Below are 115343 nucleotides of genomic sequence, written 5' to 3' on the forward strand. Positions count from 1 at the left end.
TTTTCCTGAACGCGCCTGAAGTCGTCTTCGCTCCAGGTTTGCAGCAGTGTTAGCTTTTCATCCGCAAACTGCGCGTGCATGTCCCCGGCAAACTGGGTGGTGTAAAAAGCGTGAACGGCTGGTTGTATCACGATATCAAAGGCGCGTTCAACCGCATTGAGGTTTTTTTCGCCGACAAAAGGCTGAGGTTGCCAGAATACCGCATCGTCTGTGGAAGAAATGATGCACGGAGAAGGTACGCCATACAGCTCTTCGCTGAGGGGCCAACTGTTGTTTTTTTCGTACCATGCGTCGCAATAACGTGTCGTAAAGGCTGTCAACGCCTGCGCTGTCAATTCGTCCACTGATTTCTCTCTTCACAAAAGCCAGGATACACTTGTCGCATAGTGTATCTGGTTTATGACGGTGAAACATGTCCTCTTATGAAAATCATCAGGCGCTTGACGGCCTGACTCTCGGTAAATCAACAGATTACCGTGACAATTACGATGCCAGCCTGCTGCAGGGCGTTCCACGCAGCCTGAACCGCGACCCGCTGGATTTACAGGCCGATAATCTGCCTTTTCACGGTGCCGATATCTGGACGCTATATGAACTGTCTTGGCTGAATGCCAACGGTTTACCGCAGGTAGCGGTCGGTCATGTAGAACTGGATTACACCAGCGTAAATCTGATCGAATCGAAAAGCTTTAAGCTTTACCTGAACAGTTTTAACCAGACGCGTTTTGATTCCTGGGATGCGGTACGCCAGACGCTGGAAAACGATCTGCGCGCCTGTGCTCAGGGTGATGTCAGCGTAGCGCTGTACCGTCTTGACGAACTGGAAGGACAACCGATAGCCCACTTTAACGGCACCTGTATCGACAATCAGGATATCGTCATCGATAACTACCAGTTCAGCACAGAGTATCTGGAAAATGCCGTTGGCGGTGAAAAAGCGGTGGAAGAGACGCTGGTCAGCCATCTGCTGAAGTCTAACTGCTTGATCACCCACCAGCCGGACTGGGGCTCCATACAGATTCAGTATCGCGGACGGAAAATCGATCGCGAGAAGCTGCTGCGTTATCTGGTCTCCTTCCGTCACCATAATGAGTTTCACGAGCAGTGCGTGGAACGCATTTTCAATGACATTCTGCGCTTCTGCCAGCCGGAGAAACTGAGCGTTTACGCACGCTACACGCGACGTGGCGGCCTGGACATTAACCCATGGCGCACCAACACCGATTTCACCCCAGCAACGGGGCGCCTGGTACGTCAGTAATCTTTTTTCTCAATTTTGCGTGCCGGATTCCGCGCGCAAGGTTGTGAAAGGTCATAAGCCAGGGCTATTGTAATCAACAGGGAATGACGTGTTGCGTCCCATAAGGAGTTTACTTGATTACACATATTAGCCCGCTTGGCTCAATGGACATGTTGTCGCAGCTGGAAGTCGATATGCTTAAACGCACGGCCAGCAGCGACCTGTATCAACTGTTTCGTAACTGTTCGCTTGCCGTTCTGAACTCCGGCAGTTTGACCGACAACAGCAAAGAGCTGCTGTCACGCTTTGAAAGTTTCGACATTAACGTGCTGCGCCGCGAACGGGGCGTGAAGCTGGAACTGATCAACCCACCTGAAGATGCGTTTGTTGATGGACGCATTATTCGCGCACTGCAGGCCAACCTGTTTGCTGTGCTGCGCGACATTCTGTTCGTCAATGGCCAGATCCATAACGCCGGTCGCTTTCAGCATCTGGATCTTGAAAGCTCGGTGCATATTACCAACCTGGTATTCTCGATCCTGCGCAATGCCCGGGCGCTACACGTGGGTGAAGCGCCGAACATGGTCGTCTGCTGGGGGGGTCACTCAATCAACGAAAATGAGTACCTGTACGCCCGTCGCGTTGGTACCCAGTTGGGCCTGCGCGAACTGAACATCTGTACCGGCTGTGGTCCGGGGGCGATGGAAGCGCCAATGAAAGGCGCTGCGGTCGGTCACGCCCAGCAACGATACAAAGACAGCCGCTTTATCGGTATGACCGAACCGTCAATCATTGCCGCTGAGCCGCCTAACCCGCTGGTTAACGAACTGATCATCATGCCGGACATTGAAAAACGTCTGGAAGCGTTCGTGCGTATCGCCCACGGTATAATCATCTTCCCAGGCGGCGTAGGGACAGCAGAAGAACTGCTGTATCTGCTGGGGATCCTGATGAACCCGGCCAACAAAGATCAGGTTTTACCGCTGATCCTGACTGGACCAAAAGAGAGCGCCGATTACTTCCGCGTGCTGGACGAATTTATCGTGCACACGCTGGGGGAAGATGCGCGTCGCCACTATCGCATTATCATAGACGATGCAGCAGAAGTGGCTCGTCTGATGAAAAAAGCGATGCCGCTGGTGAAAGAGAACCGCCGTGACACCGGTGATGCCTACAGCTTTAACTGGTCGATTCGTATCGCGCCTGATTTGCAGATGCCGTTCGAGCCGTCCCATGAAAACATGGCTAACCTGAAGCTGTACCCGGACCAACCTGTGGAAGTACTGGCGGCAGACCTGCGCCGTGCGTTCTCGGGGATTGTAGCCGGTAACGTGAAGGAAGTCGGGATCCGCGCCATTGAAGAGTTTGGCCCGTACAAAATCCACGGTGACCGCGAAATGATGCGCCGCATGGACGATCTCCTGCAGGGCTTTGTTGCACAGCATCGTATGAAGTTACCAGGCTCCGCGTATATCCCTTGCTACGAGATTTGCGCCTAACCTCCAACAGCCGCCAGCAGACGCTATCGCGGTGACAGTTTTGTCCATATCAAAGCCGGGTTTGGCGCATCAGCCTCCCGGCTTTTTTTAGTGATACCAGTCACATAGCTCAGACGATCATATAAATACCGATGATGTTTCATTAAAAATAACGCGCTACGCAAACGATTACCTTTAAAACCCAACCGTGATTTATCTTAGGAAATTATTATTAGTCGCCAAAATCCTCTAAAAACAACAGTTTTTACAGCGTAACGCTCGTATCTTCGCGCCTTCGCTTTCATGATATATGTCGTTAATGTTAGCCTTCGCGCCCGTAAATTCGCTTTGACTATTTTTTAACAGATTAATGGTCCAAATTTATCCACATAAAAGGTGGATTATTGCATTTGGGATCGCGATCACTGATACATTCATTACTAAAATGTATCTTTCCGCCCGCAAATTATTACGGCGAAAAATTATATAAAAAATCGCTCAACGAATTTCGATTTACAGTCGGGTATTTTCTCATTGGATTGATCCCAAACCCGACTTTTTAAGCTTCCTCCAGGAGAAATAGATGGAAAACACTCAAACCAGCACTATCGTTACGGGCCAGACCCGCAGCGCATGGCGCAAGACAGATACCATGTGGATGCTGGGCCTTTACGGCACGGCGATTGGCGCGGGTGTATTGTTCCTGCCGATTAACGCAGGCGTAGGCGGTATGATTCCGCTGATCATCATGGCGATCCTTGCTTTCCCAATGACCTTCTTTGCACACCGCGGCCTGACTCGCTTCGTGCTGTCCGGTAAAAATCCGGGTGAAGACATTACTGAAGTTGTAGAAGAACACTTTGGTGTAGGCGCAGGAAAACTGATTACCCTGCTCTACTTCTTCGCTATCTACCCAATTCTGTTGGTCTACAGCGTAGCAATCACCAACACCGTCGAAAGCTTCCTGACCCACCAGTTGGCAATTACGCCGCCGCCGCGCGCAATCCTGTCTCTGATCCTGATTGTCGGCATGATGACCATCGTGCGTTTCGGTGAGCAGATGATCGTGAAGGCGATGAGCATCCTGGTATTCCCGTTTGTTGCCGCCCTGATGCTGCTGGCGCTGTACCTGATCCCTCAGTGGAGCGGTGCCGTTCTGGAAACCCTGTCCTTTGACTCTGCAGCAACCACCGGCAACGGACTGCTGTTGACCCTGTGGCTGGCAATTCCGGTAATGGTATTCTCCTTCAACCACTCACCAATCATCTCCTCCTTCGCCGTGGCGAAGCGTGAAGAATACGGTGATGAAGCTGAGAAGAAATGCTCTAAGATTCTGGCATTCGCTCACATCATGATGGTGCTGACCGTTATGTTCTTCGTCTTCAGCTGCGTATTTAGCCTGACCCCAGCGGATCTGGCCGCAGCGAAAGAGCAGAACATCTCTATCCTGTCTTACCTGGCAAACCACTTTAACGCGCCGATCATTGCCTGGATGGCACCGATCATCGCGATTATCGCTATCACCAAATCCTTCCTCGGCCACTACCTGGGCGCACGTGAAGGTTTCAACGGTATGGTGATTAAGTCTCTGCGCGGCAAAGGCAAAACCATCGAAATCAACAAACTGAACAAAATCACTGCGCTGTTCATGCTGGTAACCACCTGGATTGTGGCGACGCTGAACCCAAGTATCCTCGGTATGATTGAAACCCTGGGTGGCCCTATCATCGCGATGATTCTGTTCCTGATGCCGATGTATGCAATTCAGAAAGTACCGGCAATGCGTAAATACAGCGGCCATATCAGCAACGTCTTCGTTGTGATTATGGGCCTGATCGCTATCTCCGCTATTTTCTACTCTCTGTTCAGTTAATTCCCCTGCGCCGCTCCTCGGGGCGGCGCACCTCGATACACAATGGACGCCTCATGATTAGCGTATTCGATATTTTCAAAATCGGCATTGGCCCTTCCAGCTCCCACACTGTTGGCCCGATGAAAGCAGGCAAACAATTCACGGATGACCTGATTGCACGCGGAATTCTCACTGACGTAACCCGCGTAGTGGTTGATGTCTATGGCTCTTTGTCTCTGACGGGGAAAGGTCACCATACCGACATCGCGATTATTATGGGCCTGGCGGGTAATCTGCCGGATACCGTAGACATTGATGCCATCCCGGCCTTTATCCAGGATGTGAATACTCATGGACGTTTGCTGCTGGCGGACGGTCAACATGAGGTCGAGTTCCCGGTCGACAAGTGCATGAATTTCCATGCGGACAATCTGTCCCTGCACGAAAACGGGATGCGTATTACCGCACTGGCGGGCGAAAAAGCTATTTACAGCCAGACTTACTATTCCATTGGCGGTGGGTTCATCGTTGATGAAGAACATTTTGGTTTACCGAACAACTCTCCGGTAAACGTGCCGTATCCGTATAAATCTGCGGCTGATTTGCAACGTCATTGCCAGGAAACCGGCCTGTCACTTTCCGGTCTGATGATGCAAAACGAACTGGCGCTGCACAGCAAAGAAGAGCTGGAACAACACTTCGCCAACGTCTGGGACGTCATGCGCAGCGGGATTGAGCGCGGCATCACCACCGAAGGTGTATTGCCGGGCAAACTGCGCGTTCCACGTCGCGCGGCGGCGCTGCGTCGTATGCTGGTCAGCAGCGACAAAACCACCACTGATCCGATGGCGGTTGTTGACTGGATCAACATGTTCGCGCTGGCCGTGAACGAAGAAAACGCTGCCGGTGGACGCGTGGTTACGGCGCCAACTAATGGCGCATGCGGGATTGTTCCTGCCGTGCTGGCGTACTACGACAAGTTTATCCGCGAAGTGAATGCTAACTCGCTGGCACGCTACATGCTGGTCGCGAGCGCCATTGGTTCACTGTACAAGATGAACGCCTCTATCTCTGGCGCCGAAGTGGGCTGTCAGGGTGAAGTCGGCGTTGCCTGCTCCATGGCTGCGGCCGGTCTGGCTGAACTGCTGGGCGGTAGCCCAACGCAGGTGTGCATCGCGGCGGAAATCGGTATGGAACATAACCTGGGTCTGACCTGCGATCCGGTTGCCGGCCAGGTGCAGGTACCGTGCATTGAGCGTAACGCCATTGCTTCGGTTAAAGCAGTGAACGCCGCACGTATGGCGCTGCGCCGTACCAGCGAACCGCGCGTGTGCCTTGATAAAGTCATCGAGACCATGTACGAAACCGGTAAAGACATGAACGCCAAATACCGTGAAACATCTCGCGGCGGTCTGGCGATGAAGATTGTCACCTGCGATTAAGTCCCACCACGTTTCAGGATCTGTAGGCCGGATGAGGCGCTCGCCGCCATCCGGTCTACGGATAACGCTATTTCGCAACACTCGCCTCCCCTCGCCGTGAATGTTACCCTACAAACTTATTTGTTAGGGAGAACACCGTGGCCGTCCACCTGCTCATTGTCGATGCACTGAACCTTATCCGCCGCATTCACGCCGTACAGGGCTCACCCTGCGTAGAGACGTGCCAGCACGCGCTCGATCAGCTGATTGTGCACAGTCAGCCTACGCACGCCGTGGCGGTATTCGATGATGAAGCGCGCAACAGCGGCTGGCGTCACCAACGGTTGCCTGACTACAAAGCAGGTCGCCCCCCGATGCCTGATGAATTGCACCAGGAAATGCCCGCCTTACGCGCCGCTTTTGAACAGCGCGGCGTCTGCTGTTGGGTCTCCAGCGGGAATGAAGCCGATGATTTAGCCGCAACCCTGGCGGTTAAAGTGAGCCAGGCGGGACATCAGGCTACCATCGTCTCAACCGATAAAGGCTATTGTCAGTTGCTCTCCCCGACGCTGCGTATTCGTGACTACTTCCAGAAGCGCTGGCTGGATGCACCGTTTATTGAGAAAGAGTTTGGCGTGCTGCCGCAGCAGTTGCCTGATTACTGGGGACTGGCCGGGATCAGCAGTTCGAAAGTACCGGGGGTTGCAGGTATTGGTCCCAAAAGCGCCACGCAGCTGCTCGTACAGTTTCAACATCTGGAAGGCATTTACGCGCATCTTGATGAAGTACCGGACAAGTGGCGCAAGAAACTAGAGATGCACCAGGAGATGGCGTTTCTGTGTCGCGATATCGCACGGCTGCAAACGGACTTACATATCGACGGAAACCTGCAGCAATTACGGTTGGTGCGATAGTTCTGTTGCCGAATGGCGCTGTGCTTATCTGGCCTACACGTCGAACACCCCGGTAGGCCGGATAAGGCTTTCACGCCGTCATGCTGAAAAATTACCAGGCGGTGTGGTACAGCTCAACGATATCCCCAAGATTCGCTTCACGGGGATTTCCCCCGGTACAAACATCGTCAAATGCCGCCTGCGCCAGCGCAGGAATATCCTCTTTACGTACGCCAACATCGCGTAAATGCAGCGGGATCCCTACATCGCGGTTAAGGGCGAAGACGGCATCTACTGCCGCTTTACGTGCCTCTGCCAGCGTCAGTCCTTCAACCTTAACTCCCATCACCCGGGCGATATCGCGGAATTTTTCCCCGGTGAATTCGGCGTTATAGCGCATCACGTGCGGCAGCAAAATGGCATTTGCTACGCCGTGCGGCGTGTTATAAAACGCGCCTAACGGGTGTGCCATTCCATGCACTAATCCCAGACCAACGTTGGAAAAGCCCATCCCGGCAACGTACTGGCCCAGCGCCATCGCTTCCCCCGCCAGGGTATCGCCCGCAACGGAACCACGTAATGCCCCGGCTATCATTTCAATAGCTTTAATGTGCAGCGCATCGGTAAGCGCCCACGCAGCCCGCGTAATGTACCCCTCAATAGCATGGGTCAGGGCATCCACTCCGGTGGCGGCTTTTAGCGCCGCTGGCATACCGTCCATCATGTCAGCATCAATGAACGCTACCTGTGGGATGTCATGGGGGTCGACACAAACAAACTTACGCCGATTTTCTTCGTCAGTGATCACGTAGTTAATGGTCACTTCCGCTGCCGTTCCCGCGGTGGTTGGGATAGCCATAACCGGCACACTCGGGCTGCGCGTTGGCGATAACCCTTCAAGGCTGCGTACATCCGCAAACTCAGGGTTATTATTGATAATGCCAATCGCTTTACAGGTATCCTGAGGGGAGCCTCCGCCGATGGCGATCAGATAGTCTGCGCCGCTTTGCTTAAAGACACCCAACCCTTCCTGCACCACCGCAATGGTTGGGTTAGGAATAACGCCTGAATAGATTTCCCATGCCAGACCAGCAGCATCCATTCGGGAAGTCACCTTATCGACAACGCCGCACTGCACCAGATTTTTATCAGTCACAATCAACGCCTTGCGATAACCACGACGGATGACTTCATCGGTTAATGCACCAACAGCTCCCCGGCCAAACCATGCCGTTTCGTTCAGAATCATTCTGTTCGCCATCGTATTTCTCCTTTTCGCTATGCGAAATTACTCTTCAATGCGTAATCCGTAAGATTTGAATTTCTCCAGCACAATGGCGATCTCCTCGTCATCCAGCACCGGCACCGGGTCAACAATCGCCAGCGTGCTCAGATAAAGGCGGGCCAGAACTTCCACTTCATGCGCCAACCACAGTGCTTTTTCCAAATTCGCTTCACAAGCAATCAACCCATGGTGCTGTAAAAGCGTTGCCTTACGGTTTTTCAGGGCGACGCTCACATGCTCTGACAGCTCTCGTGTACCAAACGTCGCATAAGGCGCACACGGAATAGAGTTCCCCCCTGCCGCCGCAATCATGTAGTGAATTGCCGGGATAGGGCGATTAAGAATAGAAACGGCCGTGCAATGTACGGCATGGTTATGGACAACCGCATTGGCATCCGGACGCGTCTGGTATGCCGCCAGGTGAAAACGCCATTCACTGGAGGGTAATTGTCGTTTATCATATTTCCCGTCGTTATCTACATACACGATCATATTTTCAGTAAGTCTTTCGTAAGGAATACCGCTGGGCGTGATCAGCATCCCATTTTCATAACGCGCACTCACATTTCCCGCCGTCCCCTGATTCAATCCAAGGCTGGTCATTTCAAGGCAGGTTTCAATGATTTCTCGCGACAAACGCATTCTTTCCATAATGATTCTCCGGGTACAGTTTCCCCTCGTCTTTATTGCGAAAAATGCAGCCGCAGAGTAAGACGGGTCAGGTTTCAGATACAGGCAGCCACTGAACGTATATATTCAGGTTCAGTAGGCCGATTTATTTATAGCGGCGTATTAAGGTTGTCTTACGCGCTTAATAAGTTTCATCTCAACTTTTACAGTTTCTTTAATTGGCTGGTCATTAATAGCACTCATCATCATATCGAACGCTTTTTCCGCCCAAACATTTTCATCCTGCTGCATTGACCAGACATTATTGGCGAGGAATCCCAGCATTGGGTGTTCATCGAATGTTCCAATGTTAATTTCAGGTGGAATTGTGCCAAAACGATTACGAATAGCATTAATGGCCCCCTCCAGTACGGGTAATGATGAAGCGATAAATGCCTGTGGACAGCCCTGTTCGCCGATCAACTCATCCATCAGTCGATAACCCCCCTCGGGCGTGTTGTCCGGCCCTTCGCGCACCCAATCGCTATGCAAAATACCATTATTGTTCAATGCATTAAGATAACCTTGTAAACGGTCGCCGATGCTGGGTAATCCGGTATCTCCCACCAAAAACCAGATCGGCGACTTTCCAGCGTCAAACAAACTTTGCGTCAACTTTTCGCCGCCCAAAATGTTATGGCTTTCTACCAGAGCGTTATCGGTATACTTAAAATCACGGTCAAGTAACACCATCGGTTTTCTGACCTGACGTAAATGGTGCTGCTGATTCTCTAATGTTGAGGGAACAATAAAAAGGCCATCGACATTGCGAGCTATTAACGCTTTGGTCAGTTTATTTTCGTAATCAACATCGTCATAGGTACAGCTAATCGTTAGCTGATAACCGGAACGACGACAGCGTTGCTCAAGTTTTTCTGCGAGTGTGGCAAAAAACACGTTGGAAATATTGGGCACAATCAATCCCAACGTATCCGTTTTATTCAATTTCAGGCTACGTGCTGAATGGTTAATGACGTAACCATAGCGCTCGACATATTCATTAATACGCGTTTGGGTTTTGACACTGATTCGATATTGCTCTGCTTTCCCGTTCAGCACCAGTCGTACGGTCGTAACCGATAAATTCAGATCGCTGGCTATCTGTTCTACTGTTTTAGCCATTTATATGCCCCAGTTCACATCCAAAAACGTCAATCTACAATCATAAAAGTATTTTAAACTTTTGTCTTACTGCATAAGTTGGTTAATCGCCTGCTGCTGATCCCACATCATCAGATAAGCCTGATATTTGCGGTCATAGAAGTTCCGCCGTGCCGGGTTAGCCTTAATCACCTCGCCTGATCGAACCATCGCCTGGCATGCAGATGGAATATTTTCCCACGCGCCGCAGGCAACCGCGCCGGTGATGGCCGCACCTAACGTCACCGCATCCTCTTCCTGCATCAGATGAATATCGCATCCGGTGGCATCGGCATATTCTCGCAACCACAGTGGGTTATGCGTTGCGCCGCCGCACAGCGTCAGTCGGGAAATGGTGTGACCGTTTTCGCGCATCACTTCCATAATATGCCGCGTACCGCAGGCGATCGCCTGTAATGTCGCCAGGTACAGACGAGCAACCTGCATCTCGCCTCGCTCAAGAGTCAAACCGCAAACACTCCCCCGGGCATCGGGTCGCGCGCGCGGTGAACGATTGCCGTGGTGATCGGCCAGCACATGCAAATAACGACCAGGCTCTGACTCCTGCGCCTCAAGTGCGGCAACCCATTCATTAACTAAAACGATGGGATGGCAACCCCGCGCCTCAGCCTTGTGAAATAGTGCCGCGCTGGCTCCTGACTCCTGAAGCGTCCAGTCGACTAACGCCCCAGCAGCACTTTGCCCCCCTTCTGTCAGCCAGTAGCCTGGCAGCATGGCTGACCAGTACGGCCCCCATACACCTAGTGTATGAATTTCCTGCTCGCTGCACAGCATATGGCAATTTGACGTTCCGCTGATCAACGCCAACGTCCCCTCAGGCTCAACACCGGCAAGCGCTACTCCGCCCGCATGGGCATCAATCATTCCGCTGGCGACGACCACTGCAGTCGTCAGCCCCAGCGCCTGGGCCGCATCGGTGCTAAGCGTTCCAACGGCAGCGCCTGGCGGCAGGATCCGCGACGGGATTTTTCCCAACAAATCCGTTAGCTCAACAGCGTCAAGCAGGGAGTGGCTAAAGCGTTGTTCATGTGCCAGATAGTTCCATTTACAGGTCAGCGTGCACAGACCAGCAACATCACAGGCGGTAGCTTTAGAGACCAGAAAGTCCGCCAGATCGTAGAAGCGATACGCACTCTGCCAGGTGGCTGGAAAATGGTTTTTCAGCCACAAAACTTTAGGAAGCTCCATTTCGACGCTGACTTCACCGCCAACGTAGCGCAGAGCCGGATCCTGCGTGGCGTTAATACGTTGCGTCTCCTGCGCCGCACGATGATCCATCCACATGATGATGTTATGGTCTGATGGTTCGCCAGGTGAAACCGCCAGGCCCCGCCCCTGTTCATCCAGTGCCACCAATGAACAGGTGGCATCAAATCCCAATGCGCGGATCTCCTCAATGCGAACCCCGGATGACGACACCGCCTCCTTCACTGCATGGCAAACCTGCTGCCAGATTTCTGCAGATGACTGCTCAACCCGCTCAGGACCGGGTCGAAACTGCGAGATGGCATATGTCGCAAAAGCCAGCCGTTTGCCACTGGCATCAAAGACACCAGCCCTGACGCTGGCGGAACCGACATCCACACCGAGGAAATATCCACTGCCCATAGTAACTCCCTGACGCTGGCGAATGATGGGGCGAGCACTTCGCCCCAACGGGGTTATTTTTTACCAAATGGGTGTAACAGCTTGTCAATTTCCGGGGTGTCAATGTTCTTCGCATTAACGAATTTAACCGGAATATCAATTTCTTTCGGTACAGACTGACCCGATACCGCTGCATTTAGTGTCTTGATACCCTGGTAGCCAATCTGATAAGCGTCCTGCACGACAAAGCCCTGAATGACCCCAGACTTCAGGAAAGCAATGATTGCCTCGGTGCTATCAAAACCAATCACTTTCACTTTGCCTTTCAGGTTTTGACTATCAATGGCGTTTGCTACGCCCAGCGTTGAGCCTTCATTGGTGCCATAAATCCCTGCAATATCAGGGTTGGCCTGGATCATATCGATGGTTTTATCCATCGCTTTTTGCGGATCGCCATCGCTGTACTGGACCGGTAGCACCTGGATTTCCGGGTATTTCTCCTTCATGCGGGCAATAAACCCTTCCGAACGCTCAATCGCTGAGGAGGTCCCCGCTACGTGCGCAATAATGCCCACTTTACCTTTGCTGCCCACTTCCGCAGCCAGTGCATCCGCCGCTTCAGCACCGGCTTTACGGTTATTCGTGGCGACAAAGCTCACTGGAATATCGGAATTCACGCCGGAGTCAAACGTCACAACTTTAATGCCGCGTGAATTTGCGGTCTCAACTAATGGCGCCAGCGCATTGGCATCTAACGCTGCCAGCAATAGCCCATTGGGTTTTTGCGCCATCGCGTTTTCAACTAGCTGAATCTGCTCGGCAATCTGAGTTTCATCCGCCGGGCCAACATAGCTGGTTTTATCACCCGACTCTTTTGCTGCCGCTTCCGTCCCCATTTTTACGGTTTGCCAGAATTCATGCTGGAAACCTTTACTGACCACCGGAAGGTTCATATCTTTAGCCAATACGCTGGATGTCATACAGGCCAGCAGGGATAACGCATAGACAAAATTCCTGGTTCTCATTGTTTTACTCCGTTCTGAGTGAGTCACCCTAAACGTCAGGGTTATGATGCCCCGTGACTTCCGGGAGCGTAAATCAACGAATTTTTTTGCGTAATGTATCGAGATAAACCGCAGCAATGACCACCACGCCCATGGCCACCATTTGCCAGAACTGGGAAACCCCCATCAGGTTCAGACCGTTTTTCAACACGCTCATAATGAATGCGCCGATGATAGTCCCGCCGATGGTGCCAATTCCTCCCATCAGGCTCGTACCGCCAATAACAACCGCCGCGATGGCTTCCAGTTCATAACCCACGCCAACCGTTGGCTGACCAGAGTTCAGACGTGAGGCCAGAATAACGCCGGCGATCCCGGTCAGCAGACCACAAAAGGCGTAGACGAAAATTTTGACGCGTTGAACTTTAATACCGGAAAGATGTGCGGCCACCTCATTGCTACCCACAGCGTAAACATAGCGACCAATCACCGTTTTCTTCAGGATGTAGGCGGCGATTAGCGCCACCACCACCAGGTAAAAAACGGGATAAGGCAACACATCGAACAAACGTCCCTGGGCCAGCATTTTGAAGGTGGGGTAATCAGCGAAATAAATCGCACGACCATCTGTCATCACCATATTGATGCCTCTGACGGACATCATCAGGCCCAGCGTGGCGATAAAAGGTGGGATAGTCATTTTGGTGACCAGCAGACCATTGATATAGCCGCATAATCCACCGGCCAGCACCCCGGCCAGAATACATACGGGCAGAGGCAATCCCAGCGTGGCGCTGATGCCCACCGCAACACCCGAAAAGGCCACCACCGAGCCAAGAGAAAGGTCGATTCCTGACGTGATAATGACGAAGGTAACGCCAATCGCCATAATGCCAATCACTGAAGTTTGCAGAGCGATTGTCATGATGTTTTCAGTGTTAAAGAAAAATGGCGAACCAAAGCTAAAAAATATTACTAAAATAATCAGACTCAAAAGCGGCGCAAGGCGCATTAAAAGTTCTTTGTTAATTTTTATTTTCTTATTATTGCTGTCTGAAGAGGTTACAGAGATAGTCATAAATTAGTCCTCTAACGTCGCATATTGCATGATTTTTTCTTGTGTGGCGTCATCAGAAGCTAACTCCCCGGTAATACGTCCATTACGCATCACTAAAATGCGATCGCACATACCCAGCACTTCCGGTAATTCAGAGGAGATCATGATAATTGACTTCCCTTTTGCCACCAGTCGATTCATTAATTCATAAATCTCAAGTTTGGCACCCACATCAATACCGCGAGTGGGTTCATCAAAGATGAGAATATCGGTGTCTTTACACACCCATCTGGCAATAATAATTTTCTGCTGATTACCACCACTTAAATTCAGAGCAGCCTGTTCTAAATGTGGTGTTTTAATACGTAGGGCTTTCACCTGTTCTTCGCTGGTTTTCTGACAACGTTTGCTGTCCACGTTGCCATAACGATCGGAATACTCAGGATAATTGCCCAACATAATATTGCGCTCAACGGACAGTCCTAATGCCAGCCCCTCTTTTTTCCTGTCCTCGGTTAAATAGCTGATACCCTGTTTGATAGCATCAGGAATATCTTTAATTACCGTCACGTTACCGTTCAGCTTGAGGGTTCCGCCATCAATGGGATCCGCACCAAAAATTGCCCGCGCCAGCTCAGTACGTCCTGCCCCCATCAGACCGGCGAAGCCCAAAATTTCGCCCTGATACAGAGTGAAATCAATATTGTTTAATACGCCATTGCGCGTCAGACCGCTTACTTCCAACACCGGCTTGCGTTGAGCCAAAGGTTCGCGGCGAGGATAGATATTGCCAAGATCGCGTCCAACCATCATGGCAATCAGATCGCTAATTTTAACCGCATCATAATCCACAGTGGCAATAAACTGACCATCCCGCATCACCGTCGCGCGATCGGCGATCAGCGCCAGTTCCTCTAATCTGTGCGAGATATAAACAATGCCCGTTCCCTGTTCTTTCAGCAAACGAGTTACCTGAAATAAGCTGTCAATTTCCGTTTCAGTCAGTGCTGCCGTCGGTTCATCCATAATAAGAATCTTGGCATTCACCGATATCGCTTTAGCAATCTCAACCATTTGTTGTTGCGCGACGGTCAGATCGGCCACCAGCGTTTCTGGAGAGATATTCAGGTTTAATTTTTGCAAAATATCGATAGCTGCCTGTCGCTGTTGTTTTTCATCCAGACGCCAGCGATTATTTTTGCAAAACTCCCTGCCAATAAATATATTTTCTTCCACCGTGAGTTCAGGGAAAAGGTTAAACTCCTGGTGAATGATGGTGATACCTGCACTTTGTGCACTCAACGGATTCGCAAAAGTAACAGGTTGTCCCTCAAAAATAATATCCCCTTCATCAGGCTGATAAACACCGGATAAAATCTTCATCAACGTAGACTTTCCTGCGCCATTTTCACCCAGCAGCGCATGAACCTCTCCTTTGCGTAAAGCAAAATCCACATTACTCAACGCTAATACGCCGGGAAAACGTTTCGTAATATGACTCATCTGTAAAAATGTTTCAGACATTGCTGCTTTCCTCAATATACAGAAACTGCAATCAGTGAATCAGGCGCAAAACGTTGCCAGGAAGCCATCGTCACCGTTAATGCGAATACTACCTATAAGTTCATATGCGTTTTATCAATTATGCTAACTCGAGTTAGCGAAGTGCCTTTTAAAGCTATTTTAGCTACTCAAAATAGCCAAATCATTTGGTTTAAAACTGTGACGCTGAACAGACAATTTATTACAACCAATTAATTTAAAAAGGATTTATTGAAAATACCCGTCCTGGTTTATTTGACGCAGATCGAATTTTAACCACTTCTCGTGAAGCCTCTCACAGTTCCACAACAAAAAAGTTGTGCAAAAAACTCTCTAATACCTAAGCTAACTCGAGTTAGCAAAAATGGGTTATTCAGCCAACTGCGACAGTGGTGTTCAACATCCGCTTTTGCAGCACGGCATAAAGTGAGATGAGGAACCTCGAATGAACAAAAATAGCTTACCGAAAATTGGAATTCGTCCGGTGATTGATGGGCGCCGTATGGGTGTTCGTGAATCGCTCGAAGAGCAAACCATGAATATGGCTAAAGCCACTGCTGCGCTGATCACAGAGAAACTTCGTCACGCCTGTGGCGCACAAATTGAATGTGTGATTGCCGACACTTGCATTGCCGGGATGGCTGAATCTGCCGCCTGTGAAGAAAAATTCAGCAGCCTGAACGTAGGCGTGACGATTACTGTTACCCCATGCTGGTGCTACGGTAGCGAAACCATCGACATGGATCCGATGCGCCCGAAAGCTATCTGGGGCTTTAACGGAACAGAACGTCCCGGCGCAGTTTATCTGGCCGCAGCATTGGCTGCGCATAATCAAAAAGGACTTCCCGCCTTCTCTATTTACGGCCATGACGTACAGGATGCCGGTGACACCACGATTCCTGCCGATGTTGAAGAAAAATTGCTGCGCTTTGCCCGCGCGGGCCTGGCGGTTGCCAGTATGAAAGGCAAAAGCTACCTGTCCGTAGGCGGTGTTTCAATGGGCATTGCCGGCTCGATTGTCGATCATAACTTCTTTGAATCCTGGCTGGGAATGAAGGTTCAACCCGTTGATATGACCGAACTGCGTCGTCGCATCGACCAAAAAATCTATGACGAAGCTGAACTGGAAATGGCGCTGGCGTGGGCGGATAAAAACTTCCGCTACGGTGAAGATCAGAACGCACAGCAATATAAGCGTAACGCAGAGCAGAGCCGTGCGGTGCTGAAAGAGAGCCTACTGATGGCCATGTGCATTCGCGACATGATGCAGGGTAACCAGAAACTGGCAGACAAAGGTCGGGTTGAAGAGTCGCTGGGGTACAACGCGATTGCCGCAGGCTTCCAGGGCCAGCGTCACTGGACCGATCAATACCCGAATGGCGATACCGCAGAAGCACTGCTCAACAGCTCCTTTGACTGGAACGGCATTCGCGAACCGTTCGTTGTCGCCACCGAAAACGACAGCCTGAACGGCGTGGCGATGCTGTTTGGTCATCAACTCACCGGCACAGCGCAGGTCTTTGCCGATGTGCGCACCTACTGGTCGCCAGAGGCGGTTGAACGCGTCACGGGTAAACCGCTAACCGGCCTTGCTGAGCACGGTATTATTCACCTGATTAACTCCGGCTCGGCCGCGCTGGATGGCTCCTGCAAACAGCGCGACGGCGAAGGGAAGCCGACCATGAAGCCGCACTGGGAAATCTCACAGAAAGAGGCGGATGATTGCCTGGCGGCTACCGAATGGTGTCCGGCTATTCACGAATACTTCCGCGGCGGCGGCTATTCTTCTCGCTTCCTGACCGAGGGCGGCGTGCCGTTCACCATGACCCGCATCAACATCATCAAAGGCCTGGGCCCGGTGCTGCAAATCGCGGAAGGCTGGAGCGTGGAATTGCCGAAAGAGATGCACGACCAGCTTGATGCGCGCACCAACTCCACCTGGCCAACCACCTGGTTCGCTCCGCGCTTAACCGGTAAAGGCCCGTTCAGCGATGTCTATTCCGTCATGGCTAACTGGGGCGCAAACCACGGCGTACTGACGATAGGTCACGTGGGCGCAGACTTTATTACGCTCGCCGCCATGCTGCGTATCCCGGTTTGTATGCACAACGTGGAAGACGAAAAAATTTACCGCCCTTCAGCCTGGGCAGCCCATGGTATGGATATGGAAGGCCAGGATTATCGCGCCTGCCAGAACTACGGCCCGCTGTATAAGCGTTAATGCGACTCTGGCCCGGTGGCGCAAGCTTACCGGGCCTGCGCGGTGAATTTTGTAGGCCGGGTAAGCGCTGCGCCATCCGGCTACGTTTGGGGAGCGATTATGAAACAAGACGTTATCCTGGTTCTCGACTGTGGCGCGACCAACGTGCGGGCTATCGCCGTTGACCGACAGGGAAAGATTGTCGCCCGCGCAGCAACCCCGAACGCCAGTGACATCGCAACAGAAAACAGTACCTGGCATCAATGGTCGCTGGAGGCCATTCTGCAACGCTTCGCCGACTGCTGTCAGCGCCTCTGCACGCAACTGGCCGCCTGCCATATCCGCGGGATCGCCGTCACCACTTTTGGCGTAGACGGCGCGCTGGTTGATAAGAACGGCAAGCAGCTGTATCCGGTGATTAGCTGGAAATGCCCACGCACCGCAGCGGTGATGGAGAATATTCACCGCTACATTTCACCGCAGCAATTGCAGGAAATTTCCGGCGTCGGCGCATTTAGCTTCAACACGCTGTATAAACTGGTGTGGCTGAAAGAAAACCATCCGCAATTTCTGGAGCAGGCGCACGCCTGGTTGTTTATCTCGTCGCTTATCAACCACCGTTTAACCGGCGAGTTCACTACAGATATCACCATGGCGGGCACCAGTCAGCTGCTGGACATCCGGCAGCGCGATTTTAGTCATGACATTTTGCAGGCTACGGGCATACCGCGCCGTCTGTTCCCGCGCCTGGTTGAAGCAGGCGAACAGATTGGGGTTTTGCAACCAGAGGCTGCCAGCTTGCTCGGGCTTACGGCGGGAATTCCGGTCATCTCTGCCGGACACGACACGCAGTTTGCGCTATTTGGCGCTGGAGCCCAACCAGATGAACCGGTGCTCTCTTCCGGCACATGGGAAATTCTGATGGTGCGCAGTGCGCAGGTGGATACCTCCCAGCTCAGCCAATATGCGGGTTCCACTTGTGAGCTGGATAGCCAGGCTGGACTGAATAACCCCGGCATGCAGTGGCTGGCTTCCGGTGTACTCGAGTGGGTGCGTAAGCTGTTGTGGACTGCCGACACCCCCTGGCAGACGCTGATTGACGAAGCCAGGGCCATCCCGGCAGGCGCCGAAGGCGTGAAGATGCACTGCGACCTGCTGGCCTGTCAGAATGCGGGCTGGCAAGGGGTTACGCTCAATACCACCCGTGGGCACTTTTATCGCGCCGCGCTGGAAGGACTGACAGAACAGCTGCAGCGAAACCTCCATACGCTGGAAAAAATCGGTCATTTCCAGGCCACTGAACTGCTATTGGTTGGTGGGGGAAGCCGCAACGCGTTGTGGAATCAGATCAAAGCGAATGTTCTCGGGATACCTGTCAAAGTGCTGGATGACGCCGAAACCACCGTGGCAGGTGCCGCAATGTTTGCGTGGTCGGGCATTGGGGAATTTGCCTCACCGGAACAGGCACGCGGGCAGGTACGCTACCAGTACCGTTACTTCTATCCGCAAACCGAATCCGAACTAACAGGAGTTGAGTAACATGCTCAAAACAATATCTCCCTTAATTTCGCCCGACCTGCTGAAGGTACTGGCTGAAATGGGGCACGGCGATGAGATTATATTTTCCGATGCCCACTTCCCGGCCCACAGCATGGGACCGCAGGTTATCCGCGCCGACGGTCTATTGGTCAGCGACCTGCTACAGGCGATTATTCCGCTCTTTGAACTGGACAGCTATGCCCCACCGCTGGTGATGATGGCGGCTGTTGAAGGCGATGCCCTCGATCCTGACGTCGAGGCCCGCTATCGTCAGGCGCTTTCACTGCAAACCCCCTGCCCGGACATCACGCGTATTGACCGCTATGCCTTCTATGAACGCGCGCAACAGGCGTTTGCGATCGTTATCACAGGAGAGCGGGCAAAGTACGGGAATATTCTATTAAAAAAAGGAGTAACCCCGTAATCTCTGGTCTGAATGCCCGCCAGCTACGGGCATTCATCATATGATGAGGATCAGAACATGAAAGCGGCGCGCCAGCAGGCGATCGTAGATCTGCTTACCAACCACAAAAATCTGACAACCGAAACCCTTGCTTTGCAACTTAAGGTCAGCAAAGAGACCATCCGCCGCGATCTCAGCGAGCTACAAGCCCAGGGAAAAGTGCTGCGCAATCACGGGCGGGCCAAAGTGATTCATCGGGAAAATCAGGACAGCGGCGACCCGTTTCATATGCGACTCAAAAGCCACTATGCCCACAAAGCGAATATTGCCCGCGAAGCGCTGGCATGGATCGAAGAAGGTATGGTGATAGCCCTGGACGCCAGCTCAACGTGCTGGTACCTGGCGCGACAGTTACCGGACATCAACATTCACGTCTTTACCAACAGCCAGCCCATTTGCCAGGAATTGGCTAAACGCGAACACCTTCAGCTCATCAGCTCCGGCGGTCGCCTTGAGCGTAAATACGGTTGCTATGTTAACCCCTCGCTCATCTCGCAGCTCAAACCACTCGAGATCGATCTGTTTATTTTTTCCTGCGTAGGGATCGACAGCGACGGCGCACTCTGGGACTCTAACGCGACCAATGCCGACTTCAAGTCCATTCTGCTTAAGCGCGCAGCGCAGTCATTATTGCTGATCGATAAAAGTAAATTTAATCGTTCGGGGGAGGCCCGGATTGGGCATCTGGATGATGTGACGCATATTATTTCAGATACGCCGCTGATTGAAACAATGCAGGCCGGATGAGGCATTTACGCCTTCATCCAGCCTGCAATTTTACCTTATCGCTCGTCGCGACGACCACCAACAGCAGCCCACAGGCGACGGACGTGCACGGTGACTTCTTCACGGTCATGATACAGCTGACGCGCCTGAATCTGGGCATTTACGCCATGCTCGTCAAGCTGTGCCTGAATATAAGCCAGGTTTTGCGACACCTCTTCGTAGCGTTTTTTCATCGGCAGCTTGAGGTTGAAGATAGTCTCACGACACCAGCCGTTGACCAGCCACTGCGCCATCAGGGCGGCAACCTTCGCGGGCTTTTCCACCATGTCGCAAACCATCCACGAAATGTTATTGCGATTTGGCCGGTACTTAAATCCGTCTTCGCGCAGCCAGGTAACTTGTCCGGTATCCATCAGACTTTGCGCCATCGGACCATTATCCACGGAGTAAACCCACATGTTGCGTTTAACCAGTTGATAGGTCCAACCGCCCGGGCATGCCCCTAAATCCACCGCATACATTCCGTTAGCCAGACGTTCATCCCACTCATCGGCAGGAATAAACACGTGCAGCGCTTCTTCCAGCTTCAGTGTTGAACGGCTCGGCGCATCGGCCGGGAACTTCAGACGCGGAATGCCCATGTAGAACGGGGAGTTATTGTCAGGCCAGGAATAGCCGGTATAGCAGCAGCCAGGTGCGATAAAGAACACATGAACCACCGGACGTTTTGGCGTTTCATATTTTGCCAGCACGCCCGCTTCCCGCAGCGCCGCGCGCAGTGGTACGGTAAATTTACGGCAAAATTTAACCAACTCTTTGCTTTCATTGGTATCAGCAACTTCAACGCGCAGATCGCCGCCTTTCTCTACCACGCCCTGCAACATGCCGACAATCGGCGTAATGCGGTCTTCCGGCGGTAAATATTGCAGCAGTTCGCCCACCACAAACATTTGACGGGCAAAAATCAGCGAGCTAAACGGCAACTCTTTCACTAACTTTTCGGCATCGTCCTGCTGATAGCATTCGAAGATGACGTAACCCGCATTGTCTTTCACGCGGGCAAAACCGAAGATTTCCCGGCGTCCTGCTTTATCCGTAATTTCTGCGGCGCACTCTTTTTCAAAACCTGGGCGACACAACAATACAACCTTATTCATGGCTAACGCCCTTACGTTTCAATCGAATAGCGCCCACTAACATCAGCGCCCAGCCCACAAGGAAGCTGAAACCGCCGACGGGGGTAACAAACGCCCACAGGCGTAAATGCGAGAGCGCGAGGCAATACAGGCTGCCGCTAAACAGCACCGTTCCTAATGCCAAAAACACGCTACTCCAGTAAAACCAAATGCTAATACGCCGCTGCATGGCGACAGCCAGGCCAAATATAGCCAGCGTATGGAACGCCTGATACTCGAGGCCAGTCTGGATCCACCCCATCTCAACGACACCGAGGGTTTTACTCAGAACATGTGCCCCAAAGGCGCCCAACGCCACAAAGATAAAGCCACTTACGGCGGCAAAAATCAGCATAAAACGGCTGGTCATGTGAATACCCTACGTAAATTATTGTTCATAACGAAAGCGGAATTTTTCTTGTTCCGTGGCCGCTTTCGCCAGAATCCACTGACGGAAGGCGGCTATTTTACCCAGTTCTGCCTGACTGTCATGACAAACCAGATAAAATGCGTTTTTGCTGACCAGAACATCATTAAACGGACAGACCAGACGTCCGGCTTCTATTTCGGATTGCGCCATGACGTTATTAGCCAACGCAATTCCCTGTCCATGGATAGCAGCCTGGAGCACCATGGCGCTATGGCTGAAGATGGGTCCCTGCTGTACGTTGATATGATTCAGGCCAAGCTGGCGCGTATAGGCTTGCCAGTCACGGCGCGACGCATCGTGCAATAATGTGTGTTTCGCCAGATCTTCGGGCGTCTTTAGCGGTTTATCACCGGTGAGTAATAGCGGCGAGCAGACCGGCAATAAATATTCTGCGTACAATTTTTCAACGCGCAGACCCGGCCAGTTGCCACGTCCGTAGAAAATCGCCACATCAACATCGTCAGCCAGTTTGTCTTCCTGACGGTCCACCGCCTGGATCCTGACATCGATTCCCGGATAAGCTGAGTTAAAGCTAGAGAGTCTGGGAACCATCCATTGGATTGCAAAACTGGGCAATAAACTCACAGTGAGCGCACCTTTTGCACTGCGTGCCTGAAGTTTACGCGTCGCGTCGGTTAATTGCGAAAAAATCTCTTTGATGTCGAGAAAGTAGCTTTGGCCTTCTTCCGTTAACAGCAAAGATCGATTGCGTCGACGAAACAGCTTCAGCCCCAGGAAATCCTCAAGTGACTTGATTTGATGACTTACTGCGGCCTGCGTCACAAAAAGCTCTTCTGCTGCGCGAGTAAAGCTCAAATGACGCGCTGCAGCATCAAAAACACGCAACGCATTTAGGGGTGGTAATCGTTTTGACATGACTTTTAGGCTTTGATGTTAAATGAATTTAACAATTAACCAACAGGTTGTAACCTATTAGTTTTTTTTATCTGAGCCATTATAAATTGTCCGTTGAGGTTCTACCAGCAAATACCTATAGTGGCGGCACTTCCTGAAGCCGGAACGAAAAGTTTTATCGGAATGCGTGTTCTGGTGGGCTTTTGGCTTACGGTTGTGATGTTGTGTTGTTGTGTTTGCAATTGGTCTGCGATTCAGACCATGGTAGCAAAGCTACCCTTTTTCACTTCCTGTACATTTACCCTGTCTGTCCATAGTGATTAATGTAGCACCGCCAAATTGCGGTGCTTTTTTTTGTCCGACTCTTTGTCGATGGACGACCGGTTAGTTATCCAGTTCTACCATCTCTTTCACATCGGTACGGTTAATCTGCTGTTTGTTGCCGTTAGCGTCTTTATACGAAATCATCCCCGTTTCATCGTCGGTCTGTGGCTTGCCATCAGATACGATTGATCGACCATCATTGGTGTGCATCACGTAATTCGAACCAGAACAGGCGCTCAGGGCAAAAGTCAGCATACAAGCAGAGATAATTGCGGCAGTCTTTTTCATCTTTTTCTCCTTAAAGCGATTTATGCTATTAAAAACACACTCCGTAACAGGCTAAATTGCTCGCCTAACGGTATATAGCATAAGACACTGCGTGGACTTTGCCAGGATATCCAGAGTATTCCGATGGTTAGCACCCCCCTTGTATCAGCGCCCTTTTTGCGCCACGATCGGTTTACTGAACTGAGGAATACCATGAACGCTTTTAACCCCGCGCAGTTTCGCGCGCAATTTCCCGCACTCAACGATGCTGGCGTCTATCTCGACAGCGCTGCTACAGCACTGAAGCCACAGGCAGTGATTGAGGCCACCCATCAGTTTTATAGCCTGAGCGCCGGGAACGTCCACCGCAGCCAGTTTGCCGAAGCACAGCGCCTGACCGCACGCTATGAAGCCGCGCGGGAAAAAGTCGCAAGCCTGATTAATGCGCCGGATGACAAAACAATCGTCTGGACCCGCGGTACGACGGAAGCGATCAACATGGTTGCCCAAAGCTATGCGCGACCGCGCTTACAACCGGGTGATGAGATTATCGTTAGCGCAGCAGAGCATCATGCCAACCTCGTGCCCTGGCTGATGGTGGCGGAGCAAACGGGGGCGAAGGTCGTCAGGCTGCCGCTTAACGCCCATTTATTGCCAGACGTTGAATGCCTCACGCAACTCATCACTCCACGCAGCCGCATTCTGGCGCTTGGGCAGATGTCGAACGTTACCGGCGGTTGCCCGGATCTGGCCCGCGCCATTACGCTCGCCCATGCGGCTGGAATGGTGGTGATGGTGGATGGTGCCCAGGGGATTGTCCATTTCCCCGCCGACGTACAGCAATTAGACATTGATTTCTATGCGTTCTCGGGCCACAAGCTGTATGGCCCCACCGGCATTGGCGTGCTGTACGGTAAACCGGAACTGCTGGATGCCATGTCTCCCTGGCTCGGTGGCGGTAAAATGATTAGCGAAGTCAGTTTTGACGGTTTCACCACCCAGGCTGCTCCATGGAAGCTGGAGGCCGGTACGCCTAACGTTGCTGGCGTTATCGGGCTAAGCGCGGCGCTCGAATGGCTGGCGGACGTTGACGTGGTGCAGGCCGAAAACTGGAGCCGGGGTCTGGCGACGTTGGCAGAAGATGCGCTGGCGAAACGCCCCGGCTTTCGCTCCTTCCGCTGCCAGGACTCCAGTCTGTTAGCCTTTGATTTCGCAGGCGTTCATCACAGCGACATGGTGACGTTGCTAGCCGAATATGGCATTGCACTGCGTGCAGGACAACACTGTGCGCAACCGCTGCTGGCAGAACTGGGCGTATCCGGGACGCTACGCGCCTCATTTGCACCTTATAATACGCAAAGTGATGTAGATGCGTTGGTCGCAGCCGTTGACCGCGCGCTGGAAATATTGGTGGATTAATGACAAGCCCTCTGTTCGCCGGACACCCGTTTGGCACAACCGTAACGGAAGAGACGTTACGCAATACCTTTACCCCGCTCACCCAGTGGGAAGATAAATATCGCCAGCTGATTCTGCTGGGTAAGCAGTTGCCAGCTCTTCCTGATTCGATAAAGGCACAGGCCAAAGAGATCGCGGGCTGCGAAAACCGCGTTTGGCTGGGGCATACCCTTCATGAGAATGGTACTTTGCATTTCTTCGGCGACAGCGAAGGTCGCATTGTTCGCGGGCTGCTGGCGGTATTACTCACGGCGGTCGAAGGTAAAACTGCAGCCGAGTTACTGGCGCATTCGCCAATGGCATTATTTGACGAGCTAGGTTTACGCGCGCAGCTCAGCGCCTCGCGTACCCAGGGGCTGCATGCTCTGAACGAGGCGATTCTTGAGGCTGCCCGACAGGTTTGATGGTTGCCGGATGGCGACGCGAACGCGCCTTATCCGGCACAACACACTCAACTCTGGCGCGACGCTTTCGCCATCATCTTCTTCAGCGCGTGTGAGACTGCAACAAAGCCAAAGGTGGCGGTCACCATAGTGGCCGCGCCAAAACCGGATGCGCAATCCATTCGCTTCGGCCCTTCCGCCGTCGCTTTCATCGCACATACCGAGCCATCTGCCTGCGGGTAAACCAGCGCTTCGGTCGAGAACACACAGTCCACGCCCAACTTGCCTTTGCTGTTTTTCACCACGCCAAAATCGCTTTTCAGTCGCTCGCGTAGCTTGGCTGCCAGCGGATCCTGGATAGTTTTTGCCAAATCAACGACCTGTATCTGCGTCGGGTCGATCTGCCCTCCCGCACCACCGGTGGTCACCAGCGGAATTTTGTTACGCCGACACCAGGCGATCAGTGCCGCTTTTGGGCGCACGCTATCAATCGCATCGATGACATACGAATAACCCGCACTCATATACTCAGCAACATTATCCGGCGTGACAAAATCATCGACCACGTTCACCCGGCACTCCGGGTTAATCTGGCGGATACGTTCAGCCATCACTTCAGCTTTTGCCAGGCCGACGTTATCGCGCAGAGCATGGATCTGGCGGTTAGTATTGGTGACGCACACATCATCCATATCGATGAGCGTGATGGCACCAATACCGGTACGCGCCAGCGCTTCCGCCGCCCACGACCCTACCCCGCCAATCCCGACCACACAAACGTGCGATTGGGCAAACAACTGCAGCGCATTTTCGCCATACAGACGCGCCGTACCGCCAAAACGCTGGCGCCAGGCATCACTGATAACCACAGACATAACACCTCAAATTCATTAATATCGAGCGCCATCCGGCTATTAACCGCTGAACACGTTACCCGTACCCGGCGCTGTTTTCAGTACCCACACGCGACCGTAGTGATTATACCACCCCGCACGGTGTCCGGCGTCAGCACCAATGCCCTGATAGATATCGAAGTGTTGCCCTTTAATAGCGCCACCCACATCTAACGCCACCATCAGGCGCAGTTCGTACTGGCCGGTAAACTTGCCGTTATTGTCCAGTAACGGGACTTCCGCCAGCAATGTTGTGCCCGCCGGAATGATACTGCGGTCAGAAGCCACAGACGCGCGGCCAATCAACGGTACCGCGCTGGCCCCTTTGACCGGTGCAAAAGATTGCGGTTTAAAGAAGACAAACGATGGGTTCTGCTCCAACAGCTCACGCACTTCGGCTTCGCTGTGCGTTTCCCCCCAATGGCGAATAGCCTGCATCGACATATCTTCTTTTTTCACTTCGCCACGGTCGATAAGCACCTTACCGATGCTGCGATAGGCGTGGCCGTTTTTCCCGGAATAGCTAAAGAAGTTAAGCGGACTGCCATCGCCAAAATCGATGTAACCACTACCCTGCACATCCATAATGAAGTTATCCATCAGGGAGTTGCTGTACGCCAGAATGTAGTTGTCGCTCAGCGCACCCGCGTAAATCTCGGCACGGCTTGGTAAACGGCCACGTTTTGGCGGCATGCGATAGATAGGATACTGAAACTCGCCCTGGCGCGTATGGCGCGCCTGAATAACCGGCGTGTAATAACCGGTAAACTGGACGTTACCGTAGTTGTCCGCCCCTTCCATTTGCCAGGCATCAATACCAAACTGGCGCATACTGCGCGTATCACCGCCCGCACGTAACCACTGCTGGATAGCGTTGTAAACGTTGCTCTGGTTGCCGTACAAACGTGGCGAAGCGCTGCGAATTTGATTAACCTGCTCGGCGAAATCACCGGCATTGATTGGTGCGCCAACCGCATCAGGCTGGTTCACCAGTGAGAAAGGCTGGGTAAATTTCCCGTCTTTATACTGCTGTCCACGATCGGTGGGTTTTGAGGAACACGCGGCGAGCATCGCGACGACTGCTCCCGCCAGAAGATATTTTGCCCAACGTCCTTTCATTGTTCTCGTCTTATGTTGCCTGAATGCGAGACGAAGATAACAAACCCCCGAACCTAATGAAATGCGTATACATACCCGAACGCAAATTTTGAGCAAAAAACAATCCAGAATGCGTTGTTTTTGTTCATTTTCACCTTAAAAACGTGATCAAGGTGAAAAAAGGGTTGCATGAAAATGCGAGCAGAGTATAGTGCGCATCCACGGACGCGGGGTGGAGCAGCTTGGTAGCTCGTCGGGCTCATAACCCGAAGGTCGTCAGTTCAAATCTGGCCCCCGCAACCAATTAAAATTTGATGAAATAAAAGCAGTACGGTGACGCGGGGTGGAGCAGCCTGGTAGCTCGTCGGGCTCATAACCCGAAGGTCGTCGGTTCAAATCCGGCCCCCGCAACCAACATTATAAACACCCTAAAGGGTGTTTTTTTGTATCTGCGGTCCATAAAAAAAAGCGCTTTTCAGCGCTTTTTTGTTATCCCCTTCTCGCCAGCGTCGCACCATCGGCAAAGTAGGATTTGATCCCCGCCAGAATCGACTCTGCAACTTCCTGCTGGAAGGTCGCAGTTTTGAGCTTGCGCTCTTCCTCAACGTTACTGATAAATGCGGTTTCCACCAGAATAGACGGAATATCCGGCGCTTTAAGTACCGCAAACCCGGCTTGTTCAACTTGGTTCTTATGCAGATTGTTAACTTTACCGAGCTTATTCAATACCGCTTTACCAAACTTTAGGCTGTCGGCGATGGTCAGCGATTGCACCATGTCGAACATGGTATGGTCGACGTAGCGATCGCCGCTCTTGCTGACGCCGCCAATCAAATCCGAGGCGTTCTGAGTTTGCGCCAGATATTTCGCGGCGGTGCTGGTCGCCCCTTTGGTCGAGAGCGCAAATACCGACGAACCTCTGGGCTGTCGACTGGTAAATGCATCGGCGTGAATAGAGACAAACAGGTCTGCACGCTGCTTCTGCGCTTTCGCCACGCGGACTTTAAGCGGAATGAAGATATCTTCATTTCGCGTCATAAAGACCTTCATGTTGCCCTCTTTCTCTATGAGGGCTCGCAGACGTCGGGCAATCTGCAGCACCACATCTTTTTCACGCGTCTTGTATTTCCCCACCGCACCGGAGTCCTCTCCGCCATGTCCTGGGTCGAGCATAATGACAATGGGACGATCGCGCCCCGCTTTACCCGGCTGCGGGCCACTTTGCGCAGGCGGCACCTGTTTGTCCAGATCGCCCTTGTTGTATTCTTCCAGCAACGCCAGCAGCGGATCCTGAACATCCTGGGCATTCGCAGGATAGAGATCCATCACCAGACGTTCTTTAAAGCCCGCCACCGGAGCCAGCGCAAAAAGTTGCGGCTTCACATTCTGTTTCAGCTCGAACACCATCCGCACGGTCTGTGGGTCAAACTGCCCGACGCGCGCCGATTTAATATACGGATCGTCAGGACGGATCTGCGCACCCATGCCCTTGAGCACCGAGTTCAAATTAACGCCTTCAATATCCACAACCACACGCTCAGGATTACTCAGGGCAAACTGTTTGTATTTCAGCAGACGGTTAGATTCTACCGTGACGCGGGTATAGCTGGACGCTGGCCAGACACGTACGGCAACGACCTGACTCATGGCAGCCAGACCAACCTGGCTGACGCTCAAAAGCCACATAGCACCCGCACCTTTCAGTAAACGGCGGCGACTGATTGCTGAATTGGATCCCGACATGCTTCTCCCGAGCAAAAAGAAATCTTTATTGAGGTAATACGTAAAACGTCTGAATTGACCGGAAACTTTAGCGAATGACGCATAATCTGTCATCTATAAAAGGGTAAACATTCTTTTTATATTCACGGCATTACTGAGAAAAATCTTCGGCATGGGTAAAAATTACGCTTGCGCACAGCGTTAAAACAGAATAAAAATACATAAATTACGAATAATCATGCAATGAGGGTGTGCCGTGGTGAAGGAGCGTAGAACCGAACTGGTACAGGGATTCCGCCATTCTGTTCCCTATATCAATACCCATCGGGGAAAGACGTTTGTCATTATGCTGGGCGGCGAAGCCATCGAGCATGAAAACTTTTCCAGTATCGTCAATGACATTGGCCTTCTTCATAGCCTCGGCATCCGCCTTGTCGTGGTCTATGGCGCACGACCGCAGATTGATGCCAATCTTGCGGCATATCATCATGAACCGGTGTACCACAAGAATACGCGCGTTACCGACGCTAAAACCCTGGAGCTGGTCAAACAGGCGGCAGGGTTACTTCAGCTTGATATTACCGCCCGCCTGTCAATGAGCCTGAATAATACGCCATTGCAGGGGGCGCACATCAATGTGGTCAGCGGTAATTTTATTATCTCCCAGCCGCTGGGCGTTGATGACGGCGTGGATTACTGCCATAGCGGACGTATTCGTCGTATTGATGAAGATGCCATTCACCGGCAGTTAGACAGTGGCGCGATTGTGCTGATGGGTCCGGTCGCCGTTTCCGTCACCGGTGAGAGCTTTAACCTGACTTCAGAAGAGGTCGCCACGCAGTTGGCTATCAAACTGAAGGCAGAGAAAATGATCGGCTTTTGCTCCTCTCAGGGCGTCACCAACGATGATGGCGATATTATTTCCGAGCTGTTTCCTAACGAAGCCCAGGCGCGCGTTGAGTTGCAGGAAGAGAAAGGCGATTACAGCTCCGGCACAGTGCGCTTCCTGCGTGGGGCAGTGAAAGCCTGTCGCAGTGGGGTACGGCGCTGCCATCTGATCAGCTATCAGGAAGATGGCGCATTGCTGCAGGAACTGTTCTCCCGTGACGGGATCGGTACGCAGATCGTAATGGAAAGCGCCGAGCAGATCCGCCGCGCAACCATTAACGATATCGGCGGGATTCTGGAGCTGATCCGCCCGCTGGAGCAGCAAGGCATTCTGGTACGTCGCTCCCGCGAACAACTGGAAATGGAGATCGACAAATTCACGATTATTCAGCGCGATAACCTAACCATCGCCTGCGCCGCTCTGTACCCGTTCCCGGAGGAGAGAATTGGCGAAATGGCGTGCGTGGCGGTGCATCCGGACTACCGTAGCTCGTCGCGCGGGGAAGTGTTGCTGGAGCGGATCGCCGCGCAGGCCCGGCAAATGGGACTGAGCAAACTGTTCGTGCTTACCACGCGCAGCATTCACTGGTTCCAGGAACGTGGTTTCACGCCGGTGGATATCGATCTGCTGCCGGAAAGCAAGAAAGAGATGTACAACTATCAGCGGCGGTCAAAGGTGCTGATGGCGGATTTGGGGTAGTGGTCGTTGCCGGATGCGGTATAAATGCCTTATCCGGCAACGAATTTTATTGATTAAACAACGCCGACAATCCGCTGCGACGTTCGGTGCGGGTGGCAATGGCGTTACTTAATATCCGCTCATCGGCATACAGTGACAGACGCCGGCGCGCGCGGGTGACAGCGGTATAGACCAGCTCGCGGGTAACCACGGGTGAATGCTGACTGGGTAAAATCAATGCCGCATGGTCAAACTCAGATCCCTGTGATTTGTGCACGGTCATTGCCCAGGTGGTTTCATGTTCAGGTAAGCGACTGGGCTGGACTGATTTGATAGAACCGTCCGGCAGCGCAAACCACACCCTCAGGCCCTGTCCACGATCGAGGGCAATGCCGATATCACCGTTAAATAATCCCAGCGAACTGTCATTGCGCGCGATCATCACCGGTCTTCCCTCATACCAGCGGCTATGCGTTGAACGATGAATTTTACGTTTTTGCGCCATCACCTGCTCAAGGCGTTCATTCAAACCACCCACGCCAAACGGACCTTCACGCAGGGCACACAACAACTGATACTCATTGAAGGCCTGAATGACGGCATCCGGCTCAGCGCCCTCTCGCAGTAAATCCAGATAGTGCCCATAACCCGCCAGCGCCTCATCCAACATCGCGGCGTAATCTTCGCTGCTATGTAGCGTGCGTTTTTCAATGTCGCTAAACCCCTGCTGGAAGACCGTTTTAAGCGCGGCTTTGTCACCACGATTAATCGCAGCAGCCAACTGACCGATTCCGGAATCGCTACCGAAACGGTAACTCTTTTGCAGCAGACACAAACTGTCGCGCAAAGCGGCGGCCTGAGTTCCCAGACCTGCCGGAATAGCGCTTCCGGTCAGACGACTGAGCTGGCGGGCGCGTTCCGGGGTAAACCCGTCACCGACGAAAGCACAGATATCCCCCAGCACCGCCCCCGCTTCGACGGAAGCGAGCTGGTCACGATCGCCAAGAAAAATCACCCGCCCGTGCGGCGGCAGCGCATCGATAAGGCGCGACATCATCGGCAAATCAATCATCGAGGCTTCATCCACCACCAGCACATCCAGATGCAGCGGGTTTCCCGCATGATGGCGCAGGCGCTGACTGCCTGGCTGAGCGCCTAATAATCGATGCAACGTACTGGCGTCATCGGGAATGCGTTTCTTTTGCTCTTCGGTTAACGGCAGTTCTCGTAGCGCTGCGCCCAGCGAGGCAGTCAGGCGCGCTGCCGCCTTTCCAGTAGGAGCCGCCAGGCGAATACGGCAGCGTTCTCCCTCCGCCATCTGAATCAACGCCGCCAAAAGCCTCGCAACTGTTGTCGTTTTTCCGGTCCCCGGCCCGCCGGAGATCACCGATATACGACGGGTCAACGCCACCGCAGCGGCCACTTTTTGCCAGTTAACACCTTCCGCTGGTGGAAACAACGCCGCCAGCGTGTGGGTCAGCCGTTGTTCATCCACCTCAATGGCGTGGTTAACTTCACTGAAAAAGCGAGCCACCGCCCGTTCGTTATGCCACATCCGGTTCAGATACAAGCGATCGCTGTGCAGCACCAGCGGCGTGGGTTGCTCACCACGGCTTACCGCCCCGGAGGCCAGCAGACATTCCGTCCAGTCTTCAGGCTCCCCCACTTCAGCGAGCCAGGCGCTTAAAAGGGGATGGGCATCCTCGCTCAGGGATAACCGTGAAAGTGGTAAGCAGACGTGCCCTTCTCCTGCTTCACGACTGAGCAACGCCGCCGCCAGCGCAACGGCAGGGTTGTCATTTCCGGCAACCGCCAGCGCAAACTGGGCATCCAGAGGCCGGAGCTGTTTTTGCTCCACAGCTTCCAGTAATCGTTTCTGGATTGTCATGACATCTCCTCCAGTGGCGCACCGACAAACATCTCGTCCATCAAGGCGATTAACTCCCCGTCAGGTCGGGTCGCGTAAATTCCCTGTTGCGGATTTTCACTGTCAATGCCACGCAAGAAGAGATAAATAACGCCGCCAAAATGGCGTTCATAATCATAATCAGCAATGCGATGGCGCAAGTAGCGATGCAGCGCCAGGGTATAAAGTTGATACTGCAGGTCGTAGCGATGCGCCTGCATGGCAGAGGCCATCGCCTGCTGCGTATACGCTGAGCTGTCTTCCCCCAGCCAGTTCGATTTGTAATCGAGAAGGTAATAACGCCCCTGGTGGCGGAAAACCAGGTCAATAAATCCTTTCAGCATGCCGCGTACCTGCATAAATTCCAACGCAGGGCACCCCGCGGAGAGCGGATCGTATTGGCGAATTAACGCATCAAGTTGGCTAGCCATCAGCGGCTGCGAAATCGGCAGGTAAAACTCCATCTCCACCTGTTTTTCACGCGCGGAAAGATGGCTCAAACTCACGCCCGTCTCGTTGAGAGGCGCCTGCAAAATGGCATCCAGCCATTCGGTCAAAACCGGCGTCCAGTGCGCGTCATAACCGCCCAACGCCAGTTTTTCCTCGACCCAACTCGGATCTACCGGTTGAGTAAAGTCGAGATCTTCAAACAGGCTATGCAAGAATGTACCTGGCGAAGCGCCGCGCGGGAACTGATGCGGTGTAAGCCCTGACTCTTCAATAACCTCACCAACGCCTGCGGCATCAATATCCAGTCGCGGGATCAGATCCTGCGCGATTCCATGCCCACGCTGTTGCAGACCGGAATAACTGGTCACGCGCCAGCTATCGCCGGGCGTACGCTGCAGTATTTTCGCACTCAGTTCGCAGATAACAGCCTGCGCAACTTGCCAGCGTTCACCGTCAGGCTGCGCAGGCGTCTGGCAGGCAATATCATCACTGCACAACGCTTCAATCGCACTACGCAGACCCGCGGCATCCATCGGCTCACCTTTTTGCAACAGGCGACCAAGGGCGCTGTGATGCACATCGGTATCCCCTTTTTTATCGCCCCGACGTCGCACCAACGGCGCCACGCCAAGGCTGCAGTGCCATACCGAACGGGTTAGCGCGACATAGAGCAAACGCAGGTCTTCCGCCAAACGTTCCGCTTCAGCCAGCTCAACGCTCTCCTCGGCATCGCTGAGATCCAGCACGGCTTCAAAAGAGCTGCGATCGTGGTAGAAAGCCTGATCCTGGACGCGGAAATTCGTGATAAACGGCAACCAGACCAGCGGATACTCCAGCCCTTTAGATTTATGGATAGTGACGATTTTGACCAGATGCTTGTCGCTTTCCAGCCTGAGCTGCTGGCTGGACGCGTTGCTGTCGGGTTCAAGAATATGCTGGGACAGCCAGCGCACCAGCGCATGCTCGCTTTCCAGCTGCGAGCCCGCTTCCTGCAACAGTTCGCTGATATGTAAAATATCGGTCAGGCGGCGTTCGCCCCCCGCCGTCGCCAGCAGGTTTTCCGCAATCTGGCGGGTTGTCATCAGCGCGCGCAGCATCGGCATCACGCCGCGTTTATGCCAGATCTGACGATAGCCATCAAACTCTTCGACCACCGCATCCCAGGCATTTTCGTCGTTATTTAAGGCTTCAAGATCCTGCGCATTCAGCCCCATCATTGAGGTCGCCAGCGCGCTACGCAGCGTGTTCTCACGCTCCGGCGTCATCACCGCCTGCAGCACCCACAGCAACTCCCGCGCTTCCAGCGTTTCAAATACGCTGTCACGGTTGGAAAGGTAGACGGAGGGAATTGCCAGCTGCGTCAGCGCATCACGGACCAGTGCCGCCTCCTGGCGGCTACGAACCAGTACGCTGATATCCGACGCGCGTACCGGACTGGATGTTTTACCACTGACCAGTTGCGCAGCGCCAGACTGCCCGGCCTTAAGCCAGTCGCGAATTTGCGTGGCGCACACCTGGGCCATGTAGTTCTGATAATCGCCTACGCCGCAGCTTTCCCCTTCCATCAGCCACATGCTCATGGCTGGCTGTGTCTCACCATGTAAAACAAACCGAAACGACTGGTTTTTTTCTGCAAATTTTACCGGGCTAAAGGGGATTTCGCGGAACATAAAGGCGTCATCCATCTGGCTGAAAAGCGTATTTACGCTATTGACCATGCCGGGGGCCGAACGCCAGTTGGTATCGAGCGTATAGTGTGCGCTGACCTCGCTGCGCGCCTTCATATAGGTGAAGATATCCGCGCCGCGGAACGCGTAAATCGCCTGTTTTGGGTCGCCAATCAGCAGCAGTGCGGTATCCGGCTGATGCTGCCAGATCCGGCGAAAAATACGGTACTGCTGCGGATCGGTATCCTGAAATTCATCGATCATCGCGACCGGAAAACGAGTACGGATAGCCGTCGCCAGGGCATCGCCGCTTTCACTGCGCAACGCCGCATCCAGACGGCTGAGCATATCGTCAAAGCCTAGCTCACCGCGGCGTCGTTTCTCCTCGGCAACCGCCGAACGGATCTCCGCCAGCGCCCGGGTGATCACCAGATCGCGGAGAGTTAACGGTTCGCTAAGCAGTTCATCAATAGCGACAAACAGCGGGTGCTGAGGGGTTATTCCGCCCGCTTTAGTGCGCTCTTCCAGAAAACGCTGTGAGAATTTCTCCAGCGCGTCAGGAAGCTGATAACTTTGGGTTTGTTCTTGCGCCCATGCGCTGATCTTTTCGATCCACTTACCCTGGTTACCACGGTTAAATTTACGCCGGTCGATCCCGGAGGCTTCCAGCAGGCCATCCAGCTCATCAACGGAATCACGCCATTGCTGCTTGATCTGGTTAATGCGCGTGAGAATTTGTTCGTGCCGGGAAGCCAGCGTTTCGTCATCAGACGGCGGAGCCTTGATGACCGGCGCTTCCCCCTGCAGATAGCGATCGATGTCTCTCAGCAGAGCCTGCGGTCCTTTCCACGTTTCAAAAATCACCTGCGCAATGTCGCGGGGTAGCGGATAGCAGTGCCGACGCCAGAAGTCCGCACAGGCCTGATAGCGCAGCAGCGATTCATCTTCTATCAGTTGCTGTTCGAACAGCATGCCTGATTCAAAGGCGTTGAGACTGAGCATACGCTGACAAAAGCCGTGGATGGTAAACACCGCCGCTTCATCCATCTGTCTTTCAGCCAATAGCAGCCAGTGAGCGGCCTGTTTTTTATCGGCGATTTCATCTAACAAACGGGCATATAGCGGGTTGTCGGTCTTTTCACGCAGGCAGGCAATTCGCAGTTCATGAATGTTGCTACGAATTCGACCGCGCAACTCTTCGGTGGCTGCCTCGGTGAAGGTGACCACGAGCAGTTCTTCAACGGTCAGAGGACGAGGAAAGGCGGCAGAGCCGCCCAGTCCAAGCAGTAAACGTAAATACAGGGCGGCGATGGTAAAGGTTTTACCGGTGCCCGCAGAGGCTTCAATCAGGCGCTCGCCCGTCAGGGGCAAGCGCAGTGGATCAAGGGACTCAGCGGCATCATTCATTCTTATCACTCATCAGGGGTAAGGTTTGCTGCAACGCGCTGACGGTCTGCCACACTTTCCAGCCTTCCGGGTGCACATATTCTGCTTTCCCGTTCTGACTGCCGGAAACCTGTGATAGTATCGCCATGCCTTGCGGCTCAACCACCGCCTGATGGAAGAAGTCGGCAAGTTTTTGCGGCGTCAGCAGTTTAATCTGAGCCACTATTTTATCACGTGAATCGAAGCGCATATTGCCGCGATCAAAATCTTTGCTTAACTGTGAGGCTTCTTCCCCCAGCGTTTGCGGCGCCTGCAGCATTTGCGCAATAATCGCCTGCTGAATTTGCGCAAACTCTTCAGGTTTCATCGCCCGCAGCTTCGCTTCCGCCGTCGGGAAGAACGCTTTATAACGCTCCCAAAGGTAAGACGGCTGCTTATCATTGCTTTGCAGCAGGAACCCCATTCCCCACTGACGGCCAATACTCATTGGGAAAGCAAATACAGCGTAGCCTAACTGCTCTTCAGTACGCAGTTGATTGTAGAACCACGGCTGAACAATCTGCCCTAACATGGCGCTGTAGGCTGAACTAGCGTATTCATCGTATCCGGTTGGCACAAATACCGCCGCCAGCGCGGAGTCCGTGCTACTGCCTGCTTTTTCAAAGATGACGGACTGCTTCTTGTCCACAACCACATCTTTATTGCGACACCACTGTGACCCGTTAGCGCCAAGCTGTTGTTGGATATCCCGCGCCATGGTCGTCGCCTGAGCGGCGCTCATATTACCAATTACCAGGAATTCAGGCCGCGCACCGGTTTTTAAGGCGTCGCGGTACGCCATCACCTCTTTCAGGGTGATGGAAGGCAGTAGCTTACGGCGCTCATCGCGTGAGAAGTACGGCACCTGAGAAAGCATTTGCACTGGCATAATTGCCTGATCGTAGGCTTTACCCTTCTCTGCAGAATCCATCATCTGGGCATACCAGGATTTCGCCTGTTCCAGCTGTTCATCCGTTGAGGTGTAGCTGAAATAGCCGCTCAGCAGCGCCTGAAAAAGCTGCGGCAGACGTTGGGTATAGCCGTTGGCGTTAAGCATCAACCCATTGTTAGCGTTGGTAGAGAAACCAATTCCACCTACCGACGCCTGGTTGCTTAACTGATCGAGCGCAATCCCCGCCAGGTAATCGTTAAGTGCGAATAATACCTGGTTGCGAGCGCTGTCCATGGCCTTCGGGTTACGCAGGATCACGCTGACGTCAGCCTTCGGCTCACTGGCAAAATACTGGCTCGGCGCATACACCACGCGTAGATCCGGCTCATCAACGATCAGTTCCGGGTGCGCGTATTTTTTATCCGTTTTAATCAGCGTGAAATCATCCGGAATGTAGGGGTTCAACTCCGGTAACGACAGCGCAATGCCCTGCGCTTTTTGCTGCCAGTCGGCAAAGGTTTTGTCGCTGATTTTATCCACCTGGTAAGGCGCATCGACAAAATAAGCGGTTTTATTATGCGGTTCTTTCGCACTGATATACCAGATACGCGCATTCTGTGGCGTCATCATTGCCAGGCGTTGCTCAACGGCTTTCACATCGTACTGGTCGGCAATATTCACCGCATCCAGCGTATGTTCGACAGGAACGCGGATCATGGTATCAGCCAGCCATTCCACGTAGTCCATATCACGGGTGATGGAGGGATAACGGAAATCGAGATCCAGTACGTGCGCCAGTTCGTCAAAATAGCGTTTATCGACGCCTTTATCGCGTAACAGATTGAGATAACTGAAAATTGCCGCAACAACTTCATCGCGATTCGCCAGCCCTTTGTCGGTTAACGTCGCGGAAATGGCTAACACGCCGCTGTTCCCATTGACCACCGGATCGGAATCCGCACGAATACCTTCAACCAGTCCCTGCTTTTGCAGCCAGTCAGACAACGTGCCAGGGCTACGATTACCAATCAGATAGGTCACCAGCTCATCGGTTTTACTGCGGAACTGCGCGCTGTTGTTATCGATACGAAACTCGACGCGCAGTACTTTACGCGGCATTGCCGGAACATAGTGGATGATGACGCCCTTTTGCGCGTCGGTGACTACCGGTACGGTAATTTCAGGCTTTACGATATTTCTGTTCGGTACGCGTCCAAAGGTGTCAGCAGCTATCCGCGCCAGCTCTGGCAGCGGCTTATTGCTATAAATCACCGCCTTCATCAGGTTCGCGGAGTAGTACTTTTCATGAAATTTTTGTAATGCCTGCACCACCGGGTTTCCCGGTTTATCGCTTAATGTCTCGAGATTTCCGCCGGAGAAACGCGAGCCAGGGTGCGCCGGGTTGATGGTCTCAGCACTCACCTGCGCCATACGCATCCCGTCTCGGGTACGCGCCAGCGTCAGCTCGGAGTTAACCGCGTTACGCTCACGATCGGCATATTTTTTATCCAGCAACGGATCGGCAATAGCGTCCGCCAGGCGATCCACCGCCCCCACCAACGCGTCGTTTTCGACTTCAAGATAGAAGGCCGTACGGTAAGGCGCGGTGCTGGCATTGTGGCTGCCGCCGTGCATTTTCAGGAATTCAGCCAGACTGTCCGGCTGTGGGTATTTTTTCGAGCCCATCAGACACATGTGTTCGAGATAATGCGCCAGCCCCTGATGCTCGTCCGGATCTTCCAGCGAGCCCACGGGAACCACCAGTGCAGAAAGGGATTTCACGGCCTGAGGATCGGATACCAGCAACACGACCATGCCGTTATCAAGGCGCACGGCCTGATACTGGCGGGTGTCTTTATCGCTTTTACGGATGGTTTCAGCTAAAGGCTGCCAACCGGTATCTGCCTGACTTACGGGAACCCAAAGGGCGACGAACAACAGTAATGCGCTGAACCAGGTGCTGCGGGGCATTCACAAACCTCATCATTAACGTATTCACCTGTTCACAGCAAAGCACGCATAAATACGTGGTCTGAACAGGGCAAGACTATGTGCTGAACGAGCCAGCATCCTCTCTTTGTAAGAATCAGTCCGTGACAGAATGCGCATCATAGTGGAAGCCATCGAACTGCGCAATTTTTATACAATCATCATGACTGATTAAAGCGAAAAATCGGTAACAGGTAGCGCTGAGACTGTAAAACAATGGTCTCCAGCGTAGCCGCATCCAGCTGACGCCAAAGACGCTGATACCAGATATCATCACCTTCACCCCGTACCATCATGTTGCCTTCATAGGCCTGCAGAAACTTACTGCGCGCTTTTTGCAACGTTGCATCGTCATCTAACATGGCATCATTTACGGCGTCATAACAGGTTTTTATCCAGGCGCCGCCGCTTTCGGGCAATACCAGCAATGGTGACGACATGCCTTCCCGATACCCGTCAATGAGCTGCGACAGGTACAGCAGCGCCTGCTCTGCATCCAGTGGCGGAAAACGCCATTCCCCGTCTTTACGCAGGAACAACCGGCTCTCTCCCGTACCGCCACTGGCACAATAGACAAGATGTTCCAGCCAAAGTTGCACCCCCTGCGCAATGCTTATTAAAGATGGGCGCCAGCGCAACAAACCGTCCTCTTGCACCTGTGGCAGCCAACCGGTGATTTGCACGCCGTTACAGTTAAGATCGATTTCCATACTCTGACAGGGCTGACGACAGGCGATAATGCGTTCAGCCAGCGACTGCATCTCCTGACGCTGCGTATCCCACAGAATTTCGCCAAATGGCCCATAGGGAAGCGTGCCCGCCGCACGAAAACGGCGAAACAGTTGTTCAGCATCCTTCTCTTCAACCAGCGTGTTAAGCAATTGCTGATTAAGCTGATAGCGGGTTAATCCTTCAAGAGTGAACGGTTCCGTTTCCGGGATCTCACTTTCTTCAGAGCGGAAGTTGACCCTCAGCCGCATCTGGAAAAAAGCCCTTACCGGATGAGCCCAAAATCGCTGCAGCGTTTCCAGCGTCAGCGTTTCAGGCATCTCAAAGGGAAGCGTCTGGACAAAATCCGTGTGCGCTTTTCCTGACAGGCTCGCCGCAGGCAGCCATTCCCGGGCATAGCTTTGCTGTTCGCCCGGCAGATAGTTTTGTGCATCAAAGGGCATACGGGTATGCAAACGAGTAATGTGTGCTTTTACCCGGGCCTCGCTTTGATCGCAGGTCAACGATTCATCGCCCGGCAGATAGTGGCTTTGCCCGATGTAGTCCATCAGTTCCTGCACCAGTACCGACGGGAAGCGCTCGCTGTTGTCCTGAATGGAGCGGCCAATGTAGCTGATGTAGAGCGTTTGCTGTGCTGAAATCAATGCTTCAAGAAACAGGTAGCGGTCATCATCGCGACGGCTGCGATCGCCCCTCATCGGTTTTTGACTCATCAAATCAAAGCCCAACGGCGCAAGCTGACGCGGATAAACGCCATCGTTCATACCCAGCAGGCAAACCACCTTGAAAGGAATAGAGCGCATCGGCATCAGCGTACAAATGTTAACTGGCCCCGCCAGGAAGCGCTGGCTAATGCGCTCCTGGTCAAGACGCTGGGCCAGCTCATCACGCAATAGAGAAAGCGGTATGGCATCGCCATACTCAGCCCCCAGACCTTCAGTGATAATGGCCTGCCACTGCTGTTCAATCAGCGTCATCGCCGCTTCGGTATCTGCATCCGGCAGGAAGAAATCATTAAGCATGTCCCGACAAACGGGCAGCCACTCTTCCAGCGGGCGCTCCTGCGCTAACCCTCTACGCCAGAGATTGAGCTGCATCAGCAACGAGGCCAGATGCCCTACCAACTCGGCAATCAAACCGTTGGACTCATCGTATGGCAATACCGATTGCCACTCGCCCTGCGCGCTTTCCATCGCGTAGCCGAGCAGCATGCGCGTTAAACCAAATTGCCAGGTATGCTGACCTGTAGGCGGAAGTTCCAGTTCACGCACGTTATCGTCGTCAATTCCCCAGCGAATCCCGGATTCATTGACCCATAACCGAAGATAGCGCAGCCCTTCTTCATCGATATTGAAACGCGCCGCCAGCACGGGCACATCCAGTAATGCCAGCACATCCTCTGAGACAAAACGGCTATCCGGCAGCGACAGCAGGCTAATAAAGGCCTGTAAGACAGGATGAGACTGGCGCGCCCGACGGTCGGAAATCGCATAAGGTAAGTAACGCTCAGCTGGTGCGCTGCCAAAGACCGACTGAATAAACGGGCTGTAGCTGTCGATATCCGCCACCATCACAATAATATCGCGCGGCGTCAGCGTGGGATCCGCTTCCAGCATTGCCAGCAGGCGGTCATGAAGAATTTCTACCTCGCGCTGTGGGCTATGACAAACATGGAAAGTCACGCTGGTGTCGTTCAGCTCAAGCCGTCGTTTATTGTCGCTACGCGAATACTCTTCCAGCGTAACACCCGCCACGGCATGGCTTTCAAGTTCAAGAATATCCGATTGAATATTATGCAAAAGATTGTCAGGCGTAATATCGACAAACGCATCCAGCTCCTGACTATTTTCCAGTTCTGAAAGCAGATAAATGTAATCGCGCCCCAGTTTGCCCCACGAGGCCAGCATCGGGTTGCCCACATCCTGTTCACCATCGCTGTTAAACAATCCTTCGGCTTTCTGACTATCGCGAAACAGCGGCAGGTGGCGTTCTTCAAAGCTGTGCCGACGCTGACGCGCCATCAGCTTCGCCAGCCAGGCGGGATCTTTTATATCTCCCCAGTAGTAGCGGCAAGGGTTGGTAAACAGCAGATGAATATCAATGTGCTTGCCCAGCGCCTGCAATGCCTGCAAATAAACCGGCGGCAGCGCTGAAATGCCGCAAATAAAGACGCGAGAAGGCAGTCCCTGCGGGCACTCGGACGCACTTTCCAGAGTCTGAATAAATCGTTGGTATAAATTGGCGCGATGCCAGCGCGGCTGGCCCAATTCCTCGGTGTGTTCCACCAGCGCTTTCCACAACGGCGCCTGCCAGGCCTGAGATTCGCCGAGTCCCTCAACCAGTCGCCCGGCTTCCCACTGGGTCAACCACTCAGGGCGATAGACTAAATACTGGTCGAAGAGGTCAGCCGCGCGCGAGGAAAGCTGAAACAGCTTACGTTTATCGGTGTCGTCCGTCAGATAGTGGCGCAGCAATGCGAAGTCATCGCCATCCAACAATTGCGGCAACAGCGTCATCAACTTCCAGCTCATGCTCTGTTTGCTGAACGCGCTCTCTTTCGGGATATCCGGCAGCACGCGCACAAACATATCCCAGATAAAACTCGCGGGCAGCGGAAAATCGATGTTGGCGGCAATACTAAACTTCTGTGCAAGGGTCATTTGTAGCCACTGCGCCATACCGGTACTTTGAACCAGGATCATCTCTGGTTCAAAGGGGTCGTCCAGCCGCTCGCGCTCAACGATAAATTCCATTAACGCTTCCAGCACATCCAGACGATTGGAGTGGTAGACCCTTAACATAGCGACTCCTGACTACTGACGATTCGGGCAATGCAGACGCGTCATCTGACCCTGCCTGCCCAAGGGTGAAGAAATTTTAACGTTGATGCTGACACATCCCACGCTCGTTGTCTGCATTCGGTTAACCTGCCAGTTCAAAGGCGATGAAAACTGATACAGCTGGGTTTGCTGCCAGGCGTGACGCCAGAGTTGCTGATACTGGTTTCTGATGATAAAGCTGTTCATCAGCGCCCGCTGGTATCCTGACAGCGCGGTCACAATCATGATCATCAGCACCATTGCCAGCATCACTTCCGGCAGGCTAAAGCCACGCTGTCTGTTCAGGGGATCTGACATAGTGCCTGCTCCTTTAGTGGACAAAAATCGCTCCAGCCATGCGCCGAATATTCGATATTGTCATCAATAATCGCCCCCTGCCGCCATAACGATACCCCTTCATAATGGACTATAAGCAGCACGAAATTATTAGTAAGCAGTCGCAGACAAACCGCGGCATCCTGCGTGGTATAACGCCGGCACTGTGCGGCGAGTTGTAAGCGCCAGGGCTGCATACGCCCCCATTCCATCGCGGATTGCACCACCGCCTGGCGCTGCAGAGCCTGACTTTGCGTGACCACTCGCGAAGCAAAACGGGACTCCTGCCTGCTAACGCCTTGCAGCAGAAGGCTACCGAGCACCAATAGCAACAAGACCATCGCTAAAGATGAAACGCCCCGCTCACGGTTCACAGGTTGAATCCTGTCACGCTGTAGACTGCTTCAATAACCTTTTGTGGTTCGACATTGTTTACTCCACGCAAACGCAGCGTAAGGAGCGGGGAATATCCGCTGATATTCAGACGTTCGACCTGAAATGTCTCGATCTGTATCGTGGCTGGATCGGTCATTTTATCCCACCCTTTTTCATTGCAGTCCGTCGCTCCCCGCAGGGTCTCCAGTACCTTGTCCTGTAAACGAAATCCAATCGTATCGGCCTCTTTCGCGGGACTGCTCTCCCAAATGCCGTTGCTATTGGCATCCCAGCGCGCAATGACACAGTCGCCCTTAGCCGATATCTCCAGCCCTTCTCCGACACAGTTTCCGCGGCAATACCCTGCCCGCTGAAGATGCTTCGCCACGGTGTATACCCGCTGCCATATTTCATCTTCAAGCGCTAACTGGCGCGTGTTGCGCAGGATCTCTCGCTGCAGCGCGGGTAAAAATCGCGCTGAGCTAAGCAATAAAACGCTGCTAATCGCCATAGCAATCAGCACCTCCAGGAGTGAAAAGCCCCGTTCATTTACTGACATAACCTGGCCTCATCTTTCTCGCAAAGCCTGATTCGCCCCCAGCCAGACACCACCACGCGCCATTCCCCTGTCGTATTTTTCAGGCGAATATGTCCAGCCCATGCCGTATTGCGCAGACCAAAAAAGGCCAGTGAAGGCGTTATCTCTGCCATTTCGACATCGTCCCAGGGCGGTGTAAAAACCAAGGGCGAAACGGGTAGACACGTGGTTTGCACAGCAGCAGAGCTGACAAAACACCAGTATGTGCCATCCCGAATCACGCTGATGACGTGATCGCGGTTACGCCAGTTAGCATCTTCACGTAGTTGCAGCAGGTAATCTCGCACCTGAATGGCGGTTTGCCATAGCCGCTGTTGCTGTTGCCAGCGCTGCCAACCATACAGCCCCGAGGCGCCAAGCGCCGCGACGATCAGCATCGCAATCAGGGTTTCGATAAGCGTGTAGCCGTGTTGTTTTTTCATGCCGCCAGTATGGCGTGAGGAAAATGAATAACGAGCGGGAAATTCGGTTTCTACGGCGAGCTACGAGGAATATTTGTCGCGTTGCAGGTCGTTGCAATATTTCAGGAACCCACGCCGAAGAACGCGATTTGAGACAAAAAAAACCGACGCGCACGGGCGTCGGTTGTGACAGCATGAAGCCGATTAGATAGCCACTGGCGCTTTAATACCAGGATGCGGATCGTAGCCTTCAATTTCGAAATCTTCGAAGCGATAGTCAAAGATAGATTCAGGCTTACGTTTGATGACCAGCTTCGGCAGCGCGCGCGGTTCGCGGCTAAGCTGCAGATGCGTTTGATCCATATGGTTGCTGTACAGGTGCGTGTCGCCGCCGGTCCAGACAAAATCACCCACTTCCAGATCGCACTGCTGCGCCATCATGTGTACCAGCAAGGCGTAGCTGGCAATGTTAAACGGCAAACCGAGGAACACATCGCACGAACGCTGATACAACTGGCAGGAGAGCTTGCCATCCGCCACGTAAAACTGGAAGAACGCGTGGCACGGCGCCAGTGCCATTTTATCCAGCTCACCGACGTTCCATGCAGAAACGATAATTCGGCGAGAGTCCGGGTCATTTTTGAGCTGGTTTAACACCGTGGTGATCTGGTCAATATGACGACCGTCTGGCGTAGGCCACGCACGCCACTGTTTGCCATAAACCGGGCCCAGATTACCGTTTTCATCCGCCCATTCGTCCCAGATTGAGACGTTGTTTTCATGCAGGTAGGCAACGTTGGTGTCGCCCTGCAAAAACCACAGCAGTTCATGAATGATCGAGCGTAAATGACAGCGTTTAGTCGTAACCAGCGGGAACCCTTCCTGCAGATTAAAACGCATCTGATGACCAAAAATGGAAAGCGTTCCGGTTCCGGTACGGTCGTTTTTCTGTGTGCCTTCATCCAGCACTTTTTGCATCAGTTCTAAATACTGTTTCATGGTTCCTCAGGAAACGTGTTGCTGTGGGCTGCGGCGGTACGCCCAAACCATCATAATAATGCCTGCGACAATCATCGGGATTGAGAGGATCTGTCCCATGCTAATGTACTGTACCCAGGTGCCGGTAAACTGTGCATCCGGCTGGCGGAAGAATTCAACGATAATACGAAACGCGCCATAACCAATCAGGAACAGACCGGATACCGAGCCCATCGGGCGCGGTTTACGAATGTACAGATTAAGAATGATAAACAGCACAACGCCTTCCAGCGCCATCTCATAAAGCTGTGAGGCATGGCGCGGCAGCGAGCCGTAGGTATCAAAAATAGACTGCCATTGCGGGTTAGTTTGCAGCAGTAAAATGTCTTCGGTACGGGAGCCCGGGAACAGCATGGCGTACTTGAAGTTCGGATCAACGCGTCCCCACAGCTCACCGTTGATAAAGTTGCCCAGACGCCCTGCGCCCAGACCAAACGGAATCAGCGGGGCAATGAAATCAGAAACCTGGAAGAACGAACGCTTGGTGCGTTTGGCGAAGATAATCATCACCAGGATCACACCAATCAGCCCACCGTGGAAGGACATCCCGCCGTCCCAAACGCGGAACAGATACAGCGGATTATCGAGGAATAACGGGAAGTTATAGAACAGTACGTAACCAATACGTCCTCCGAGGAAAACCCCGAGGAAGCCCGCATACAGTAGATTTTCTACTTCATTTTTGGTCCAGCCACTGCCCGGACGATTAGCACGGCGCGTCGCCAGCCACATCGCAAATATAAACCCCACCAAATACATTAAGCCGTACCAGTGAAGCGCGACGGGTCCGATTGAGAAAATGACCGGATCGAAATCCGGAAAATGCAGATAGCTACTGGTCATCTGTCACCATAAGTTCTTGTTATTTCGCTGAAGTCAGACAGCAATTGATAAGCGCGCCTGCATAATGCAGGCGCTCCAAAGGTGCGAATGATAGCACATGGGGATCGCAGCGGATGCCGATTACAGTTAAAAGATATGTATACCTACTGTTACCAGCCCTCGATTCACAATCCCCCGCGAATCAGTCCCCCCATGCCACGGCGTTCCATAAAAGCCGCCACCTGATGGCGTACTTCTGTCGCCATCTGCGCTTCCAGACTGCGTTGCGCCAGAGTTTGCGCCTCATCAAAATCGATATGGCGCAGCAGATATTTAACGCGAGCCACGGAACGACCGTTCATCGACAAATGGCGAAAACCCAGGCCGATCAGAATGGCCACGCACATCGGGTCGCCCGCCATTTCACCGCACAATCGCAAATCGATACCGCTTCTTTCGGCTTCCTGCGCAATCATCGCCAGCACACGTAACATACCCGGATGCAGGCTGTCATAAATGCTGGCCACCCGCGTATTGTTACGATCGACAGCCAAAATGTACTGGGTGAGATCGTTGGTTCCGACCGAGATAAAGTCTATCCGGTTTATCAGATGCGGCAGCATAAACACCATCGACGGAACTTCCAGCATGATGCCAATGCGCGGTTTTGGGATCGCGTAGCCGATCATCTCTTCCACTTCGCGTCCGGCGCGTTCAATCAAACGTCGCGCTTCGTCCACTTCATCAATGCTGGTGACCATCGGCAGCAAAATGCTCAGGTTGCCGGTTGCCGCGTTGGCACGCAGCATGGCCCGAACCTGGATCAAAAAGATCTCCGGCTGATCGAGCGTTATGCGAATGCCACGCCAGCCAAGGCACGGGTTCTCTTCACTGATCGGCATGTAGGGCAGTTGTTTATCGGCGCCGACATCCAGCGTACGCAGAGTCACCGGCTTGTCGTTAAACATTTGCAGCATGCCCTGATACTGCGCAACCTGTTCTTCTTCCGAAGGAAAACCGCTTTGCAGCATGAACGGGATTTCGGTGCGATACAGGCCAATGCCGTCGATCCGGCTCCCCAGCTTCTCTTCATGCTCCGGGCTGAGGCCAGCATTGAGCATCACCTTCACGCGCTCGCCGCTTTTCAACTGTGCTGGCTGGTTGACGTCATCTTCCGCCAGGCGGCTCAGTTCTATTTCTTCACTGATAAGACGCTGGTATTCCTGGATCAATACCGGTTCTGGATCGACCAGCAGTTCACCGCGATAACCGTCCACTACCAGCGTACGGCGGTGTAACACCGATGGCTGGATATCGGCCCCCATGACGGTAGGGATACCCAGCGCACGAACCATAATAGCCGCATGAGAGTTGGCCGCGCCGTCCCGGACAACCACACCGACTAAGCGGTCCTGAGGAAGTTCCGCCAGCGTGGTGGCGGAAAGCTCATCCGCCACCAGCACAAAACGTTCCGGCCAGGTATTCGGCCCCTGGATCGAGTCGTCAAGATGGAACAGCAGACGCTGGCCCAGCGCGCGTAAATCTCCGGCCCGCTCTTTGAGGTAGTTATCACTCAGCGCGGCAAACTGTTCGGCAAACTTTTCAATGATCGTTTTAACGGCCCACTCGGCCACCGAACCGTTATCCACTTCCGCAAACAGCTCACGGCGCAGACGAGTATCGGAAAGCAAGTGTGAATAGAGATCAAAAATCGCCGCCGTTTCTTTCTGCGCCCCGGCGGTAAAGCGTTTGCTGTAGCGGCGGAATTCATTCGCCGCCTCTTCCAGCGCACCGGTGAGCCGCTCGCGCTCAAGCGCCGGATCCAACGTTGAAGCCTGATAGACCTGCTCCATCAGCGGCAGCGTCGCATCCTGCCAGCCTTCGGCTATTGCCACGCCAGGCGCGGCGGGCAATGCGCGGATGCGCGTTTGCCGGTATTGGCCGAACAGCGCGTTTAGCTGCGACTGCGAAAGAATCGCCGCCATTTGCGTAGCGAGCGTGACGAGGAAAGACTCTTCACTTTCATCGTACTGGCGCAATTCGCGCTGCTGGACCACCAGCACACCTAACAGCTGACGGCGCTGAATAATCGGTACGCCTAAGAACGCACGAAAACGCTCTTCTTTTACCGAAGGGATGTATTTAAAGCTGGGATGTTTTTGCGCATCGGCGAGGTTGATAGGTTCCGCCAGCCTGCCAACCAGGCCAACGATACCTTCATCAAACGCGAGTGCGACAGTACGACCACGCGGTTTCTTCAGTCCCCGGGTCGCCATGAGGTAATAACAACGTCGATCGTGATCGGCCAAGTAAACCGAACAGACCTCTGTATCCATCGCAAGACAGATGTCGGTAACCAGAATATTCAGCGCTTCATTCAGACGCGGAGCACTGGCCACCTTTTCGACTATTTCGCGCAGGCGGGTGAGCATAATTTGCGTAGCTTAACCTCTTTTACGTCTGTACGCAGGTGCGCTTTGCGGCTTAGGAGTGCTTTCCTGAAGCGCCATGACAACACTTGCGAATTCTTTCATCACCCTGCGATAGACATCGCGTTTAAATGACACCACCTGTCGAACCGGATACCAGTAACTCACCCAGCGCCAGCCGTCGAACTCAGGTGTACTGCTGGTTTGCATATTGATTTCAGCATCGCTGCTGACCAATTGCAGAAGAAACCATTTTTGTTTCTGGCCGATACAAACCGGCTTCGTGTCCCAACGCACCAAACGTTTCGGTAACTTGTAACGCAACCAGTTACGAGTAGAAGCAAGGATCCGTACATCTTTACGACTGAGACCCACTTCTTCAAAGAGTTCCCGGTACATCGCCTGCTCTGCTGTCTCTCCTGCATTTATCCCGCCTTGCGGGAATTGCCAGGAGTGCTGACCAAATCGCCGGGCCCACATGACCTGCCCCTGGCGGTTACAAATTACTATCCCTACATTCGGGCGGTAGCCATCGTCATCAATCACCGGACTACCTCAATATAAACCTTATATACAAACGATTGTTTCACACTCCAGAGAGGCGGTAAACCACTCTGTTAAGGGCGCGATACTCTAATAACAATTGAATAACTCACAGCTAAGGGCGGAGTTATAAACAGAAGAAGGGCAAGCAAGGCGATTTTATTCACCTTTTCTGTGGATATAGTTGTGAAGAAGTACGGAATTACTATGGGAAAACCCAGAACAGTCCGAATAAGACATTCGTCACATATCAAAAATAATCTTCTATATTCATAAAGTTAAAACCGTTCAGCGCAAACAAACCCATAGAAATGTGACGTGTATCACGCACACGATCTTCAGGCTGATGAAAGATCGACCAGCGTTGGTTTTATCCACAGATTATGCCAATAAGTTAGGCACAATTTGTGTGAAAATTCGATTTTCGTCGCACGTCAAGGCTGTAAATTGAAACAGTAGTGGGGGTTTTTCACAGTTATCCCATCTTTCTGTGGATAACATGGTGTAAGATCCTGTTCATTGTCAGTGACCAGAATTGGAAAACCCGCTTCGCTGTTGCGCAACTCTGCGTATGTGAATCTAAAAACCAATATAAATCATAGAATTGAATAAAGCATGTGGAAAAAGATAAACTCTGTCCACACGGTATAAAATCTTTGCTCATTTTTTCACCTAAGGGTTAACCCGATGTCAGAACTCCATCCGCTGCTTTCTCCCCCTGAATCTGAAGCCCAGTTGTTGAGTCAGGCACGGCTGCTTTCGGGCTACGCGCTAGGAGAGTTGGCGGCAATGGCAGGACTCGTCGCACCCAAGGATCTCAAGCGCGATAAAGGCTGGATTGGCGTACTACTGGAAATCTGGCTCGGCGCCAGTGCGGGCAGCAAACCGGAACAGGATTTTGCGGCGCTGGGCGTGGAGCTGAAAACAATCCCAGTGGATAGCCTTGGCAGACCGCTGGAAACCACCTTTGTGTGCGTGGCACCGTTAACCGGCAATACCGGCGTTACCTGGGAAACCAGCCATGTGCGGCACAAACTTAAACGCGTTCTGTGGATCCCGGTAGAAGGCGAACGTAGCATCCCGCTGGCGGAGCGCCGCGTCGGTTCTCCCCTGCTGTGGAGCCCGAATGAAGAAGAAGACCGGCAATTGCGTCTGGACTGGGAAGAGTTGATGGACATGATAGTGTTAGGCCACGTCGAACGCATCACTGCCCGCCATGGGGAAGTGCTACAGCTGCGTCCTAAAGCCGCCAACGCCCGAGCGCTTACCGAGGCAATTGGCGCCCATGGCGAACCCATCCTGACCCTACCACGCGGTTTTTACTTGAAAAAGAACTTCACGCGCGCATTGCTTGAGCGACATTTCTTGTTCCAGGCGCAATAGGCACCGTCCGGTCTTTCACCCGCCGCGTTACGGGCCTATAATTACCGCTTCTTTTTTTTGGCAGGACTTTGTTCGATGTTATTTGCATGGATAACCGATCCTAACGCCTGGCTTGCGCTCGGTACGCTGACGCTGCTGGAGATCGTTCTTGGGATCGACAATATTATTTTCCTCTCTCTGGTTGTAGCCAAACTCCCGACAGCGCAACGCAATCATGCCCGACGTATTGGGCTTGCGGCGGCGATGATCATGCGTCTGGCACTACTGGCCTCTATCGCCTGGGTAACGCGTCTGACAAACCCGCTATTCGAAGTGTTTGGCGAGGCAATATCAGCGCGCGACCTGATCCTTCTACTCGGGGGATTGTTCCTGATCTGGAAAGCCAGTAAGGAGATCCACGAATCCATTGAAGGTGAGGAAGAGGGGCTGAAAACCCGCGTTTCCTCTTTTCTGGGCGCGATTGTGCAGATCATGTTGTTAGACATTATCTTCAGCCTGGATTCCGTGATTACTGCGGTAGGCTTGTCCGATCATCTGTTTATCATGATGGCGGCAGTGGTGATTGCCGTGGGTGTGATGATGTTTGCTGCACGCCCGATTGGCGATTTTGTCGATCGCCATCCTTCGGTAAAAATGCTGGCGCTCTCGTTCCTGATTCTGGTCGGTTTCACGCTAATTCTGGAAAGTTTCGACGTCCACGTTCCGAAAGGATATATCTATTTCGCCATGTTCTTCTCTATTGCGGTAGAGACCCTGAACCTGTGGCGTAATAAAAAAAATCCGCTCTGATGAAATCCATCGCTCCCCGCACGGGGAGCGAATGCGCGCCACACCTACCTCTTCTCACAGTTTAAGATTTTACTGCTTTCGCCATGCACAACTTCGCGTTATTACTAAACTATTGTCAGATGCAGGCCATGTGAGGATAAGCAGATGAAAAAATGGGCAGTTTTGATTTCCGCCGTAGGACTGGCTTTTGCCGTTTCCGGATGCAGCAGTGATTATGTTATGGCGACAAAAGATGGTCGAATGATCCTGACCGATGGAAAACCAGAAATTGACGATGATACCGGTCTGGTGAGCTATCACGACCAGCAAGGCAATGCGATGCAGATTAATCGCGATGATGTGTCTCAAATCATTGAACGCTGATGGTTGAGGTCAGCAGCGCGCTGGCCTTAACAATTTTACTTCCCTTTTTCTCTTCCCTCAGCCATTTTTATAATCCTTATGTCGTGATTATAAAAAGGAAACGGCTATGCAATATCACCGTATACCCCACAGCTCGCTTGAAGTCAGTACACTGGGGCTGGGCACAATGACGTTTGGTGAACAAAACAGCGAAGCCGACGCACATGCACAGCTCGATTATGCCGTAGAACAAGGCATAAATTTGATCGACGTTGCCGAGATGTATCCGGTACCGCCGCGTCCTGAAACCCAGGGTCTCACCGAAACCTACGTAGGTAACTGGCTCGCCAAACACGGCAGCCGTGAAAAGCTAATCGTTGCTTCTAAGGTCAGTGGGCCTTCACGTAACAACGACAGCGGTATTCGACCGAATCAGGCGCTGGACCGTAAAAATATCCGTGAAGCGCTGCACGACAGCCTGAAAAGACTGCAAACCGATTACCTGGATCTGTATCAGGTTCACTGGCCGCAGCGCCCGACTAACTGCTTTGGTAAGTTAGGCTACAGCTGGACGGACTCTGCGCCGGTCGTTTCGCTGCTGGATACGCTGGATGCGCTGGCAGAGTTTCAGCGCGCGGGGAAAATTCGCTACATCGGCGTGTCCAATGAAACCGCGTTTGGCGTGATGCGCTACCTGCACCTGGCGGACAAACACGATCTGCCGCGCATCGCCACCATCCAGAACCCCTACAGCCTGCTGAATCGCAGCTTTGAGGTTGGACTGGCGGAAGTGAGCCAGTATGAAGGCGTTGAACTGCTGGCCTACTCTTGCCTTGGCTTCGGTACATTAACCGGTAAATACCTGAACGGCGCGAAGCCAGCCGGTGCACGCAATACGCTGTTTAGCCGTTTCACGCGTTACAGCGGCGAGCAAACGCAAAAAGCCGTTGCGGCCTATGTGGATATCGCGAAACGCCATAATCTGGATCCTGCGCAAATGGCGCTGGCATTCGTGCGTCGTCAGCCGTTTGTCGCCAGCACCCTGCTGGGAGCCACGACGATGGAGCAGCTAAAAACCAACGTTGAAAGCCTGCATCTGGAGTTGAGCGAAGAAGTACTGGCAGAGATTGAAGCGGTGCATCAGGTGTATACCTATCCTGCACCGTGACGGTTAGTGCCTGATGGCGCTACGCTTATCAGACCTACAAATTGATGCTCTCTGTAGGCCAGATAAGGCGACGCTGCCATCCGGCACATTCATTGTTCACTCATCTCGTACCAGGCTGGCGGCGCTGCCAAATCCACAGCGCCGCAATCGCCAGCGCAAACAGCGCGCCGAATCCAATACCAATCGCTACCGCCGGGATCCCCACCAGCACTGCCAGTGAGTAAATCCCGAGCATCAGCAGCATCGCGCTGTTTTCGCCCAGGTTTTGCACCGCGATCGCATTACCCGCACCAACGCTTTTCTTGCCCCGCTCCTGCAGCAACGCATTCAGCGGTACCACAAAGAAGCCACCTGACACGCCGATAAGCATCAGCAACGCGTAAGCCGGAAGCAGCGCATGCTGAAGTGAGAAAATCAGCACCACGACGCCAATCAGGATCCCCGCTGGCATACAGCGCGACACGGTTTCCAGCGTCACCAGCTTCGCTGCCGCCCCCGCGCCTACGACAATCCCAATCGCTACCATGGCATTGAGGTAGGTCGGTGTAGCGTTATCGGTGATGCCGAGCGCCACCGGAACCCACAGCACCAGCAGAAAACGCAGCGTGACACCCGCGCCCCAAAAAAGGCTGGTTCCGACCAACGAAAAACGGGTTTCACCGTTGCGCCACAGCGAAGAAGCGGCGCAGAAGAAACTGCGCGTCATTTTCCCCAAATGCCAGGATTGGCCAGGACGAGCCGCGGCCAGTTTCGGGATGTACAGGTTAGCCACCACGGCGCCAGCATAGGCCAGCGCACAGGCAGAAAGCGCGGCAATCACATGCCAGTCGGCCAGAACGCCACCAGCGACAGAACCGAGCAAAATCGCGGCGATGGTGGAGGCTTCCATCAGGCCGTTGGCTTTCACCAGTTTGTCACCGGTGGTCAATTCACCGAGAATGCCATACTTGGCCGGTGAGTACGCGGCCGCGCCAATCCCCACCAGCGTATACCCGAGAAACGGATTAATGCCGAAGCAAATACTCGCCGCGCCCAGCAGTTTCAGGGCGTTCGCGAACATCATCACTCTGCCTTTGGCAAAGCTATCCGCCACCTGTCCAACAAATGGTGCAAACAGGATGTAAGCGCCCACAAACACCATTTGCAGGATTGGCTGGCTCCAGTCCGGATAAAATTGTTCCTTCAGCAGCGCCAGCGTAGCGAACAGCAGTGCGTTATCGCCAAACGCCGACAGAAACTGCGCGGCGATGACGGACATCATTCCTTTGGACCAGATTGAAGTGTTAGTGTGCGCTGACTCAATCATGTTGTTTTTCCGGCTCATCGACCCAGCTTTTCAGCGTAACAAAATCCGGCTTACCGCTGCCGAGCAATGGGAGTTGCTTCAGGTGGCGAATATCACGCGGCACGGCAAGTTCAGGCACGCCATGCGCTCGCGCATACTGCTGTAGTTTTTCACGCGTGAGTTCGCTGTCGGTAGTGAACAGCACCAGCGCCTCACCTTTGCTGGCATCGCTCTTGATCGCCGTGGCGTGCATTTTGTCTGCAGATACCGCCAATGCCAGTTGCTCAACCATTTCCAGCGAGACCATCTCTCCGGCAATTTTAGCAAAACGCTTGGCGCGCCCCTGGATCTGTACAAAGCCGTTTTCATCAAAGCGGACGATGTCTCCGGTGTCATACCAGCCGCGCTCAATCTCACCCTGCGCATTTTCTGCCGTCGGCACTTCCAGCACGCCAGGTTTTTCGACGCGCAAATAGCCGCTCATAATATTCGGGCCTTTCAGTTGTAAACGCCCACCGTCCTCAATACCCGGAACAGCCAGCAGTCGGGCATCCATGCCAGGCAAAATGCGCCCTACCGTTCCTGATTTTGCCGCCATCGGTACATTGATCGACACAACCGGCGCACATTCCGTCACGCCATAGCCTTCAAGGACGCGCAGACCAAATTTCTCCTGCCATAGCTGCTTTGTGCTGTCTTGCAGTTTTTCCGCGCCAGCCACCACATAGCGCAGGCGGTGGAAATCGTACGGATGCGCGAAACGCGCATAGTTACCGAGGAACGTTGAAGTACCAAACAACACGGTGCAGTTCCGGTCGTATACCAGCTCCGGCACAATACGGTAATGAAGCGGGCTGGGATAAAGAAACACTTCCGCACCGGTCAGTAGCGGCGTGAATAATCCCACCGTCAGGCCAAAGGAGTGGAACAGCGGCAGTGCCGACATAAAGCGGTCATCGGCGGTGAAATCGGCAATCGTTTTAATCTGCTCAACGTTCGCCAGAATACTCTTGTGGCTGTGGACCACGCCTTTCGGATGGCCTTCCGAACCAGACGTAAAGAGGATCACCGCAGCCTCTTCCGGCTGCTGTTTCACCTGCGCCAGATGCGGTGCCAGCAGATGTGAGAAAATCCACAGCTTATCGCTCAACGTCACATCGGCTTTTAAATCTTCCAGATAAACCCAGCGTACCTGGGTGAGCTGTTCCGGTAGATGCCAGAGTTTGCCTTTATCGAGAAACTGTCGGGAAGTGAAGATCGTTTTGATTTCAGACGCAGTAATGGCGCTGGTTAACCCTTTCACGCCCGCCGTGTAGTTCATCATGGCCGGAATGCGTCGACGCGCAATGGCACCAAAAATGACCGCCGCGCTGATCCCCGCATTTGGCAGCATCAGGCCGATTTTTTCACCTTCGGCGCTGTATTTTTCCAGAATACGGGCCACAAAGAGCGTCTTAGTCAGCAGTTTGCGGTAGCTGTCCGGCGTAAAGTTAACATCTTCAATGCAGTTTTTGCCCGCGCCAAAACGGTATTTTGCCGCCAGCAGCGACTCGTATAGCGTTTCACGCGGGCGTACCGCCATGCGAGCTTCCATCATAATTTGATGTAGCATTTCACCGGCGATTTTGCGGCGATCGCGAGCTCGCGGGGCTTCCGGCATTGGCATTTGAGTCGGCGGTAGAATGTGCAGTTGGATACGCGGGAAGAATCGCTGTTTAACCAGACCTTTCAGGCGGCTGAAGTGGGAAAGCTCTGCCCCCTCAATGCGGACAGGAACGACCGTCGCTCCCGACTTCGCGGCGACAAACCCGGCACCGTCATATATTTTCATCAACGAACCGGTGGTCGAAATGCGTCCTTCGGGAAAAATCACCACCGGACGGCCCTGCTCGACCAGACGGACCAGATGCTTAATCGACATCGGTTTGGTTGGGTCTAACGGCACAAAGTCAATCAGCGGGGTTAGCCAGCGCATATACCATTGCTGGCTGATCGAGGTGTAAACGGCGAAGACGGGACGAATCGGTAAAAATAGCGCCAGCAGGATGCCGTCTATAAATGAGACATGGTTGGGAGTGATTAGAACGCGTTCTCCCTGTAGCGCGCTGACATTGCCCGTGACGCGAACGCGGAAAAGCACGCGAAACAGATTACGAAAAAAGCCAAATAGCATCTCAACTCCCTGTGCCATTAATTATAGAAACATTAATGGTGGGAGAGTATACGAGTTGGGGAATGGGCGCGACAGGTAAACAGGTAAATACAGTCCGAAAAAAAACCTGCGCATCCGCGCAGGTCGGTGCAAGAGACAGGTACGAAGTGCGTACCGAATAATCTCACCAATCAATACCTCTGGGATCTTGATTGTGGTCGTCAGCAGCCAGATACGCCAGTACGAAAACGCAAAGGAATGAACCCAAATGCAACGAGTTGTGTAAATTATCGGTTACTGTTACAGATAGGCTGAAGGCAAAAAAAAACCTGCGCATCTGCGCAGGCTGGTGTAATTCTAGTGATCAACCCGAAAGTTGATTTCACCTATCAATACCTCTGGGATCCCAACTTTAGCAATCCGCTCAGTTCTCCCACCAGCGAACAATCGCAACAGCACATCGCAAAGTGTAAGCAAAAATTAGCATTTTCTATTTTCTGTCTTACTTCGCTCGCGCGCGCTCACATTTGCGAGGTCCTGACGGGCAATCTGCTTGAACAGCCAGCCATTTTCCGTAACACTGACGGAATGTAAGCGTTTACCCACAACAGGTACTATCATGGCGACCATAAAGGATGTAGCCCGACTAGCTGGTGTATCAGTCGCCACCGTTTCTCGAGTGATCAATGATTCCCCCAAAGCCAGCGAAGCATCGCGTCTGGCCGTAACGAGTGCAATGGAATCACTCAGCTACCACCCCAATGCGAATGCGCGTGCACTGGCGCAACAATCCACTGAAACCATCGGACTGGTCGTTGGTGATGTGTCCGATCCATTCTTTGGGGCAATGGTTAAAGCTGTCGAGCAGGTGGCCTATAACACCGGGAATTTTTTGCTGATTGGCAACGGCTACCATAATGAACAGAAGGAACGTCAGGCGATTGAACAGCTCATTCGCCACCGCTGCGCGGCCCTTGTTGTCCATGCCAAAATCATCCCGGATGCGGACTTGGCTTCATTAATGAAGCAAATCCCCGGCATGGTATTGATTAACCGAATTCTGCCGGGATTCGAACAACGCTGCGTTGCCCTCGACGACCGTTTCGGCGCGTGGCTCGCTACCCGACACCTTATTCAGCAGGGCCATACGCGCATTGGCTACCTGTGTTCCAATCACAGTATTTCTGATGCGGAAGATCGTCTGCAAGGCTATTACGACGCGCTGGCGGAGAGCAATATACCGGTAAGCGATCGACTGGTGACCTTCGGCGAACCGGATGAAAGCGGCGGTGAACAGGCCATGACCGAGTTACTTGGTCGTGGCAAAAACTTCACTGCGGTAGCCTGCTACAACGACTCAATGGCGGCTGGCGCCATGGGCGTATTGAATGATAACGGCATTGATGTGCCGGGAGAAATCTCGCTGATTGGCTTTGATGATGTGCTGATTTCCCGCTATGTGCGCCCACGTCTGACCACGGTACGCTATCCCATCGTAACTATGGCAACCCAGGCCGCTGAACTGGCGCTCGCGTTGGCGGAGAAGCGACCCGCACCTGAAATTACCCACGTCTTTAACCCAACTCTGGTGCGTCGCCATTCCGTTTCGGCGCTGACAGAGCCGGGGAACTCATCGTCAAACGATTAACCAGGATTGCGTCATGACTACGATGTTGGACGTTTCACGACACGCAGGCGTCTCAAAAGCGACCGTTTCGCGCGTACTAAATGGAACGGGTCAGGTAAAAGAGAGCACGCGCCAGAAAGTGTTCAAGGCCATGCAGGCACTCGATTATCGGCCCAACTTTTTAGCGCGCTCTTTAGCGAATCGCACCAGCAACAGCATTGGCCTGGTGGTTTCCACATTTGATGGATTCTACTTTGGCCGCCTGCTGCAACAGGCCTCGCGCCAGACGGAGTCTCACGGCAAGCAGTTGATCGTCACCGATGGTCACGACACGCCGGAGCGTGAGCAGGAAGCCGTGCAAATGCTGGCCGACAGGCAGTGCGATGCCATTATTCTCTATACCCGCTATATGAGTGAAAAGGCGATTATGTCGCTGATGAACAGCATTGCGATGCCCTTGCTGGTCATCAACCGTGATGTCAGTCAGGCCCGCGATCGCGCGATTTTCTTTGAGCAGGAAGACGCGGCGTATCAGGCGGTCAATTATCTGATCTCGCAGGGGCACAGCGATATTGCTTGCATCACCGTGCCAGGCCATACGCCTACCGGTAAATCCCGCCTGATGGGGTATCGTAAGGCTCTGGAAAAAAACGGTATTCCCTGGGATCCTGATAAGGTTAAATACGGCGACTCCACGATGACGCGAGGCTATGAAGCCTGTCGAGAACTGCTGGAGGAAGGGGTGAAATTCAGCGCCCTGTTCGCCTGTAACGATGACATGGCATTAGGTGCATCAAAAGCGTTACATCAGGCCGGACTGAGGATCCCGACGGACGTCTCGCTGTTTGGTTTTGATGATGCGCCCAGCGCCAAATGGCTGGAACCGGGGTTATCTACCGTTTATCTGCCGATTGATACCATGATAACCACGGCAATCGACCAGGCTATACGTCTGGCCAACGGTGAGAGCGTGGAGCCGATCCCTCCGTTTACCGGCAAACTGGTATTACGTGACTCAGTAACGCTCGGACCGTACTTTAAGTAATATGAAAAAGAGCCGGATGGCGACGCAAGCACCTTATCCGGCCAGCTTTACTCAGATTAATTCCAGCGCTAACAGCTCATCAATGGTCTGGCGACGACGAATCAGTCGCGCCACGCCGTTATCAAACAAGACCTCCGGCAGCAGCGGGCGGCTATTGTAGTTTGACGACATTGACGCTCCGTACGCCCCGGTATCATGCAAAACCAGATAATCACCCGGCACCACCGCAGGCAACAGACGGGTTTCCACATTTCCGCCTTCCTGCTGGGTAAACACGTCGCCTGATTCGCACAGCGGTCCGGCCACCACGGTTTCCCGTTGAGGAGTTTGTTGCAGAGAACGACCATCTCCCGCCAGCGCGGAGATATGGTGATAGCTACCGTACATGGCCGGGCGCATCAGATCGTTGAAGCCCGCATCGATCAGCACAAAGTGACGGCTGCCCATCTCTTTCACGCTGCGCACCTGCGCCACTAACACGCCGGCTTCCGCGACCAGGAAACGCCCTGGTTCGATCTCCAGTTTGACGGCATGACCCAGATGACGCGCAATACTATCGCGCGCGGCGTTCCACAATCCAAAATAGTGATCGGTGTCGATCGCCTCTTCACCTTCGCGATACGGGATTGATAAACCGCCGCCTGCGGAGATCGCCTCCAGATCCTGACCAAATTCCACCACCTGACGCACCATCGCGCCGCACACCTGCTCCAGATGCGCGTAGTCCACGCCAGAGCCGATATGCATATGAATACCCACCAACTTCAGCTTATAGCGCTGAATTACCTCCAGCGCCGCCGGAAGATCGCTGTACCAGATGCCGTGCTTGCTGTTCTCTCCCCCGGTATTGGTTTTCTGACTGTGTCCATGCCCAAAGCCAGGGTTTACGCGGAGCCACACGCGATGGCCCGGCGAGAGCTGGCCCAGTTGTTCCAGCATATCGACCGACCCGGCATTTACCGGAATGCTCAATTCATGCACCCGGGCGAGCGTCGCTTCATCAATCATATCGGCGGTAAAGACAATCTCATCTTTGCCCGGTACAAAACCTGCCGCCAACGCGCGTTCAATTTCGCCAAGCGAGACGGAATCGACCTTCACGCCCTGCTCGCGCATCAGGCGCAAAATATGAATATTCGAACATGCCTTCTGGGCAAAACGCACCACGTCAAACTGACTCAGTTTGGCAATCTGCGCGCGAATAATCTGCGCATCATAGACCCACACCGGGCAGCCGAATTCGGCAGGCAGGCGCAACAGGTTGTCGGCGGTCAGGTCAGTGTCTGTGTTGTTGAGTGGGCGTGGCATGGTGTGCTCCGGTATTGGCTTTTTTATGATTACGCCACAGCCCAAAAAGAATAAAAAATATCGTTTTATCGTGAGTCTATGCAAAAATGATATGGATTAGCTCATTCGAGGATTGCTTATGCCCGCGGTTAACCTGCGTCACATTGAAATTTTTCACGCCATCATGACCGCAGGCAATCTGACGGAAGCCGCGCGCATGCTACATACCTCGCAGCCCACCGTCAGCCGGGAACTGGCCCGATTCGAAAAAGTCCTGGGATTAACGCTGTTTGAACGCACGCGTGGCCGACTGCATCCAACCGTGCAAGGCTTACGTCTGTTTGAAGAGGTACAACGTTCGTGGTACGGCCTGGACAGAATTGTGAGCGCCGCCGAAAGCCTGCGCGAATTTCGTCAAGGTGAATTGTCGATTGTTTGCCTGCCGGTATTTTCGCAGTCCTTTTTACCGCCGCTGCTACAGCCATTTCTCGCGCGCTATCCGCAGGTCAACATTCAGATCGTGCCGCAGGAGTCACCACTGTTGGAAGAGTGGCTGTCGGCGCAGCGCCACGATCTGGGGTTAACGGAAACGCTGCATACGCCAGCCGGAACGAAACGCACCGAATTGCTGGCGCTGGATGAAGTGTGTGTACTGCCGCAGGGGCATCCGCTGACCGAGAAAGCGGTATTAACGCCGCAGGATTTTCAGGGAGAGAACTATATCAGCCTGTCGCGGACCGACAGTTACCGTCAGCTACTGGACACCCTGTTTAACGAACATCAGGTGAAGCGCCGCATGGTGATTGAAACCCACAGCGCCGCTTCAATTTGTGCAATGGTGCGGGCGGGCGTGGGGATCTCGGTGGTGAACCCACTGACCGCGCTGGATTATGCCAGCAGCGGAGTGGTTATCCGCCGCTTCAGCATTTCGGTACCCTTTACGGTCAGCCTGATCCACCCACTTCATCGCCCTGCCTCGGCGCTGGTCGATGCTTTTACAGCGCATCTGCAAGCCCATCTCCCGAGGCTTATCGATCCGCTGGAGGCTATTTTGTCTCCACAGACGAAAGCATAAACGCCACCGCATCTTGCGCATGGATTGCCGCGGTGTCGAAAACCGGTAATGGACTTAGCTCGGCTGGAACCAGCAGACCAATCTCGGTACAGCCAAAGATAACCCCTTGAGCGCCCTGTTTAGCCAACTGATCAATTACGCTCAGGTAGTAGTGGCGGGAGGCGTTGCTGAACTCACCGAGGCACAGCTCGTCGAAAATAATCTGGTTTATTTTCTGACGGTCATCAGCCTCAGGAATAAGCGTACTAATACCAAATTCAGTCTGTAGGCGCCCGCGGTAAAAATCCTGCTCCATGGTGTAGCGCGTACCCAGTAGCGCCACGTTGCTCATCTGCTGTTTTTGTATGGCCCGACCCGTCGCATCGGCAATATGCAGGAACGGCACGTCACAGGCGGTTTCAATCGCCTCAGCAACTTTGTGCATGGTGTTGGTACACAGCACAATCCCTTCCGCTCCGGCTTGCTGAAGCCCTGCGGCGGCCTGCGCGAGGATCTCCCCAGCCCGCTGCCAGTCACCGCCAGACTGACAGGCTTCAATCTCGTGAAAATCTACGCTGTGCAACAGAATCTGTGCCGAGTGCAGGCCACCCAGACGCTGTTTTACCCCTTCATTAATGAGTCGATAATAAGGAATGGTGGATTCCCAGCTCATACCGCCTAACAGACCGATCGTTTTCATCATTTCCCCTGATTTGTTGTTATCTCTCCAGTGAACCAAAGATGTGATCAACTTTCCACATCTGTTGGCGTGCATTTCTTTTTTTAATTTTCTGATATAGGTTTAATGAAACATTGTTTTAATTACAGGAAGGCCGAATGTTTATTTTTCATAAAGAGACCACCCTTGAAGATCTGGGCAATGGCGTTACCCGACGCATTCTTGCTCACGACGGTAAAATGATGGCGGTTGAGGTGAACTTCGAGCAAGGCGCGATTGGTCCGATGCACAATCATCCGCATGAGCAGCTGACTTACGTTTTGTCTGGGGAGTTTGAATTTACCATCGGCGAAGAAATGCATGTCGTTAGGGCAGGCGATACCCTATATAAACAGCCCAACATTATGCATGGCTGCGTCTGTTTAAAACCGGGAACGCTACTGGATACCTTTACGCCCATGCGCGAAGATTTTCTGCCTGCGTAATTTTATCTGTTCGTAATCTGCCTGGCGGCATAATGTTGTTCCAGAGGGAATGAATATGTCGCCTCCGGTGTATTGCTACATTCACCTTATGTTTAACCGACAAACCCTGCCAAAGGGCAGGGTTTGTCGGTTCTGGAAAGCAGATTAACGCGCCAGCCAGCCGCCGTCTACCGCAACGGTATAGCCGTTGATATAGTCAGATGCGCTGGATGCCAGGAACACAATCGGCCCCATCAGGTCACTCGGCAGACCCCAACGACCCGCCGGGATACGATCGAGAATTTCTGCGCTACGCTGCTCATCAGCGCGCAGCTGTTGAGTGTTGTTCGTCGCCATGTAACCCGGCGCAATTGCGTTGACGTTGATGTTATGTTTGGCCCACTCGTTCGCCATCAGGCGGGTGACGCCCATTACGCCGCTTTTAGACGCGGTGTAAGACGGCACGCGGATCCCGCCCTGGAAGGAAAGCATAGAGGCGATGTTGATAATTTTTCCGCCGTTACCCTGAGCGATAAAGTGCTTCGCCGCGGCCTGAGACATAAAGAACACGCTCTTAATGTTCAGGTTCATCACGTCGTCCCAGTCTTTTTCGCTGAAGTCGATCGCATCGTCACGACGGATAAGACCTGCGTTGTTGACCAGAATATCGATATGACCGAATTCTGCCACTGCGCGCTCCAGCAGCGCCGGAATGCCGTCAATTTGACGCAGGTCGGCGGTCAGACTTAAAAAACGGCGCCCCAGCGCGGTCACGCGTTCGATAGTTTCCGTCGGTTCAACGATGTTGATCCCCACGATATCGCAGCCCGCTTCAGCCAAACCCAACGCCATACCCTGACCCAGGCCAGTGTCACAACCGGTCACAACGGCGACCTTACCTTCAAGAGAGAATGCATTCAAAATCATTGTAAATCCTTAATTTTTTATAATGCCCGCCGCAGCAGGCACGGCTATCGCCCGCAACTAGCGCAGATCTTTGACCGCTACATGGTCCATATCATCAAAGACCTGGTTTTCGCCGACCATGCCCCAAATGAACGTATAAGCTTTTGTGCCAACGCCGGAGTGAATTGACCAGCTCGGCGAAATCACCGCCTGCTCGTTGTGCATCACAATATGACGCGTTTCCTGAGGCTGCCCCATCATGTGGAAGACGCAGGTATCTTCTTCCATATTGAAATAGAAATAGACTTCCATACGACGTTCATGGGTATGACACGGCATGGTGTTCCACAGGTTACCCGGCGCCAGTTCGGTCAGACCCATGCTCAACTGGCAGGTTTCCAGCACATCCGGCACAAAATATTTGTTGATGGTACGACGGTTACTGGTGAGGTCATCGCCCAGCGTTACTGGCGCAACGTCTGCTGGCGTGACTTTTTTGGTTGGATAAGTCGTGTGGGCCGGCGCGCAGTTGTAGTAAAACTTCGCCGGTTTCGCCGTATCGATGCTGGCGAATACCACTTCTTTGGCCCCTTTCCCGACGTACAGCGCGTCACGATGACCAATTTCATAGCACTGGCCGTCAACGGTAATCGTGCCCGGGCCACCGATGTTAATCACACCCAGCTCACGACGCTCGAGGAAGTAGGTTACGCCCAGCTGTTTGCCGACTTCGCCACCCACAGAGACGGTTTTGGCCACTGGCATAATGCCGCCAACAATGATGCGGTCAATGTGGCTGTAGACCATGGTGTATTCATCTGGGACAAACACTTCTTCGACCAAAAACTCATTACGCAGCTCCTGAGTATCCAGGGTTTTCGCATGCGCACTATGGATGCTTTGTCTTACGTCCACATTTACCTCCAGTGATAAATTGACCGTGAATGCTTAAACGAATAGCAAAACGCTGTTCCGTTTTATCTTATGCGCTCATGATATCCCTCCCGGAATGGGTTTTCAATTACAAATAAAACAACGTTTCACTTTTTCTGCGTCTTATTATCAAAAGTGTAATTGCGATCACGCTAGCGCATATAAATCGCGGGAATGGTTTCAATAAAATTATTTAAAACAATTAGATAGATAAAAACAAACACGAGTAGTTCATGAGGGGTAGGGATAAGACATTGAAAATACAACCAGCCTCACACGCCGTTCACACACCTTTTCTAACAAAGTGCGCTGTTAATCACATGAAATGAAACGGCGTTTTGATACGTTAGCAGAGTTTAGAGTGTATGTTTCTGTAACTGGCCTTGCCCTCCTGTTGGAGGGCTTTTTTATAGATGCAGGGGATATACAGCGGGAAAGGCGTTTAAGCAGAGAAAACTTCGGGTGGTTAATCTCGCTCGATAGCGAGCGCCACGCCCTGACCACCGCCGATACATAACGTTGCCAGGCCCTTGTGCGCCCGACGCTTCACCATTTCATGCACCAGTGAAACCAGAATACGGCAGCCAGATGCGCCAATCGGATGACCAAGCGCAATGGCTCCGCCGTTCACATTCACCCGCCGTTCATCCCACTCCAGCATTTTCCCAACGGACAATGCCTGTGCGGCAAAGGCTTCGTTGGCCTCGATAAGATCAACATCAGCCAGTTGCCAGCCCACACGCTCAAGGCAACGGCGCGTCGCGTACACCGGCGCAATTCCCATGAGCGCGGGATCGACCCCGACGCTGGCAAAGGCACGAATGCGGGCCAGCACCGGCAAATCCAGCTCCTGGGCCTTAGCCTCGCTCATCATCATCACCGCAGCGGCGCCATCATTGATGGATGACGCGTTGCCCGCGGTTACTGAACCGAGCCTGTCGAAGGTCGGATCCAGACGCGCCAGCCCTTCTGCGCTGGCATCGCTGCGCGGCTGTTCGTCGGTATCCACCACGAACGATTGCCCATTACGCTGCGTTACCACCGGCACGATTTCATCTTTAAAGCGCCCGGCATCAATTGCCATCCGCGCCTTGTGCTGCGAATGCAGTGCGTAGGCATCCTGCAGTTCACGGCTGATGCCATATTCCCGCGCCAGATTTTCCGCAGTCACGCCCATATGGTAATCGTTGAAAGCGTCCCACAGGCCGTCATGCACCAGGCTGTCGACCAGTTGACTGTTACCCAACTGTGCGCCGGTACGGCTATCAGTAAGGACATGCGGCGCACGGCTCATATTCTCTTGTCCGCCCGCAATGACAATGTCGGCTTCGCCGCACTGGATAGCCTGGGTCGCCAGATGCAGCGCTTTCAGACCCGAGCCGCAGACATCGTTAATGGTGATGGCGGAGACGGTATTGGGTAGCCCACCATTGATGGCGGACTGACGCGCCGGGTTTTGCCCGGCAGCTGCGGTAAGCACTTGCCCGAGGATCACTTCATCCACAGCGTGAACGTCCACGCCCGTGCGCTCCAGTAACGCCCTGACTACCATGCTACCTAATTCAACGGCAGAGTGGCGCGCCAGCGTCCCCTGGAAGCAGCCGATCGGTGTCCGTAACGCCCCGACTATCACAACCTCTTTCATCACCACCTCAGCGCAAAATAACACCGCAATAGTAGATGATTGTTAAAAAGAGTTATCAAGGTTGTTTAAAAACGGTGATTTTTATCACAAAGGAAATTCGTATCATTTATTGGTCATCTGAACGCCACTCTGCTGTAAATGGTCGCGCAGCCAACTTCCCGCCACGCCAGGCGGTGATTTCTTATTCCACAGCAGATCGATAGAGATAGCCTTTGGCCAGCCGGGCAGCATCAATTGAACCAGCGGTTTTTCTGCCGCAAACTCCTCCACCAGCGCACAAGGGAGCGCGCACCAGCCGAATCCCTGCACCGCCATACTCAGCAGCAACAAATAGTTAGGCGCCGACCAGACGGGGCCGCGCGCCACGTTGGTGCCGCTCTCCAGATAGGTATTCAGCCGCAGCTCTCGCCAGGTATGTAGCTGTTCCCACTGCAGTTTTTCTTGAGTCGCCAGTGGATGTGATGCCGCAACGTATAATCCCATCCAGGTTTGCATCGGCAGACGCGTGACGCCCATGTCGGTCGGGTAATCCTCCCGCGCTTCGATCAACCCAACCTGAGCACGTCCTTTTTGCAGCAGATCGATCACGTCTTCATCTTCGCCAATCAGACATTCAAACTCGGTATGGGGAAACTTGTGGTCAAACTGCACCATCAATTCTTCCAGCACATCCGGATGCAGCGTGTCAGACAAAACGAAGGTCAGACGCGCTTCCGTTTCACCCGACAGCGAAATTGCTGCCTCATCAAGACGTTCGCTGGCCGTCAAAATTGCCTGCACATAGCCCAGCACCCGCTTACCTTCTTCGGTTAGCGTCGGCTGACGTGATGAGCGGTCAAACAGCGCAAAACCAAGATCGGCTTCCAGATGCGCAATGGCCGTGCTGATGGTGGACTGACTTTTACGCAGCCGCCGAGCCGCAGCAGAAAATGAGCCGCAGGAAACGGTCTCCACAAATGCCGTTAACGCTTCAGGAGAGTAACGCATGAACTATCTACTTTATCGATGGATACTATCTTTTAGATATCACATAAAACGATAAAATTGCCACCATTCCGTTATCCGGGCATCAAAGAAGGTTTTAGATTATGCAACACGATACAGTCCAACGCCGCTCGTTACTGGAGCGAATTTTTCATGCCGTCTGCTTTGAAGGCATTGCCACCGCGATCCTCGCACCAACCACCGCATGGTTGATGCAGCGCTCGGTGCTGGAAATGGGCGGACTGACCATTCTTCTCGCCACGACGGCGATGATCTGGAATATCATTTATAACGCCCTGTTTGACCGACTGTGGCCGTCGCACCTGGTAAAACGTACGGCTAAAGTGCGGGCATTCCACGCCTTAGGCTTCGAGAGCGGTTTTATTGTCATCGGGGTGAGCATCGTGGCGTATGTGCTGAACGTCAGCCTGCTCCAGGCATTCACGTTGGAAATAGGTTTCTTCCTGTTCTTCCTGCCATACACCATGTTCTATAACTGGGCTTATGACACTTTACGCGAGCGCGTGATGAAGCGTCGCCAGCAGCGCGTTACTGCCTGATAATTCAAACAATAGCCGGAATCTTCTCGGTTCCGGCTTTTGATCCATTCACTCGCCCGCTTGTTGACACCTCCCCCAGCCCCTGCCATTTGTGGTAAATTGCGCTTCTTTTTGTTTATTTTATAGTTGATACGTTCAAATAATGTCGAAATTTTGGTCAAAAGAAGAGACTCTCTGGAGCTTCGCACTATATGGGACTGCCGTCGGCGCAGGAACCCTCTTCCTCCCCATACAGCTGGGTTCTGCAGGCGCAGTGGTACTGTTTATCACCGCACTCGTCGCCTGGCCTTTAACCTACTGGCCGCACAAGGCGCTGTGCCAGTTTATCCTGTCCTCAAAAACCTCGGCAGGTGAAGGGATCACTGGTGCAGTTACGCACTACTACGGCAAAAAGATAGGCAGCCTGATCACGACCCTCTATTTTATTGCCTTCTTTGTGGTGGTACTGATCTACGCCGTGGCGATAACCAATTCACTCACTGAACAACTGGCAAAACATATCGCCATCGATCTGCGTGTTCGCATGCTGGTCAGTCTTGGCGTGGTGCTGGTGCTGAACCTGATTTTTCTGATGGGCCGACAAGCAACCATTCGGGTAATGGGCTTTCTGGTGTTCCCGCTCATCGCGTACTTTTTGTTCCTTTCGCTCTACCTGACCGGAAGCTGGCAGCCAACGCTACTCACCGGCCAGATGTCTTTCGATCAGCACACGCTTCATCAGGTTTGGATATCTATTCCCGTGATGGTTTTCGCTTTTAGCCATACGCCAATTATCTCGACGTTCGCCATCGACCGACGTGAGAAATACGGCGAGCAGGCCATGGGTAAATGCAAAAAAATCATGAAGGTAGCCTACGTCATCATCTGCCTGAGCGTGCTGTTTTTCGTCTTCAGCTGTTTGCTTTCGATTCCGACAAACTATATCGAGGACGCGAAGAATGAAGGGGTGACCATTCTGTCAGCGCTATCGATGATGCCAAACGCACCAGCATGGCTGTCAATTTCTGGGATCATTGTCGCCGTCGTGGCGATGTCAAAATCGTTCCTCGGCACCTACTTTGGCGTGATTGAAGGGGCAACCGAGGTGGTAAAAACATCGTTGCATCAGGTGGGAGTGAAGAAAAGCCGGGCCTTTAACCGCGCCCTGTCCATTATGCTGGTTTCGACCATTACGTTTATCATTTGCTGCATTAACCCTAATGCAATTTCAATGATTTACGCGATTAGCGGGCCGCTGATTGCCATGATTCTGTTTATCATGCCGACATTATCTACCTATCTGATCCCGGCGCTAAAGCCGTACCGTTCAGTGGGAAATCTGATCACCCTGATTGTCGGTCTGCTGTGCGTATCTGTGATGTTTTTTGGCTAGAACGTGTTTTTAACGGCTCATTCATCAGTATGTGGATGAGCCGTTAAACTGACTTATTTGATGTACGAATCGAGTACCTTCAAAACCACATCCAAATCTTCTTCGCGCTTAATTTCATCGCCCTGATGCACAATGTGCTCGGTCAGATGACCTTTAATCACCTCGCGCATTAACCCGTTTACCGCACCGCGGATCGCCGCTATTTGCTGCAATACCGCCGCGCATTCATGCGGTTCATCCAGCATGGTTTTCAACGCCGCTACCTGCCCCTGAATCTTACTGGCTCGGGCTTTCAGCTTTTGTTTGTCGCGGATCGTGTGTGACATAGCAATACCTTTTCAACGTCTGGCTGGAGCGACAATACCATCGTCATTCTACTGGGGGGTAGTATTTAATACTGGGGGGGAGTAGAATCTGGCAAAATTAAACAACTAAGAATCATTCTCATGGGTGAGTTTTCTACGCTTCTTCAGCAAGGCAACGCCTGGTTTTTCATTCCCAGCGCGATTCTATTAGGAGTGTTACACGGTCTGGAACCGGGGCATTCCAAGACGATGATGGCGGCCTTTATTATTGCCATTAAGGGGACCATCAAACAGGCGGTGATGCTGGGGCTGGCGGCAACGTTGTCGCATACCGCAGTGGTATGGCTGATTGCGCTCGGTGGGATGTATATCAGCAAAGCGTTTACTGCCCAGGCCGTTGAGCCCTGGCTGCAGTTTGTCTCGGCGATTATTATTCTCGGGACCGCATTCTGGATGTTCTGGCGAACCTGGCAGGGAGAACAGAACTGGCTGACCCAGACGCATCATGACCACGATCATGATGACCATCACCACCATCATAACCACGGTGAAGCTCACCACCATCATCACGAACATGACCACGACCACGATCATAACCATGCTGCGTTAGCAGGGCTGAGCGAAGATTCAAAAGCGTATCAGGACGCCCACGAGCGGGCACATGCTACCGATATTCAGCGCCGCTTTGCAGGCAAAGAGGTCACCAACGGCCAAATATTATTGTTTGGTCTGACCGGCGGGTTGATCCCCTGCCCTGCCGCCATTACGGTACTGCTGATTTGCATCCAGCTCAAAGCCTTCACGCTGGGTGCCACTATGGTGCTGTGCTTCAGCCTCGGGCTGGCGCTAACGCTGGTAACGGTGGGCGTGGGAGCGGCAATCAGCGTGCAGCAGGCGGCCAAACGCTGGAGCGGATTTAACACACTGGCACGCAAAGCGCCCTATTTTTCCAGCGCGCTTATCGCGATGGTCGGCTTATATATGGGGATTCACGGCTATATGGGGATCGTCGGTTAACGAGCAGAGAGCGCAGCAGCGATTGCCGCTGCGCATCAAACCAGGCTAGCTTGCGACGTTCCCCCACACCAGTTGGCCTTTATGGAAGGTCGCGGTGCGTGGGGAGATTCGCGCGACCGCTTCCGCTGAGCAGGAGGCATCCACCAGTACAAAGCTGGCTTCATCCTGCGCCTTCGGCCAGACGCGCTCACCTTTATCGTTAAGCGGCAGCACATCGCCGGTGGCGAGGAACAGCGCCCGCGACAGGTTGAGTTCATTGGGACGAATATACAGCTGCGCGTACAGATTCGCCTTCTCCAGCATGTCTCCAAGCCCGTACGGCGACCAGTGGTCAATCACACTGTCGGTCCCGGTAATCACTTCCACGCCTTTGTCACGCAACTGCTTGAGCGGCATATGCAAGGTACCGATCGGTACCGTCGAGGCAATGGTAATCTGCTGCGCCGCCATGCGGCTCGCCAGCGCATCCACCTGCTGTTCGTTCAGCGTCGCCAGCGCAAATGCGTGGCTGATGGTCAGTTTGCCCTTCAACTGCGGCGTTTTCTCCACCGTTTCCACCATGTAATTCACCGCCGCAACGCCTGCCGGGCTGGTTTCATGCAGATGGATATCCACGCCTTTATCGTAATCCAGCGCAATCTGGAACATGGTGTCGAGGGATTTTTCCATCGCCCCGTCCACGCTGGTTGGGTCCAGACCGCCGACGTAATGCGCCCCCGCCTGCATTGCTTCACGCATCAACGGTTCAGACTTCGATAACAGCAGGCCATGCTGCGGAAACGCCACGATTTCACAGGCAAAACCCGGCTGGCGACGCGCCAGCACCGCCTGCAGATTTTCCAGGTTTTTCAGCCCGGAAACCGGTTCGATATTGCAATGGCTGCGGGCGATCGAGGTGCCCTTTGATTGCAGCAGATCGATGAGCTTTTCCGCGCGCTCCTGCGTGTAAGGCTGGAGTTCAGGCAGCAGCTTTTGCTCAAGGCGGATCATATCCTGAATGGTGGTGCCAGCCGGGCGATTCAGCGAACGCCAGGGACCGCCGTAAAAGGTTTTATCCAGATGGATGTGCATGTCGCGCATGGCGGGCAGCATCAGCTTTCCACCCGCATCGTAGTGCGGCAGCGTCGCATCCGGATGCTGCTTATTCTCACGCAGGGCAACAATTTTCCCGTCCTGAATTTCAACGGTTTGCAGCGCGGTACGGGTATGCACCACCACCGAGTTTTCGTAATCAAACCCCGCTTCCAGCAGGACGTTATCCAGGTAATAGTGCTTATCGTTAATCGTCATTGTGCTCTTCGCCCCGCAGGTGTTCCCGACAGGATTAGCAGCATACGCGACTGGAGCCACTGCGCCAAACAGCGCGGCAGCGGTCACCATTTTTCCGCTCTGACTTAAAAATTCACGGCGGCTGTTACTTTCCTTCATTCACATTTCCTCTCAGGAATGGACAATATGGGTGCCCGTTTCGCCGCGCAGTGCGGCCGGCAGGCATTCCGGCGTGGTGATGATTACTCGCTTACCGCCACGCGCCAGGAACGCCAGACTGGCAACGATTTTGGGTAACATGCTCCCCGGCGGGAAATGTCCCTCCTGCATGTAACGGGTCATCGTTGCGACATCCACCGTATCCAGCGCCTGCTGGTTGGGTTTGCCAAAATGAATACAGACCTGCTCGACGCCGGTGGTGATCACCAGAATGTCAGCGCGGATCTCCTGCGCCAGCAGAGCCGTGGAGAGATCTTTATCAATCACCGCATCCACACTCTGATAATCCCCCTGATCGCTACGCACCACCGGGATCCCACCGCCACCCGCGCCAATCACCACAAAGCCTTGCTGGGTCAGCGTTTTGATTGCCTCCGCCTCGACAATACGCTTCGGTTCCGGAGAGGCGACGACCCGGCGGTAGCCGCGTCCCGAATCTTCAACAAAGCGCCAGCCAGGATTGACCCGCTGCAGTTCATCGCGCTGCGCTTCGCTAAAGAACGCGCCGATAGGCTTGGTCGGGTTAGAGAAGCCCGGATCGTTTTTGTCGACCTCCACCTGCGTGACCACCGTAACCGCCTTCTGCTCACCGCGCCGCGCCAGGCGGTTGTTCAGCGCCTGTTGGATCAGATAGCCGATCCCGCCCTGCGTATCGGCGACGCAGTTTGCCAGCGGGGTGAGCGGCAACCCTTCACGCTCATGCGCGATTTCCGCACGCCGTAGATCCAGCCCCACCTGCGGCCCGTTTCCGTGCGTCAGCACAATGTTGTAGTCCGATGCCAACATCTCCAGCACCGTGTCCGCCACCGCTTTCACCGCTTCAGCCTGGTGCTCAATCGACTGGCTGGCGTTATCTTTGATAATGCTGTTGCCGCCAATGGCAACGACCACAAGTTCTTTCATAGTGTTATCTTCCGCTTACAGGCGATTCAGGTCGTTTTCGTCGGTTCCTGCTCAGGCGCAGTCACCGCTTCACGGCTATCAAGAACATGCTTGAGGACAAACATGCCGCTCATCATCAGGTAGGCCACAACAAACATCATCGAACTGCCTTCTGCAAAGCCAACCGCCGGAGAGTGAATCACACCAAACAGCGATAACAGCGCGCCAAAAGCTGCGGCAATCGCCCCACGCAGCGGCTTATTCATAATGGCGAAGATAGCGACGCAGCCCCACAGCATACTGGCCAGCGGCGCACCGCTTCCCAGATGCACCAGCCCATCGTAATAGACACCTTTGCTGTGCAGCAGGTCGCTGCCCAGTTTCCCCGCGGATGTTCCGGCGGCGCCCATCACGCTGTTGACGATGGTCAACGCCCAGTTAGCGATCCACGGGAACAAGCAGATAAAGATAACGGGAACCTCGACTTTGGGCGTCTCTCGCACCACCTGGTTGGCGGTCACCACGCCGATAAACACCAGAATCGGCACTATCGCAGTCATCGGAATAATCGCGAGCATAAACGCCCCCAGCCCAAACAGCGGTACCAGGAACATGGTGATGCCTGAAGCGAGGGTATAACCGATGCTGGCCCCCATCGCTTTCCAGCCCGCATGCCCAACATATACGGTCACCGGGAATGGGTTGCCCAGCATGCAGCCGAGCATGGAGGCAAAACCGTTCGCCATCATGACCTTACGGGTGTTGTACTCATCCCCCGCCGCATGCGCACTTTCAATATTCTCAAGGTCAAAAATGTAGTTCGCCAGACCCAGAGGAACCGCAGAAGCCAGGTACGGCAGCGCGTGCGGCAACCCCTGCAGGAAGCTGTCGACATGGATTTCCGGCGGATTGAAGCCAAAGGAAGACATCGAAGATTTAATGGCTTCCGGGCTTTGCAAACCGGAGATCCACGCCAACGCTGTACCGGCAATCAGCAACAGCAAACCGGTAGGGATGCGGGCAAAAATCGGCTTCTTACCGAACCAGTTAATGAAGATCAACAACAAGACGATGAAAGAGACGGTCGGCGCTTCGAATGCCTGCAGCATCGGGTTCATCGCCAGCAGCAACAGTCCCAGACCGGACAGACAAGAAAGTAATACCGTACGCGGGATCATCTTGCGGATGGTCTCGCCCAGGAAGGAGCCGCCGACCAGGATCAACGCTTCTACAAAGCACCACACCAGAGCTATCTGGATAGCAAAGTTGGCATCTTTGGTTTGCTGATATACCGGCATTAGCACCAGGAAGGTCACGGTAAAAATTGACGGTGCGCTCGGCCCGGACGGCAGCGCCGTCACGTCTTTACGCCCGGTGTGCTTTGCCATCTGCAGGCCAAACCAGGCGTAGCAGACGCTGGCCACCAGCACCGCCAGACCAAAGGCAGGCGCAATGCGACCATAGACAATTTCGGTAGGGATCCCGACGACAAAAATGAGCAGCCCCATCATTGTCAGCAGGTTAGTCAGGTTGTTGGTCATCAGCCCAAAGTAAGCAGCCCAGTCACCACGTTTCCATTCTAGTTTTATGCTGTTCATGGAATATCCTTAACAGGTTAAGCATCGTTTGCGATCCCGGGGATCGCCCAGCCCTGCAGGTAAGCAACGTTTTTCGCTTCGCTACTGTGGGGCTAACAGCGTTAGCCCCGATTGTTGTTATTGGCAGTAGCGGTCGCGCCAGTTGAGGATCGCCTTTTCAAAACAGGCGAACGGCGGATGGACTATTCCGGCGCCGATCATGCCGATCCCCGCATCTTTGTGCGCAATTGCGGTGTTAATCACCGGCAGAATGCCGGTGCTACCCACGCGCGTAATGTCGATAGCGGTCGGTACACCCATAAAACCAAGTAACGGAATGGTAACGTTGGGGTTTTCGCCGAGAGTGATTTCACGCATCTGGCGAGAGAAATCGACCGCCTCTTCAACCGTACCGCCTACCAGCGCCACGATGGCCGGTGCCGTGGCCATGGCAAAACCGCCGATGCCGTAGGTTTCGGTAATTGCGCTATCACCGATATCACGTCCGGAATCTTCGGGCTTATAGCCCGCAAACATCGGGCCAATCACCTGCTGCGCCGGACCGGTAAACCACTGACCCGGTAAGCCGCTGATGCGCAGACCGAATTCAACGCCGTTACGTGCCATCGTCGTAACTACGGTGCTGTATTCGATCCCGTGTGCGGCGTCCATTGCGGCTTTACACATCGCCATCCAGGTCGGTCCGGAGAAGTAATCGCTGCTGAGGACGAACTCGAATACCTCACGCTGCTGCTCAACCGGATAGCCAGTCTGAATAATCCACGGCGTCAGTGCCTGTATCAGTAGCGCCGTCCCGGCGTTATTGCGGTTATGGCACTCATCGCCCATGTGCAGCGCCTGCGCCAGCATCAGGCGCAGATCGATTTCGCCCGCCAGCTTCATGGCGTCGCGCAGCATCGGTCCCATCACATCGCGCATCCAGTTCAGGCGATCGATAACGCTCTGATCGTTCGCGCCCATGCGCAGGATCTTCGCCATCTGCTCGCTCATATTGGTGTATGCGCGGTTGCCGTAGGTTTTGTTCTCGACGATGTGCATAAACATCGACGCCGACGTCACACCCGCCATCGAACCGACACAGTCATGCTCGTGGCACGGTGAGAAGATGATTTCACCCGAGGCGGCCAGGTCGGCGGCTTCATCCAGATCTTTCGCCAGCCCCTCAAACACCAAAGCCCCGGTGACCGCGCCCTTCATTGCGCCGCACATTTTTTCCCAGCAGATGGGCGGTCCGGCGTGTAGGATGGTGTTGCGGGTCATGCCCGGCACGACGTTGATCGCCTGGTCATAGCCAATCAGCACCGGATGCGACTGGATAATGCGTTCCAGCGCCTGCTGGTTAGCGGCAGCGATTTTGTCAGCCAGCGGCGAATCGGCAATTTCGTCCAGTGCGGCCACGACCTGCATGTTGCCCTGGCCCGGCGGCGTCCAGTCGAGCTGGGTCACGGGAACATTCTGCTTTTTCAGGTCATCGCTGAACATCGCGATGCCGACGTTAATCACATTCAGCGGCTGGTTAAACAGTGTCTGGCTCATCAGGCTTCCTCCCCTTTACAGATAAATTCACGCGCCAGCAATCCGGTATTGGTGCTACTGCTCGCCCAGATCACGCCTGCATCGGTCAGCATCTGGCACTGTTTTTCCAGCAACGGCGTATCGAGATCGGTTCCCAGCACGTAGCCGAGGATCTCAAGCGGACGCCCCTCTGCGGCGGCGATCGCTTTGGCTTCGACGATCGCCTCGATCATCACGCCAACCGGATCTTCATGTGATCCATATCCAAGAACGAAGTCCATAACGATCACGCCGACTTCAGGATCGCGTGCTTCCTGCAACAGACGACTAATGCGGTTGGTTGGATCGATCATCGGGTGCGGTTTACCGTTGGTAAAATCGTCATCTCCGAAATCAAGGAAGGTATGTCCCACGCTGCGGTTGAGATCTGTCAGGCGAAAAGCCGGATCCGGATGAATGTTGCTGTAAACCTCCGCATGTTTTTCCATGGCAGCAAACATCGCCTCATCGCACAGCGTGCCGCCACAGAACAAGCCGCGAATGTACTTTTGCTGCGGGGTCAGGCGGGCGCGGACCTCTTCAATCAGCGGCCAGTTGAGCGGATGCAGATCCAGACTCTCTTTTTTCACGCCAGTCAGCAGTACCGCTTTCAGCGCCGCCTCTTTAGTGCCGCGTGCAAACAGCAGACCGTTTTCATCCGCAGGCGCGGCTTCACGTCCGAGGAAACACACCACGACGGGCTTATGGCAGGCGCGCGCACGTTCCAGCACCTTGCGCGCCACTGTTGGCGCAGGAGGTTTGGAGATAAGCGCGATGATCTCGGTTTGCGGATCGGCCTCCAGCATGCCAATCGCGTCAAGCATCATCAGGCCGCCAATCTTTTCGCTCAGATCGCGTCCACCGGTGCCAATCAGTTGGGAAATCCCGCCGCCAAACTCGTGAATACGTACGCTCAGCTCCTGGCTACCGGTACCGGAGGCACCAACAATTCCGATGTTGCCACGACGCACCGCATTGCCAAAACACAGCGCCGCGCCGTTAATAATGGCGGTTCCGCAATCGGGCCCCATCATCAGCAGCCCTTTTTCATGCGCCAGCTGCTTGAGCGCCAGTTCGTCTTCAAGAGAGACGTTGTCAGAGAACAGCATCACGTTGAGGTTATTTTGCAGCGCCTGACGCGCTTCACGCGCGGCAAACAGACCATTGACCGAGATCACCGCCAGGTTGCTGTCAGGAACATGCTTCTTCGCACTGGCAAGCGTGGCATAGCGCGCTTCATGCTGCCCCCCCTGCTCTTTATGCGTAAACAAATCTTCAATCGCCACCAGCGTCTGATCGTTCGCCGCCTCGCTGGCGCCTTTAATGACAATCATCAGGTCGCCACTTTTCGCCTCTTCAAGTTCAGGCGTGAGCAGACCGAGATTCTTCAGTACGCCCTTATTCATTTCTGTCGCCATAGCCACGAACGCCTGCTCAACGCCATCGAGCTTATTTGCGCGTGTGGAGATAGACATCAGTGAGACAGAATCAAAATACGTATTCTTTTTAACAACTATCCTGATCGACATAATTCCCTCCGGACCTGTGGCTCAGGGCGCAGGCGTCCGCCATGCCATACAGCATGTCGCAGCCAGAACTTGAGCCGATATTTTTAATGTCAGTAATATATTGCGTAGAAACGGGTTGTTGCTCTGTAATAATATGGTTCAGCAGCCGTCCGACGCTTTCTCGATAACGTTGATGAAAGGCTTCCTCTAGCGTTATTTTGCTGAGTAGCGTGGTATTATTTCCGGCACGTTGTAAGGCTGCTAAAAAATCATCACGATATTTCCCCAGCGGATGTCCCGGAATAAATAAAATAGTGCTTAAACCCACTAAATAATCATCAGATGAAGGCGTCAGACCAATCCCCAGACCAATTAAATGGCTGACCGCTGTAGAGATATTTTCTCCTGTCTGCAACGCCGCCAGTAATGTTTGTCGGCGACTCAGTAATTGGCGGGTGATTTCCAGATAAAACGGGTTATCACCCTGGTACAGAAATAATGTGTCAGCGCTTCTTATCTGTTGGCGGATAACCTCTTCCCAGCGCAGCCAGCGGATTGCAGCAAGGCTTATTGCATCAAGCCTCCACCGTGGTATGCGCCATGGCAGACAACCGGAAGTTTCTATCCATTTATCGTTGCCAACGGCTATCCCCGATTCGGTAAAACTGACTCTCTCACCGGGGTGAAACAGCTCTTCACAATGCGTCAGCGCCAGCCGACAGCTGTTAGGCGCGTTATCACAACCTTCACTCAGTAACGTCAGCAACCGCTGCTGTTCGGGTATCAACAGGTTTACCGCGCGGGAAAAAACCTGTTCAACCCGTCCCGTTCCCCGGAAAGCGAGAAACGCGCCGTCTGCGGTTAGCGCCCGTACGCATCGCCGTGATGGCGTAGCGATAGTGGCGCTCCTCTGTCAGGCTCCGGCCGCAATCAGCAGCTCGGCAATTTCGTGGTATCCCTTCTCCCGCGCCAGCTCCAGCGGGGTTTTACCGTATTTATCCGTCATGTGCGGGTTTGCGCCATGGTCGAGCAGCAGCTTGACGATTTCCTGCTGTTTCGCGCCGCCGTCATTAAGCACGATGGCTTCCAGTAACGGCGTCCAGCCGACAAAGTTGGTATGATTAACATTGATATCGGTACGCAGCAGCAGTTCGCGCACGATCTCTACATGACCTTTTTCGCTGGCAGGCGTAATACCGACGCCGCCAAAACGGCTCAGGCAATTGAGATCGGGATTGGCCGGTAATACGGTACGCAGCAGCGTTAAATCGTTAGTCAGACAGCTAATCAGGAATGGATTAAAACAGGTTTGATCCTGTTTATTAATATCGGCACCGGCGGCAATCAATAAAGAAACACAGTCATAATGTTTATTCAGGCTGGCAATAATTATGGCAGTGCGCCCCTGGCGGTTAGTGGCATTAATATCCACATTTTTTGCCAGGCAGGATTTTAATCCATCGGCATCACCCTGCTCTGCCGCCAGCAGAAATTCAGTAATGAGTTCTTTCTCTGACATAATCGCTCTCCTGCAGTTTTTTAGACTTTTAAATATCCGATAAGCTGAGAATAGCAACAGAGTGCAGAGAATAATATCCGCTTAAATTTCATTCATCGTAAGCGTGTCGATTATTGAATCAAATTTAACAATGAGAACAAAACGTGCTGTAGTGCAATCTTTTCCTTATGACAGAGCCGCTTTTAGCCATTAATCAGTTGTCAGGAAAATCAGGCGTGATGCTACACGGATAGCGGCCTGCAATTAATATACAGAAGTGTGATTACCTTCAAATCAATTGTAAAACTAGTGTTAAATTCTGTTCAAAACTGATTGCTCTGCATAAGGATTACAAATACATTCAACAATCATCGCGTCGCGGATGTGCGTTTGTCGCCGGAGGGGAGGAAGATGAATTCAATTTTTACCGAGGAAAACCTGCTGGCATTTACGATGGCAGCCCGCTACAGCAGCTTCAGCAAGGCGGCTGAGGAACTTGGCTTAACCACATCAGCAATTAGTTACACCATTAAGCGCATGGAGCTGGGGCTCGACGTGGTGCTGTTTACCCGCAGTACCCGCAGCATTGAGCTGACCGAGTCCGGACGCTATCTGTTTCGCAAGGCGACCGACCTGCTCAACGATTTCCACGCCATCAAGCGCAGTATTGATACTATTGCTCAGGGCATTGAAGCCCGGGTACGCATCTGTATTAATCAACTGTTGTATACCCCTCAACATACGGCACGACTGCTGCAGGTTCTCAAGAAACAGTTTCCAACCTGCCAGATAACCGTCACCACTGAGGTGTATAACGGCGTCTGGGATTCGATCATTAACAACCTCGCCAACATCGCTATCGGCGCGCCGGATACGTTACTGGACGGCGGGGGGATTGATTACACCGAGATCGGCGCGATCCGTTGGTCGTTTGCGATTGCCCCGGATCATCCGCTGGCTTTTATGCCTGAACCGATTTCTGAGAGCCAGTTGCGCCTGTACCCGAACATCATGGTGGAAGACACCGCCCACACCATCAACAAGAAGGTCGGCTGGCTGTTACACGGACAGGAGTCGATTCTGGTTCCTGATTTTAATACCAAATGCCAGTGCCAGATCCTGGGTGAGGGCATCGGTTTTCTGCCGGACTATATGGTGCGCGAGGCGATGGAAAAGTCGTTGCTGGTCACGCGGCAGATCCACAACCCGCGTCAGGATTCACGGATGCTGCTGGCGACCCAGCATTCGGCCACCGGTCGTGTAACCCAATGGATTAAAAAAGAGTTTGGCCCACAAGGGGTATTGACGGGAATTTATCAGGATTTGCTGCATCGGGAGTGATGCGCCGGACGGCGGTCATGCCTTCCGGCGCACGTAAGATTATCAGGCGCGAATATCGTCGTACTCGCGGGTTTTATCAAACTCATGTTTGGCAAACGGGCACAGCGGAATAACTTTGCGGTTTTCGGCGCGCATTTTCTCCACCACCTTCGCCACCAGCAGTTTACCGACCCCCTGGCCTTTCAGGCTGGGGTCGACATCGGTATGTTCAATGATGCTCAGATGCTCACCCGTCGGCACGAAGACAATCTCGGCAACCTGATTGCCTTCGGCATCGTTAACATAATATTTGTTGTGGCCTGCAAGAATTTCCATGGTCCCCTCACTCATTTCTGGCGATATTTCAGCGCACCGCTCGGACAGGTATCAATCACTTTAATGACCGTCGCGACTTCCACTTCATCCGGAATGATCCACGGTTTACGCTTCAGGTCAAAAAGCGCTGCGCTTCCCCGCACGCAGTTGCCCGAATGTTGACATATCGCCGTATTGAAGTAGACGTCAATCTTCTCGCCGGTATAGGCCCGGTAACCGGCATCCAGTAGTTCCTTATCCACGACATTGCCTCGCATTTTTTTATTGTCTGGGTCTAATCATAGACCTGTGCGAGGCTGAAGGAAGCAGCTGAAAGTAGAAATATCACTCAGGCCTTTTCTGCCACGACGGCTGCGGCTCAGGCGGCAAATACTCCAGCATCGCAGGCGTCGGCGGCGGTAGACGGTTATCGGCGATGTCCCTGTCCACATCGATATGACTGATTTCACCACTTTCATGATGGTGAACCGTCAGCACCCGCGCTTTGTTCAGCTCTGTCACCAGTTCCCGGGTAATACGTAAACTTTCCGCCAGCTCATGATCTTCCAGTCCGGGCCTGCGACTGCGACGTTCCACCCGAAAACGAAACTGGTTGTACTTTGCCCAACCAATCAGCACCAGTCCGTTGACCAGCGCGACAAGGATGTAAAACGTGACCGTATCCAGCGTGGTGAAAAAGGGTCGCACGCCTATATAAGGTGAGTGCGCCAGAGCGGTGATCAGCCCTTTATAGATCAAATATAAAAAGCCAACCCAGGCAAAAAGCGTTAACAGCACGTCAATGATGCGCGGCAGCAAACGCTGCTCCGTAAAGATCAGCGGCTGGCTCATGATTCGATCCTCCCAATTCCACGATCGGGACTCACCCAACGCGCCCTGCCGCGTTTGCGTTTGAGCATTACTTTCGGGAAAGCGACCAGCGTGGTGAACAGGCTTAGCATCCAGTACACCACCGGGAACCAGATAATCCAGAACAACGACGCGCCAATGCCTTTTTCATAGCGCCGCTCAATCATCAGACTCACCGCAAACTGCAGCAAGCACACCACACCGAGGATAAGCCCAGTAAAGGCCGGCGGGAACAGATGTTGTACATACAGCGAGTCCGGCATCGGGATCATCAGCCCTAACAGGAACAGCACGATACTGATCGCATAGGCAAACGCCCAGGTGGTAGAAAAACAGAACTCAAAAAACAGCGGCCACATACGGCGATATTCCCATGACCACAGGCGGCGCATGTTCACGATAAACACCTCCGCGCCGCCTTGCGCCCAGCGCAGTCGTTGTTTCCATAACCCTCTTAACGTTTCAGGCATCAGGATCCAGCACAGTGCGCGCGGTTCAAAGAATATCGACCAGTGGCGCAATTGCAGCTTCCAACTGATATCGATGTCTTCGGTGATCATGTCCGGGCTCCAGTAACCGACCTCGGCCAGCGCGCGACGACGAAACGCAGCAACCACGCCGGAAACGGTAAAGATCTGCCCATAAACTCGCTGAGTGCGCTTAATCAAGCCGATAATGGAAGAAAACTCCCCGACCTGCACCCGACCGATTAAGGTGGAGCGGGTTCGAATACGTGGGTTCCCGGTCACCGCACCTACGCGCGGGAACTGGATCAGCGGCGCCACAATATAGGCAACGGCATCACGGTCCAGTAACGCATCGCCATCAATACACACCAGGTAATCACTGCGCGCCGCTGCTGCCCCGGTCTTGAGCGCCAGCGCTTTGCCCTGGTTTTCAGCCAGATGAATCACCCGCAGACTGGGGTATTCCACCGCCAGTTGTTCCAGCACGTCGTGGGTGTCATCCGTTGAACCATCGTTAATGGCAATCACTTCAATATTTTTATATCGCTGCCCCAGCGCGGCCTCAATGGTTTCGCGCGCATTGATCCCTTCGTTAAAACAGGGGATCAGAATGGAAACCAGCGGATTCCCCTCCAGCGTCGGTGGCGGTGTGTCATCTCCCCATTTCCAGTGACGCTCACGGTAGAACCAGAAATAGACCCCGCCGCTTATCCACAAAGCAGACATAAACAAAGGCCAGAAGAAGACGAAGTTCAACATCACTTCACCTGTAAAGATGACCGCCACGCCAAACGGCAGGCTGAACATCAGGCAAAGTATCAGGAAAGCAATTATGCGATCGGTCATTTTTGCGGGTACCAGTATGAGGAGAACGTCGAGCGAATCTCTGACATCTCAGGTTTGTCGCTGATGAAATCATCCGGGTAATAGCCGTAGTTACCTGCACCGCTTAATTTCAGCTGGCGCATCCATTCGGCTATTTGTTTTCCGCTGATTTCAGCCTCGTCCCCGGATTTACGCCAGTCTCGTGCCTGTAGTTCAAACACGGTTTTGTCCAGCGCGCCGGGCGTTTGTGCAACGGCATTCACTAATCTGTCGAGCCAGGCGTTGGCATCATTAGCCGGGATCTGCTCCATGAAAGGCATCGCCATCGGTGCCGTCCAGTCATAGGTATTGAGGAAATCATTCAGGTTCTGCGCAAACCAGGCTTCACTCTCCGGCTCCAGTACCGGCATCGCGTAAATATTGCGCGCCGTCTGCACCTGCGGACCGCGAATATTACGCACCGCCTGGGTCAGTTGTTTGGTGAAGTCGATCAGCACCTTACTTTTCAGTCGCGTCCAGCGCTCGAACGCCTGTGGATTGCTACGGATTTGCTCAATGCTTCCGGGAAGCCCTGCGGCGCGGTAGGCAGCCAACGCCTCCGGTGACGCGTCTTCAAAGTCCGTCAGGAAAGCATCGTCATGGAACAAAATCCCTTTGAAGCTGGCGTGTTTGGCCAGGTCTTCATAGATTTCAGTGATGCGCTGACGCGCTTCGCTGCTCCAGGGGGACAGACGGACATAATTCTCGCGGTTGATCGCTGTACGTCCCGTTTTCGGATCCCAGGCAGTTACGCGTGGGATGGAAGCGTCGAGATCGAAAGCCAGAACCGGCATCCAGGCATACACCGTCACCCCTGCCCGCGTTTGTAACTGCCAGGAGATATAGTTAAAGAGGTCGGCACGCATCGGCAGCCAGCGGTTAGGGAAATAGAGCTCGCGAATATTTCCGTCACCCTGCGGATCGGCGTAGGCCTGCAGGAAGACATGAGAAATACGCATGTCATAAACGCGCTGGATAAGTTTGTCGATGTTTCGCTTCTGCTGAGCAGGGTCCTTGTCATACACGTAATCCAGATCGACATGCATCACGCGCATCGTCTGCGGTTCACGTACCTGAGCGACCTGGCTGGCAAAGCGCTTAAGAGAGGGGTTATCAGAGATTAGCACGCGCGGGATGTCATCAAGAAACGCGGCATTCGCCAACCCTTCGTTGAGCGTGAAGGCCATCTTATAGCCATGCTCTTTAGCCAGGTTTAACGTTGTGCCATTGGCCGCACCGTAAGGCCAGACCCACGCGCGCGGTGATTTCCCGGTCACCGATTTGATCTTGTTGGTGATGAGAGAGATATCCGCGTTTATACGGCGCGTGTACTGTTCATCCGTTTCGTAAGTGCCGGTTTTCTTATCATACAGGCGGTTCGCCACCGCCGGTTCTTTACTTCCCTGCGGGTTGGCTTGTGCACCGAAATGCGAATTCCAGGTGTGCGCACCGACTTCCACCAACGGTGATTTACCCATCTCTTCGACCATTTTCCAGGTGGCGAATTTATCTCGCGCCGTCATTAAGCCGCCAAAATCGACTTTTTTGTTGGCGGGAGCATCAACCCAACTCCCCACCGGCGCCCAAAGCGCAGGCCAGTTATAGGCTTTCAGCAGCGGCCAGACGCGGGTATAAAAACTGCTATATCCGTCATCAAAGGTGAGTAATACCGCTTTTTCCGGCAACACGATTTTACCGTCATGGGCGTCCAGGATTTGCTGCACGCTGATCGGGTTATAACCATTATCACGCAGCCAGGCCATTTGGTCGCTCAACGCGCTGGTGCGCACAGAAAGATAGCGTTGGTCGGCGGCACCATCCTCGACATCGTGGTAGCCGAGCACCAGGAAGCTATTTTTCGGCCACGGATGATCCGCCGTCAGCGGCGTTCTCTCTGCGGGAGGAACGTAGCGAGGCGTTGTATTGTGCGCGCTACTGCACGCGGTAATCATCAACCAGCCAGCGATTAATGCGCTAAGCCACAGGCATCTTTTCAGCATGAACAATCCTTAAAACCTGACATTTAAATCGAAAGCGAGGGAGATATTCCGCTCACGTTTACCGTCGTAGGGGCGTTTATCCCAAATCAGCATCACCCCGCCATCTACGACGTTGTTCCATTTGAGCCGTTGTCCGTATCCCACCTGAACGATGGCACCAGCGTCCTGGCCTTGCTGCCAATAGCCACCTACGCCAGCCAGACCTTGCTGCGTCCACACGGTGTCATAATGGCGGTAAAGAACCTGCTCCGCGCTCAGACCCGGTACCACGGAAAAATCACTCTTCGGGTTGTAATACGGCACATTCTCTTTGGTGTTGGTGCTCCCGCCGATGCCCGGGGTAAAGTCCAGGGTGAAGCGCGGCGTTGTCCACATGCGCTCTTTTCCGCTGAGTCCGTATTCGATGCGATCGTTACCATCTGAGAAATGTGATGCGGCAAACGACAGTTGATATTCACGTCGTTCGTTTTGATACCAGCGAACAAACATATCGCCGCCGTTGGCATACACGCCGCTACGCAGCGCGCGCAGTGGCGTATTACGCGACAAGCGCTCGGCCGAACCGCCTACGCGCCAGTTGTCATTGAAGTCATGCCAGCCGGAAAGACGACCGCCAATTTTCTGACCATCGCCATAATTTCGGCCAGAGACTTCCATTTCTGCCCAGTAGTCGCGGGAAGTCCATTCCGCCCCCGCAGCCAGATCGCGGCTGATGCCTTTACCTTCCTCAAATTCGCCAGTAGCAAAGTTGAATCCAGTAAACAATCGCCAGTTGTCGTTAATTGGCGGACTGTAAATGGCAGTATTGATGTTGAAGTCATTCTTACCGCTGACCGGGCTATCGGACGAGATCCCTTGTGTGCCGCTAATGCGCACTTCCGACATTTTGTGGACATCACGAATACGCGCGAGGCGCAGCGTCGCTTCATCATCCGGGCTACGGGCGATGACGTCATCCGTCAGTTCATCGGCCTGCCTCCATTCCTGGAGATCCAACGCAACATAAGCCTGCTGACGCTCCAGTTCCAGGTTACTTGGCTCAATCACTTCCGCCAGCTTCAGCTCTTTCTCCGCCGCATGCGGCAAGCCACGCGCTTCAAGAACGGAGGCATAAGATATGCGCAGCCCCTGGTTACCTGAACCTGTTCGCGCCAGATGCTCAGCGAGCTTTTCAGCCTCAGGTAGCTCATTGGCAGCGATATAATATTGCGTCAGCATCGACTGTCCGAGCAGCCAGTTATCGTTAGGCTGCGGCGTTGGCGAACCATAGATGCGTCGCAGGTACGGACTCTCTTTGATTAGGTTTTCGGCCTGTTTTTTAGCGGCATCAAAGTTTTCATTATCGATATGCGCGTAGAACAGATCCTGTTGATCCTCAGGACCAAGCGGCGTAACGGGAATCGGTCCATTCGGGTAGTAGATGCTCATCAGCATCGCTTCGGTTTTTTCTGGCTGGCGTTCGCTTAACCATGCCGATGCTACCCAGCGTTTCGCGTAGTTTGGCACTTCGCCGCTCGCAGAAAGCGATTCGTATTCCTTAATCACTTCAGACGTTCGCTTACGAACCAGCAAAGCGCCCATGCGGTCAATTCTCGCCCGACGGACATCATTCTGCGCGGACGGCTCATCCTTCCAGGCAGCCAGCAACTGGTCATAGCGGGCCAGCGCTTTATCCGCCACGATAAACCGCTCTTCTTCATTACGTGCGGACGTATAGGAGGAACGTACCATTTCGGCGGCCGCATCAAGCTCAAGGCGGCGCTTCACAGGATCTGCCGTAGGCACTACCTCCGCCATATTTAAGGCGGGCCCGGAAACACGGTTTGCTGACAGAGCAGACAGCAGCGTAGATTTTGCATTTTTGTTGCCAGGATCAACGTCATCCGCCTGGCTGGCAACCAACAGCGCGTCCCAGTTTTTTCCCTGAGAATGATATACGTAGGCAAGTAGCGCATCGGAGTCAGCCCCCGGATGTGCCTGTGCCCATTTATTCGCTTCAGTAAGGGCTTGCTGATTGTAGCGAGCATCTGCCAACGTCATTATCCAGCCGGTGCGTACGTCAACGTTGTCAGGCTCTTCCTGTAAAACGCTTTCCCATACCGCCAATGAATCATTCCAGTTTTTCTGGTTACGGTACGCACGTGCAGCGGCGACTTTGCCGCGCGCAGGCACATCCATCTGCCCACGATAGCGCTGCCAGATTTCAATAGTGGCTTTATCGTTGTTATCAACCCAACTGGAAACTTGCAGCCAGTCGGCAACCTGATTTGGCGTTAGCGCGCTTTGCTTTCCCTGATCCTCTAGATAACGCAATAACGGTGCACTATTACCACCCCGCGCTTCAATAACCAAAGCGTCATAATCTGATGTCGCTGCAGAGATTTGCATAGGGAAAAGAACGCTTGCCGTAAATAAACAGCTTAAAGACTTAAAACGTTTAATGAAGTTGGCATGTCGACGCATACTTAACATATCTGCCCTTATAACTTACATCAGAGTAAAAATAAGCGTTTTCAATATATTACAGTCAGTTACTTACGGTACCCGACCATGTAAGATGCACTGCCGCTTATTTTGCAATAGGGTTATGAAGCAATTAATTCTTTCGTCTTATTGACTACCCGCGCCTCGCCCTCTAATCGTGGGAAAGCAGGCGTAAACTCGAAAATTTTATCACTCAGCGTAGTTCGTGGCTATGCGATACGAAAACTCTTAGACAAAAAAGTATTTTAGACTAAATAATCCTAATACTCTTGGGATTGAATTCTGGATTTAGATTAAGTTTGCATGACGAAACCTTGTGACGATGATAACTATTGCTGGTTAGCATAGCTACACCGCGCAACTGTTTGCATGGTAACTATTGTGTGCGGATAGAGAAAGTTCTGATAATAATGCCCCTGATAACAACAAAGATAACAATGTAAATAATATAACCTAATTTTAAGTTTCGAACAGGGTCGATAAAATGAAATTAAAGGTACAGTCATAAGCAGAACTAAGTACAGTAAAAACTCAATAAAATCAAATGACTTCTTGAACCTATCATTGAAATCTACCAAAATTGGTATTTTGGTATCCGCCATAATACGTGCGCGAAGAATTGTGCATTGCTCAACTCGCTAAAGTATTTACCACTCTTGCGTATTATTGACAGTATCAACCACACTCACTTTACCCTTACAATTTGAAAGCTTATTTGCATTGAAAATAATTTATATACCCTAAATAATTCGAATTACATGAAGGCGGCAAGTGAGTAAATCCCCAGGAGCATAGCGAACTATGTGACTGAAGTGAGCTAGCGTAGCTAACGCACATGCAGCTAAAAGAATGACGGGTATAGACGCATAATTTTTTGCACTTACCTTCCCTCCAGCCTTTGAGGTAATTTGGACAAAGATGCCAATGGGAGCTGGTCAATGAAAATCGTTAACGCTGAAAAAAAACACATCCCCGCCATACGCGATATCTACGCCCATCATGTTATTCACGGTACCGGCAGCTTTGAAACTGACCCGCCGGATACCCGCGAGATGCAGGATCGTCTGGAAAAAATCCGCAGTCTGGAACTGCCGTGGGTTGTCGCATTGCAAGAAGATAAGGTCATCGGGTATTGCTATCTCACCCGCTACCGCGAGCGTTATGCCTATCGCTATACCCTCGAAGATTCGATTTATATTGACCCGACTGCACAGCGTCAGGGGGTGGGAAAAGCGTTGCTACGCCATGTAATTGAGTGGGCTGAAACGCAGGGTTATCGGCAGTTGATCGCTATCGTCGGCGACAGCAATAATCAGGGATCGCTGAAAGTCCATCAGCAGGCCGGATTTACGAAAATAGGCACGCTGACGAACATTGGATTCAAGCATGGGCTCTGGCTTGATACGGTATTAATGCAACGCAGCCTGGGCACAGGTAACAGTACGCTACCAGCGGATTTCGATGCCGCTATTTAACATTGCTAAGGGATGACTTCAGGATACTGTCCTCTGGTAACCCTCAGACAAACAGAACCACAATCAGGTATAACGTAGTTATTAAATAATTCTCCATTTTTCAGCTCGTTAGAACGCAAAAAGCACCCGAACGTTAATGAACGGATGCTTTCTAAATCGAATAACTCAGTTTTACTTAGCGGGCGGCCCCGCCTGGTGCGCCAAAGGCATCGCGGGGCAAACATCTTTTCAGCCCGAAGATGATTCATCCCTGCGCGTGATATTTCGCCAAATCCCCCCCGACAGTCTCAGGTTTTCCGGCCCGCTATTCAGGATTTGGGTTACACATTTCAGGTAATTGTCTTTCCAGCGCTCAATAAAAGAAGACTGGCTTTCGAACCTCTGCGGATCGACCATTTTCTCCAAAACAAAATGGATGCGCCCGTCTCGCCACACCGGAACACCAAATACGGTGGGTAGGTGCATTTTCCAGGCAAGTCGAGAGCAAAAGGTGGAGTAGGTAATCTGCTGGCCGAAAAAGTCGATAGTCGGCGCGCTCAAATTCAGCGCGCCGTCGATCGCCACAACAAGCGACTGCCCACTATGTAAGGCCTGTATGCAAGCCCTGACCACGTCCGCTTCGCTTTTGTCACTAACCGAAATCAACCGCTCGCCGTAGCCCCCTTTGAGCACGCCAGGCGTGGAAGCCACCCATTTGCTGTTCATTTCCAGCAAGGACAGGATCATCGGCCCGGCATACATTGCGCCCATATGAGCCGATACAACAATGCAACCACGCTTATCGAGCTGCAGCCGTTGGAAAAACTGCTCGACATGCGATATATCGGCCAACCGATACATCGGTTCGTCGGCCTGCTCTCCACGGCATTCAAGCCAGTCGAGGAGATAATTATCGGCAAGATACCCCCACTTCGCCCGGCGTTCCCATTCATGGCGTTCGATACCGGACTGTCTGCCGGCAACTTCCCATGCCCAGTCAAGGCGCTCAGGCGGTAGATTAACGGCAGATATTTGCCCATCAAGCGCCAGCAGCCCCTCTTCGAATGACTGAGGCAGATGGCTTGCTCTGGCCTGAATATAGTGCTCAAAGACGCTTTCCGCTTCGCTTGTTTTCCCCGCCTGTAACAACGCCGCCGCGGCATAACGGTTCCATTTACTGGTCGCCCCTTTTTCCCTTGCCAGTTGTACAAACTCATCGCTGGCAGCAGCGTATTGCCCAACCTGGCGCAGTGCTCGGGCATACATGGCTCTGACATAAGGAAGATCAGGATGAGTCGCGAGCGACTGCTGCAGTAACGGAATGGCTTTCTCATTCTGACCCGTTCTGATTAAGGCATCGGCATACAGGGTCACGATCCGTAAATTATCAGGGTTAAATTGCAGGGCATGACGCCAATGCTCAGCGGCCTGAAGCTTCGCTTCCCGGCTGCGGCCAGATTGATAGTGGGCAAGCCCCAGGCTACGACGCAGCGCTGCACCATCCAACCCACGGGCTAATGCGGACTCCCCAATCTGAATGGCTTCCTGATATTTACCGACAGCGCACAGCGTATCAACCGCCAGCCCCGCCGACTCCTGCTTTTCTAACGCGAAGAAAGGGAGCAATGCGCGGGCCAGGTCATGATCTTCTGGTAGGCGGCTTTTATTTAAGAAACGGAGGCAGGTCTCAATCATATCTCCCCGCGGGGGAACTTCCTGCGCCTGTGTTCTGGCCAACGAGATTGCCTGTAACTCTTTATCCACCAGCGTCAGGCTGCGCAGATGGAGGGCAAAAATTTTGCTATTGCCCGAAAAAGCGAGCCATGCCCGCTCGGCTAAGTCAGCAACAGTCGCATATTGTTTACTCTTAAGCAGCACGCTTGCGACCAGCAGGACATCCTCCGGCTGGCACACATTCACCGCCAGCAGTTTGTTAACCACCTGTAGTACAGCGTCCCGATGATGTGATGCCAGCGGCGAAATAACCCAGCGTCGCAATAAATCACGGCTATTCTTTGCTGTCAGCACACGGTCGGACAACAAAGTCAGCGCGGCATCTGTTTCATCTTTACGCAAACACGCGATAGCGAAGAGAATAATGTTTTGCTCATTTCCAGCACTATCTCGCACTTTTTCGGGATGCTGCCCGAAATAGTGACATAGCCCCTCCCAATCCTCTTGTTTGAGCAGGGTGGTTGGCGATTTTTTTTTACATGTAGAGTGCAAGCTCATCGTATTTCCTTACTCCGCCTTATTCACGCATCCGCCTGATAGTTATCAGGAGAGAAGTCACCAGGTACGCGATGCCCAGCAACACGAAGAACAGTAACCACTTTGTTCCATCGGCATAGCGAGTGGTGTCAGACACCACCATCGGTTGAGAAATGATCAGCAAATACCGTCTCTCACGTAACGCTTGAAGCTTCCCTTGCTGTAAGGTCTGTAAGGCAGATTCCCAGCGTGTTTTGGCGATCTCACTCTGCAGGCGAAGATCTTCAAACAGGGACAGGCTTTCTGAAGAGCCTTGCGACCCTAACTTATTTGACAGGCGGTTACGTTGTTCGCCGATCTGCTTTTCCAGGACCTTGATTTTGGCCGACAGGCGAGGAATAAGGGGGTTCTGATCCAAACCATTAGCCATTAATTGCGCGTATTCCGCTTTCGCCTCCGCCAACTGCGTTTCAAAGCCAGCAATTAATTGATAAATCGCGGTCACGGTTTCCTGCGGTTCAATATCTTTTTGTATATGCTGTATTTTTAGCAATTCAAGCCGAGCGGCCCCCAGATTTTCCTGGGCCGATTTAACATCGTTTTCCAGCCATAAAATTCGTTCCTGCTGCATCCGCGCTGAAACGGTATTAACGTGCTGTTCAGCAAAAGCCAGAATGCGCTGGGCAAAAAACTCAGCCTGTTTCGCACTCCGCGCCTTGACGTTTAAACGCAGCATGCCCTGTTGAATATCGACAGCAACCGAGACTTTCGATAAATAGTAACGATAAGGATCATCATTAATACCCAGCGGTGCATGGTAGCGGGAAAATAATGCGATATCGTCTTGCGCGAAATAAGATAAAAAACCGAGATCTTTTTCCATCCGCTCCATCATTTCTTTCGAAAGTATAAACTCGCGAACCTGAAAGCCCTCCGACATCTCATTGCCTGCACCAAAGAAAGCTGTTCCAGAAAAATTATCCTGGCTGGCATCAGTTTGCACAATAAAGGTGGCATCCGCGCTATAAAAACGCGAAGTTAATAGCCACGACATAAGCATAATAACCAGCAGCGGCAAAGCAATATAAAGAAAGAGCCGACGTAGCGATTGTTTGGCTTGCTGAACACGTCGCTCTTTAATAACCAATGACGCTCTACGGACGGAATCAGCATCCGTCGCGGACCAACCGGCGTCTGGGCGATGTTGACTTTTCGCATCGGCCGTTTTTTCTGTCTGGCGAAGGGCGCGTTCATCCTCTTTTTGTTTCAGTCGCAAGGCTCGGCTTTCTTCTGCTACCTTCGCCCTTTCCTCTTTCCATTTTTTAATACGTTCTGAATTTTCCACTCTCTATCCGTATATTTTCTATTTATATATCAAAGGAATAATTATCAGTTTGAAGCATCGCCTGATTTGACTGATATTGTTCAAAAAGCGCAGATGCCTGTGCTAAATCTTCACACATCGTAATTTTCCCATGCAGCAGTACGCCAAACGCATGACAGTGTTCTTTAATAAGCCGAGGGTTGCGCGTTAGCACAATCAACCCTTTCTGTTGCAGCTCATAAGCTAGCGCCGCCTGCATACGCAACTGTGAGGTATTATCCCCGGTGTACAGCTTGTCATCGGCAATATAAAGGCGACAGGGAAGCAGTAAATTAATGGCAAATGCCAGATGCGCTTTCATCGTGACAGAATATTCACTCACCCTGTCGGTATAGCGCTGTTCAAGCTGGGTCAATTGATAGCAGAAATGTGAAAACTCATCGCCATCCAGGCCATAAAGACTGGCCATCATGCGCGCATTCTCTTCGCCGGTTAACCCCGGCAGAACAAAAGCATTTGCCCCCAGTGGGAGCGCATCACCCCGTAGCCCAATAAAATCCCCTTCATCAGGAGCATCTATACCGCACAGCAATCGGGTTAGCGTCGTTTTGCCTGAACCAGGGGCCGCCAGAATACCGATATGCTCATGGTAATCCATGACAAAATCTGTTTTATCAAGGACCACCCGCGGGCCCTTATCAGACTCAAAATAGCGTGTACAACCTAATAAACCGAACACGAACGCGTCTCTCCTGAAGCCAAAGTCAGTGATTTTCAGTGTCACAAATCAGGTGAAAAATGATGCCCGCGAGGAATAACGTTGCGGAAAATGCCAGAGGGTAAAGAGGTTCAAGGTACAAGGAGTTATATCCCTCAAACATTCCTTCTCTGACTATCTCATTAGCATGAAGTAGAGGGTTCCAGCTGAATATGCTCAATAATGAATAGGGCAATTCATTCGCCGTATAAAAGACAGCTGAAATCAAAAACATCGGTCTTAGCACCACAGGAACGGCTTTGTAGACCAGCGGAAACCGTTCAGACAGTGCGTCACAAAAGTAACCAAACGATAACCCCAGAAGCCATGCGATAACCATCCCTTCAAAAATCAGGATCGGTTTCTGGGCTTCCCAGCGGGAGAAGATAAGAAAGTTAATTAATGAAACAATAATATAAATGATAACCGCATTAACAAATTCGACTGCGGCAAGAGCAAAAATCACATGTCTTTTCTTAACCTGCGAGACAACCGCCAACGATGTGGAGAATGAACGGGTACGCATGGTTGCGGTAATGGTATAACGAAATAACAGATACGGTAATATACCTGCAATAACAAAGCTGATATCGTCAGTAAATATTGGTACGGTGCGATTTAAATATTGAAAAGAAATAACGGTAATGGTTATCCATACCAGTGGTACGGCCAGCACCATCATATAGTTTAGCAAATTACCGTTATAGCGTGTTTTGATATCGCGTGACATTAACAAAATGATTAACTCACAGACGGTAATGAGTTTCATAAAATAATAAGTATTATTTTTCAAAATATTCATATGGCGACGTTAGAAAGAATTAGAGCCGCGGATCAAAAAGCTATCGAATGCGGCTTTCACCTTAGCGAAATCAGTCAAAGAGGCGTTCGAGATATAGATAACATCGCCGTCTTCCACCCGCATGGCCTGTGCTAAAAACACCGAGTCAGGTTGGCTCATATCGACATGATAGATATTCAGCTTACGCATCTGCTGTTTCGCCTGTTCCGCTTCGTCATGCTTGTACAGAAAAACCGCCTGAGGATCGGCAAGATTGTCGTTTAATCCTTTCGCCAGCGCCAAAGCATCCACTACGCTGGAATGACGCTGAACCAGAGCATGTTTCCCCTGAACACCCGCCGCGCCGAGCACATTAACATACTCGGTCACTTGACGCAGAGTGATACGGTCATCCGGCTGTAAGACAATATCCAACCCGGGATACTGATAAATATCTGACAGTCGCGCATTGAAATAATGCTGCTGGCGCGTCACGTGAACTTCCATCATCTCTGCGCTGGTATTTTCTACTGCCGCCGCCGTTGCCAAAAAATGACTAAGACGATTCATACTCTGTTCGAGAGGGTAGCGACCCGTTTTCCCGCTGCCCTCGACCGTCACCATGGCTCCAGTGCGGGCGGTAAGCGTCACCAGCACCTGAGGATTCAGGACAACGCGCGAAAGTCGCTTTCTGATCTCTTCAGCCAGTTGTGTCACATCCAGCCCGGTAACCGGGATTATCCCGGCATAAGGCACCTGAACGATATTACCGTCAGTCACAAGAATATTTTCAAAATCCGCCCGGTCGCCGCTTGCGTTATTGGATAAGTACCCCGCCCCGCCCGAGGATAAAATAGTGATATGCAGCACATCGCCTTTAGCCAAAGATGTCCAGTGCCAGTTATTTTCGGCAAAGACCGGATCGACAATAGTTTTCGGCACAGTATCGGCATCACTCAGTTTTAATGTCGGTGTGACTTCAACCAGATGATAATGAGGATCGTCCTGATTAATCAGGCTGGATTTAAATACCGCCCTGGGAATAGTGCATCCCGAAAGCAGAAAAAACGTCGTTAACAATATAATAATTTTTTTCATAACTTATTTTATAAATGAAATAGCTGAAAAAATGCTGCCCATTAATTAACGAGGCTGAGAGGCAATGGTTTGTACAAACGTTCCCACCATATGTTCAACGGTGAAGCGTTCTTGTAAAAATGACTGCGTCTGTTGGCAAATACCGGTTCTGCTGCGCCATAAATTGACCAACTGTTCTGCATAGCGGCAAGCCTGGTCAAGATTGACCGTCTGCGCATCATCAAGAATGAAACCCGAAACACCCTCAATAAAGCATTCTGCCGATCCACCTGCAGGGGTTGAAATCACCGGCACCCCGACCATTTGTGCTTCAATGAGCACATTGGGTAGCCCTTCATAACGCGAAAACAAAATGAATACGTCCATTTTTTGCAGCCAATACCCCACGTCACGCGAGACGCCAACGAATAGTATTCTCTCCAGAATCCCCAACTGTTCGGCGCGTTTCTGCGCTTCAGCGCGCAAATCACCATCGCCTACCAGCACAAAGCGTGTGGCGGGGTGGTGCTGTAAATAGCGTGCTGCAAAATCAATCCATGCAAAAGGGTTCTTATCGCCTACAAAGCGGAAAACGCCACCAATAGTCGTGTCCGCATCCTGGGTTTTTTGCGTAAACTGCTGCCAGATTTTATGTGGCACCTCAGAAGAAGGTTCGGTAGATGGCGGTAAGACGCCGTTATATACAACCTGGAAGTGCTTCGCCTCCAACTTTAGCCAGTCGGCATAATGGCGGGTCACACAATGGTTGTTACTCATAAAATCAACGCCAGGCACGGCCGCCAGCGCCTGGTAAAGAGGCTCATATTCCGGCTTGAACAGACGCTTTCTCACCACCGGCGGTAAGCCACGTAATCCCAGTTGAATTCTGGGCACGCCAGCAATCAGCGCTGCAAGCGCAATCATCAGACAAGCGCCATCCTGCCAAACGGAGAGATAATCCGGCTTGCGCTCGCATAAGTGGGGGACCAGATGCTTGATGCCGTAGTTACACACCGGCGGCAGATGAGAGAGCAATAAGCGCAACTCCGGAGATTCTATTGTCGCATCGTCAAAGAAGTTTCCGGTAATCTTCGCGATTTCAAGCACCTCGACCTGTTCTTCCAGCACTTCTTTCAGGAAAAAGTCTTGCCTGAGTTCCGGTGCCAGGGAGCGAATAATGAGTTCTACCGGCTCTTCTACTTTCAGGCCGCCAATTTTCCCCTGTTGCCGATATTTTCTGGCGATCTCGATAGCCAGCCTGGAAATCTGACGCTCTGCACCGCCGCTACCTAGCGAGCCTGTACAGAGCGCAAGGCGACCAAAAGATCCGACGGGAAGCTGCCGCGGCTGACGATTTCGATAAAACAAGATGGCATGCTTCATTGCAATAATACGGGTGTTGGTCCCCACAGGGATCGCTTCCCCTTCAAGGCGTTCAAGCAAATCGCAGATCTTATTTATTTTGCCTAAATAATTGTTATATTTTTTCTGCACACCGGTGCTAACCTTTTTAAGAATTAGCTGCGCATCTTTGGCTAGCCCCGTATTATATAAACGCCGCGCATACTCATAACGTGCTTCATCATTGTTTTGTGCAATCAGCGTTTCGTAGAGCGCGTATGCACGCGCCGTTTCATTGAAATCATGAAGAAATTCTGCTTTTTTTAGCATCGCTAATGAAGTTAAAGCCTCAGCCGGTAATTCACTGTCAATTAATGCAATAGCTTGCGCAAGCTTCCTCTCTTGTTTCAATGTTAAAAGCGTTTTCCCTAGCGCAGCTAACTTTTCTTCCTCCGTAATCATTACGACTTCCCTGATGTATTTTTTTGTAATGCGGTTATGCAGGTCGAGATCTGCCTTGTCACCGGATCCGTTGGCCCATTCACTTTCTCCAGTCGCTGCCAATACTGCAAAGCCTGGGTGTAGTCGCGTAAATGCATTGCATTTAATGCGGCATATTTCAAGGCATAGGCATTTTCGCTATCAAAAACGAGTAATTTTTTCGCATAATCCAGATGTTCATAAGACGCGATAGTGCTGCCGCCATCCTTCAGTGACTCATTAAATAATCTGATAATTTGCTTATATTCACGCATCAGGCGAGAAACATCAGGATCAATTCGTTTCAGGCTAATCAATACAGACAATGCTTCATCCAGACGCCCTTCAGTTTTCTTCTGGCGTACATATTTAAGGGCTCTGGTTGCAACATTGCGACACTCTTTCTCAAACAGCTCGTTCATCGAGGCATTCTGGAATGATGGAGAAATGCTCATGACGTTAGCAATCAAATCAATGAGGAACGGAATATCGTTAATATGACGTATGCTGCGTAACATAATCGACTGCAGGCTGGTAATGTTCGAGTTACGAATCAAGGTCATGTGGGCCAACGTGCACGCGTCTTTCCAGGCACCAAGATTCACCAGCGTTCTTGCACAATATACTGTGCTAACAGGATCGAACTCCAGAAGTGGCCACACAATTTTCGCCCCTACCAGGATATTTTCATAATCCTCACGCTCATACATTTCTCTTAATTTCTCGCGCCATGCCGTTTTAACTTCATTATTAAAGCGAGAAATACGTGCATGGGGATAAACCATAAATGCAGAGAAGGTGTACACCAGCGAAGTACTCAGTGAGACAAAATCATCAACCGAATGTAGCGACAGCGCGGTATTGTTCCATGCCACAAAAACGTCGTGGAGTTTATCTTTATACGAGGTGCTAAGCGCCTGATGATAGCTCATATTCTTGATGCAGAAAGCTGCGTGGATGACGAGACCGGTATCATGAATCGTCGACAATACCGTCAGCGCAAATTCTGACTCATGGCGGAGTAACTGCTCAAGCGCATGCTTGAAAATCAATTCATCACTGAATTTGATTGCCAAAGATAACGCTGTTTCCATAAACGCATCATTTAGGCGCTGCGATTGAATGCCGGCATGGAAAGCTTCGGAGAATGCGTTGCCATCATTGAAATATTGCGTGCTGCTCAGGAAATTAACCCATCCGCTTTGGGTTTCAGGATTCAATAACAGTACACTTTTCCAGTATTGATATGACTTATCAAACAGCTGTAAAGCATCGGCTGAGCCGGCGGCAACGGTAAGGACTTCTTCATCTTCAATTTCATTGGAAAGCATCATCTCGGCCGTCGATAAGGCTTCCCGCCAACGCGCTAATCCATGCAGAGACCTCAGCCGACAACGTAATGTGCTGTCCGTCGTACCGATAATTTTCTCAACATCACTAATATCCTGATAAGCCTGTTCATAATAACCTAAACGGCTGAAGATTACGGACCGAAGTTGGATCAGAACGGGCTCTTGCTGCTGATTTCTTAATGCGGCAAAAAGTTGCTGTGATGCAGCAATAATGTCGCCATCGGCAAGCAGCTTAGTGATCGATAATGTAATCTCACGTATTTGGTCCTGTTTCTCTTGCCGCCTCTCATCAAGATGATGCTTAGTATTGTTGATCACTCCCTTAAAAATAGCCGCAACGATCGCATCACCAAACATGTCGGTATAATGAGTAAGATCGTCGCCATTTTTTTCCAGGGCTCGTTTCTGCCCCCACTTTTCCATCAAATTTGTCGGGTTAACGCAGGGAATATCCATCCTGGCGGCGATGGTCTCGACATTTTTAATCAACCGACTGCGGGACTGAATGACGGTTCCAGCACGAGTCACAGCATCAACATGGGTCATAAACATAACGCGATCGCGACCAAGAAGCTGAATGATTTCCATCATATCCTGTTCGATAGCATGCTCATCCATCTGCTCAACATTAATATTGCTTAATAAGGCACGATCGTCTTCCGACATTCCGGCAAAACAGGGATCGTCTTTGAGATAGGCCAGCAGTTTGTGTTGATTCCCTTGCGTGGCAAGCGACCAGTACACACGCGCCCGCTCTGTTTGGCTAAAAAACTCATAAAAATGACGAGTTATATAATTTTGTTGTAAGCACAACCCATAGGCCATAATCTTCTTCTGACTTGAAATCTCAACGATATAGAAATCAGAACGACTATGAACGTCGTTTTTTGAATAATTTACAGCAGTTCTAAAAATAAAAGGCCGGACCTTTTCAGGAATATCTATCAATCCCAAAATAAAACGAACCTGCTGTAATGCCTCGCTGCTCGTATGCGTAAATCCATATATTTTCTTAAAATTAGCCTTAAAATTAAAATAAGGCTGAGCTCTTTTTACCGGACTCGCGATACGGCAACTACCAATGGCGGTAAGCGTAAACATCTCTGACGATTTCATTAAATTCATCCACGTGAAAAGAAAGTGAGTAGTTATACTCAGGAATACAAAGCAGTCTGTTTATCGATATACCATTTTAGAGTCTGCTTAAGTCCTTCTTTGATATCAAACTCAGGCTCATATGAAAGAAATGTTTTTATTCTGGTAATATCTGCCTGACTATGCTTAACGTCACCGTCACGAAAATCTTTATAAATTGGTTCAGCACTAATTTGTTCGTCCCGCCATAAATTCAACCCATCGCGGATGAGATAATAAAGCTCATTTAGCGAAGTTCTGTCTCCAACAGCCACATTATAGACTTTATTTTTTGAGGCTAAATCATTAGTCGTTGCTGATAATAAATTTGCCTGAACCACATTTTCTATATAGCAAAAATCCCGGCTTGTTGAACCATCGCCATTGATATAAATTGGTTCATCTTTAAGAAGCGATAGTATCCAGCGAGGAATGACTGCAGAGTATGCTCCGTTAGGGTTTTGGCGGCGGCCAAATACATTAAAGTAGCGCAGGCCAATAGCGTTAAAATCATAGCTGCGAGCAAACACCTCGGCGTACAATTCATTGACGTATTTTGTAACCGCATACGGGCTTAATGGCCGGCCGATCCGTTCCTCAATTTTAGGTAAATCGGGATGGTCACCATAAGTACTACTGCTTGCGGCATAGGTGAAACCAGATACATGTGCATCTCTCGCCGCCGTCAACATATTTAAAAAACCATCAATGTTAGCGCTATTTGTCGTGATAGGATCCTGCAAGGAACGAGGTACGCTTCCCAGAGCGGCCTGATGTAAAACGTAATCGACATTTTCACAAACAGCCTGACAATCGGCAAACGACCGGATATCCCCATGAACAAAGGTAAACCGCGACCATTGTTCTTCACTGACAGCGGCACGCACATCCTCTAAATTATGTTGATAGCCAGTTGAAAAGTTATCCAACCCAATTACTGTTTGATTTAAATAGAGTAGTTCTTCTAATAATCCAGAGCCGATAAAACCTGCTACGCCAGTAATAAGCCAACGTTTTGGTTCAAGAACGAGTTGTATTTTTAATTCATCATAGGCTGTCATGATTATAACCTCACATCTGACTGCTCAGGCGAAAGGATATACTTCAAATCATAAAGCACATGTTTATCTTTTCCAAAGCCACGAATATCAGTACTCCCCATCTTCTTAAACTGCTCATGGCCAACGGCAACAATAATGGCATCATAAGAAGCCGCCTTGATTTCCGATACAGGTATAATCCCGTATTCCTCTTCGACTTCCTCAGCATCCACCCAAGGGTCAAAAATATCAACATTACAGCTGTAATTGCCCAACTCTTTTACAACATCGATAATGCGGGTATTCCTGATATCCGGGCAGTTTTCTTTAAAGGTGAACCCCAGAATCAGAACGTTAGAACCCTCAACATTAATCCCTTTTTTGATCATGGCTTTGATCAACTGTCCCGAAACATAGTTACCCATATTATCGTTCAGTCGACGACCCGCGAGGATAATTTCCGGATAGTAACCGATGCCCTGAGATTTATGAGTCAGATAATAGGGATCGACGCCAATGCAGTGACCACCAACCAGTCCCGGACGGAATGGCAGGAAGTTCCATTTACTTCCCGCTGCTCGCAGTACGGCTTCAGTGTCAATCTCTAATCGGTTAAAGATAATCGCCAATTCATTTACCAGCGCGATATTGAGATCGCGTTGGGTATTTTCAATCACCTTTGCCGCTTCCGCGATCTTAATGCTTTCCGTTTTGTACGTTCCTGCCGTGATGATCTGTCGATAGATCTCATCAACCAGACAGGCCGTTTCTGCAGTTGAACCAGAGGTGATTTTCTTGATAGTTGTCAGACGATATTTTTTATCGCCGGGATTGATGCGTTCTGGGCTATATCCGACAAAGAAGTCTTTGTTAAATGTCATCGCTGACATACGCTCAAGAATCGGCACGCATTCTTCTTCAGTACACCCTGGATATACCGTAGATTCATACACCACGATATCCCCCGGCCTCAGTACTTTGCCAACAGTTTCACTTGCCATAATCAAAGGGGTGAGATCTGGTTGCTTATAATCGTTGATCGGCGTCGGGACGGTAATGATGTAAAAATTGCATTCTCTGATTTCATCAATTGATGAGGTAAACGTCAGATGGCGAGCATCACGTAGCTCTTCTTCTGTGGTTTCGAGATTGACATCGATCCCTTCTTTTAGCTCGAGTATACGTTTATGATTAACATCAAAACCAACCACCTGACGAATTTTCCCAAATTCAGCAGCCAATGGTAAGCCAACATACCCGAGTCCAATAATGGCAATTTTTACATCGTCTTTGCTGATCATTACTGATAAGTCCCTTATTTAATAATTATTAACTTTAAATAAATCCCAGATGTTTTCTGGAACGCTACCGCCCCTGACGTTCTTAGCCAGCGTATCTATTCTTATCGAAATCACGACAGTTTCTAGTCTAAGCAAGGCTAGAAATTTTATATTGCCTAATTTTAGTTAAATGGAGGTCGTATGCAGTATCCGTTCTAAAACAACAATTAAAGATCGGATCTTTAATTGTAATTCTTAATGAGAAAACGCATAGCATTTTATTCTGGCAATAGAAGATATCGAGGGTCTCGCACGCCGAATTTAAGGGCGATCTCTTTTCTCCAACGATACAATGTTGACGGCGAGTTCATAAATCTATCCTGAAGCTCCTCCATACCGCTTTCGGTTAAGAAGTACTTCATCTTCATGATATCTTTGTTGCTAATCTTAAAGTTACATTCCCTTCGCCCTGCCGTTATCTTGTCACCATTTCGTCGATATAGGCTTATTTTCTTAATCATCTCCGACACAGATGTTGAGGTATCGAAAACAGCAATAACATTTTTGATATTATCCAACCAAAAAAGAGCCAAAGGCATCAACCGTGAGCTGGAAATGATGATTATGATTTTATTGATATTTTTATTCCGTGAGAAAAAAACCAAGGTGCTACGTAAGCTATATTGATTAAGATTCACGAATAAATAATTTCTTTCGTTTGTAATCAGTGACATTTCATCAATAACACTAGCGGCACCACCCCCAAAGTAAATATCATTAGGTGGCCAGAAATGTTGATACTTCATGAAGCCTCCATAACCTCAAAAAACTCTATTTCATCCATGGAAAGGTAAGTGTCTACTTTTAAGCACACCGACCCTCTAAAAAATACCTAACAATCGAGTAATTGATTTTATTAATATTGCTAAATACATGAGATGAACTTTTACACAACAAGGATGTGATATCAACCCCTCGCCATTCATAGCTAAAAACTATCAATCACTCATTCTTAGATTTGAATTACTAATGGATATCGGCATTTTAATACGATTATTGGTTGTATTATTAGCACTACCTGTGAAACCGCACTTTCATCTTTTATTCAAAATGAGAAAATTCTCAAAACACAAGGAAACATTTTCTTACAAATTACCAGCATACATACTGGGGTTAAAGGTAGCCTGACTGAATTGTCACCCATGTCTCTACCTTTAAATTCTTAGCTATACCGTGTGAGATTTTAATCAGTACAACTGAAGTCTATCTAACTATATTTGCTATATTTTTCAACAACAATGACATAATATACACAAGGCTAACGAGCCCCCCGGCATAGCAAGCATTCAAAATGGTACAAAGTACTAAACTGACTCGTATATTTTTGTGTATCTACATAATTTCGTGACCGGATAATGAGAACAAAACTAGTCACCTTAAGAAATTATCAGCAGTAATTAAACTCCTGAAGATATTTTTAACAAAATAGATGTCACCATGTTTATCCAGGTAAAATCATACCAAGTCTAAACCATTTAAAACCTGTTACTGCCGATTAGAGAAAATTGACCTGCAAAAAAACCACATTACTTATTTATGAAGAATGACCAATCTTATATCGTGTTAAATAAAGATAACTTTGGAATTATAATCTAACAATTAACTACGTGACCTGTATTAACGTTGATATATTTTCAGACAGACAATCAAACATACTTCTTAAATTTTCTTAAATAAATTCAATTGATTGATAGTTGATTTTTTGTACCACGGGGGGAAATGCGATATTTAAGACACCTGTATCGCGAATTGAAAGGATTAACCAACATATACAAGGCTCTACTATCCGAGAGCGTCAAAGATTTCTCTTTGGCCCCTGTGGATAGTTAGTTTCATATGAGGTATCTCCCGCCAGGGAGGCTATCGTCTCCCACAATCGCTTTAGCCTGCATAGTCGTGCATTGAGTCTGTCTGACCGTTAAACAAAGAAACACATTGAGATTACGAAGGATAATTGAATCAGGAGAGTCAGTGAGAAGTAAGTCGTGGAGCGGGCGAAGGGAATCGAACCCTCGTATAGAGCTTGGGAAGCTCTCGTTCTACCATTGAACTACGCCCGCATTGGAGTGCGTAAGGGATTATAAACCTTACGCTCTTCTTGGCAAGGGACTAACTGACTGACTGGCGATTAATTCACCGTCAGCATTTTGGCTTACTGCCCTTTGGTGGCAAATAACGCAGCGGATCGATAGCCGTCGCCCGATAGCGGATCTGGAAATGCAGCCGCACCGTGGTCGCATCCGAGCTGCCCATCGTCGCGATCTTCTGCCCGGCTTTCACGTTTTGACCGTTGTTCACCAACATCGTGTCATTATGCGCATACGCAGTGATGTAGTCCTCACTGTGCTTAATCATAATGAGATTACCGTAGCCCCGTAGCTGATTACCGACATAAACCACCTTCCCGGCTCCGGCGGCATAAATCGGCGTACCGCGCGCAGCTGAGATATCAATGCCTTTATTGCCGCCGTCCGCGGTTGAATAAGGCAGAATCACTTTACCGCTGGCAGGCCACTGCCAGCAACGCTGTCCGACCGGTGGCCAGGAGGACTGCGGTACGGACGAAGATGGTCTGACCGCCGCCGTTTTGGTTGAGGATTTCGTCGTTGTTTTGCCAGAGCCTGAACTGGTTTTCGCGCCGCCGCTGACCTTCAGCTTTTGCCCCACTTCAATGGTATAGGGCGGTGAAATATTATTCAGGCGTGCAAGCTCTTTTACGCTGGTCCCGGTGGCGCGCGAAATACGGTATAGCGTATCTCCCCGCTTCACGGTATACACGGAGCCGGAATAACTTCCTGTATCAGACGACTTGCTCCCGGAACAGCCTGCTAACAGCAGACCGACACACAGCAGCATCGCGATACTCAGGCCATTTTTCTTCAGGCGTCCTGCACTCAAAACAATACCTCGCAACATTTTCAGACGCTTTATCATAGCAGCCAGAAACCGGATGCCAAATCATATCGCGCAACGAAGCGTCGACTCTGGCATTTCACACCCTCTGTTAATCATTCTGACTTAATAAAGCATATAATGTGAATGCTTAAGATTGATGGTGGACGCTATGCGACAGGAACATGTCATTTTATTGAATGAGCAGGGCCTGCCCTGTGGAACACTGGAAAAGTATGCGGCGCATACCGCCACAACCCCCCTGCACTCTGCTTTCTCATGCTGGATATTTAACGAGCAGGGTCAACTGCTGGTCACCCGCCGTTCGCTGCACAAAAAAGCCTGGCCAGGCGTCTGGACCAACTCTGTCTGCGGTCACCCGCAATTGGGTGAAAGCACCGAAGCCGCTATTATCCGCCGGGCTAGCTTCGAGCTGGGTGCAGACATCGACTCGCTCAGCCCCGTGTATGCTGATTTTCGTTATTGCGCCACGGATCCGAGTGGAATAGTGGAAAACGAAGTATGCCCGGTTTATGCCGCACATATCGTCAGTGAGCTACAGCTAAACCCAGATGAAGTGATGGATTCCCAGTGGAGCAATCTTGAGGATGTTTTAAGCGGGATTGACGCGACGCCGTGGGCTTTTAGCCCGTGGATGGTAATGCAGGTTTCAGACGTTAAGGCGCGAGAGTTACTGCGCAAGTTTGCCAACGGGAATTGATTGCCTGACGGGGCTACGCCCATCAGGCCTACATAACGCATTGTAGGCCTGATAAGGCATCAGCCGCCATCCGGCATTTCACATCTTACTTAACCGGGCGCATTGCCGGGAACAGGATTACGTCGCGGATAGTATGGCTGTTTGTGAACAGCATAACCATACGGTCGATACCAATGCCCAGGCCCGCAGTCGGCGGCAGACCGTGTTCCAGAGCGGTAACATAGTCTTCGTCGTAGAACATCGCTTCGTCGTCACCTGCATCTTTGGCATTAACCTGATCCTGGAAACGCTGCGCCTGATCTTCTGCATCGTTCAGCTCGCTGAAGCCGTTACCGATTTCACGTCCGCCAATGAAGAATTCGAAGCGATCGGTGATTTCCGGATTTTCATCATTACGACGCGCCAGCGGAGAAACTTCTGCCGGGTACTCGGTAATGAAGGTCGGTTGAATCAGGTGCGCTTCTGCAACTTCTTCAAAGATTTCGGTCACGATACGGCCCAGACCCCAGCTCTTCTCAACTTTGATGCCGATAGATTCCGCAATCGCTTTTGCAGAATCGAAGTTATCCAGATCGGCCATGTTGGTTTCCGGACGGTATTTCTGAATCGCTTCGCGCATCGTCAGTTTTTCGAACGGCTTACCAAAGTCAAAGACTTCTTCGCCGTAAGGCACTTCAGTCGTTCCCAGAACGTTCTGCGCCAGCGTACGGAACAGCGATTCGGTCAGTTCGATCAGATCTTTGTAGTCCGCATAAGCCATGTAGAGTTCCATCATGGTGAACTCTGGATTATGGCGAACAGAGATGCCTTCGTTACGGAAGTTACGGTTAATTTCGAATACGCGTTCGAAGCCGCCAACCACCAGGCGCTTGAGGTACAGTTCCGGCGCGATACGCAGGTACATGTCCAGATCCAGCGCGTTATGATGGGTGATAAACGGACGCGCTGCCGCCCCGCCTGGGATCACCTGCATCATCGGGGTTTCTACTTCCATAAAGCCACGACCAACCATGAACTGACGGATACCCGCCATAATCTGTGAACGCACTTTAAAGGTATTGCGGGATTCATCGTTAGAGATGAGGTCCAGGTAGCGTTGACGATAGCGCGCTTCCTGATCCTGCAGACCGTGGAATTTATCCGGCAATGGGCGCAACGCTTTCGTCAGCAGACGCAGCTCGTTACAGTGGATAGACAGCTCACCGGTCTTGGTCTTGAACAACTTACCTTTCGCGCCGAGGATATCGCCCAGATCCCATTTTTTGAACTGCTCGTTGTAGACGCCTTCCGGCAGATCGTCGCGAGCAACGTACAGCTGAATGCGGCCGCCAACATCCTGCAGCGTAACGAATGATGCTTTACCCATAATACGGCGGGTCATCATACGGCCAGCAACGGATACCTCAATGTTCAGCGCTTCCAGCTCTTCGTTTTCTTTCGCGTCGAAGTCAGCATGCAGTTGGTCTGAGGTATGATCGCGACGGAAATCGTTCGGGAAGGGGATCCCCTGCTCGCGCAGGCTCGCCAGCTTCTCACGGCGCGTTTTCAGTTCATTGTTAAGGTCGGCTACCGCGTCAGCGCCCTGTACGTGTTGTTCAGACATGTTGGTTCCTCATAACCCTGCTTTCAAACTTGCTTCGATAAATTGATCCAGGCTGCCATCCAGCACCGCCTGCGTGTTGCGGGTTTCAACCCCAGTACGCAGATCTTTGATGCGGGAGTCATCAAGGACATAAGAACGAATCTGGCTACCCCAGCCGATATCTGATTTAGTATCTTCCATCGCCTGTTTCTCGGCATTCTTCTTCTGCATTTCCAGTTCATAAAGCTTCGCTTTCATCTGCTTCATGGCCTGGTCTTTGTTCTTGTGCTGGGAACGGTCGTTCTGACACTGCGTCACAATCCCAGTCGGGATGTGGGTGATACGCACCGCAGATTCGGTACGGTTAACGTGCTGACCGCCCGCACCAGAAGCGCGGTAAACGTCAATACGCAGGTCCGCCGGGTTGATATCGATATCAATATCATCGTCAACTTCCGGGTAGACAAACGCAGAGCTGAACGACGTATGGCGACGACCGCCGGAGTCGAACGGGCTTTTACGCACCAGGCGATGTACACCGGTTTCAGTACGCAGCCAACCGTAAGCATATTCGCCAGCAATTCTGATGGTCACGGATTTAATACCCGCCACTTCACCTTCAGATTCTTCAATAATTTCAGTCTTAAAGCCGCGCGCTTCAGCCCAACGCAGGTACATACGCATCAGCATGCTTGCCCAGTCCTGTGCTTCCGTACCGCCGGAGCCAGCCTGAATATCGAGATAGCAATCTGCGCTATCATATTCACCGGAGAACATACGACGAAATTCCAGCTGGGCCAGCTTATCTTCCAGCGTATCAAGTTCTGCTACGGCTTCGTTAAAGGTTTCTTCGTCGTCGGCTTCTACAGCCAGTTCCAGCAGGCCGGAGACATCTTCCAGGCCCTGGCTCATCTGATCGAGCGTATCAACGATGGCCTCAAGGGAGGAACGCTCTTTACCCAGCGCCTGCGCGCGTTCGGGTTCGTTCCATACGTCCGGCTGTTCCAGCTCGGCGTTTACTTCTTCCAGACGCTCTTTCTTGGCATCATAGTCAAAGATACCCCCTAAGAACGTTAGAGCGCTCCGTGAGGTCCTGAATGCGGTTATTTACCGGATTAATTTCAAACATTGTCTGATTTCTTTTATTGGACTAGTCAAAATGCGGTTATAAGAGCGGGATTGTAACTAATCCACACCCTTTTTTATAGCGAATATACACATCATCCTTCAAGCTGCCTCTTTGTTGGCTGCGCGATTTCGCCCCAGTCACGTACTGCTCGTACGCTTATGGAGACTCATCCACTTGCCGCCTCGATGCAGCTTGAATGATTTTGTGTAAAGTGACGCTAAAGTGGCCAGATATTATCGATTATAATCTGCAGGCTGCGGTTGCCGCGAAACTCATTAATATCCAGTTTGTAGGCAAGCTGAACTTCGCGAACACCGTTATCCGGCCAGCAGGTGGTATCAACGTTAAACGCAATACCGTCCAGCAACGGTCCACCACCGACGGGCTCCACCATCACCTTCAGATGACGCTCACCGACCAGACGCTGCTGGAGCAGACGGAAATGCCCGTCAAACAGTGGTTCCGGGAACATTTGTCCCCACGGTCCGGCATCACGCAGCATTTGCGCGACCTCCATGGTCATCTCCGCCGCGCTCAGAGCACCGTCAGACACCACTTCGCCCTGCAGTAAGGCGGGGTCCAGCCACTCGGTTACCAGTTCGCCGAAACGCTGCTGGAAACGCTCAAACTGCGCCTCTTCCAGCGACAAACCCGCCGCCATAGCGTGACCGCCAAACTTGAGGATCATACCTGGATGAAGAGTGTCCAGGCGCTCCAGCGCATCGCGCATGTGTAGCCCCTGAATCGAGCGCCCGGAGCCTTTCAGCGTACCGTCACCGGCCGGGGCAAACGCAATTACCGGACGGTGAAAGCGCTCTTTAATACGCGATGCCAGAATCCCCACCACTCCTTGATGCCACTCGGGATGGTACATCGCCAGACCGCCTGGTAGCGTATCGCTACTGCGTTCCAGCTTTTCACACAGAGTCAGCGCTTCCGCCTGCATACCCTGCTCGATCTCTTTACGCGTCTGGTTGAGTGCGTCCAGCTCATTGGCCAGCACGCGTGCTTCACCAATGTTGTCGCACAGCAACAGCGCCACGCCAACGGACATATCGTCCAGACGCCCCGCTGCATTCAGCCGTGGTCCGAGAGCAAAACCTAAATCACTGGCAGCCAATTTGAGTGGGTCGCGATTGGAAATCTCCAGCAGCGCTTTTATACCAGGGCGGCACTTTCCGGCACGAATACGGCTTAAGCCTTGCCACGTCAGAATGCGGTTATTGGCATCCAGCGGAACCACGTCGGCCACCGTGCCAAGCGCAACCAGATCGAGCAAATCCGCCAGGTTCGGCGGCGCAATTCCTCGTTCATCAAACCAGCCTTTGTCACGCAGGAAGGTGCGCAGCGCCAGCATCAGATAGAAGGCCACGCCAACGCCAGCCAGCGATTTAGACGGGAATTCACAATCGTGCAGGTTAGGATTGATGATCGCTTCAGCGCCCGGCAGCGTGTCCCCTGGCAGATGGTGATCGGTCACAACGACCGGGATCCCCAGCGTTCTGGCATGTTCAACACCCGCGTGGGACGAGATGCCGTTGTCGACGGTGACAATCAGCTGAGCGCCCCGGGCATGGGCCTGATCAACGACTTCCGGGCTTAAGCCATAACCGTCTTCAAAACGATTAGGCACCAGGTAGTCCACGTTACTGCAGCCCAACGCGCGCATCGCCAGAATGCTGAGCGCGGTGCTGGTCGCGCCATCGGCGTCAAAATCGCCGACCACGATGATTCGGGTTCCTTCGCGAAAAGCGTTATAGAGGATTTCAACCGCTTTTTCGACACCGTTCAAATGCTGCCACGGCAGCATGCCTTTCACACTACGCTCAAGCTCCTGCGCGCTGCGCACACCGCGGCTGGCGTATAAACGGCGCAGCAATGGCGGCAAGTCGGCAGGTAGCTCGGCGGTCTCGTCGGCTTCACGCCGACGAAGTTGTATCTGTTGTTTCACGCGAATTATTTACCGCTGGTTTGTTTTGCATGTGCGTCGAGGAATTCTTTCATCTCTTTCGGGCTCTGATAGCCAGGCACTACATAGCCATTGCTCAGCACAATCGCCGGCGTACCGCTGACGCCAAACTGTACGCCCAGCGCGTAGTGGTTAGCGATGTCCACATTACAGGTCGCAGGCTTCACATCTTTGCCAGCCATGGCGTCGTCAAAGGCTTTGTTTTTGTCCTTCGCACACCAGATAGATTTCATGTCCTGCTCGGCCTGGCTTTCCAGTCCCTGACGAGGGAAGGCCAGATAGCGTACGGTGATCCCTAACGCATTGTAGTCTTTCATCTCTTCATGCAGCTTGTGGCAGTAGCCACAGGTGATGTCGGTGAAAACGGTGATGACGTGTTTTTCCTGCGGCGCTTTGTAGACGATCATCTCGTTTTCCAGCGCGTTCAAATGCTTCATCAGCAGTTGGTTGGTGACGTTTACCGGGCTTGCACCGCTCACGTCATACATCGGTCCCTGAATAATATGTTTACCGTCTTCGGTAACGTACAACACGCCGCTATTGGTCAGTACAGTTTTCATGCCCGCAACCGGAGCAGACTGAATCTCGGTACTCTGAACACCCAGCTTCGCTAATGACTGGCGAATCGCCGCATCGTCTGCATGTACCATGCCGGAAAACGCCGTCGCCAGCAGGGTGAACATCATAAAACGTTTTTTCATAACCTATCCTTTCCTGTCAGCACTCACGCTCGCGGGTGATGCTGTTGATGTAGTTGCCGCAAGCGCTCCGTTGCGACATGAGTATAAATCTGCGTTGTCGAGAGGTCGCTATGCCCCAGTAGCATCTGCACCACGCGCAGATCAGCGCCATGGTTGAGCAGATGCGTGGCAAACGCATGCCGCAGGACGTGCGGGGACAGCTTTTCGCTGTCGATTCCAGCCAACACAGCATAGTGTTTGATACGATGCCAGAAGGTTTGACGAGTCATCTGTTGCGCCCGCTGGCTGGGAAACAGCACATCTATTGATACACCGTTGAGCAACCACGGACGCCCATGCTCCAGGTACGTTTCCAGCCAGTACACCGCCTCCTCACCTAACGGGACAAGGCGCTCTTTATTACCTTTACCGATCACCCGAACCACGCCCTGACGCAGGCTGACGTCACTCATCGTCAGCCCCACCAGTTCAGACACGCGCAGGCCTGTGGCATACAATACTTCCAGCATGGCTTTATCGCGAAGTTCCAGCGGTTGTTCTATCAGCGGCGCCTGCAGAAGTCGTTCGACCTGTGCTTCGCTGAGATCTTTGGGCAGACGCTGCGGAAGTTTAGGTGATGCAAGCGAGGCGCTGGGGTCATCTTCGCGATATTTTTCACGGTACAGATGCTGAAAAAAACGCCGCATTGCACTGAGCAAGCGTGCGGAACTGGTGGCTTTATATCCCCCATCCATCCGCTCAGCCAACAATGCTTGCAGGTCATCACTCTGCGCGGTCGCAAGCGAGGCGCCGCGGTGATGTAGCCATTCAACAAGCATGGTCAGATCGCGACGATACGCACTTAGCGTGTTTTCCGCCAGATTTCGTTCCAGCCACAGGGCATCAAGAAACTGCTCGATGCGCGCCAGATCCTGTTCCACTCGCGCCCCTTATTTCACTCTCATTTTTGATGCATTATGCCTCATTGTGCCGAGAATGCGGCGATTCTGTTACACTACCCGCAACGCTACAGCAGAATTGAGATGTTTACGTCATGAACATGGGTCTTTTTTACGGTTCCAGCACCTGCTATACCGAAATGGCAGCAGAAAAAATCCGCGATATCCTGGGTCCCGAACTGGTGACACTGCACAACCTCAAAGATGATTCCCCGACCTTAATGGAGCAGTATGACGTGCTCATTTTAGGCATCCCAACCTGGGATTTCGGTGAAATCCAAGAGGACTGGGAAGCGGTCTGGGAGCAACTGGACGACCTCAACCTGGAAGGCAAAATTGTTGCGCTTTACGGTATGGGCGATCAGTTGGGATACGGTGAATGGTTCCTGGATGCGCTGGGTATGCTGCACGATAAACTGGTCACCAAAGGCGTAAAATTTGTTGGTTACTGGCCAACCGAAGGGTATGAATTTACCAGCGATAAGCCCGTCATTGCCGATGGACAGCTGTTTGTTGGCCTGGCACTGGATGAAACAAACCAGTACGATCTCAGCGATGAACGCATTCAGGCCTGGTGCGAGCAAATCCTTGGTGAAATGGCCGAACACTGGTCCTGATAACCATTTTGCCGGATGTAGGCGTAAACGCCATATCCGGCCTACATGCCGCACCGAACCGTAGACCTTAACGCTGCACGCCATCAGGCATTCATCAGCATTATCCCTGCTTCGCCTGTTGCAGTATTAACCGCCGCAAATCCCGCCACTCCGCGTCATCCATACTGTCTGCCGCCAGCCACAAATGCTGACGTTTTCCGGCATCGGAACGTAAACGCAGCATCATGCCTGTTTTGACCATCCAGGGTGCGCTAGCAATAGTCCACTCTTGCCCTTGCCAGCGTAGACGACCGTCCATCAACAGCCGAATCTCGCCCTGACAGGCATTGATTCGGCGCTGGCTACGGACGCTATCGAACACCACCAGAGAGAGCAGAACCAGCCATAATGGGGTGTAGCTCAATGGCCAGGGCATCAATAATATAAATACCGCCACCAGCCCATGAATGAGCAGCGAAAGCCATTGCGCGCGCCATGAAACGCGTAAATCAGATTGCCACTGGACCACGTTCCCGATTCCGTGTCTGGATAAGTCGCACCATCTGCTCTAGCTGAGCATCAGCCGGTTTCCCATGATTCATCAACCAGTTAAATAAGTCTGGATCATCACATTCTAGCAGACGGATAAAGATACGTTTTTCTTCATCACTTAAGCTGTCATATTCATGTTCGAAAAACGGCATGATCGAGATGTCCAGCTCACGCATACCGCGACGGCATGCCCAATGAATACGTGCTTTGTTGTTAATATCCATGTTCTTCTTCCTGTCTCGCGAAAACGAAGTATCCCGCTATTGTAACGTGTTTTTCCCTCATATTTACGGGAATATCAGCAAACGGAAGCGTGCTCGCTAAATAAAACCACATTAAGTCAAAGGATTCAGCATTTTTGGATGTCTCCTCGCAAAGCTTAATATATGGCACAAATAGCCTGTTTAAACCGCTTGCAATGGGCCATAGCTCTTTTACCATTAGTCATTATCACTGCGTTAAGCAAATCAGGACATTAATTATGGCTTTTATATCTTTTCCTCCTCGCCAGCCTTTCGCGTCAACGCGCTTGCCTCTGACGCTAATGACGCTCGATGAATGGGCGCTCGCCACCATCACCGGTGTCGACAGTGAGAAGTATATTCAGGGTCAGGTCACAGCGGATGTCAGCCAGATGACCGAGCATCAGCACGTGTTGGCAGCACATTGTGACGCCAAAGGTAAAATGTGGAGCAACCTGCGTCTGTTCCGCCAGGGTGACGGTTTTGCATGGCTTGAGCGCCGTAATCTGCGCGATGCGCAGCTCACCGAACTGAAAAAATATGCAGTCTTCTCGAAAGTGGCGATTGCCCCGGACGACGAGCGCGTACTGCTGGGCGTCGCGGGATTCCAGGCGCGTGCTGCGCTGGCCAATCTCTTTAGCGAATTACCAAACAGCGATAAGCAGGTCATTACTGAAGGTTCTTCCACCATATTGTGGTTCGAACATCCCGCTGAGCGTTTCCTGCTGATCGTTGATGTTGCAACGGCGGAAACCCTGGTAGAGAAGCTGCGCGGTGAAGCGGAGTTAAATAACAGCCAACAGTGGCTGGCGCTGGATATCGAAGCAGGTATTCCGGTGATTGATACTGCCAACAGCGCGCAGTTTATTCCGCAAGCCACCAATCTGCAGGCTCTGGGCGGGATCAGCTTTAAAAAAGGCTGTTATACCGGTCAGGAAATGGTTGCTCGCGCAAAATTCCGCGGAGCCAACAAACGTGCCATGTGGACGCTGGCAGGTGCGGCCAGTCGGGTACCGGAAGCAGGTGAAGACCTGGAGCTGAAAATGGGCGAGAACTGGCGTCGTACCGGCACCGTACTCGCCGCGGTGCAACTGGCGGATGGACAGGTACTGGTGCAGGTTGTGATGAATAACGACATGGAAGCCGACAGCGTGTTCCGCGTTCGTGACGACGCGAAAACGCTGCATATCGTACCGCTGCCGTATTCGCTGGAAGAGTAAATCGCCGGGTGGTGACTTTATCTTACCGGGTCACGAGTTTTAAAGACCCGGTAAGCACAGCACCGCTGGGTAATAATAATTACGCCTGCCCCACGTACAGGTAGATCGCCAGGAAATGGCAAACGCTGCCACCCAGCACAAAGCCGTGCCAGATCGCGTGGTTGTATGGAATGCGCTTACAGACGTAGAAAATAACGCCCAGCGAATACACCACACCACCAACTGCCAGCAACGTCACCCCCCCCACCGCCAGCTTAACCGCCAGTTGATACACCACAATCAGCGATAGCCAGCCCATCGCCAGGTAGGTTACCAGCGACAGAACCTTAAACCGGTGCGCAATGGTCAGTTTGAATAAAATACCGAGCAGCGCCAGGCTCCAGATAACAATCATCAGTCCACGTGCCAGCGGCGAATCCAGCCCCACCAGCAGAAATGGCGTGTAGGTCCCGGCAATCAGCAGATAAATCGCGCAGTGGTCGAACTTTTTCAGCCAGACTTTTGCTCTTTGATGGGGGATCGCGTGATATAAAGTTGAGGCGAGGAACAGCAGGATCATGCTGCCGCCATACAGGCTATAGCTGGTTATCGCCACGGCGCTGGCGTTGGTATCCACTGCCTGAACCAGCAACAATACCAGTCCGACAATCCCAAACACCAGCCCGATACCGTGACTGATGCTATTGGCTATTTCCTCTGCCAGCGAATATCCCTGCGCAATTAATGGCTTCTGAACCATATTTTACTCCCGAGAAACGAACACTATCGTGATTGCTCCTCTAGCGTAACTGAGAATGGTTCCAGTGAACACCTGTTAGCTAAAATATTTGCCAACTAAATAATAATCCATAAAAATCATGATGTTATATTTTAATATTCAGCTAACAGGCGTACCGTTAAAATCAAAGGCATTTAAAATCAATCACATAAAATTGTGTTTGATCCGGGTAAATCTCGGCAATCACGTGTTTAAGTTCTTCTAGCGTCATGTTTTCCTGGCGAGCATGTTTCTCCGTCAGCGTATCCAGCGTGACGGTTGAGGTGCCAACAACCTCAATCGTGCAGAAGTACCCCTCATCTTCGAAGCGCCCAACCCGTAGAATGTCACCGGCTTTGAAGTGTGATTCGGACTCGTCACGAATCGTAATGGTTTTGCGTCCGGCCAGAATGTCATCCTGGAAACGCTGAAAAAAAGTGATGTCATTTGGCTGCATGTTATTATTCCCTGTAGATGAAGTCTGATGAGTGAGTTTTGCCATTGTGAGTATGTTCTCCCACGCTGCCATCGCCAGTCTCAACAATCTTGAGATGCTGGTCTACAACTATGTCATCAAAAACCGTGACAAAGTCATGTACATGACCATTCGTGAACTGGCGGATGCCGTGGACGTTTCCACCACCACCGTACTGCGCTTTTGCCGCAAGCTTAAGTGTGAAGGTTACTCAGAATTTCGCGTACGCTTCAAATTATATTTAGAGCAGAATGAACCGCAACAGGCTAATTTCGGTGCCAGCGAAATTATCAGCTTCTTTAAAGGCGTCAATAACGACGAGTTCGACAAATTACTCGATCAGGCTGTTGATATTATATTATCTTCCGAGCGTATTATATTCGTCGGGGCGGGAACATCCGGAGCTCTGGCAAAATATGGCGCACGTTTTTTCTCAAACGTCGGAAAATTCAGTAACCACATCGATGACCCTTATTTCCCGGTAACTAATGATATGGCCAGAAACGCGCTGGCGATCGTGCTTTCCGTTTCTGGAGAAACCGAAGAGATCCTACGCTTTGCCAGCCAGTTCAGTCTGCATAACTGTAAGGTTCTGTCGGTCACCAGCCATGAACATTCGCGCCTCGCGAAACTTGCCGACTTTAATCTCTCCTGGCACGTTCCACAGACACGCATTGCCGGGGTATACGATATAACCACGCAGATCCCCGTTATTTATATTCTGG

At 52.0% G+C, this 115343-nt stretch carries 98 protein-coding genes and 3 tRNA genes (2 of these 101 cut by a window edge); 31 read left to right on the top strand and 70 right to left on the bottom strand.

From position 1 onward, the window contains the following. Positions 1-344, bottom strand: the 5' portion of a protein-coding gene (syd, locus tag N0B36_RS13020) for a SecY-interacting protein (RefSeq protein ID WP_016157357.1). 202 nt of this gene lie to the left of the window's left edge; the window shows 344 of its 546 coding nt (coding positions 1-344); the start codon lies at positions 342-344; its stop codon lies off the left edge, out of view. A 68-nt stretch (positions 345-412) separates the two neighbouring features. Here syd and queF point away from each other — a divergent pair, with 68 nt between their 5' ends. The 5 genes from queF (at position 413) to xni (ending at position 6905) form a co-directional block, all read left to right on the top strand. Next, positions 413-1261, top strand: coding sequence for an NADPH-dependent 7-cyano-7-deazaguanine reductase QueF (gene queF, locus N0B36_RS13025; protein WP_016154246.1), 849 nt, complete (start codon positions 413-415; stop codon positions 1259-1261). Positions 1262-1374: 113 nt separating this feature from the next. Next, positions 1375-2739: a nucleotide 5'-monophosphate nucleosidase PpnN gene (ppnN, locus tag N0B36_RS13030; protein ID WP_003840366.1), complete on the top strand. Its 1365-nt coding sequence runs from the start codon at positions 1375-1377 to the stop codon at positions 2737-2739. 562 nt (positions 2740-3301) lie between these two features. Then, a complete protein-coding gene (locus N0B36_RS13035; RefSeq protein ID WP_016154247.1) occupies positions 3302-4591 on the top strand; it encodes an HAAAP family serine/threonine permease in 1290 nt (429 codons plus the stop codon). Positions 4592-4644: 53 nt separating this feature from the next. Next, positions 4645-6012 carry an L-serine ammonia-lyase gene (locus N0B36_RS13040; RefSeq protein ID WP_019077586.1) on the top strand — a complete coding sequence of 456 codons (1368 nt, stop codon included), beginning with the start codon at positions 4645-4647 and terminating at the stop codon, positions 6010-6012. A gap of 137 nt (positions 6013-6149) precedes the next feature. Then, on the top strand, positions 6150-6905 hold the full coding sequence (gene xni, locus N0B36_RS13045; protein WP_016154249.1) for a flap endonuclease Xni: 756 nt from the start codon (positions 6150-6152) through the stop codon (positions 6903-6905). 91 nt (positions 6906-6996) lie between these two features. Here xni and fucO read toward each other — a convergent pair whose 3' ends face one another. The 7 genes from fucO to N0B36_RS13080 all read right to left on the bottom strand — a co-directional run bounded on the left by fucO (position 6997) and on the right by N0B36_RS13080 (position 15171). Further along, positions 6997-8145, bottom strand: a complete 1149-nt coding sequence (gene fucO / locus N0B36_RS13050; RefSeq protein WP_259688465.1) for a lactaldehyde reductase — start codon at positions 8143-8145, stop codon at positions 6997-6999. 27 nt (positions 8146-8172) lie between these two features. Beyond that, the gene (fucA, locus tag N0B36_RS13055; protein WP_200051885.1) at positions 8173-8820 is read right to left on the bottom strand and encodes an L-fuculose-phosphate aldolase; all 648 of its coding nucleotides are present in this window, start codon (positions 8818-8820) and stop codon (positions 8173-8175) included. A 141-nt stretch (positions 8821-8961) separates the two neighbouring features. Beyond that, positions 8962-9960, bottom strand: a complete 999-nt coding sequence (locus N0B36_RS13060; RefSeq protein WP_259688466.1) for a LacI family DNA-binding transcriptional regulator — start codon at positions 9958-9960, stop codon at positions 8962-8964. 66 nt (positions 9961-10026) lie between these two features. Next, positions 10027-11607 carry an FGGY-family carbohydrate kinase gene (locus tag N0B36_RS13065; protein WP_259688467.1) on the bottom strand — a complete coding sequence of 527 codons (1581 nt, stop codon included), beginning with the start codon at positions 11605-11607 and terminating at the stop codon, positions 10027-10029. Positions 11608-11660: 53 nt separating this feature from the next. Continuing rightward, positions 11661-12611 (bottom strand): ABC transporter substrate-binding protein, encoded by a 951-nt coding sequence (locus N0B36_RS13070; protein ID WP_016157361.1) that lies wholly within the window; start codon positions 12609-12611, stop codon positions 11661-11663. 73 nt (positions 12612-12684) lie between these two features. Next, positions 12685-13668, bottom strand: a complete 984-nt coding sequence (locus N0B36_RS13075) for an ABC transporter permease (RefSeq protein ID WP_003034055.1) — start codon at positions 13666-13668, stop codon at positions 12685-12687. Positions 13669-13671: 3 nt separating this feature from the next. Then, on the bottom strand, positions 13672-15171 hold the full coding sequence (locus tag N0B36_RS13080; RefSeq protein WP_046276142.1) for a sugar ABC transporter ATP-binding protein: 1500 nt from the start codon (positions 15169-15171) through the stop codon (positions 13672-13674). Positions 15172-15634: 463 nt separating this feature from the next. Between N0B36_RS13080 and fucI the strand changes: the two genes are divergently transcribed. The 4 genes from fucI (at position 15635) to fucR (ending at position 20138) form a co-directional block, all read left to right on the top strand. Then, positions 15635-17410, top strand: coding sequence for an L-fucose isomerase (gene fucI / locus N0B36_RS13085; RefSeq protein WP_047357907.1), 1776 nt, complete (start codon positions 15635-15637; stop codon positions 17408-17410). Between the two features lie 99 nt (positions 17411-17509). Then, positions 17510-18928, top strand: a complete 1419-nt coding sequence (gene fucK / locus N0B36_RS13090; protein ID WP_259688468.1) for an L-fuculokinase — start codon at positions 17510-17512, stop codon at positions 18926-18928. Between the two features lies 1 nt (position 18929). Next, complete coding sequence (gene fucU, locus N0B36_RS13095) at positions 18930-19352, top strand: L-fucose mutarotase (protein WP_019077593.1); 423 nt, start codon at positions 18930-18932, stop codon at positions 19350-19352. Positions 19353-19409: 57 nt separating this feature from the next. After that, complete coding sequence (gene fucR / locus N0B36_RS13100) at positions 19410-20138, top strand: L-fucose operon activator (RefSeq protein WP_094760837.1); 729 nt, start codon at positions 19410-19412, stop codon at positions 20136-20138. Positions 20139-20173: 35 nt separating this feature from the next. Here the strand turns inward: fucR and rlmM are convergent, their stop codons facing one another. The 4 genes from rlmM to N0B36_RS13120 form a co-directional block, all read right to left on the bottom strand. Further along, positions 20174-21274: a 23S rRNA (cytidine(2498)-2'-O)-methyltransferase RlmM gene (gene rlmM / locus N0B36_RS13105; protein WP_003034040.1), complete on the bottom strand. Its 1101-nt coding sequence runs from the start codon at positions 21272-21274 to the stop codon at positions 20174-20176. Further along, on the bottom strand, positions 21267-21662 hold the full coding sequence (locus tag N0B36_RS13110) for a DUF423 domain-containing protein (RefSeq protein WP_003034037.1): 396 nt from the start codon (positions 21660-21662) through the stop codon (positions 21267-21269). The genes rlmM and N0B36_RS13110 overlap by 8 nt, the downstream gene beginning before the upstream one ends. 18 nt (positions 21663-21680) lie before the next feature. Further along, a complete protein-coding gene (gene gcvA, locus N0B36_RS13115) occupies positions 21681-22598 on the bottom strand; it encodes a glycine cleavage system transcriptional regulator GcvA (protein ID WP_016154260.1) in 918 nt (305 codons plus the stop codon). Positions 22599-22961: 363 nt separating this feature from the next. After that, entirely contained in the window at positions 22962-23189 is a 228-nt protein-coding gene (locus N0B36_RS13120) for a YgdI/YgdR family lipoprotein (protein WP_259688469.1), read from the bottom strand. Between the two features lie 192 nt (positions 23190-23381). Here N0B36_RS13120 and csdA point away from each other — a divergent pair, with 192 nt between their 5' ends. Continuing rightward, entirely contained in the window at positions 23382-24587 is a 1206-nt protein-coding gene (gene csdA / locus N0B36_RS13125) for a cysteine desulfurase CsdA (RefSeq protein WP_153690054.1), read from the top strand. After that, positions 24587-25030 carry a cysteine desulfurase sulfur acceptor subunit CsdE gene (csdE, locus tag N0B36_RS13130; protein WP_259688470.1) on the top strand — a complete coding sequence of 148 codons (444 nt, stop codon included), beginning with the start codon at positions 24587-24589 and terminating at the stop codon, positions 25028-25030. Before csdA ends, csdE begins: the two co-directional genes overlap by 1 nt. 47 nt (positions 25031-25077) lie before the next feature. Here the strand turns inward: csdE and tcdA are convergent, their stop codons facing one another. Both tcdA and mltA read right to left on the bottom strand, forming a co-directional pair. Further along, the gene (tcdA, locus tag N0B36_RS13135; RefSeq protein WP_103766717.1) at positions 25078-25884 is read right to left on the bottom strand and encodes a tRNA cyclic N6-threonylcarbamoyladenosine(37) synthase TcdA; all 807 of its coding nucleotides are present in this window, start codon (positions 25882-25884) and stop codon (positions 25078-25080) included. A gap of 39 nt (positions 25885-25923) precedes the next feature. Next, positions 25924-27021, bottom strand: a complete 1098-nt coding sequence (mltA, locus tag N0B36_RS13140; protein WP_019077597.1) for a murein transglycosylase A — start codon at positions 27019-27021, stop codon at positions 25924-25926. Between the two features lie 205 nt (positions 27022-27226). Here mltA and N0B36_RS13145 point away from each other — a divergent pair. Together N0B36_RS13145 and N0B36_RS13150 are read left to right on the top strand one after the other, a co-directional pair. Next, a tRNA-Met gene (locus N0B36_RS13145) sits at positions 27227-27303 on the top strand. Positions 27304-27337: 34 nt separating this feature from the next. Then, positions 27338-27414 (top strand) — tRNA-Met (locus tag N0B36_RS13150). Between the two features lie 75 nt (positions 27415-27489). On the opposite strand, the gene amiC is transcribed toward N0B36_RS13150, so the two are convergent. Further along, entirely contained in the window at positions 27490-28743 is a 1254-nt protein-coding gene (gene amiC, locus N0B36_RS13155; RefSeq protein ID WP_259688471.1) for an N-acetylmuramoyl-L-alanine amidase AmiC, read from the bottom strand. Positions 28744-28978: 235 nt separating this feature from the next. On the opposite strand from amiC, the gene argA reads away from it, so the two are divergent. Further along, on the top strand, positions 28979-30310 hold the full coding sequence (gene argA, locus N0B36_RS13160) for an amino-acid N-acetyltransferase (protein WP_259688472.1): 1332 nt from the start codon (positions 28979-28981) through the stop codon (positions 30308-30310). Positions 30311-30356: 46 nt separating this feature from the next. Here the strand turns inward: argA and recD are convergent, their stop codons facing one another. From recD to rppH, 12 genes are all read right to left on the bottom strand, one after another. Beyond that, the gene (recD, locus tag N0B36_RS13165; RefSeq protein ID WP_259688473.1) at positions 30357-32177 is read right to left on the bottom strand and encodes an exodeoxyribonuclease V subunit alpha; all 1821 of its coding nucleotides are present in this window, start codon (positions 32175-32177) and stop codon (positions 30357-30359) included. Beyond that, positions 32174-35719: an exodeoxyribonuclease V subunit beta gene (recB, locus tag N0B36_RS13170; RefSeq protein WP_259688474.1), complete on the bottom strand. Its 3546-nt coding sequence runs from the start codon at positions 35717-35719 to the stop codon at positions 32174-32176. Before recB ends, recD begins: the two co-directional genes overlap by 4 nt. After that, entirely contained in the window at positions 35712-38600 is a 2889-nt protein-coding gene (gene ptrA / locus N0B36_RS13175; RefSeq protein ID WP_049282203.1) for a pitrilysin, read from the bottom strand. The genes recB and ptrA overlap by 8 nt, the downstream gene beginning before the upstream one ends. A 179-nt stretch (positions 38601-38779) precedes the next feature. After that, the gene (recC, locus tag N0B36_RS13180) at positions 38780-42148 is read right to left on the bottom strand and encodes an exodeoxyribonuclease V subunit gamma (RefSeq protein ID WP_259688475.1); all 3369 of its coding nucleotides are present in this window, start codon (positions 42146-42148) and stop codon (positions 38780-38782) included. Positions 42149-42160: 12 nt separating this feature from the next. Beyond that, positions 42161-42484, bottom strand: a complete 324-nt coding sequence (locus tag N0B36_RS13185) for a prepilin-type N-terminal cleavage/methylation domain-containing protein (RefSeq protein ID WP_259688476.1) — start codon at positions 42482-42484, stop codon at positions 42161-42163. Then, positions 42469-42876 (bottom strand): DUF2509 family protein, encoded by a 408-nt coding sequence (locus N0B36_RS13190; RefSeq protein WP_047499364.1) that lies wholly within the window; start codon positions 42874-42876, stop codon positions 42469-42471. The genes N0B36_RS13185 and N0B36_RS13190 overlap by 16 nt, the downstream gene beginning before the upstream one ends. Beyond that, entirely contained in the window at positions 42873-43436 is a 564-nt protein-coding gene (locus tag N0B36_RS13195) for a prepilin peptidase-dependent protein (RefSeq protein ID WP_200051877.1), read from the bottom strand. The genes N0B36_RS13190 and N0B36_RS13195 overlap by 4 nt, the downstream gene beginning before the upstream one ends. Further along, positions 43427-43897, bottom strand: a complete 471-nt coding sequence (locus tag N0B36_RS13200; protein WP_259688477.1) for a prepilin peptidase-dependent protein — start codon at positions 43895-43897, stop codon at positions 43427-43429. Before N0B36_RS13200 ends, N0B36_RS13195 begins: the two co-directional genes overlap by 10 nt. Before the next feature lie 183 nt (positions 43898-44080). After that, positions 44081-44875, bottom strand: coding sequence for a thymidylate synthase (thyA, locus tag N0B36_RS13205; RefSeq protein WP_003033990.1), 795 nt, complete (start codon positions 44873-44875; stop codon positions 44081-44083). Between the two features lie 6 nt (positions 44876-44881). Beyond that, on the bottom strand, positions 44882-45757 hold the full coding sequence (gene lgt / locus N0B36_RS13210; protein WP_003825606.1) for a prolipoprotein diacylglyceryl transferase: 876 nt from the start codon (positions 45755-45757) through the stop codon (positions 44882-44884). A 164-nt stretch (positions 45758-45921) separates the two neighbouring features. Next, positions 45922-48168 (bottom strand): phosphoenolpyruvate--protein phosphotransferase, encoded by a 2247-nt coding sequence (gene ptsP, locus N0B36_RS13215; protein ID WP_016154275.1) that lies wholly within the window; start codon positions 48166-48168, stop codon positions 45922-45924. Between the two features lie 12 nt (positions 48169-48180). Next, positions 48181-48711 (bottom strand): RNA pyrophosphohydrolase, encoded by a 531-nt coding sequence (rppH, locus tag N0B36_RS13220; RefSeq protein ID WP_003825602.1) that lies wholly within the window; start codon positions 48709-48711, stop codon positions 48181-48183. Positions 48712-49395: 684 nt separating this feature from the next. Here rppH and mutH point away from each other — a divergent pair. The 4 genes from mutH to N0B36_RS13240 all read left to right on the top strand — a co-directional run bounded on the left by mutH (position 49396) and on the right by N0B36_RS13240 (position 52390). Next, positions 49396-50091 carry a DNA mismatch repair endonuclease MutH gene (gene mutH, locus N0B36_RS13225; RefSeq protein WP_047499360.1) on the top strand — a complete coding sequence of 232 codons (696 nt, stop codon included), beginning with the start codon at positions 49396-49398 and terminating at the stop codon, positions 50089-50091. A gap of 75 nt (positions 50092-50166) precedes the next feature. Further along, a complete protein-coding gene (locus N0B36_RS13230; protein WP_016154277.1) occupies positions 50167-50880 on the top strand; it encodes a TerC family protein in 714 nt (237 codons plus the stop codon). Positions 50881-51024: 144 nt separating this feature from the next. Next, positions 51025-51243, top strand: coding sequence for a lipoprotein YgdR (ygdR, locus tag N0B36_RS13235; protein WP_000758660.1), 219 nt, complete (start codon positions 51025-51027; stop codon positions 51241-51243). Positions 51244-51349: 106 nt separating this feature from the next. Next, positions 51350-52390: an NADP(H)-dependent aldo-keto reductase gene (locus tag N0B36_RS13240; protein ID WP_016154278.1), complete on the top strand. Its 1041-nt coding sequence runs from the start codon at positions 51350-51352 to the stop codon at positions 52388-52390. A gap of 100 nt (positions 52391-52490) precedes the next feature. Here N0B36_RS13240 and lplT read toward each other — a convergent pair whose 3' ends face one another. After that, positions 52491-53696, bottom strand: coding sequence for a lysophospholipid transporter LplT (gene lplT, locus N0B36_RS13245; RefSeq protein WP_016154279.1), 1206 nt, complete (start codon positions 53694-53696; stop codon positions 52491-52493). Next, complete coding sequence (gene aas / locus N0B36_RS13250) at positions 53689-55848, bottom strand: bifunctional acyl-ACP--phospholipid O-acyltransferase/long-chain-fatty-acid--ACP ligase (RefSeq protein WP_016154280.1); 2160 nt, start codon at positions 55846-55848, stop codon at positions 53689-53691. The genes lplT and aas overlap by 8 nt, the downstream gene beginning before the upstream one ends. Positions 55849-56446: 598 nt before the next feature. On the opposite strand from aas, the gene galR reads away from it, so the two are divergent. Both galR and N0B36_RS13260 read left to right on the top strand, forming a co-directional pair. Then, the gene (galR, locus tag N0B36_RS13255; RefSeq protein WP_016157382.1) at positions 56447-57475 is read left to right on the top strand and encodes an HTH-type transcriptional regulator GalR; all 1029 of its coding nucleotides are present in this window, start codon (positions 56447-56449) and stop codon (positions 57473-57475) included. A gap of 13 nt (positions 57476-57488) precedes the next feature. Then, positions 57489-58499, top strand: coding sequence for a LacI family DNA-binding transcriptional regulator (locus N0B36_RS13260; RefSeq protein WP_008785715.1), 1011 nt, complete (start codon positions 57489-57491; stop codon positions 58497-58499). 51 nt (positions 58500-58550) lie between these two features. On the opposite strand, the gene lysA is transcribed toward N0B36_RS13260, so the two are convergent. Next, positions 58551-59807: a diaminopimelate decarboxylase gene (gene lysA, locus N0B36_RS13265; protein ID WP_016154282.1), complete on the bottom strand. Its 1257-nt coding sequence runs from the start codon at positions 59805-59807 to the stop codon at positions 58551-58553. A 118-nt stretch (positions 59808-59925) separates the two neighbouring features. Here lysA and N0B36_RS13270 point away from each other — a divergent pair, with 118 nt between their 5' ends. Beyond that, positions 59926-60861: a LysR family transcriptional regulator gene (locus tag N0B36_RS13270; RefSeq protein ID WP_103766709.1), complete on the top strand. Its 936-nt coding sequence runs from the start codon at positions 59926-59928 to the stop codon at positions 60859-60861. On the opposite strand, the gene N0B36_RS13275 is transcribed toward N0B36_RS13270, so the two are convergent. Continuing rightward, a complete protein-coding gene (locus N0B36_RS13275) occupies positions 60833-61540 on the bottom strand; it encodes an aspartate/glutamate racemase (RefSeq protein ID WP_259688509.1) in 708 nt (235 codons plus the stop codon). The two genes, N0B36_RS13270 and N0B36_RS13275, sit on opposite strands and share 29 nt — an antisense overlap. A gap of 137 nt (positions 61541-61677) precedes the next feature. Between N0B36_RS13275 and N0B36_RS13280 the strand changes: the two genes are divergently transcribed. Further along, entirely contained in the window at positions 61678-62004 is a 327-nt protein-coding gene (locus tag N0B36_RS13280; RefSeq protein ID WP_065554331.1) for a cupin domain-containing protein, read from the top strand. A 144-nt stretch (positions 62005-62148) separates the two neighbouring features. On the opposite strand, the gene kduD is transcribed toward N0B36_RS13280, so the two are convergent. The 4 genes from kduD to N0B36_RS13300 form a co-directional block, all read right to left on the bottom strand. Next, positions 62149-62910 carry a 2-dehydro-3-deoxy-D-gluconate 5-dehydrogenase KduD gene (gene kduD, locus N0B36_RS13285; RefSeq protein WP_016154286.1) on the bottom strand — a complete coding sequence of 254 codons (762 nt, stop codon included), beginning with the start codon at positions 62908-62910 and terminating at the stop codon, positions 62149-62151. 57 nt (positions 62911-62967) lie between these two features. Beyond that, positions 62968-63804 carry a 5-dehydro-4-deoxy-D-glucuronate isomerase gene (gene kduI, locus N0B36_RS13290; protein WP_052138002.1) on the bottom strand — a complete coding sequence of 279 codons (837 nt, stop codon included), beginning with the start codon at positions 63802-63804 and terminating at the stop codon, positions 62968-62970. 484 nt (positions 63805-64288) lie between these two features. Next, a complete protein-coding gene (locus N0B36_RS13295; protein ID WP_259688478.1) occupies positions 64289-65467 on the bottom strand; it encodes an acetyl-CoA C-acetyltransferase in 1179 nt (392 codons plus the stop codon). 102 nt (positions 65468-65569) lie between these two features. Then, complete coding sequence (locus N0B36_RS13300) at positions 65570-66454, bottom strand: LysR family transcriptional regulator (RefSeq protein WP_016154289.1); 885 nt, start codon at positions 66452-66454, stop codon at positions 65570-65572. Positions 66455-66555: 101 nt separating this feature from the next. Between N0B36_RS13300 and N0B36_RS13305 the strand changes: the two genes are divergently transcribed. Together N0B36_RS13305 and N0B36_RS13310 are read left to right on the top strand one after the other, a co-directional pair. Beyond that, positions 66556-67011 (top strand): multidrug/biocide efflux PACE transporter, encoded by a 456-nt coding sequence (locus N0B36_RS13305; RefSeq protein WP_016154290.1) that lies wholly within the window; start codon positions 66556-66558, stop codon positions 67009-67011. Positions 67012-67153: 142 nt separating this feature from the next. Beyond that, complete coding sequence (locus N0B36_RS13310; protein WP_029139645.1) at positions 67154-68383, top strand: amino acid permease; 1230 nt, start codon at positions 67154-67156, stop codon at positions 68381-68383. Between the two features lie 53 nt (positions 68384-68436). Here N0B36_RS13310 and rcnR read toward each other — a convergent pair whose 3' ends face one another. Further along, positions 68437-68709 carry a Ni(II)/Co(II)-binding transcriptional repressor RcnR gene (gene rcnR, locus N0B36_RS13315; RefSeq protein WP_016154292.1) on the bottom strand — a complete coding sequence of 91 codons (273 nt, stop codon included), beginning with the start codon at positions 68707-68709 and terminating at the stop codon, positions 68437-68439. 120 nt (positions 68710-68829) lie between these two features. Here rcnR and N0B36_RS13320 point away from each other — a divergent pair, with 120 nt between their 5' ends. Beyond that, on the top strand, positions 68830-69705 hold the full coding sequence (locus N0B36_RS13320; protein WP_141875606.1) for a nickel/cobalt efflux protein RcnA: 876 nt from the start codon (positions 68830-68832) through the stop codon (positions 69703-69705). 45 nt (positions 69706-69750) lie between these two features. Here N0B36_RS13320 and N0B36_RS13325 read toward each other — a convergent pair whose 3' ends face one another. The 7 genes from N0B36_RS13325 to N0B36_RS13355 all read right to left on the bottom strand — a co-directional run bounded on the left by N0B36_RS13325 (position 69751) and on the right by N0B36_RS13355 (position 78254). After that, positions 69751-71133 (bottom strand): amidohydrolase family protein, encoded by a 1383-nt coding sequence (locus N0B36_RS13325; protein WP_016157391.1) that lies wholly within the window; start codon positions 71131-71133, stop codon positions 69751-69753. Positions 71134-71145: 12 nt separating this feature from the next. Next, positions 71146-72096 carry a carbamate kinase family protein gene (locus N0B36_RS13330; protein WP_046276124.1) on the bottom strand — a complete coding sequence of 317 codons (951 nt, stop codon included), beginning with the start codon at positions 72094-72096 and terminating at the stop codon, positions 71146-71148. Positions 72097-72122: 26 nt separating this feature from the next. After that, positions 72123-73673 (bottom strand): hypothetical protein, encoded by a 1551-nt coding sequence (locus tag N0B36_RS13335; RefSeq protein ID WP_016154296.1) that lies wholly within the window; start codon positions 73671-73673, stop codon positions 72123-72125. 117 nt (positions 73674-73790) lie between these two features. Further along, complete coding sequence (locus N0B36_RS13340; protein ID WP_016154297.1) at positions 73791-75209, bottom strand: DUF1116 domain-containing protein; 1419 nt, start codon at positions 75207-75209, stop codon at positions 73791-73793. Next, a complete protein-coding gene (fdrA, locus tag N0B36_RS13345) occupies positions 75209-76756 on the bottom strand; it encodes an acyl-CoA synthetase FdrA (protein WP_200108192.1) in 1548 nt (515 codons plus the stop codon). The genes N0B36_RS13340 and fdrA overlap by 1 nt, the downstream gene beginning before the upstream one ends. Next, on the bottom strand, positions 76734-77522 hold the full coding sequence (locus tag N0B36_RS13350; protein WP_259688479.1) for a DUF2877 domain-containing protein: 789 nt from the start codon (positions 77520-77522) through the stop codon (positions 76734-76736). The genes fdrA and N0B36_RS13350 overlap by 23 nt, the downstream gene beginning before the upstream one ends. A 126-nt stretch (positions 77523-77648) precedes the next feature. Next, a complete protein-coding gene (locus N0B36_RS13355) occupies positions 77649-78254 on the bottom strand; it encodes an ankyrin repeat domain-containing protein (protein WP_016157395.1) in 606 nt (201 codons plus the stop codon). A 390-nt stretch (positions 78255-78644) separates the two neighbouring features. Here N0B36_RS13355 and N0B36_RS13360 point away from each other — a divergent pair, with 390 nt between their 5' ends. Beyond that, positions 78645-79574: a LysR substrate-binding domain-containing protein gene (locus N0B36_RS13360; protein ID WP_016154301.1), complete on the top strand. Its 930-nt coding sequence runs from the start codon at positions 78645-78647 to the stop codon at positions 79572-79574. 42 nt (positions 79575-79616) lie between these two features. Here the strand turns inward: N0B36_RS13360 and N0B36_RS13365 are convergent, their stop codons facing one another. The 6 genes from N0B36_RS13365 to pgaA all read right to left on the bottom strand — a co-directional run bounded on the left by N0B36_RS13365 (position 79617) and on the right by pgaA (position 86541). Continuing rightward, positions 79617-79889, bottom strand: a complete 273-nt coding sequence (locus tag N0B36_RS13365; RefSeq protein ID WP_103766706.1) for a GNAT family N-acetyltransferase — start codon at positions 79887-79889, stop codon at positions 79617-79619. A gap of 11 nt (positions 79890-79900) precedes the next feature. Continuing rightward, positions 79901-80131 carry a 4Fe-4S mono-cluster protein YjdI gene (yjdI, locus tag N0B36_RS13370; RefSeq protein WP_103766810.1) on the bottom strand — a complete coding sequence of 77 codons (231 nt, stop codon included), beginning with the start codon at positions 80129-80131 and terminating at the stop codon, positions 79901-79903. An 82-nt stretch (positions 80132-80213) separates the two neighbouring features. Further along, complete coding sequence (gene pgaD / locus N0B36_RS13375) at positions 80214-80720, bottom strand: poly-beta-1,6-N-acetyl-D-glucosamine biosynthesis protein PgaD (RefSeq protein ID WP_049041934.1); 507 nt, start codon at positions 80718-80720, stop codon at positions 80214-80216. Then, a complete protein-coding gene (gene pgaC / locus N0B36_RS13380; RefSeq protein ID WP_191220756.1) occupies positions 80717-82051 on the bottom strand; it encodes a poly-beta-1,6-N-acetyl-D-glucosamine synthase in 1335 nt (444 codons plus the stop codon). The genes pgaD and pgaC overlap by 4 nt, the downstream gene beginning before the upstream one ends. Further along, positions 82048-84069: a poly-beta-1,6-N-acetyl-D-glucosamine N-deacetylase PgaB gene (pgaB, locus tag N0B36_RS13385; protein ID WP_016157399.1), complete on the bottom strand. Its 2022-nt coding sequence runs from the start codon at positions 84067-84069 to the stop codon at positions 82048-82050. Before pgaB ends, pgaC begins: the two co-directional genes overlap by 4 nt. Before the next feature lie 9 nt (positions 84070-84078). After that, positions 84079-86541: a poly-beta-1,6 N-acetyl-D-glucosamine export porin PgaA gene (gene pgaA / locus N0B36_RS13390; RefSeq protein ID WP_016154307.1), complete on the bottom strand. Its 2463-nt coding sequence runs from the start codon at positions 86539-86541 to the stop codon at positions 84079-84081. A gap of 950 nt (positions 86542-87491) precedes the next feature. On the opposite strand from pgaA, the gene N0B36_RS13395 reads away from it, so the two are divergent. Continuing rightward, positions 87492-88028 (top strand): GNAT family N-acetyltransferase, encoded by a 537-nt coding sequence (locus tag N0B36_RS13395; protein WP_200051870.1) that lies wholly within the window; start codon positions 87492-87494, stop codon positions 88026-88028. 228 nt (positions 88029-88256) lie between these two features. Here the strand turns inward: N0B36_RS13395 and vexE are convergent, their stop codons facing one another. From vexE to actS, 12 genes are all read right to left on the bottom strand, one after another. After that, complete coding sequence (gene vexE / locus N0B36_RS13400) at positions 88257-90239, bottom strand: Vi polysaccharide transport protein VexE (RefSeq protein ID WP_259688481.1); 1983 nt, start codon at positions 90237-90239, stop codon at positions 88257-88259. 19 nt (positions 90240-90258) lie between these two features. Further along, positions 90259-91563, bottom strand: a complete 1305-nt coding sequence (vexD, locus tag N0B36_RS13405; RefSeq protein WP_047499334.1) for a Vi polysaccharide ABC transporter inner membrane protein VexD — start codon at positions 91561-91563, stop codon at positions 90259-90261. 22 nt (positions 91564-91585) lie between these two features. Next, entirely contained in the window at positions 91586-92281 is a 696-nt protein-coding gene (gene vexC / locus N0B36_RS13410) for a Vi polysaccharide ABC transporter ATP-binding protein VexC (RefSeq protein WP_047499332.1), read from the bottom strand. A 25-nt stretch (positions 92282-92306) separates the two neighbouring features. Continuing rightward, positions 92307-93101 carry a Vi polysaccharide ABC transporter inner membrane protein VexB gene (gene vexB, locus N0B36_RS13415; protein WP_047499331.1) on the bottom strand — a complete coding sequence of 265 codons (795 nt, stop codon included), beginning with the start codon at positions 93099-93101 and terminating at the stop codon, positions 92307-92309. 9 nt (positions 93102-93110) lie between these two features. Beyond that, positions 93111-94178, bottom strand: a complete 1068-nt coding sequence (vexA, locus tag N0B36_RS13420; protein ID WP_047414406.1) for a Vi polysaccharide ABC transporter protein VexA — start codon at positions 94176-94178, stop codon at positions 93111-93113. A gap of 45 nt (positions 94179-94223) precedes the next feature. Next, positions 94224-95960, bottom strand: coding sequence for a Vi polysaccharide biosynthesis glycosyltransferase TviE (gene tviE, locus N0B36_RS13425; protein ID WP_259688510.1), 1737 nt, complete (start codon positions 95958-95960; stop codon positions 94224-94226). Next, positions 95960-98455, bottom strand: a complete 2496-nt coding sequence (gene tviD / locus N0B36_RS13430; RefSeq protein WP_259688483.1) for a Vi polysaccharide biosynthesis protein TviD — start codon at positions 98453-98455, stop codon at positions 95960-95962. Before tviD ends, tviE begins: the two co-directional genes overlap by 1 nt. Positions 98456-98484: 29 nt before the next feature. Then, positions 98485-99525 (bottom strand): Vi polysaccharide biosynthesis UDP-N-acetylglucosaminuronic acid C-4 epimerase TviC, encoded by a 1041-nt coding sequence (gene tviC / locus N0B36_RS13435; RefSeq protein WP_259688484.1) that lies wholly within the window; start codon positions 99523-99525, stop codon positions 98485-98487. 2 nt (positions 99526-99527) lie between these two features. Continuing rightward, complete coding sequence (tviB, locus tag N0B36_RS13440) at positions 99528-100805, bottom strand: Vi polysaccharide biosynthesis UDP-N-acetylglucosamine C-6 dehydrogenase TviB (protein ID WP_016157409.1); 1278 nt, start codon at positions 100803-100805, stop codon at positions 99528-99530. Between the two features lie 257 nt (positions 100806-101062). Continuing rightward, a complete protein-coding gene (locus N0B36_RS13445; protein WP_047499323.1) occupies positions 101063-101590 on the bottom strand; it encodes a Vi polysaccharide biosynthesis protein TviA in 528 nt (175 codons plus the stop codon). Positions 101591-102830: 1240 nt separating this feature from the next. Further along, positions 102831-102904 (bottom strand) — tRNA-Gly (locus N0B36_RS13450). Positions 102905-102983: 79 nt separating this feature from the next. Then, a complete protein-coding gene (gene actS / locus N0B36_RS13455) occupies positions 102984-103742 on the bottom strand; it encodes an amidase activator ActS (RefSeq protein WP_046274955.1) in 759 nt (252 codons plus the stop codon). A gap of 166 nt (positions 103743-103908) precedes the next feature. Between actS and idi the strand changes: the two genes are divergently transcribed. After that, on the top strand, positions 103909-104457 hold the full coding sequence (idi, locus tag N0B36_RS13460; protein WP_259688485.1) for an isopentenyl-diphosphate Delta-isomerase: 549 nt from the start codon (positions 103909-103911) through the stop codon (positions 104455-104457). Positions 104458-104542: 85 nt separating this feature from the next. Here idi and lysS read toward each other — a convergent pair whose 3' ends face one another. The 5 genes from lysS to xerD form a co-directional block, all read right to left on the bottom strand. After that, positions 104543-106060, bottom strand: a complete 1518-nt coding sequence (gene lysS, locus N0B36_RS13465; RefSeq protein WP_200079801.1) for a lysine--tRNA ligase — start codon at positions 106058-106060, stop codon at positions 104543-104545. A 9-nt stretch (positions 106061-106069) separates the two neighbouring features. Beyond that, a protein-coding gene (gene prfB, locus N0B36_RS13470; protein WP_100250065.1) for a peptide chain release factor 2 occupies positions 106070-107168 on the bottom strand; the annotation gives its coding sequence in 2 pieces (ribosomal slippage) (positions 106070-107092 and positions 107094-107168; 1098 coding nt in all). Positions 107169-107385: 217 nt separating this feature from the next. Continuing rightward, a complete protein-coding gene (gene recJ, locus N0B36_RS13475) occupies positions 107386-109119 on the bottom strand; it encodes a single-stranded-DNA-specific exonuclease RecJ (RefSeq protein WP_016157413.1) in 1734 nt (577 codons plus the stop codon). A gap of 5 nt (positions 109120-109124) precedes the next feature. Continuing rightward, positions 109125-109838, bottom strand: a complete 714-nt coding sequence (dsbC, locus tag N0B36_RS13480) for a bifunctional protein-disulfide isomerase/oxidoreductase DsbC (RefSeq protein WP_200051867.1) — start codon at positions 109836-109838, stop codon at positions 109125-109127. A 23-nt stretch (positions 109839-109861) separates the two neighbouring features. Then, a complete protein-coding gene (gene xerD, locus N0B36_RS13485) occupies positions 109862-110758 on the bottom strand; it encodes a site-specific tyrosine recombinase XerD (protein ID WP_016154346.1) in 897 nt (298 codons plus the stop codon). A gap of 113 nt (positions 110759-110871) precedes the next feature. Between xerD and fldB the strand changes: the two genes are divergently transcribed. Continuing rightward, a complete protein-coding gene (fldB, locus tag N0B36_RS13490) occupies positions 110872-111393 on the top strand; it encodes a flavodoxin FldB (protein WP_016154347.1) in 522 nt (173 codons plus the stop codon). A gap of 100 nt (positions 111394-111493) precedes the next feature. Here the strand turns inward: fldB and N0B36_RS13495 are convergent, their stop codons facing one another. Both N0B36_RS13495 and sdhE read right to left on the bottom strand, forming a co-directional pair. Further along, positions 111494-111901, bottom strand: coding sequence for a protein YgfX (locus N0B36_RS13495; protein ID WP_016154348.1), 408 nt, complete (start codon positions 111899-111901; stop codon positions 111494-111496). After that, entirely contained in the window at positions 111882-112148 is a 267-nt protein-coding gene (gene sdhE / locus N0B36_RS13500; RefSeq protein WP_016154349.1) for an FAD assembly factor SdhE, read from the bottom strand. Before sdhE ends, N0B36_RS13495 begins: the two co-directional genes overlap by 20 nt. A 257-nt stretch (positions 112149-112405) precedes the next feature. Here sdhE and ygfZ point away from each other — a divergent pair, with 257 nt between their 5' ends. After that, on the top strand, positions 112406-113386 hold the full coding sequence (gene ygfZ / locus N0B36_RS13505; RefSeq protein ID WP_047499319.1) for a tRNA-modifying protein YgfZ: 981 nt from the start codon (positions 112406-112408) through the stop codon (positions 113384-113386). Positions 113387-113465: 79 nt separating this feature from the next. Here the strand turns inward: ygfZ and trhA are convergent, their stop codons facing one another. Both trhA and yqfB read right to left on the bottom strand, forming a co-directional pair. Beyond that, positions 113466-114125: a PAQR family membrane homeostasis protein TrhA gene (trhA, locus tag N0B36_RS13510; RefSeq protein WP_153690042.1), complete on the bottom strand. Its 660-nt coding sequence runs from the start codon at positions 114123-114125 to the stop codon at positions 113466-113468. Positions 114126-114288: 163 nt separating this feature from the next. Further along, entirely contained in the window at positions 114289-114600 is a 312-nt protein-coding gene (yqfB, locus tag N0B36_RS13515) for a N(4)-acetylcytidine aminohydrolase (RefSeq protein WP_016154352.1), read from the bottom strand. Between the two features lie 52 nt (positions 114601-114652). Between yqfB and N0B36_RS13520 the strand changes: the two genes are divergently transcribed. After that, on the top strand, positions 114653-115343 hold the 5' portion of the coding sequence (locus N0B36_RS13520; RefSeq protein ID WP_259688511.1) for a MurR/RpiR family transcriptional regulator. It continues 38 nt past the right edge of the window; only the first 691 of its 729 coding nucleotides appear in the window; it begins with the start codon at positions 114653-114655; the stop codon falls past the right edge of the window.

This window comes from Citrobacter sp. XY323 (assembly GCF_025106035.1).
In the GTDB taxonomy this organism is placed as follows: Bacteria; Pseudomonadota; Gammaproteobacteria; order Enterobacterales; family Enterobacteriaceae; genus Citrobacter; species Citrobacter braakii.

Coding starts and splice junctions, on each gene's coding strand:
- queF (WP_016154246.1), top strand. CDS start 413: ATGTCCTCTTATGAAAATCATCAGGCGCTTGACGGCCTGACTCTCGGT.
- N0B36_RS13035 (WP_016154247.1), top strand. CDS start 3,302: ATGGAAAACACTCAAACCAGCACTATCGTTACGGGCCAGACCCGCAGC.
- N0B36_RS13040 (WP_019077586.1), top strand. CDS start 4,645: ATGATTAGCGTATTCGATATTTTCAAAATCGGCATTGGCCCTTCCAGC.
- fucO (WP_259688465.1), bottom strand. CDS start 8,145: ATGGCGAACAGAATGATTCTGAACGAAACGGCATGGTTTGGCCGGGGA.
- fucA (WP_200051885.1), bottom strand. CDS start 8,820: ATGGAAAGAATGCGTTTGTCGCGAGAAATCATTGAAACCTGCCTTGAA.
- N0B36_RS13060 (WP_259688466.1), bottom strand. CDS start 9,960: ATGGCTAAAACAGTAGAACAGATAGCCAGCGATCTGAATTTATCGGTT.
- N0B36_RS13065 (WP_259688467.1), bottom strand. CDS start 11,607: ATGGGCAGTGGATATTTCCTCGGTGTGGATGTCGGTTCCGCCAGCGTC.
- N0B36_RS13070 (WP_016157361.1), bottom strand. CDS start 12,611: ATGAGAACCAGGAATTTTGTCTATGCGTTATCCCTGCTGGCCTGTATG.
- N0B36_RS13075 (WP_003034055.1), bottom strand. CDS start 13,668: ATGACTATCTCTGTAACCTCTTCAGACAGCAATAATAAGAAAATAAAA.
- N0B36_RS13080 (WP_046276142.1), bottom strand. CDS start 15,171: ATGTCTGAAACATTTTTACAGATGAGTCATATTACGAAACGTTTTCCC.
- fucI (WP_047357907.1), top strand. CDS start 15,635: ATGAACAAAAATAGCTTACCGAAAATTGGAATTCGTCCGGTGATTGAT.
- fucK (WP_259688468.1), top strand. CDS start 17,510: ATGAAACAAGACGTTATCCTGGTTCTCGACTGTGGCGCGACCAACGTG.
- fucU (WP_019077593.1), top strand. CDS start 18,930: ATGCTCAAAACAATATCTCCCTTAATTTCGCCCGACCTGCTGAAGGTA.
- fucR (WP_094760837.1), top strand. CDS start 19,410: ATGAAAGCGGCGCGCCAGCAGGCGATCGTAGATCTGCTTACCAACCAC.
- rlmM (WP_003034040.1), bottom strand. CDS start 21,274: ATGAATAAGGTTGTATTGTTGTGTCGCCCAGGTTTTGAAAAAGAGTGC.
- N0B36_RS13110 (WP_003034037.1), bottom strand. CDS start 21,662: ATGACCAGCCGTTTTATGCTGATTTTTGCCGCCGTAAGTGGCTTTATC.
- gcvA (WP_016154260.1), bottom strand. CDS start 22,598: ATGTCAAAACGATTACCACCCCTAAATGCGTTGCGTGTTTTTGATGCT.
- N0B36_RS13120 (WP_259688469.1), bottom strand. CDS start 23,189: ATGAAAAAGACTGCCGCAATTATCTCTGCTTGTATGCTGACTTTTGCC.
- csdA (WP_153690054.1), top strand. CDS start 23,382: ATGAACGCTTTTAACCCCGCGCAGTTTCGCGCGCAATTTCCCGCACTC.
- csdE (WP_259688470.1), top strand. CDS start 24,587: ATGACAAGCCCTCTGTTCGCCGGACACCCGTTTGGCACAACCGTAACG.
- tcdA (WP_103766717.1), bottom strand. CDS start 25,884: ATGTCTGTGGTTATCAGTGATGCCTGGCGCCAGCGTTTTGGCGGTACG.
- mltA (WP_019077597.1), bottom strand. CDS start 27,021: ATGAAAGGACGTTGGGCAAAATATCTTCTGGCGGGAGCAGTCGTCGCG.
- amiC (WP_259688471.1), bottom strand. CDS start 28,743: ATGTCGGGATCCAATTCAGCAATCAGTCGCCGCCGTTTACTGAAAGGT.
- recD (WP_259688473.1), bottom strand. CDS start 32,177: ATGACAATCCAGAAACGATTACTGGAAGCTGTGGAGCAAAAACAGCTC.
- recB (WP_259688474.1), bottom strand. CDS start 35,719: ATGAATGATGCCGCTGAGTCCCTTGATCCACTGCGCTTGCCCCTGACG.
- ptrA (WP_049282203.1), bottom strand. CDS start 38,600: ATGCCCCGCAGCACCTGGTTCAGCGCATTACTGTTGTTCGTCGCCCTT.
- recC (WP_259688475.1), bottom strand. CDS start 42,148: ATGTTAAGGGTCTACCACTCCAATCGTCTGGATGTGCTGGAAGCGTTA.
- N0B36_RS13185 (WP_259688476.1), bottom strand. CDS start 42,484: ATGTCAGATCCCCTGAACAGACAGCGTGGCTTTAGCCTGCCGGAAGTG.
- N0B36_RS13195 (WP_200051877.1), bottom strand. CDS start 43,436: ATGTCAGTAAATGAACGGGGCTTTTCACTCCTGGAGGTGCTGATTGCT.
- N0B36_RS13200 (WP_259688477.1), bottom strand. CDS start 43,897: ATGAAAAAACAACACGGCTACACGCTTATCGAAACCCTGATTGCGATG.
- thyA (WP_003033990.1), bottom strand. CDS start 44,875: ATGAAACAGTATTTAGAACTGATGCAAAAAGTGCTGGATGAAGGCACA.
- lgt (WP_003825606.1), bottom strand. CDS start 45,757: ATGACCAGTAGCTATCTGCATTTTCCGGATTTCGATCCGGTCATTTTC.
- ptsP (WP_016154275.1), bottom strand. CDS start 48,168: ATGCTCACCCGCCTGCGCGAAATAGTCGAAAAGGTGGCCAGTGCTCCG.
- mutH (WP_047499360.1), top strand. CDS start 49,396: ATGTCAGAACTCCATCCGCTGCTTTCTCCCCCTGAATCTGAAGCCCAG.
- N0B36_RS13230 (WP_016154277.1), top strand. CDS start 50,167: ATGTTATTTGCATGGATAACCGATCCTAACGCCTGGCTTGCGCTCGGT.
- ygdR (WP_000758660.1), top strand. CDS start 51,025: ATGAAAAAATGGGCAGTTTTGATTTCCGCCGTAGGACTGGCTTTTGCC.
- N0B36_RS13240 (WP_016154278.1), top strand. CDS start 51,350: ATGCAATATCACCGTATACCCCACAGCTCGCTTGAAGTCAGTACACTG.
- lplT (WP_016154279.1), bottom strand. CDS start 53,696: ATGATTGAGTCAGCGCACACTAACACTTCAATCTGGTCCAAAGGAATG.
- aas (WP_016154280.1), bottom strand. CDS start 55,848: ATGCTATTTGGCTTTTTTCGTAATCTGTTTCGCGTGCTTTTCCGCGTT.
- galR (WP_016157382.1), top strand. CDS start 56,447: ATGGCGACCATAAAGGATGTAGCCCGACTAGCTGGTGTATCAGTCGCC.
- N0B36_RS13260 (WP_008785715.1), top strand. CDS start 57,489: ATGACTACGATGTTGGACGTTTCACGACACGCAGGCGTCTCAAAAGCG.
- lysA (WP_016154282.1), bottom strand. CDS start 59,807: ATGCCACGCCCACTCAACAACACAGACACTGACCTGACCGCCGACAAC.
- N0B36_RS13270 (WP_103766709.1), top strand. CDS start 59,926: ATGCCCGCGGTTAACCTGCGTCACATTGAAATTTTTCACGCCATCATG.
- N0B36_RS13275 (WP_259688509.1), bottom strand. CDS start 61,540: ATGAAAACGATCGGTCTGTTAGGCGGTATGAGCTGGGAATCCACCATT.
- N0B36_RS13280 (WP_065554331.1), top strand. CDS start 61,678: ATGTTTATTTTTCATAAAGAGACCACCCTTGAAGATCTGGGCAATGGC.
- kduD (WP_016154286.1), bottom strand. CDS start 62,910: ATGATTTTGAATGCATTCTCTCTTGAAGGTAAGGTCGCCGTTGTGACC.
- N0B36_RS13295 (WP_259688478.1), bottom strand. CDS start 65,467: ATGAAAGAGGTTGTGATAGTCGGGGCGTTACGGACACCGATCGGCTGC.
- N0B36_RS13300 (WP_016154289.1), bottom strand. CDS start 66,454: ATGCGTTACTCTCCTGAAGCGTTAACGGCATTTGTGGAGACCGTTTCC.
- N0B36_RS13305 (WP_016154290.1), top strand. CDS start 66,556: ATGCAACACGATACAGTCCAACGCCGCTCGTTACTGGAGCGAATTTTT.
- N0B36_RS13310 (WP_029139645.1), top strand. CDS start 67,154: ATGTCGAAATTTTGGTCAAAAGAAGAGACTCTCTGGAGCTTCGCACTA.
- rcnR (WP_016154292.1), bottom strand. CDS start 68,709: ATGTCACACACGATCCGCGACAAACAAAAGCTGAAAGCCCGAGCCAGT.
- N0B36_RS13320 (WP_141875606.1), top strand. CDS start 68,830: ATGGGTGAGTTTTCTACGCTTCTTCAGCAAGGCAACGCCTGGTTTTTC.
- N0B36_RS13325 (WP_016157391.1), bottom strand. CDS start 71,133: ATGAAGGAAAGTAACAGCCGCCGTGAATTTTTAAGTCAGAGCGGAAAA.
- N0B36_RS13330 (WP_046276124.1), bottom strand. CDS start 72,096: ATGAAAGAACTTGTGGTCGTTGCCATTGGCGGCAACAGCATTATCAAA.
- N0B36_RS13335 (WP_016154296.1), bottom strand. CDS start 73,673: ATGAACAGCATAAAACTAGAATGGAAACGTGGTGACTGGGCTGCTTAC.
- N0B36_RS13340 (WP_016154297.1), bottom strand. CDS start 75,209: ATGAGCCAGACACTGTTTAACCAGCCGCTGAATGTGATTAACGTCGGC.
- fdrA (WP_200108192.1), bottom strand. CDS start 76,756: ATGTCGATCAGGATAGTTGTTAAAAAGAATACGTATTTTGATTCTGTC.
- N0B36_RS13355 (WP_016157395.1), bottom strand. CDS start 78,254: ATGTCAGAGAAAGAACTCATTACTGAATTTCTGCTGGCGGCAGAGCAG.
- N0B36_RS13360 (WP_016154301.1), top strand. CDS start 78,645: ATGAATTCAATTTTTACCGAGGAAAACCTGCTGGCATTTACGATGGCA.
- N0B36_RS13365 (WP_103766706.1), bottom strand. CDS start 79,889: ATGGAAATTCTTGCAGGCCACAACAAATATTATGTTAACGATGCCGAA.
- pgaD (WP_049041934.1), bottom strand. CDS start 80,720: ATGAGCCAGCCGCTGATCTTTACGGAGCAGCGTTTGCTGCCGCGCATC.
- pgaC (WP_191220756.1), bottom strand. CDS start 82,051: ATGACCGATCGCATAATTGCTTTCCTGATACTTTGCCTGATGTTCAGC.
- pgaB (WP_016157399.1), bottom strand. CDS start 84,069: ATGCTGAAAAGATGCCTGTGGCTTAGCGCATTAATCGCTGGCTGGTTG.
- pgaA (WP_016154307.1), bottom strand. CDS start 86,541: ATGTTAAGTATGCGTCGACATGCCAACTTCATTAAACGTTTTAAGTCT.
- N0B36_RS13395 (WP_200051870.1), top strand. CDS start 87,492: ATGAAAATCGTTAACGCTGAAAAAAAACACATCCCCGCCATACGCGAT.
- vexE (WP_259688481.1), bottom strand. CDS start 90,239: ATGAGCTTGCACTCTACATGTAAAAAAAAATCGCCAACCACCCTGCTC.
- vexB (WP_047499331.1), bottom strand. CDS start 93,101: ATGAATATTTTGAAAAATAATACTTATTATTTTATGAAACTCATTACC.
- vexA (WP_047414406.1), bottom strand. CDS start 94,178: ATGAAAAAAATTATTATATTGTTAACGACGTTTTTTCTGCTTTCGGGA.
- tviE (WP_259688510.1), bottom strand. CDS start 95,960: ATGATTACGGAGGAAGAAAAGTTAGCTGCGCTAGGGAAAACGCTTTTA.
- tviD (WP_259688483.1), bottom strand. CDS start 98,455: ATGAATTTAATGAAATCGTCAGAGATGTTTACGCTTACCGCCATTGGT.
- tviC (WP_259688484.1), bottom strand. CDS start 99,525: ATGACAGCCTATGATGAATTAAAAATACAACTCGTTCTTGAACCAAAA.
- tviB (WP_016157409.1), bottom strand. CDS start 100,805: ATGATCAGCAAAGACGATGTAAAAATTGCCATTATTGGACTCGGGTAT.
- N0B36_RS13445 (WP_047499323.1), bottom strand. CDS start 101,590: ATGAAGTATCAACATTTCTGGCCACCTAATGATATTTACTTTGGGGGT.
- idi (WP_259688485.1), top strand. CDS start 103,909: ATGCGACAGGAACATGTCATTTTATTGAATGAGCAGGGCCTGCCCTGT.
- lysS (WP_200079801.1), bottom strand. CDS start 106,060: ATGTCTGAACAACACGTACAGGGCGCTGACGCGGTAGCCGACCTTAAC.
- dsbC (WP_200051867.1), bottom strand. CDS start 109,838: ATGAAAAAACGTTTTATGATGTTCACCCTGCTGGCGACGGCGTTTTCC.
- fldB (WP_016154347.1), top strand. CDS start 110,872: ATGAACATGGGTCTTTTTTACGGTTCCAGCACCTGCTATACCGAAATG.
- sdhE (WP_016154349.1), bottom strand. CDS start 112,148: ATGGATATTAACAACAAAGCACGTATTCATTGGGCATGCCGTCGCGGT.
- ygfZ (WP_047499319.1), top strand. CDS start 112,406: ATGGCTTTTATATCTTTTCCTCCTCGCCAGCCTTTCGCGTCAACGCGC.
- trhA (WP_153690042.1), bottom strand. CDS start 114,125: ATGGTTCAGAAGCCATTAATTGCGCAGGGATATTCGCTGGCAGAGGAA.
- yqfB (WP_016154352.1), bottom strand. CDS start 114,600: ATGCAGCCAAATGACATCACTTTTTTTCAGCGTTTCCAGGATGACATT.